Below are 115,343 nucleotides of genomic sequence, written 5' to 3'. Positions count from 1 at the left end.
ATAGGTACTGGTTAAGGTATCTTGTCGAATATACGGAGAAAAACAACTCAGAACATAATCAATTTATATTTATCAATGCATGGAATGAATGGGGGGAAGGCTGTCATCTTGAACCAGATTTAAAGCATGGACATGCTTACCTTGAAGCGACTTCAAAAGCTTTGCAAAAACAAGATTTTGAATTACAAGAAGTTATTGAAATTAGTACGCTTACTAATAATGAAATGAAAATATTTACTGATGAATACAATAAGGCTATTAGCATGTCTGTTTTTTATGCTAATGAAAACCGGAATTTGAATCTTAAGCTACAAGATAAAACTGCATGGACTTATTTTACTAAAGATAAAATAAAATATAAGCTAAGAAGGTATCCTAGATTATTTAATCTTGTTAAGAGGATATACGTGAGAGTAAGGAGGTAAGGCCTTGAAAAGAGTTGCTGTTTTCGCTCATTATGATAAAGATGCTAAGCTTTCTAACAATGTACTTAAACTTTTAATGCATCTTGAAACAGTTTGTGAACGAATAATAATGGTTTCAACAAACCTGGCAGAAGATGAATTAAGGCTGTTGTCTCCTAAAGTCGAATGCTTTATCAGAGAAAATGTCGGTTATGACTTTTATAGTTATAAGTACGGGATTAGTAAAATAGAAAATGTATACATCTATGATCAATTAATTCTTATAAATGATAGTTTCTTTATATCTTCAACGTTTGATATAGATAATATATTGAAAATTGCTGATGAGAGCATTTATGATATCTGTGGCTTGATTGACTCTTATCAGTTCAACTATCACGTTCAAAGTTTTTTTGTAGTTCTGAAAAAAGAAGCACTGGTAAGTGTGTGGTTTAAAAGTTTTTGGGATAACGTATCGATACTTGATAAAAAAGCAGAAATTATCTTCAAGTATGAGATTGGTATGTCACAAAGTGCTATGAGTCATTCATTACTTGTGGGAGCCTGTTTTAAATGGTCATCAAAAAGCTATTTGAATGCTTTATTAAATAGCTATAAGAAAAAAAATTGGAAGTTAATCGCATTGAGTTTTTTTAGTCTTAAATATTTGAGGGAAGGTAATTCATGTCATCTATTGTGGAAAGACATTTATGAACAATTTTCTGTTTGTAAATGGGAGGCGGTTCGGGATTACCCAGAGGCAATCGAATATATTAAGAAAATGAGAAAAGAGGATGCTCTTGAAGTTGATGATTATATGACCAACAAAGCCTCTTTTTATAAAGGAAAAAAAATTGATGATGTTTTAAAGGATATAAGCCAAACATCAACACAAATATACTACTCAACGGAAAACCTACCCACTCGAATAAATGGTAATAAATGTAATACAGCAGTGGTTTTACATCTATACTACTTAGAATTATTAGATGAGATAGTGTTATATTTAAGAAATATTCCTTATAAATTTGATTTGTATATTTCAGTCGTTAGTCTTGGCGATGCTTTTGAAGCAGAAAAAAGATTGAAGTATTTTACGAATGCTAATATCTATGTATATTGCGTGGAGAATAAGGGGAGGGATGTAGCTCCGTTCCTAGCCTTATTTAATACTGGTCTCCTAGATAATTATAGTAGTGTCTGTAAGATTCATTCGAAAAAAAGTTTATACAGTGCTCAGGGGACTAATTGGAGGCAACACATTTACACTGAGTTGCTGGGTTCTACAAGCGGGGTACTATCAATTATAAACTGCTTTGAAACTGATTCTTCTATGGGCATAATTGGTCCTGAACAATCGTACTTAATAAACGAAGAGTTTTGGGGAGCAAATAAAGAAAAAGTTCAAGAGCTCTGTTTAAAGGTTGGTATGGGAAAAGAGGATATCAGACTTTGTTTTTTTGCAGGAACTATGTTTTGGTTTAACCCATCGGCTATCAGCTCATTAAAAAGCTTAAATATTTCTGGCGATGATTTTGATTCCGAGAAGGGATTACAAGATGGAACATTAGCACATGCAATAGAAAGAATATTTGTGCCGATAGCTAGACATAATCATTATAAAATCCTGAGTGTAAATGACTTAGAGGTAGAATTGCAAGATGCAAAATATATAAATCAAAGAGTCCCGGTACTATAATGTGGAGAATATGTAGTAATATTTTTTAGAATATACACCCAAGTCCTGTATAAAGTGGACGAATACTATTCCCCTGAGAATGACCGCGGCATATTATGGAATGATCCGTCGCTCGGCATAGACTGGCCCGTTGCAAGTCCTGTGCTGTCTGACAAGGATAAGAGACATCCGTTACTTAAGGACGCAGAGCTGAACTTTGATTAATGTAACTTAATTTTTATCAATAGAAGGTGGTCTAACAATGAAACTCCTAGTCACCGGCGGAGCCGGCTTTATCGGCAGCAACTTTGTAATATACATGCTGCAGCAGCACCCGGATTATCAGATTGTTAACGTAGATGCGTTGACGTATGCAGGGAACCTTGAAAATTTGAAATCAGTCGAAGGAAACCCGAACTACACGTTTGTCAAAGCAGACATTACGGATGTTGCGGCGATGGATGCGCTGATTGGCCAGGGTGTGGATGTAGTGGTCAATTTTGCGGCGGAGTCGCATGTGGACCGGAGTATTCTGGAGCCGGACGTTTTTGTGAAAACAAATGTATTAGGTACACAGGTACTGTTGGATGCCGCGAAAAAATACAGCGTAACGAAGTTTGTTCAGGTATCCACGGATGAGGTATACGGAACACTGGGCGCTACGGGACTGTTCACCGAAGAAACGCCGCTGACTCCGAATAGCCCGTATTCGGCAAGTAAAGCCGGCGGGGATCTGCTGGTGCGTGCTTACCATGAGACCTTCGGATTGCCGGTTAACATCACCCGCTGCTCGAACAACTATGGCCCTTATCAGTTCCCGGAGAAGCTGATTCCGCTGATGATTTCCCGTGCGCTGAATGATGGAGCGCTGCCGATTTACGGCGATGGACTCAATATCCGTGACTGGCTGTATGTGGAAGACCACTGCAGCGCGATTGACCTGGTTATCCATAATGGTGTTATTGGCGAGGTCTATAACATCGGCGGTAACAATGAGCGGACTAACATGCATATTGTGAAGACGATTCTGGAGGAGTTGGGCAAGCCGGAATCCCTGATTACTTATGTGCAGGACCGTCCGGGACATGACCGCAGATACGGAATTGATCCGACTAAGATTACAAATGAGCTCGGCTGGAAGCCGAAGCATACGTTCGAGACCGGAATTAAGGAAACGATCCAGTGGTACCTGAATAATAAAGAGTGGTGGACCCGCATTCAGTCCGGGGAATACCAGAAATATGCCGCGCTTCAGTACGGCAGCCGTCTGGGGGATTCTCTGTAATGTCTACGATGAAAGTGCTGGTTACCGGATCCGCTGGACAGCTGGGACAGGACCTTGTGCTGCTTCTCCAGAAGCAGGGACATGAGGTGCTCGGCTGCGACCGCCAGGAGATGGATATTACGAATCTGGAGCAGTGTATGGAAATTATCGGCGGCTTTGGCCCGGATGCGGTAATTCACTGCGCTGCCCACACAGCGGTAGATGCGGCGGAGACCGATGTTGACGCAGCCTATCTAATCAATGCCACCGGGAGCCGGAATGTGGCGCTTGCCGCAGAACGGGCTGGTGCGAAGCTGGTGTACATCAGTACCGATTATGTTTTTGACGGGATGGGCAGCAAGCCTTACCACGAATACGATAATACGGATCCGCAGAGTATTTATGGCAAGTCCAAGCGCGCCGGGGAGATACTGGTTCAATCCCTGTCGTCGAAGTTTTTTATTGTCCGCACCTCCTGGGTGTACGGCAAATACGGCAATAACTTTGTCAAAACCATGCTCAAGCTTGGCCAGGAAAAACCGCTGCTGCAGGTGGTCAATGACCAAAAGGGTTCCCCGACCTACACTGTGGACTTGGCCCGGTTCCTGCTGGAGCTGATTCAGACAGAGAAGTATGGCGTGTACCACGCTTCCAATTCTGAGGCTTGTACATGGTATGAATTCACGCAGGCCATCTTCACAGAAGCTGAAGATATTCTCGGGCTTAAGTTCACAGCCAGGCTTGAGCCTTGCGGGACGGAGCAGTTCCCCCGTCCGGCACCGCGCCCGCATTATTCTGTGATGGAGCACCTGTCCATCCGGACGAACGGGTTCGAGGACATCCGGCCTTGGCGCGAAGGGCTGCGTGACTTCCTGCTTGAAATGAAGGAATAGCAATCTTATATGTTAATATAACTTTAGAGCTCCCTGACCGTTTACAGCGGTTTGGGAGTTTTTTGCTTGCAGGCGCAAATAGCAGACTTCCCCCGTTTTCGTTATAATGGTGGAGTGCTGGTTGGTTAATATAAACTTTATAATGAATTCAAGATTCGGGGTAGTCATATCATGAAGAACATCAAAACAGTCAGTGTACATATCGTTACCTATAACAGTGCAGACGATATCACAGAGTGCCTTACAGCAGTTCTTGCCCAGGATCACCCTGTAGAGCAGATTGTTGTTGTGGATAATGCCTCCGCAGATGGATCTGCCGCCACGGTAAATGAATTTTACCGCAGTATAGAGGAAGCGCCGGATACAACTCCAAGTAAGCATCCGTTCAAGCCCAAGCTCATTCTCATCGAAAATAAAGCCAACACCGGTTTTGCCCCCGCCCATAACCAGGCAATAGCTGGCACGGACACCGATTATGTACTGGTGTTGAACCCGGATCTGGTGCTGGCTGCAGACTATGTATCCAGGCTCGTTGCGCAAATGGAGAACAATCCGCTAATCGGCAGTGCGACAGGTAAACTGCTGCTAAAAGCAGACCCTGCTCTGGTTGACAGCACGGGATTGCGGATGAATAAGGCACGGCGGGCTTTTGACCGTGGTGCAGGAGAGCCTGCTGCAGACTGGATGGAATCCGGAGCCGTATTCGGTGTATCCGGAGCGGCGGCGCTGTATTCCCGGCGCATGATTAAGGATATCAGTGTTGACGGTGAGTTTTTTGACGGGGACTTCTTTGCGTACAAAGAGGATGTTGATGTTGCGTGGCGGGCTCAGCTGCTTGGCTGGCAGGCCTACTTTGATGCGGAAGCAATCGGCTACCATGAGCGGGGCTGGAAGACGGCCGGACGGAGCGGCAAATCAATGTTTATCCGCAGAATTTCTTACATTAACCGCTATAAGATGATCTATAAAAATGAGCCTTCCCGCACCCTGCCGCTGACCCTGATCCGTGCTCTGCCGTATGAGCTTGCCGCACATGCGTATATGCTGCTCAAAGAGCCGGGGCTCATTAAAGCCTGGGCATCATTCCGGGCACAACGGACCGAACTGAAGCGTAAACGCCGTTTTGTACAGGAGAAGGCAGCCAGCAAGAGAAATTAACAGCTTAGCGGCCAAAAAAGGGTTTAAAACCTGGAATAAGAGGATCTTCTATGTAAAAACCTCCCTAACCGGCGACTGCCTATCAGGGAGGTTTTTATGTTATAATATTGTCGATAGATTACTATATTTGTCAGGAGCGTAGTGAAGTGAATGTAGATGTAAGTATTTTAATCCTCAATTACAACACCTGCCGCCTGACGATGGATTGTATCAGGTCGGTGTATGAGTCGGATACGAACTTTTCCTATGAGATCATTTTAATAGATAATAATTCGCATGATGATTCAGTTGAGAAGCTTAGCAGGGAATTTCCGGGTGTAACGCTGATTGCGAATAAGGAAAATGTGGGGTTTGCGCGTGGTAACAACCAGGGGATGGAGGTTGCATCCGGACGTTATGTGCTGCTGCTGAACTCGGATACGGTGATCCGCAGGGATACGCTGGAGACAATGGTTTCTTTTATGGATACCCGGTCTGATCTGGGGGCTTCGGGCTGCAAGGTGATTCTGCCGGATGGCTCGCTCGACAAGGCCTGTAAGAGAGGATTCCCTACACCAGCGGCCTCTTTTTATTATGCTTTTGGCTTCAGCAGGCTGTTCCCGGATAAACCCAGGTTCAACGGTTACCAGTTAGGATACCTGGACCCGGATAAGGCGTATCCCGTTGATTGCCTTGTCGGGGCGTTCATGCTGGTCCGGAGGGAAACGATTGATAGAGTAGGCGGGCTGGATGAGGCGTTTTTTATGTACGGTGAGGACCTGGACTGGTGCTACCGGATCAAAGAAGCGGGCTGGGGGATATACTATTATCCGCAGACTTCTATCATTCATCTGAAGGGCGGAAGCGCCCGGCGCAGACCTTTCAAGATTGTGTATGAGTTTCACAGAGCGATGATCTTATTCCACCGCAAGCATTATAGCAGGCAGTATAGCAGTATAATTAACGGAACGGTATATGCCGGAGTTGCTGTCAAGTTCCTGCTGTCTCTTGCCGTTAATGCCCTGCGGGCACCGCGTCCGGTATCCACTCCGGCACAGAGCCTTACAGCTTCCGCTGAAGCGGGGCCACAGATTGAATCGAAGGCCGAGGTGAGATTATGATCCGCCGTAATCAGAAGTTTTTGACCCAGCTCTATATGGTTGCTGACTTTCTGGTAATCCAGCTGTCCTTTCTGGCGGCCTGGTGGCTGAAGTTCCGCAGCGGCTGGCTGGAGTCCTATAATACGCTCCCGGTGGAGTCTTATGCTTATTGGAGCATCATGTACGGTGCAATATCTGTACTGATCGGGATTGTGCTCTCCCTTTATCTGCCGAAGCGCAAGAAGCGTTTTGTCGACGAATTCCTGAAAATCTTTCAAGTACATGTGATGGCTATCTTCATCCTGCTTGGCGTGATGTTCTTCCTGAAGGAGATTGATGTTTCCCGCCAATACCTGGCTATTTATATGGGCTTTAATATCCTGTCCATTATGCTGTACCGCTATGTGCTCAAGACAATGCTGAAATCCTTGCGCGAAAAAGGCTACAACCGCCAGTTCGTGCTGATTATCGGCGCAGGCTCGCTGGGCAGAAGATTTTACAATAACCTGGTCCAGTACCCGGAGCTCGGCTATGAAACAATCGGATTTCTGGATGACTTCCACAAGTGGGACGGGATCGAGGAGCAGCGCTACAAGCCGATTCTGGGAACAGTGGATGAGCTGCCCGGGATTCTTGAAATGCTGCCGGTGGATGAGGTCATTCTGGCCCTGCCGCTGGATGCCCATTCTAAATATCCTGCCATTATTGCCGCCTGCGAAAAGGCGGGGGTGCGGACGCTGATCATCCCTGATTTCTTCGATTACCTGCCGGCACGGCCGTACTTTGATAATTTTGCCGGGATGCCGATGATCAACGTGCGTGATATTCCGCTGGATATGGCCGGTAACCGGCTGGCCAAACGGTCGTTTGATATTGTTTTCGCGCTGTTCGCCATCCTTATACTGTCTCCGGTTATGCTGATTGTGGCACTGGGGGTGCGGCTTACATCGCCGGGACCGGTCATCTTTAAGCAGGAGCGGGTGGGTCTGAACCGCCGCAATTTTATGATGTATAAATTCCGTTCGATGAAGATGCAGACAGATGCAGAAGTGGACACAGGCTGGAGTACCAAAGAGGATCCGCGCCGCACCCGGTTCGGGACATTTATCCGCAGAACAAGCCTGGATGAGCTTCCGCAGTTTTTTAACGTGCTGTTCGGCCAGATGAGTGTAGTGGGCCCGCGCCCGGAGCGTCCGTATTATGTGGAGCAGTTCCGTGATGAGATCCCCAAGTATATGGTCAAGCATCACGTGCGTCCGGGGATTACCGGGTGGGCACAGAGCAACGGTCTGCGCGGGGATACCTCGATTGAGGACCGGATCAAGCATGACATCTTTTATATTGAAAACTGGTCGCTGCTGTTCGATATCCGCATTATTTTCCGGACAATCCGCAACGGCTTCAAAAATGCCTATTAATTTTATAACGATTCCATAGAAACGGTTGCCATCCTTGCAATAAGGCCACAGCCGTTTTTGCTTTTTCTACTCCTATGACAGCAAAGGAACCCTACTATATGGATAAAAGAAAACGGACTGCATATCTCATCATGGCTGCCGCCCTCATCCTGCTGCTTGTGATTACTTTATGGCCCCAGGAGGAGGAGCCGGCTGCCGGTTTTACTGCTCATAAGGTTATCGCCCATGCGATGGGCGGAATTAATAATCATACGTATACGAATACGCTGGATGCTTTTGTTGCCAACTACGAGCAGGGTACGCGCGTGTTTGAAACGGATCTGCTGCTCACTACCGATGATAAGCTGGTTGCCCGCCATGAATGGACCGGCAATATGAGCCGGCTGCTCGGTCAGTCGGATGTGCTTCCGGCCGCCAGACAAGGTGCCGTGCTCAGCTACGAGGAAGTGATGGACAGTCCGATCCTGACGCTCTATTCTCCGCTCGATATCGACAAAATCATGGATCTGCTGGTTGCTTATCCGGATGCCTACATTGTGACCGATACGAAGGAGCTTGATCCGGAGCTTGTAACCAGGCAGTTTGAACACATCGTTGAAGCGGCTAACCGTAAAGACCCTGCACTGCTCTCGCGGATTGTACCTCAGATCTATAGCCGTGATATGCTTGATGTGGTGAGGAAGGTCTATGCGTTCCCGGAAGTGATCTTTACGTTATATCAGTCCTATGACAGCGACGATCAGGTAATTGATTTTGTCCGCGAGACGGGTGTGGAAATTACGATGCCCGTGACGAGAGCAACCAAGAGCTTTGTTCATAAGCTCAAGCAGGCCGGAGCCCGCATCTACGTGCATACTGTTAACGATGAAGATGAGATCACGAAGCTGTCCCGGATGGGCGTAGACGGGTTTTATACGGATTTTGTCTCTGAGGAGGACTTAAGCCGGATGCGGGGTGTACGCTGAAAAAGCGATGAGTATATATTGAGGGAGATAGAGGGATAAATTCCAGCCGTATTTTTACCAAACAGCTTGGTGAACAGACGGTTATATACTATAATTAAAAAGCGAAAAAACGTTCGTATTTTTGAAGGGTAAGGATGGACGACGGATGAATGAAATGCGGCAAATGATACAGCCGTGGCGGCATGTATTCAAGCTGGACCCGGACCGTGAACTTGGAGACAGGGAACTTGATGTTATTTGCCGGTCCGGAACAGATGCCATTCTTGTAGGAGGCTCTACCGGAGTAACCTATGAGAATACGACCGGGCTGCTCTCCAGGCTGCGGCGCTATGATCTCCCCTGTGCGCTGGAGGTCTCCGAGCTTGAGGCGGCTGTTCCCGGCTTTGACTTGTACATGATTCCCATGGTGCTGAATACGCCGGACACGGACTGGATTCTTGGTCATCACCGCAGAGCCATAGAGCGCTTTGGCAGTCTGATCCCGTGGGAGATGGTGTTGACGGAAGGATACATTGTATTAAATGAAGATTCCTCTGTAGCCCGGCTGACAAACGCAGACAGCAGGTTAAGCGGCCGTGCCGCCGCTGCATATGCGGAGATTGCAGACAAGCTGATGGGACTTCCGGTCGTTTACCTTGAATACAGCGGAACGTTCGGCAATATGGACGTTGTCCGGGAAGTGAGAGAGTCGGTAGAGCACAGCCAGCTTTTTTATGGCGGAGGCATTACCGGCGTTGCTGAGGCTGAACTGGCAGCAGCTCTTAGCGATACTGTCGTTGTCGGCAATATTATATACCGTGATGTACAGCAGGCGCTGCTTACCGTGCAGGCGGTTAAGAAGACACTGAAGACAACTATTTGAAAGGAGCATGCTACCCATGCAACTTATTAACATACAGGATGCCGTAAGCCGGCTCAATCCTCCGCAGCGTAAGGCTGTAGAAACGACGGAAGGGCCCCTTTTGATTATGGCCGGAGCGGGCAGCGGCAAGACCCGTGTGCTTACCCACCGGATTGCCTGGCTGATTGCGAACCGTATGGCACCGCCTTGGGCGATTCTGGCGATTACCTTTACGAATAAGGCGGCCCGTGAGATGCAGGAGCGTGTCTCCAAGCTGGTCGGGGATGAAGGACGGGATATTTGGGTATCGACCTTCCACTCCATGTGTGTGCGGATTCTGCGCAAGGATATTGAACGGATCGGCTTCACCTCGAATTTTTCCATTCTTGACTCTTCCGACCAGCTGTCTGTTATCCGCAACTGCATGAAGGATTTGAACATTGATACCAAGAAGTTTGAGCCAAAAGCAGTACAGGCGGTAATCAGTACGGCGAAGAATGAACTGGTAACACCGGCGCAGTATGAGCAGAAGATCGGCGATTATTTTGAAGGCCTTGTGGCAAAAGTATACACCAAGTACCAGCAGCGGCTCAGAAGCAACAACTCGCTGGATTTCGATGACCTCATTATGAAGACGATCCAGCTGTTCAAGGAAGTACCTGAGGTATTGGATTTCTACCAGAAAAAATTTAAATACATTCATGTGGATGAGTATCAGGATACGAACCGGGCGCAGTACATGCTCTGCCGGATGCTGGCCGACGGCCACCACCGGATCTGCGTAGTCGGCGACAGTGACCAGTCCATTTACCGCTGGCGCGGGGCGGATATTTCGAACATTCTGAATTTTGAAGAGGACTATCCGGAGGCGACAACCATTCTGCTGGAGCAGAACTACCGCTCGACCTCGAACATTCTGAATGCGGCTAACGGCGTTATTGCCCTGAATACAGGCCGTAAACCGAAGAAGCTGTGGACAGACTCAGACGAGGGTGCCAAGATCAAGGTGTTCCGCGGCGATTCCGAGCATGATGAGGGTTACTTCGTGACCGGAGAGATCAGCAAGAACGTCAAGCAGGGACAGGCGTACCAGAATCATGCCATTCTGTACCGTACCAATGCCCAGTCCCGTGTAATAGAAGAAATTTTGATTAAATCGGATATTCCGTACCAGATTGTCGGCGGGATCAAGTTCTACGACCGTAAAGAAATCAAAGACCTGCTCGCCTATCTGCGTCTCTTATCCAACCCGGATGATGATATCAGCCTGGCACGCATTATCAATGTGCCTAAGCGCGGACTCGGGGATACTACGATCGGCAAGCTGGCTGTAGCGGCGGCAGAACGCAATGTCTCGATTTTCCGGGTGCTGCAGACGGTGGATGATCTCGGCTTTGCCGGCCGGACGCGCAATGCGCTGGTAGAATTCTACGACATGATTGAAGCGCTGCACCGGATGGTGGAATTCCTGTCCGTAACCGAGCTTACCGAGAAGATATTGGAGCTGTCCCAGTACCGGCTGGAGCTGCAAAATGAGAATACGCTGGAGTCCCGTGCCCGGCTGGAGAACATTGACGAGTTCCTGTCCGTGACGATGGAGTTCGAGAAGAATAATGAAGACAAGTCGCTGGTCTCCTTCCTGACGGATCTGGCGCTGATTGCCGATATCGACAGCATGAACAACGATGAAGAGGACCGCAGCGATGCGGTTGTACTGATGACGATGCACAGCGCCAAGGGTCTGGAGTTCCCGACTGTATTCATCATCGGCATGGAGGAGGGCGTGTTCCCGCACAGCCGTGCCTTCCAGGACAATGATGAGCTGGAAGAGGAGCGCCGGCTGGCGTATGTAGGCATTACGCGCGCAGAGAAGCGGCTGTTCCTCAGCTGTGCAAGAATGCGCACGCTGTTCGGGCGGACGACGGCCAACCCGCCGTCCCGCTTCCTGGAGGAGATTCCGGAGGAGCTGAAGGAAGACACCGTCCGTGAATCGGACCGCTTCCGGCGCGGAGGCGCGGAGGTAGGCGGTGCCTATGGCGGCCGCGGCTTCGGCGGCGGCGGCCGGGGGAACTTCGGCGGCCGCGCCACAGGCGGCGCCGGCACTTCGCCGGCGGCTGGCGGGCAAAGCGCCAGCCTGGGCGGCAGTACCGCGTCCGCTGTCCCGGGGGCAGGACGCGTTACGGTAACGACCGGCAGCGGCGCGCAGCGCGCTACGGGAGGGGCTGCGGCGGCGGCCGGTGAATTCAAGGCCGGCGACAAGGTGGCCCACGGCAAATGGGGTACCGGCACCATTGTGTCCGTGAAGGGCACCGGCAACGATACGGAGCTGCAGATTGCTTTTCCGGCGCCGGTTGGCGTGAAGCGGCTGCTCGCCGGATTTGCGCCGATTACCAAAGTCGAGTAACGGCAGGCAGGGTTAGCACAAGCGATTATAGAAAATAAAGAGATATAGAAGTGTCATTCTCTTGCTAGATACAATCCATATAACGGAGGGATATGCCCGGATGGACGTTATGCATACCATGGAAGAGCTTGTTGCCGAGCTGAATAAATACAACTATCACTATTACACCCTGGATGCCCCGTTGGTCAGTGACAAGGAGTACGATGTGCTCTATGACAAGCTTGTTCAGCTTGAAGCAGAGAGCGGCCTTGTGCTTCCCGACTCTCCAACCCAGCGGGTTGGTGGGGAGCTGCTGAAGGGCTTCAGCCCGCACCGGCACCTTGCGCCCCTATGGAGCCTCGACAAAGCACAGAATATCGAGCAGCTGCGGAGTTGGAATGCCCGTGTGCTGAAGCTGGTGAATGACTATAACACCAGAAATCCGGCCAATCCGCTGCCTGAGCCCTGCTATGCGGTGGAGCTGAAGTTTGATGGACTGACCCTTAATCTTACTTATCAGGACGGCAGGCTTGTACAGGCTGCGACCCGGGGCAACGGGGTAACCGGTGAAGGCATTCTTGCCCAGGTCAAGACGATCAAGTCGGTACCGCTCACTATCCCCTTTAAGGAAGGGCTGATCGAAGTCCAGGGTGAGGGGATTATGAATCTGTCCGTACTGGCTGATTACAATACCCGCGCAGCCGAGCCGCTGAAGAATGCACGCAACGGGGCTGCAGGTGCACTGCGCAATTTGAATCCTAAGACGACTGCCGAACGCAGGCTGAACGCTTTCTTTTATAACGTGGGTTATGCCGAAGGCGTGCAGTTTGCCGATCATCAGCAGATGATGGATTTTCTGCGGACCAACCAGTTTAAGGTGAATCCTTATCTTACCTATTACGATAAATTTGATGACGTTACCGAGCAGCTGGCGGAGATTGAAGAGAAGCGTGCCGGTCTGGATTACCTTATTGACGGTGCAGTTATCAAGGTTACCGACTTTCGGATCCGCGAAGCGCTGGGCTATACGGATAAGTTCCCGCGCTGGGCAGTAGCCTACAAGTTCGAGGCGGAAGAAACGACGACCATTCTGGAATCGGTCAGCTGGAACGTGGGACGCACCGGTAAAGTGACTCCTTTGGCCCGTGTAGAGGCAGTAGAGCTTGCCGGTGTTACCGTGCAGAACTGCACACTTAATAACGTAGGGGACATCGAACGCAAAAATCTGAAGCATGCGCTGGGGACCCGTGTCTTCATCCGCCGCTCCAATGATGTCATTCCGGAAATTCTCGGCAAGGTAACGGAAGAGAGTGACGGCGAAGAGATTATTTTCCCGGAGAACTGTCCTGCCTGCGGCTTCCCTCTGGAAATGCGCGGTGCGCATCTGTTCTGCAACAACAAGCTGGACTGCAAACCGCAGATTGTCAGCCGGATCACTCATTTCGCTTCCCGGGATGCGATGGATATCGAGACCTTCAGCGAAAAGACCGCCGGCCAGCTGCATGAAGAGCTGAATGTGCGTGAGCCTGCGGACTTGTATGAGCTGACCTTTGAGCAGCTGGTCAAGCTGGACCGCTTCGGTGAGAAGAAGGCTGCCAATCTGCTTAAAGCACTGGAGGAGAGCAAGGGGCGGGATCTCGCCTCCTTCCTGTATGCGCTCGGCATTCCGAACACAGGCAAGGCAACCACCCGGATGCTGGCCGATCATTACCGCAGCCTTGAGGCTGTTATGAACGCAACCGCCGAAGAGCTGTCCGGTCTGCCGGATATCGGCGGAATTGTCGCGGAGAGCATCGTGAGCTTCTTCGCGGATCCTTTTGTAGTGGTCAGCATTAACCGCATGCTGGAGCTGGGGGTGCAGGCCAAAGCGCCGGAAGCGCCGCGCCAGGTCAGTACCGATTCCTTCTTCAGCGGTAAAACAGTTGTCCTGACCGGTTCCCTGCAGAAGCTGACCCGCGAGGAGGCGGCAGACCGGCTGGAGGCACTGGGTGCCAAGGTATCCGGCAGCGTCTCCAAGAAGACGGATCTGGTCATTGCCGGCGAAAAGGCAGGCAGCAAGCTGGCCAAAGCCCAGCAGCTCGGGATTCAGGTCATTGAGGACGAAGATGAACTGATCCGGCTGCTGGAGCTGTAAGCGGCTTTAATGCAACCGGAATAATTGCGGAACTATAGAGTCCTGGAACTCCACTGCTTGGCAGGGGGATACAGGGCTCTTTTTTATTTTTTATAAACCGTATCTTTCCCTGCAAGACCGCAATAAGAAATATATGAACAAATGATAATTTAATACAACTGATTACTTATTTTGACAATTGGTTAACGTTTCCAAGCTAAGCTATGGTAAGAATCACCATAAGGAGGAAGGGTATACAATGAACAAGCTGATGAAGGGCATCATTTTTGGAGGATTGGCTGCGGCTGTAGTTTCAGGGGCAACACTTGCCGGAGCAGCGCAGGGGACAACGAACGCAGGGGGAGCGGCAAACGCTAAGTCCAAAAATCTTATAGTGCTGATTGGCGACGGTATGGGCCCGGCCCAGATTTCGGCGGCAAGATATTTTCAGCAGTACACCAAGGGTGTCAGTCATCTGAATATCGATCCTTATTACGTAGGACAGGCTACTACATATGCAGACCGCGGTGAAGACGGCGGGAAGATTGTATCCGGTATCGTTACGGACTCCGCTTCAGCCGGTACTGCCTTTGCCACAGGACACAAAACCTACAACGCAGGCATCAGCGTATCCAATGAGGATGTATCCAAGCCCTTTGCCTCCATTATTGAAGCTGCCGAGAGTTCAGGCAAAGCAACAGGACTCGTCACCACGGCGCGTATCACCCACGCTACACCAGCCGTTTATGCCTCCCATGTCCGCAACCGCGATAATGAATCGGCAATTGCCTCGCAGTATCTGGATAGCGGTGTGGATGTGCTGATGGGCGGCGGAAAGCAGTTTTTTGTAACGAAGGAAGAGAAGGGCAAGCGTACGGACAAGAGCCTTATCCCTGACTTCAAAGCCAAAGGTTACACGGTGGTTGAGAACGCTTCTGCTTTGAACGCGCTCACCTCCAAAAATACCAAGGTGCTCGGACTGTTCGGCAACTCTCATGTTGCTTATGTCCCGGACCGGACGGCAGAAACACCGAGTCTTGCAGCTATGACCTCCAAGGCGCTGAATATTTTATCAACCGATAAGGATGGCTTTGTCATGATGATTGAAGGCGGACGTATTGACCATGCCGGTCATGCCAACGATCTGCCGACGCTCGTCCAGGAGGCGCTCGACTTTGACGCCGCATTCAAGACAGCGATTGATTTTGCCAAGAAAAACGGTAACACCTCCGTCGTAGTCACAGCGGACCATGAGACAGGCGGCCTGTCCCTTTCACGCGATAACATTTATGAAATCAATATTGATCTGTGGAATAAGCAGAAGCATTCCTCCGAAAGCCTGGCGGCGGCTCTTGAAGCGGCGCAGACACCGGAAGAAATCCGCAGTATTGTAACAACAAATACCTGGATTACGGATCTTACCGATGAAGAGGTTACCCAGATTATGAACGGGGACGGCTCCTCGTACAAACGCGAAGGTGCGTACAACGCGGTCATTTCCAAACGCCTGCTCGTCGGCTGGTCCGGTCACGGGCACTCGGCGGTAGATGTCGGAGTCTGGGCATACGGGCCGATTGCGGACAAGGTAAAGGGCCAGGTGGACAATACGCAGATTGCCACAGCAGGTGCCGGTATTCTGGGTCTGGACCTCAACAAGCGTTCAGCAGAGCTGCAGTCCAAATATCTGTATCCTAAGTTTAAAATCAGCCGCGACAACGAAGTGCTCTACCCGGCCGAAGCATTGGCCAAAGCGCTTGGAGGGACGTACAAAGGCGATGCTTCTGCCGCGAAGCTGGTACTGAAGAACAATACCATTGATGTCAGCCTGACAGGCAAAACTGCCAAGCTTAACGGCAAGACAGCGGCATATACAGTTGATGTGGATAATGGAGTACTGTACCTTCCGCTCACGGCATTCAATCAGCTGACAGGCACAACCCTGAAATGGGATGCTTTGTCCGAACGGCTTGTCCTGAGATAGGGGTGTGACCGGGTGCTTCAGATTCGGGAGGTAAAAAAACAGTTCAAGGTTGACGGAAGACCGGTGCCGATTCTGGATATCCCTGAGTGGAATGTGGAAAAAGGAGAGCGTGTAGCGATTACCGGACCCAGCGGGTCCGGTAAAAGCACGCTTTTGCACCTGGTCAGCGGAATCCTGCGGGTGGACAGCGGCAGCATTATAGTGGACGGCCAGCCGCTTCACGAGCTGGCGGAGGCCAAACGCGATGCTTTCCGTGCTTCCCGCATCGGCTATGTGCTGCAGGACTTTCATCTGATTCCGTCCTTGACGGCACGGCAGAATATCGAGATTGCGATGACCGCAAGGCTCACATCCAAGGAGCGCAGACGCGTTGTGGACGGCTGGCTGGAGCAGGTGGGATTGGCTGACCGCAGCCAGCACCGGCCTTCCCAGCTGTCGCGCGGGCAGCAGCAGCGGATAGCCATTGTCCGGGCGCTGGTGAATCAGCCTCCGCTTCTCCTGGCCGATGAGCCTACTGGGAGTCTGGACTGGGAGACTGCGGATGAAATATCCGCTCTTTTGCTTGAGCTCAGCATTGCGCACGGGCATACGCTGATCGTTGTCACTCATGACCTCAATATGGCGGGGCGTTTTCCGCATTGCCTGAATATTCAGGATGTGAACACCGTCCGCCGGGAAGCAATGCCGCTGCAGCGGCACAGCCTGGGGCTAAGGGAGGAAGCAACGGTATGAGCCTATTCAGACTGACGCTGCACAACGTGCTGCACCGGCGTTTCCTGTCTCTGCTCACTGTCTGCGCTGTTGCCGTAACCGTGGCATTTATTGTACTGCTCACCTTGTCCCGTGAAAGTGTGGAGCAGGGGGCCCGAAAGGGCTACGGCCCTTTTGACCTTGTCATCGGAGCGGCGGGCAGTGAAACTCAGCTGGTGCTCAATACCTTTTACCATATCGGTGCCCCTACCGGAAATATTCCGCTTGCCGCTTTGGAGCAGGCCAGACAGGATCAGTCTGTGGCTGAAGCGTATGCGATGACAACAGGAGACAACTATAAGGGGTTTCCGATAGTAGGGCTGGAGTCAGGGTACTTCTTCACAAGATACGGCGGTGGCAGATTGCAGGAAGGCTCCATGTATGCCCATACCGGTGAAACCATTGTTGGTTCATATGTTGCCAAGTCGCTGGGACTGAAGGTAGGAGACATCTTTTCGGGAGCGCACGGACTTGTACAGGAGGAAGGCCTTGAATCAGCGGAAGCTGAGCATGGTGAAGAACACGGAGAAGAGCATGGAGAAGGGCATGATGAAGATCACGCCCACGGCAGCTTCCGCTACACCGTAACCGGTATCCTTCCTGAGCTCCATACCCCGGATGACCGTGCCGTATTTACAACGGTAGACTACGCCTGGGCTGTGCACGGACTTGCACCTGAAGACAGGGAAATTACAGCAGTATTAGTAAAGCCGGCAAGTCTGCTTGGAGCCCACAATCTGAAGCAGGAGCTTGATGGTTCTAACGGAGTCCAGGCAGTGTACACAAGCAAGGCTGTATCAGATGTATTGAATGCAGTGGATCAAGGCTCCAGGCTGCTCAGTGTGCTGACGGCGATTTGTGTGCTGCTGGCCGGGATTTCGATCTTATTATCGCTGATTGCCGCAGCCGGTGAACGTACCAAAGATGTCGGACTATTACGTCTTCTGGGTAAATCAAGGGGTTATGTATGGCTGACCTTGACCTGTGAAGGCCTATTGGTCACGGCCACCGGGCTGATCGCCGGTCTGCTGCTCGGTCATCTTGGCGCTTACCTGCTGAAGGATGCATTGTTCGCACAGGCGGGCATCCAGATTCAGCCTTACCACTGGACACCGGAGCACTGGCTGATTGCATTAGGCGCTATTACCGTTGGTCTGCTGTCCTCGCTAGGCCCGGCGTTCCGGATGTACCGGATGCATCCGCTTGCGCTGTTCAAATCATAGGAGGTACACCCAATTGATACGATTACAGAAAAGGCTGTTTCCCGCGCTGGCAGCATTGCTGGGCATGCTGCTGCTTCAGGCATGCGGGCAGAATACGGCGGCTGAAGGTGAGGGGGAATCCTTTGCTGCGGTGGCGGAAGCTCCGGCTCAATCAGGCATGCCGGCAGAAACACAAGCGAGTCCGGTTGTGCAGGTGCAGGCCGCAACACCGGAAGCCTCAGCTGCGCCTCCGGCAGAACGGCTATCTGCTACAGCCCTGCCGGCCGTGAGCAGCTCCCCTGCTCCCGGTAAGTCCGGTGATGGTAACGGAGTCCGGCAGAAGGAATCGGCAGCACCGTCCGTAGAACCAGCCGGTGCTTTAGCAGACCGGCAGAGCGGCAAGCCAGCAGCGGCTGCAGCCGACAACGCCGCTCAGGGGACACCCGGGCCGGTGGTTCGTCCGTCTTCGGCTGCAGCAGTTACACCGAAGCCTGTCCGGCAACCCGGCGGCTCTATACCCGTTACACCAGCACCTGTGAAGCAGCCAAAGAGTACTGGGGCTGGCGGGAGTGGTAGCGGTGGCGTGGAGCAGCCAGGTCATTCTGCACCTGTTCCAGCAGCAAGCCCTTCTCAGGTAGCAGCAGCTATTCCGGCAGAAGGCGCTCATGCAGGGCTTGCCTCTATTGACTGGAACGGTTTTTTTGATGGCAGCGATCAGACGCGGCCCTCAGAGCACTTCTGGGACCTTAGCGGCAGCAAGGTCAAAATAAAGGGCTTTATGGGTGAGGTCCTTTCCTTTGAAAAGAACTGGTTTCTGCTCATTCCCGAGCCGGGAGCAGAATGTCCCTTCGATAATGGGGATGAAACCTACTGGAACAAAATCATGATTGTTTTTGTGCCTGGAGGCGACAAACTCCGTTATACTTCCGGACCCCTTGAGATAACGGGGCGTCTGGATGTGGGCATCAAGATTGACGAATCAGGCTACAAAACAATGTTCCGGCTGTACGACGCCTCGTTCAAGAGTCTTTGAGTCAAAGTAAATGTTACGGAAAACGCAAATAGCCCCTGTTCCCTTTACAGGGAGCGGGGGCTATTGGTGTCCGGTCTATAATCCTTGTGTCATACCCGGTTGGCACCCGGCAGCCAGGCGTCCTTATCGTATCCGCGCTGTTCCCAGTATCCGACGTGATCCTCGGCAATTAATTCAATCCGGTTGAGCCATTTAACCGATTTGTAGGCGTACTTCTGCGGAGTCACCAGACGCACCGGTCCCCCGAGCTGATTCGGAATCGGCAAGCCGTCATGCATTACTGCCACCATTACATCTTCCATACGGGCCTGCGGCAATGTCAGGGAATCGGTGTAGACGCCGTCGCCGGAATACAGCTTGACCATTACCGCTTCATTTTTTACTCCTGCCATATCCAGCAGCTTGGATAAAGGAAGACCCTCCCATGTGTTTTTATATACAGACCAGCCGGTCACACAGTGAAAATCACTGACCTGCACCTCGCGCTGCAGCTTAACGAACTCTTCCCAGCTCCATGTGAACGGTTTGTCGACCAGTCCATCAATTGTAAAGGACCAGTTCGAGTTATCGAATGCCGGAATATCGGTTACCGTGTATATCCGGAAGCTGCCCTCTGCACCGCCCCCGATTGGCGGAGAAGAATCGGCCAGCGGAACGGGATCGGGAATAAGGGTATTGGCATTATCGGCCGCATAATCTGCAGTGCCGGGCAGCTGGAGGGATTTGCCGATCCACCGGACAAAGGTTGGGCCAACGGTAACGGCCAGGCCTGCCCCGACCGCAAGCTTGATGAAGCCGCGCCGCGTGTATACAGGCTGGGGAGTACTGGCGGCTGCGGGATGTTTTGTATCCGCTATAGTACCGGAGCCGACAGGACCTCCTGTTTCTGCAACGACTGAACGTTTCCGGGGTTCCTTGAGCCATTTCACCCGGGTAATGGAGTGATAGATGATGACAGGCAGTCCGACCCAAGTGAGCAGGTCATGAATCCAAAGCGCCGCATTCGCCGCTCTTGGCCCGGCAAGTCTGAACTGCCAAAGCACAATCCCTGATGCAAGCCAGCCGATAAGGAGGATAAGTACGAAGATAACATTTGTTTTTTGTGCCTTTTTCCCGTCCAGCCTTTTCCAGTGCTTGGCGGCAAGCAGCAGATAATAGACAACCGGAATAAGCAGCGCCAGCCCAAGGACAATGTGTGCCCATTTCAGCCATACTCTGCCCTCCCCCAATACCTCGCGCCAAAAGCCGCCTACCAGCAGCAATCCGCTCATCGCCAGAAACAGTACAAGCCAGGCATTCCACCGGTGAATCGAAACAAGCTTCTTGCCGTATCCTTTCCGGATGTTAGCCAGCATCTTTCTCAATGGATATTCCTCCTTCAGCCTTCGAAGCCACCAGTTAGTTCAAGTTTGAATTAATTAATTGTACCGCAAAAAAACGCCGTTGAATAATCTGTCGTATATACTGTGCTGCACATTCGTAAATCCGGGAAAAGGGATTAAAAAGCCCAGCCTGCTCTTGTCCGGAGAAGGTTGGGCAATTTAGAAAAATTGGATTTTGAAGACGAAATGTTATTCAGCGGCCCATTGCTCCAGCTTTTTGTCACCGGGAAGCAGGAGTGCGACCAGTCCGAGCAGCGGCAGGAAGCCGCAGGCTACAAACACAGTGGTAATATCAGTGTGATCTATCAGTTTGCCGATGACCAAAGAGCCGATACCGCCAAGACCAAATGCCAGTCCGGTAATCAGACCTGAAACGGTACCGATATTTCCCGGGTACAGCATCTGTGCGTAGACAACGGTTACCGAAAAGCTGGACAGGAGTACAAATCCCGAGATAATCAGCAGCACAGCTGCCCAAAAAGCATTGGCGAACGGAAGAATAAGGGCAAGCGGCACTGTACCTACCATAGAGAGCAGAATGAGATTTCGCCGTCCGAAACGGTCAGCAAGCGGTCCGCCAAAAAAGGTGCCGACAGCTCCCGCAGCCAGATATAAAAAGATATATATTTGGGCGCTATCGAGCTCCATGCCGTAATGATCCATTAAATAGAAAGCATAGTATCCTCCGATCGAAGCCCCGTACCAGGAGCGCACGAATACAATAAAAACCAGAATAACGGTGGCCATAAATACGGCTTTCCGGCGTGCAGGGTCAATGGTGCCTTTTGAGGATTTCTTGCGGAACGTATACCCGGCATTTAGCATTCCGCGGTACCACCGGGCGACATAAGTCTGAATGACAATTCCGGCGGCGGCAAAAAGAGTGAACCCGAGCGCTCCGATCTGCCCGAAAGGAATGAACACCCCGTAGTTCAACAGAGGACCCAGAGCCTGCCCCGCGTTTCCGCCGACCTGAAAGATCGACTGCGAGAGACCTTTACGCTGTCCTGCCGCCATATGTGCCACTCGCATACCCTCAGGGTGGAAAGCTGCAGATCCCAGTCCAACAAATATAATAGAGATGATCACCAAAGGGTAGCTGTCAGCAAAGGCCAGAAGAAAAACCCCTGCAAATGTACAGCACATGCCGAGCGGCAGCAGAATGGGTCTGGGTTTACGGTCAGCAGCAAAACCGATCACCGGTTGGATCAGGGATGAGGTAATATTCAAGGCAAAGGCGAGCCAGCCGATCTGGGTGAAGGACAGCAGCAGATTATCCTTGAGCGTAGGGAATAGCGCCGGAATTACCGCCTGAATGGAATCGTTAAAAAGATGAACAAAGCTGATAGCCAGCAGAATCCTGTATATTGTGGCCTGCTGTTGATTACGCTGCTCCTTGGTTTCAAGAGCAGGTGCAGGAACGCCCTGCCTGACGTTAGTATTCATTGAAACTCCTTTCGATACGAATAATTAAGAGGGTTTCTGCAGAAGCAGTACAGGTTCTATTGTAGCCACTCTTAGGGCATCATGGAATCAATTTATGCAGAGCAGCTAATGTAAAGGAGCCGAAAAGTTGATTTGTGAAAAAAAGCTTGCATTCATTTGATCGGCATGATATATTATCTCTTGTGCTTATGAGACATCGACGCCGAGCAAACGGGCTTAGAAAAAATAAGTTGACAAGAAATAAAGAAATATGATATGATCTAATTCCGGTCGCGAAAACGAAAGTTGAATACCGGGAGCAAGTTCTTTGAAAACTGAACAAATGGAACGCGTTAATTTTTACAAGATTCATTAAATGAATCGTCAGTTTCAAAATGAGCGAATCGCTCTTTTCAATACTTTATTGGAGAGTTTGATCCTGGCTCAGGACGAACGCTGGCGGCGTGCCTAATACATGCAAGTCGAGCGGAGCTTATCCTTCGGGGTGAGCTTAGCGGCGGACGGGTGAGTAACACGTAGGCAACCTGCCCCTTAGCCTGGGATAACTACCGGAAACGGTAGCTAATACCGGATAATCCCTTTCCTCGCCTGAGGGAAGGATAAAAGGCGGAGCAATCTGTCGATAAGGGATGGGCCTGCGGCGCATTAGCTAGTTGGTGAGGTAACGGCTCACCAAGGCGACGATGCGTAGCCGACCTGAGAGGGTGAACGGCCACACTGGGACTGAGACACGGCCCAGACTCCTACGGGAGGCAGCAGTAGGGAATCTTCCGCAATGGGCGAAAGCCTGACGGAGCAACGCCGCGTGAGTGATGAAGGTTTTCGGATCGTAAAGCTCTGTTGCCAGGGAAGAACGTCCGGTAGAGTAACTGCTACCGGAGTGACGGTACCTGAGAAGAAAGCCCCGGCTAACTACGTGCCAGCAGCCGCGGTAATACGTAGGGGGCAAGCGTTGTCCGGAATTATTGGGCGTAAAGCGCGCGCAGGCGGCTATTTAAGTCTGGTGTTTAAACCTTGGGCTCAACCTGAGGTCGCACTGGAAACTGGGTGGCTTGAGTACAGAAGAGGAAAGTGGAATTCCACGTGTAGCGGTGAAATGCGTAGAGATGTGGAGGAACACCAGTGGCGAAGGCGACTTTCTGGGCTGTAACTGACGCTGAGGCGCGAAAGCGTGGGGAGCAAACAGGATTAGATACCCTGGTAGTCCACGCCGTAAACGATGAGTGCTAGGTGTTAGGGGTTTCGATACCCTTGGTGCCGAAGTTAACACAGTAAGCACTCCGCCTGGGGAGTACGGTCGCAAGACTGAAACTCAAAGGAATTGACGGGGACCCGCACAAGCAGTGGAGTATGTGGTTTAATTCGAAGCAACGCGAAGAACCTTACCAGGTCTTGACATCCCTCTGAATCCTCTAGAGATAGAGGCGGCCTTCGGGACAGAGGAGACAGGTGGTGCATGGTTGTCGTCAGCTCGTGTCGTGAGATGTTGGGTTAAGTCCCGCAACGAGCGCAACCCTTGACTTTAGTTGCCAGCAGGTAAGGCTGGGCACTCTAGAGTGACTGCCGGTGACAAACCGGAGGAAGGTGGGGATGACGTCAAATCATCATGCCCCTTATGACCTGGGCTACACACGTACTACAATGGCCAGTACAACGGGAAGCGAAGCCGCGAGGTGGAGCCAATCCCAGCAAAGCTGGTCTCAGTTCGGATTGCAGGCTGCAACTCGCCTGCATGAAGTCGGAATTGCTAGTAATCGCGGATCAGCATGCCGCGGTGAATACGTTCCCGGGTCTTGTACACACCGCCCGTCACACCACGAGAGTTTACAACACCCGAAGTCGGTGGGGTAACCCGCAAGGGAGCCAGCCGCCGAAGGTGGGGTAGATGATTGGGGTGAAGTCGTAACAAGGTAGCCGTATCGGAAGGTGCGGCTGGATCACCTCCTTTCTATGGAGAATCGTTTCCTGCAACGGAAACATTCAAATCGGAAGCTAAGCTTCCAAAATACTTAACGCGTACCCATTTGTTCGGTTTTGATGGAATTTGCGGGGCCATAGCTCAGCTGGGAGAGCGCCTGCCTTGCAAGCAGGAGGTCAGCGGTTCGATCCCGCTTGGCTCCACCAACAAACTTCATCTATTTGCTTTGTCTTGATCCTTGAAAACTGGATACCGAAACGAATTTGCGTTTTAGAACATTCCTTTAAGCTGAACTTGTGTAAACAAGTTTTGAATTAATGGCGATGCTAACGATGATCTTAACGAAAATAAAGGCTTTGAAGAAATTCAATGTCCGATATTTTCCGAAGGAAAAATCGAGGTTAAGCTAATAAGAGCACACGGAGGATGCCTAGGCGCCAGGAGCCGACGAAGGACGTGGCGAACAACGAAACTGCCTCGGGGAGCTGTAAGCAAGCTTTGATCCGGGGGTGTCCGAATGGGGAAACCCAGCTGTGGTAATTCGCAGTTACTCACATCTGAATACATAGGGTGTGTAGAGGCAGACCAGGGGAACTGAAACATCTAAGTACCCTGAGGAAGAGAAAACAATAGTGATTCCGTCAGTAGCGGCGAGCGAACGCGGAACAGCCTAAACCAGGGGGCTTGCCTCCTGGGGTTGTGGGACGTCTCACATGGAGTTACAAAGGAATATGGTAGGCGAAGAGGTCTGGAAAGGCCCGCGATAGAGGTAAAAGCCCTGTAGCCGAAATGATATTCTCTCCGAGACGGATCCCGAGTAGTGCGGGGCACGTGAAACCCCGTATGAATCCGGCAGGACCATCTGTCAAGGCTAAATACTACCTGGCGACCGATAGTGAAACAGTACCGTGAGGGAAAGGTGAAAAGCACCCCGGAAGGGGAGTGAAATAGAACCTGAAACCGTGTGCTTACAAAAAGTCAGAGCCCGATCTATGGGTGATGGCGTGCCTTTTGTAGAATGAACCGGCGAGTTACGTTTAACATGCAAGGTTAAGGTGAGAAGCCGGAGCCGCAGCGAAAGCGAGTCTGAATAGGGCGACTCAGTATGTGGACGTAGACCCGAAACCGTGTGATCTACCCCTGTCCAGGGTGAAGGTGCGGTAACACGCACTGGAGGCCCGAACCCACGTACGTTGAAAAGTGCGGGGATGAGGTGGGGGTAGCGGAGAAATTCCAATCGAACTCGGAGATAGCTGGTTCTCCCCGAAATAGCTTTAGGGCTAGCCTCGGTGAATGGAGTGATGGAGGTAGAGCACTGATTGGGTGCGGGGCCCGCAAGGGTTACCAAGCTCAGTCAAACTCCGAATGCCATTACCTTCTTGCCGGGAGTCAGACAGTGAGTGCTAAGATCCATTGTCAAAAGGGAAACAGCCCAGACCATCAGCTAAGGTCCCCAAGTGTGTGTTAAGTGGGAAAGGATGTGGAGTTGCACAGACAACCAGGATGTTGGCTTAGAAGCAGCCACCATTTAAAGAGTGCGTAATAGCTCACTGGTCGAGTGACTCTGCGCCGAAAATGTAACGGGGCTAAACACACCACCGAAGCTATGGCTTGATGCTTTGCATCAGGGGTAGGGGAGCGTTGTATGTGGGTTGAAGGTGTACCGTAAGGAGCGCTGGACAGCATACAAGTGAGAATGCCGGTATGAGTAACGAAAAGATCAGTGAGAATCTGATCCGCCGAAAGCCCAAGGTTTCCTGAGGAAGGCTCGTCCGCTCAGGGTAAGTCGGGACCTAAGGCGAGGCCGACAGGCGTAGTCGAAGGACAACAGTTTGAAATTACTGTACCACCGTAATCCGCTATGAGCGATGGGGTGACGCAGGAGGGTAGTGACGCGGACTGATGGATGTCCGTCTAAGCAGTGAGGCTGGTGTGTAGGCAAATCCGCACATCGTAAGGCTGGGCTGTGATGGGGAGCGAAAATTATAGTAGCGAAGGTCATGATCTCACACTGCCAAGAAAAGCCTCTAGTCAGGAGAAGGTGCCCGTACCGCAAACCGACACAGGTAGGCGAGAAGAGAATTCTAAGGCGCGCGGAAGAACTCTCGTTAAGGAACTCGGCAAAATGACCCCGTAACTTCGGGAGAAGGGGTGCCTCGGTAGGGTGAATAGCCCGAGGGGGCCGCAGTGAAAAGGCCCAAGCGACTGTTTAGCAAAAACACAGGTCTGTGCGAAGCCGCAAGGCGAAGTATACGGGCTGACGCCTGCCCGGTGCTGGAAGGTTAAGGGGAGTGGTTAGGAGCAATCCGAAGCTATGAACCGAAGCCCCAGTAAACGGCGGCCGTAACTATAACGGTCCTAAGGTAGCGAAATTCCTTGTCAGGTAAATTCTGACCCGCACGAATGGCGTAACGACTTGGGCGCTGTCTCAACGAGAGATCCGGTGAAATTTTAATACCTGTGAAGATGCAGGTTACCCGCGACAAGACGGAAAGACCCCATGGAGCTTTACTGCAGCTTGATATTGAATTTGGGTACGATCTGTACAGGATAGGTGGGAGCCGTAGAAGCAGGAGCGCAAGCTTCTGTGGAGGCGCCGTTGGGATACCACCCTGATCGTATCTAGGTTCTAACCTGGTACCCTAAGCGGGTACGGGGACCGTGTCAGGCGGGCAGTTTGACTGGGGCGGTCGCCTCCTAAAGAGTAACGGAGGCGTTCAAAGGTTCCCTCAGAATGGTTGGAAATCATTCGAAGAGTGCAAAGGCATAAGGGAGCTTGACTGCGAGACCTACAAGTCGAGCAGGGACGAAAGTCGGACTTAGTGATCCGGTGGTACCGCATGGAAGGGCCATCGCTCAACGGATAAAAGCTACCCTGGGGATAACAGGCTTATCTCCCCCAAGAGTCCACATCGACGGGGAGGTTTGGCACCTCGATGTCGGCTCATCGCATCCTGGGGCTGAAGTAGGTCCCAAGGGTTGGGCTGTTCGCCCATTAAAGCGGTACGCGAGCTGGGTTCAGAACGTCGTGAGACAGTTCGGTCCCTATCTGTCGTGGGCGCAGGAAATTTGAGAGGAGCTGTCCTTAGTACGAGAGGACCGGGATGGACGTACCGCTGGTGCACCAGTTGTTTCGCCAGAAGCATGGCTGGGTAGCTACGTACGGACGGGATAAGCGCTGAAAGCATCTAAGCGTGAAGCCCCCCTCAAGATGAGATTTCCCAATTAGTAAGACCCCTTGAAGACGACGAGGTAGATAGGTTGGAGGTGGAAGTGCAGCAATGCATGGAGCTGACCAATACTAATCGGTCGAGGGCTTATCCAAAAACTACCCCAAAAAGTGAAGAAGAGGCTGACGAAGCCGATTCCGAATACTTTCCGGGGGCCCCATAACAAGGGCAAACGCAGATTCGTTTCGGATTCAGTTTTCAGGTGATTAAGCCTGTAACGCAACGACATTTATTCGCACTTCGGGTGATGAACCAAATGTCTAGCGGCAGCGTCTGTTTCACAGACGCATGTTTGGTGGCGATAGCGGAAGGGTTCCACGCGTACCCATCCCGAACACGACCGTTAAGCCTTCCAGCGCCGATGGTACTTGGACCGAAGGGTCCTGGGAGAGTAGGACGCCGCCAAGCGCGTGAGTCCACTGTTGAGCAATCGACAGTGGACTTTTTGCGTCTGTGAATAATTGTGGAAAACTTGTGGATAATTCAGATTGCTGCTGAAAAAGTACACACATGTGGATAGCTTTTTCATTTAACGACTTATCCCCTGTTAAGGGCGAGGAAAGGCATGAATATGTAATTTAGTCAAGAAAATTTCCTAGTAATACACTGTTTTTGGGGATAATATGTGGAATTTGTTGATAACGGTTGCATAACCGTGGATAAGTGTTTTTGGCCGGGGGGCTTTGCCCGGCTTTTTTTGTTGCTGTTTTTACTTTGTGGATAACTCCTGCGATTTTTCTATTAGTCTCCAGAAAGTTTACAGAAAGTCTGCAGAAAATTAGCATACAGCAATCTGGCTTGTTATACTCTCTATAAGCATTAATAAATTTCTGTTTATGAGGTGAACTGACGTGGAAATAAGGCAGCTGAAGCCAGAAGAATTTGAATCAAACTTGACTCTTTCTGAATACGCGTTTCAGTACAAAGTGTCAGCAGAGGCCCGGATAACCCAAAAAGAGAAGTTTAAGCCGGAAAGAGTATGGGGTGTTTTTGAGGAGGGGGAGTTGAAGGCAGGACTCACACTTCTGCCTTTGGAAGTACATATACAGGACAGAATTGTTTCTATGGGGGGAATTGCCGGAGTAGCCACATGGCCGGAGAACCGTAGACAGGGCTACGTCGCGACTCTATTAAAGCATATCCTGCAGGTAATGAATGAGAACGGCCAGTCACTTTCAATGCTGCATCCGTTTCTGATTCCCTTTTACCGCCGGTTCGGCTGGGAGGTTTATTGCGAATACAAAAAGTACACAATTCCTGTGGGTAAATTTCCGGTGAAGACAGAGATCGAAGGCAGTGTGCGGCGTGATGCTGCAGATTTGGAAACACTGGATCTGCTCTACAACCGCTTTGCGTCCCGTTATAACGGAACGCTGAAGAGAAGCATGGGATGGTGGAAGGAGAGTGTCTTGGATGAGGACATGCACCATTGCCTGTTTATCTCGGATGAAGGCGAACCAGAGGGTTACGTACTGTATAAGCTGGAGAAAAGGGAGCTCGTTATTGATGAATTTGTCTATCTGAATGAAAAGGCACGCCGTGGGCTCTGGACATTCCTTGCCAATCACGATTCCATGATCACCGGTGCTTCGCTGAAGCTGGTGCCGTCGGATGATATCCTGCCGTTTCTGCTGCCGGACCCGCGGATTCCACAGGAGAATTATCCTTATTTTATGGCGCGGATTGTTAATGCACAGGCCTTCATAGAATCGTTTATCTTCAATAAACAGCCGGAAGTCCGAAAATATACTTTGTACATTAAAGATGATCATGCTCCATGGAACGATGGAAGCTGGGCGCTGACTGTGAATACAGATGGAGCAGCTTCGCTGGTCCGCTCTGAGGCAGCAGACGGGCAGACAGACCTGAGCTGCAGCATTGGAACGCTGACTGTTCTGCTGATGGGATATAAGCGTCCGAAGGAGCTGGTCAGATACGGCAGCCTGACGGGCGATCCGGAAGCGCTGAAATGGCTGGAAGAGGCTGTACCGCATGCCGAGACCGCCTTGATTGACTTTTTCTGATGCCGCTGAAGCTCTGCCGCTGTTTTGCAGCAGGGAGAGCTTCTTTTTTTACATATGAAATCACCGGGCCGTAAGAATATCCCGAATACATTGGCGGCATTAAGTAAAAAATAAGAGTAACCCCTTGGAATTCAGTGAGAATATGTTATAATATGAAAAAAGTCAAAGAAAGTCAAAGTCAACGAAGGCTCACCAGAGCTATTCTGTTACCTCAGCTTTTTAGTTATTTATAGCAGTGGATCTGCAGGGTTCAATATATATTCCTTTAAGGACGTTGTCGCTGTTCATGCGGCAGCCAAGCCGGGATTCGTGCTTTCACTCTTGGGTTAAGTTCTTTAGAGGCTACTCCGGGCGGATTCGCAGCACAGACGTACACTATTGCATTAAGCACTGGAGGATGAGTGATGCGTAATATCTCTGATATTATCGAACAATATCTGAAGAATATTTTGCATGAAAGTCCCGAAGGTACGGTGGAAATCCAGCGCAATGACCTGGCGGACCAGTTCTCATGCGTGCCGTCACAGATTAATTATGTCATCAGTACACGTTTTACCTTGGAGAAGGGCTATGTGGTGGAGAGCAAGCGCGGCGGCGGCGGTTATATCCGGATTCAGCGTTTTGAGCTGCCCCAGAATGTGGCGCTGTACGCTCATCTCAAATCTACAATAGGAAATGATATTGATCAGAATTCTGCCGAAGGGCTGATCTATCAGCTCGAGGAAGCCCGTTTCCTAAGCAAACGTGAAGCGTGTCTTATGCGCGCCGCTGTTTCCCGGGAATGCCTGACGGTTAATCTGCCGTACCGGGATGAGATTCGTGCCAAGATTATGAAGGCGATGCTAATCTCTTTGTTGGGCAAATAATGGTCATCATAAGGGAGGGACTCCGCTATGCTGTGTCAGGAATGCGGCGTCAAACCGGCTACTCTGCACTTTACCAAGATTGTGAGTGGAGAGAAGACGGAGTTTCATATTTGTGAAAGCTGTGCCCGTGAAAAAGGGGAGATGATTCCCGGAACCGCAGGGGGCTTCTCGATCCACAGCCTGTTATCCGGTCTGCTCGATCTTGAAGGGGCGGGCAAGGAGAAGTCAGCAGCGACCAAAAATGTACAGGGTCTGCACTGCGAGAGCTGCGGCATGACCTATTCCCAGTTCAGCAAGCTTGGACGGTTTGGCTGCAGCTCCTGCTATAAATATTTTGACAGCACGCTGGACCCGCTGTTCAGAAGAGTTCACGGCAGCACCGCACATGTGGGCAAACTGCCCAAACGCGCCGGTGCACAGATCATGTGCAAGCGTCAGATCAATGAATTGAAGCATGAACTGCAGGAAAGCATCATCCAGGAAGAATTTGAAACGGCAGCCGAGCTGCGGGACAAAATCCGCAAACTTGAAAAAGAAATGGCACAAGAGTAAAGTCTTTCATATATAGGGGGGATACGACATGTCAAGTCTCCGGTTTACCGAACAAGCGCTTAGCAACTGGATGCGCTGCGGCGGCAGCCACTCTGAAATTGTGATCAGCAGCCGTATGCGTATCGCCCGCAATCTGGAGCATCTGCCGTTTCCGCTGCTGGCCTCGGCTGAGCAGGCAGAAGAAGCCCTGGAACAGCTTGCCCCTGTGTTTCAAGGAGAAGCCGCAGGGGGCCTTGGTACCTTTGAACTGCTGCGGCTGGATGAGATTAGCGAGCTGGACAAAAAAGTGCTGGTGGAGAAGCATCTGATCAGCCCAAATCTGGCCAATGATTCCCGCGGCGGTGCGGTTATCCTGAACGAGGATGAGTCGGTCAGCATTATGATCAACGAAGAGGATCATCTCCGGATCCAGTGCCTGTTTCCCGGATTGCAGGTCAAGGAGGCCTGGGAGCGGGCAACGGCCATTGATGATATTTTTGAAGCCTCCGTCAATTATGCCTTTGATGACAGGAGAGGCTATCTGACAAGTTGTCCTACCAATGTAGGCACCGGTCTTCGTGCTTCGGTGATGCTGCATCTGCCGGCACTCGTGATGACCCACCAGATCAACCGTATTTTATCGGCTGTTAACCAGGTGGGCCTTACGGTAAGAGGAATTTACGGTGAGGGCAGCGAAGCAGTAGGGAACCTTTTTCAAATTTCCAATCAGATTACACTGGGACAGACCGAAAGTGAAATTATCGAGAATCTCCATAGTGTAGTTACACAGATTATTGAGCATGAACGTAACGCCCGCGAGCGGCTGCTGAGTGATTCAGCACTGCGGATTACCGACCGGATTAAACGGTCCTACGGTATTCTGGCATATGCTGCTGTTATGGAGCTCAAGGAGTCGGCACAGCGGCTCTCCGATCTGCGGCTGGGTGTGGATCTGGGCATTCTTGAAGGTCCCTCGATCTCCGTACTGAATGAGCTGAATGTGAAGACACAGCCGGGGTTCCTGCAAAAAATGTTCGGTGACGAGCTGTCAGCGACTGAACGCGATATGTACCGGGCGAAGCTGCTCCGGGAAACACTGGGATTACAACATTAATTATAGATATTTATTATCCGTGGAGGTGCAGGAGATATGATGTTTGGAAGATTTACGGAACGCGCACAAAAAGTGCTGGCGCTGGCGCAAGAAGAAGCTGTACGGCTGGGACATAACAACATTGGTACAGAACATATTTTGCTCGGACTGATTCGTGAGGGAGACGGCATTGCCGCCAAGGCACTGATTGGACTGGGTCTGGGTCTGGAGAAAATCCAGGATGAAGTGGAGACGCTGATCGGCAGAGGACAGGAACAGCCTACCAACATCGCGTACACTCCACGTGCCAAAAAAGTTATCGAGCTGTCGATGGATGAAGCACGCAAGCTGGGTCATACTTACGTCGGCACAGAGCATATCCTGCTCGGCCTAATCCGCGAAGGCGAGGGTGTAGCTGCCCGTGTACTTAACAACCTGGGAATCAGCCTGAACAAGGCACGCCAGCAGGTACTGCAGCTGCTGGGCAGCAGTGAAGCTACTTCAAGCCACAGCGGCACGCCTGCCAATGTCAGCACGCCAACGCTGGACGGTCTGGCACGTGATCTGACTGCCTATGCGAAAGACGGCAACCTTGACCCGGTTATTGGCCGCAGCAAAGAAATCGAACGCGTAATTCAGGTACTGAGCCGCCGGACCAAAAATAATCCGGTGCTGATCGGTGAGCCGGGGGTTGGTAAAACAGCAATCGCTGAAGGCCTGGCCCAAAAAATCATCAACAACGAAATTCCGGAAACGCTGCGCGACAAGCGCGTTATGACCCTGGATATGGGTTCAGTGGTGGCCGGAACCAAATACCGCGGTGAGTTTGAAGACCGCCTCAAAAAAATTATGGACGAAATTCGTCAGGCTGGTAACATTGTACTCTTCATCGATGAGCTGCACACCCTGATCGGGGCAGGCGGTGCGGAAGGTGCGATTGATGCCTCCAACATCCTGAAGCCGGCCCTGGCCCGCGGAGAGTTGCAGTGCATTGGTGCAACTACCCTTGACGAATACCGCAAATATATTGAAAAAGACGCAGCCCTGGAGCGCCGCTTCCAGCCGATCACGGTGGATCAGCCTTCTCCGGAGGAAGCCGTACAGATCCTTTACGGACTGCGTGACCGTTATGAAGCCCATCACCGGGTGAAAATTACAGATGAAGCGATTGTCGAAGCAGTTAAGCTGTCTGACCGCTACATTCCTGACCGGTTCCTGCCGGACAAAGCGATTGACCTGATTGATGAAGCAGGTTCCAAGGTTAGGCTGAACTCCTACACCATCCCGCCGAATCTTAAGGAACTGGAAATGCGCCTTGACGATATCCGCAAGGAGAAGGATTCTGCAGTACAGAGCCAAGAGTTTGAAAAGGCTGCTGCGCTGCGCGATACCGAGCAGAAGATCCGCGAGGAGCTTGATACAACCAAGAACCAGTGGAAAGAGAAGCAGGGACGTACCGATTCCCAGGTTACTCCTGAGGATATCGCTCAGGTAGTGGCCAGCTGGACCGGAATTCCGGTAAGCAAGCTGAAGGAAGAGGAGACTGACCGTTTGCTCAATATGGAAGCCCTGCTCCATGAACGTGTAATCGGCCAGGATGAGGCTGTGAAGGCTGTCAGCCGGGCGCTGCGCCGGGCACGTGCGGGTCTCAAGGATCCTAAGCGCCCAATGGGCTCCTTCATCTTCCTTGGACCAACCGGGGTAGGTAAAACCGAGCTGGCCCGTGCACTTGCCGAAGCGATGTTCGGTGACGAGAACGCCGTAATCCGTATCGACATGTCGGAATACATGGAGAAACACTCCACGTCCCGTCTCGTAGGGGCGCCTCCAGGGTATGTAGGGTATGAAGAAGGCGGACAGCTGACCGAGAAGGTACGCCGCAAGCCATATTCTGTAGTATTGCTGGATGAGATCGAGAAGGCTCACCCTGAAGTGTTCAACATCCTGCTGCAGGTGCTGGAAGACGGCCGCCTGACCGATTCCAAAGGCCGCGTAGTCGATTTCCGCAACACGCTGATTATCCTTACCTCTAACGTAGGGGCACAGGCAATCAAGAGAAATTCAACCCTCGGCTTCACTGCTGTGCAGGATGCCGGAGCAGATTACAGCAACATGAAGGGCAAAGTAATGGAAGAGCTGAAGAAGAGCTTCCGCCCTGAGTTCCTGAACCGTATCGACGAAATCATTGTCTTCCACTCGCTGGAAGAGAAGCATATCGCCGAAATCGTTACACTCATGTCCGACGAGCTGCGCAAGCGGCTGCGTGAATACGATGTGGACTTCGAGCTTACAGACGGAGCCAAAGCATTCCTGGCCAAGGAAGGGTACGATCCGGCATTCGGTGCCCGTCCGCTGCGCCGGGCGATCCAGAAGCATATCGAAGACCGCCTGTCCGAAGAGCTGCTGAAGGGCAATATCAAGAAGGGGGATTCCCTCAAGATTGATCAGGTGGATGGCGAGCTTGTGGTAACCACTGTAGAAGCACCGGCCGCCGCACTTGAAAAAGAAGCTGAAGCAGACAATAAGTAAGAAAGACCGCTTGAAACAAAGCTGCCGCTCCTCCGTATAGAGGAGCGGGGCTTTTTTTTGTTAACCGGTTGTACGTATTGAGCAGAAATTGACTAAACAGGCCTAAAATCAGGCAGGTTATAGAGACAGTCAAAAACTAGAGCCTAAGTAACCTTTCGTTCGCGATGGAGAAATGGTAAACTTTGAATAAGGGCTAATTATATGCAATTTTAGCAACTTCGTACCGTAAGGAGACCACATGGCAAAAGCAAAAACAAAATTTTTCTGTACCGACTGCGGCTACGAATCGCCAAAATGGTTCGGCAAATGCCCGGGCTGCCAGGCATGGAACACCATGGTGGAAGAAACGGAAAGCGTAGTCAAAACACAAGGAATGAATGCACCTATTTTTCAGAGTAAAGAAAAGGCGCAGTCGATCATAAATATAGAAAGTGACAAAGAACCGCGCATCCTGACAGGCATCGGTGAGCTTAACCGTGTGCTTGGCGGAGGCATTGTCCCCGGCTCGCTGGTGCTTGTCGGAGGAGATCCCGGTATCGGTAAGTCTACCCTTCTGCTGCAGACCTCTCATGCCTTGACTACCCAGGGACTCCGTGTGCTCTACATTTCCGGGGAAGAATCGGTACGTCAGACTAAGCTCCGGGCCGACCGCCTCGGGGCGTTGTCAGGTGAGCTGTACGTGCTGTGTGAAACCAATATGGAGAGTATTGAAGAGGCGATTGAGCAGATTCAGCCGCAATTCCTCGTCATTGACTCCATTCAGACTGTATTTATGCCTGAGGTGACGAGTGCACCCGGCAGTGTGACACAGGTCAGGGAGTGTACGACACGTTTTATGCGCATTGCCAAAATCCGTGGAATTGCGACAGTACTGGTTGGTCATGTTACCAAAGAGGGGGCCATTGCCGGACCCCGGATGCTCGAGCATATGGTAGATTGTGTACTGTATTTCGAGGGGGAACGTCACCATACCTACCGTCTGCTGCGCGCAGTTAAGAACCGTTTCGGTTCTACCAACGAGATCGGCATTTTTGAAATGGGCGAGATCGGCCTCACAGAAGTAGAGAATCCCTCGGAGCTGTTCCTGTCGGAACGTCCGCTGGGTGTGGCCGGTTCTGCCGTCGTGGCCAGTATGGAAGGAACCAGACCGGTGCTTGTTGAGCTGCAGGCGCTGGTTGCCGCCACCCATTTTCCCTCGCCGCGGCGGATGTGCACAGGGATGGATCATCAGCGCATGGCGCTTATTATTGCAGTACTTGAGAAGCGGATGGGCATGTTTCTGCAGAACCAGGATGCCTACCTCAATGTGGCAGGAGGCGTGAAGCTGGATGAGCCGGCCATTGATCTGGCAGTTGCAGTCAGCATCGCCTCAAGCTTCCGAGATATTTCCACCAAACCCTATGATGTCTTCTTTGGCGAAGTCGGTCTTACCGGCGAGGTCAGAGGCGTCTCACGTGCCGAAACGCGGGTCAAAGAGGCGGCTAAGCTGGGCTTCCGGAGGGTAATTATGCCTGAAAAGAGCATGAAAGGCTGGAAGCATCCACAGGATATCCAGATTATCGGCGTCAGCACCGTAGCAGATGCATTAAAGGTCGCGTTAGATTAGGGGGCTAATAGGAAGATGAAAGAATATACTCAATTAGAGAACATGAATGACCTGCTGAGGATGGCAGCGCCGGGCACACCCTTCCGCGAAGGTCTGGAAAATGTGCTCCGGGCCAAGACGGGGGCACTTATCGTAGTCGGATACAGTCCTGAAGTGATGGAGGTTGTGGACGGCGGCTTCTCCATCAACTGTGATTTTTCACCCAACTATTTGTATGAGCTGGCAAAGATGGACGGCGCCATTATATTAAGTGAGGACCTTAAACGGATCCTTTATGCCAATACCCAGCTGATTCCCGATTCGTCCATCTCTTCGATTGAGACCGGAATCCGTCACCGGACGGCGGAGCGTGTTGCGAAGCAGACCGGCAAGCTGGTTGTTTCCATTTCGCAGCGGCGTAATATCATTACGCTGTACCAGGGCTCTATCCGTTATGCGCTCAAAGAAATCGGGGCCATTCTGGCCAAAGCCAATCAGGCGATTCAGACGCTGGAGAAGTATAAAGCAGTGCTTACCCAGGGGCTGACCAACCTCTCCGCTTCGGAATATGAGGGGATTGTTACTGTTCCGGAGGTCGTTGGAGTAATCCAGCGGGTGGAGATGGTACTGCGGATCAAGATGGAAATCAAGCGCTACATCAATGAGCTGGGCAACGAAGGCCGCCTGATCAGCATGCAGATGGAAGAACTGGTGGGAAATACAGAGGAAGAAGCCTGGCTCTTATACAGAGACTATGCAAGAGAAGAGCAGGAGGACAAAATCCGTGAAATCATCGCCGGGCTTAAACGCAGCAGTGATGATGAGCTGATGGATGACAATCATATCGCCCGCCTGCTGGGCTATTCTTCGACGGCAATCGCCTCGGAAGAAGCGGTCACACCGCGCGGCTACCGTCTGCTGAACAAGATTCCTCGGCTGCCGAATGTCATCATTCACAATCTGGTGGAGCGCTTTGAAATGCTGCCTAATCTGATGACAGCAAGCATAGCAGAGCTGGATGAAGTGGACGGGATTGGTGAGATGAGGGCGCGCAATATTCAAGATGGGCTTAAACGGCTGCAAAAGCAAGTTCTTATTGACAGGCAAATGTAAATAACATACAATCACGTAATATTGATGGCCTTAAGGTTTAAAGTAAGCAGACAGAGGTGAAGAAATGATACAAAAATCAATTCCAAGTCTTTTTACCATTGGTAACCTGATGCTTGGAATGTTTGGTATCATGATGGCGTTAGACGGCAAGCTCAGCATGGCCGCTATCATGGTGATTATTGCTATGCTTTTAGACGGACTGGACGGCCGGGTCGCGCGTGCACTTAAATGTGAAAGTGAGTTTGGCAAGGAGCTGGATTCTTTATCCGATGTAGTCTCCTTTGGGGTAGCCCCTGCATTAATTATGTATGTGACCAGCCTGCAGGATTTGAACTCTGCACTGGGCTGGACGGTAACGGCGATTTTCCCGGTATTCGGGGCGCTCCGTCTCGCACGCTTTAATGTCCGTCCGGGAATTCCCGGATATTTCGTCGGATTGCCGATTCCTGCAGCGGGTGGCGTACTGGCCACACTGGCTCTTTTCAATAAAGATGTTTCCGCTCCATTTATGATTGTTGCGTCGCTGCTCTTATCCTATCTCATGGTCAGCACTGTAAAATATCCTAACTTCAAGAAAGTCGGCCTGCCCAAAAAAGCAGTGCTTATCGCACCGGTAGTCATTGTAGTGGCTGTAGCCGTAGCTGTTGTTTTCCCGGAGCAGATTGCCAAAATGATCTTTGCGCTGCTGGCGCTGTACGCCCTGTACGGCTTCAAGCAGAACATCGACCGGCTGACGGCACGCCGACGGCACCGCCGCAGAAGACGTTCTGAAGACAAGGTATATCAATCAAAGAATGGTTAACCCAAAAAGGCTTTGCCCTCACTGATGACAGTGAACGGCAAAGCCTTTGCTGTTAATAGGGTTCAAGAGAGATTAAACAGTCCGAGTGTGGCGCACTTCTGCGATTCCTTGGCGACCACCTCGTCCATATTGATGTTAAGCAGATTGCAGAGGGCGGACATATAGAACAGCTCACGCCCCAGTTCGGAGGCGACCACCTCGCGGCAGTTCTCGCACAGCTCGCCTTCCAGATGAGTGCCTGCGAGCTCCTTGGCTTGTTCGAGTCCAAGCGCCGGTTCAAATACCTGCTTGGTGGCGTGCAGCTGGATGCAACCGCATTCGGTTATGGCTTTGACGACAGCACGGTTAACGGATGCGCTGCTCTGGCCGTTTTTGGACATGACATCCAGCAGACTACGGTGACGGAGCAGCAGTTCGGAGACTTGATCCTGAAAGGCCTGTAAACTTGGTGCGCTCATTTTCCATTCACCCCTGGGTTCTTAATTGAGTTCATTATATGCCAGTACCCCCCTGTTTTCAACGGGAATAGGAGTTCCTGACAACCTTTACATAACCGGTAACTTTTTTCTGGAGAAAATAAGCGTGCCTGCGATTACCAACCTGAGAATTGGAACATACTGGAGAGGTATAGATCATTTCAGGATGAATAAAAGGAGGTGCGTAGGGTTATGTGGAAAAAAATTGTTTTGACGCTTGCCGGGTTATTGGGAGCCTGGTCCGGCTATTCGCTATACCATACGGCAGAAAAGGGATTTCCGCAGGGGATGGACAGATTGACAGGCGATCTGCCTCTGGATGGGAGCATTTTGTTTACGGTGCTGGGAGCCATTATTTTTTTGATTGCGGGGACTTTATGCGCGGATTGGGGCGGCTCGAAGCTGCGGGAGGCGGTAACGTACTGTTCGCGTATACCGATGAAAGAAATGGCTGCAGGCGCCGCCGGGCTGACCGGAGGGCTTCTGCTATCCCTGCTGCTGTATCCGGCTATGGACTGGCTCGGCAAAGCTGGCGATCTGCTGCAGGTGGCGGCTACCCTGGCGCTCGGTTATATGGGGCTGCGGATCGGTCTGGAAAAGAAAGAAGAACTGGCGTCGCTCTGGGCAACTGGACGCTGGGGGCAGACAGAAGAGCCGGAAGGCCGGGGGCCTGAGGAACATAAAATTCTGGATACGAGCGTCATCATCGACGGACGGATCGCCGATATCTGTAAGACAGGCTTTATTGAAGGGACGATTGTTATACCGGAATTCGTGCTTGAGGAGCTGCAGCATATTGCCGATTCTTCGGACCTCTTGAAGCGTAACCGCGGACGGCGCGGCCTGGACATCCTCAACAAAATCCAGAAAGAGCTCGATGTGAAGGTCCTCATCTACGAAGGGGATTTCGAAGAGATCTCCGAGGTGGACAGCAAGCTGGTCAAGCTGGCAAAGGTGCTGCGCGGCAAGGTGGTCACGAATGATTTTAACCTGAATAAGGTTTGTGAGCTGCAGGGTGTGTCTGTGCTGAACATCAACGATCTGGCCAATGCGGTTAAACCGGTTGTGCTGCCCGGAGAGGAAATTATCGTACAGGTCATTAAGGACGGCAAGGAGCACGGCCAGGGGGTAGCTTATCTGGATGACGGCACGATGATTGTCGTTGAAGGCGGGCGCGAGTATATCGGCACTACGATGGAAGTGCTGGTTACGAGTGTGCTGCAGACCTCTGCGGGCAGAATGATTTTTGCCAAGCCGAAGCTGCTGGAAAAAGCGCAGTAAGCGCCTTGACGTAGGCTCTAATATGTCTTACGGGTTGGAAATGCCCGCCAAACACGTTATGATGGGGATATACGTGAAAGACAGGAGCCTAAAGACATGTCAAACAGTGTGGGCGCCGTAATTGTGGCGGCAGGCAAAGGGACAAGGATGGGGACCGCTGAGAGCAAGCAGTACCTGCTGCTGCAGGATAAACCGGTTATCGTTCATACGCTTGAGGTGTTCCAGCGGCATGAGCTGATCTCCGAGATTGTGCTGGTGACCGGTGAAGCGGATATCCTCCGCTGCCGGGAATGGGTGGAGGCTTACAGGCTGGATAAAGTGAAGGCTGTTATTGCCGGCGGAGCGGAGCGGCAGCATTCCGTGTACAAGGGACTGCAGGCGCTGGAGACAGACTGGGTCATGGTTCATGACGGCGTACGCCCGTTTGTAACGGCAACGGAGATCAGCGCCTGTTACAGCAAGGCTGCCCAGACCGGGGCGTCAGTGCTTGCTGTACCGGTTAAGGATACTATTAAGCAGGTTGATGGTGCAGGCCAAGTGGTGGCTACACCTGACCGGCGAAGTCTGTGGGCGATTCAGACCCCGCAGACTTTTCGTCTGTCTGAGCTGATGGCGTCCTATGAAGCGGCGGAGCGGGACGGATTTCTTGGTACCGATGATTCCAGCCTTGCGGAACGCAGCGGTATTACGGTCTCAGTGGTGGAGGGAAGCTACAGCAATATCAAGCTGACAACACCGGAGGATCTGGATTTTGCAGAGTTTACACAAAGAAACAGGGGAGAGGGTTAACAGATGATAGCTGTAGGACAAGGATTTGATGTACACCAGCTGGTAGAGGGAAGACCGTGTATTATTGGCGGTGTAACGATTCCTTATGAAAAGGGGCTGCTGGGCCACTCCGATGCGGATGTGCTGCTGCACGCAGTCAGCGATGCCATCCTGGGAGCTTTGGGGCTTGGCGATATCGGCCGGCATTTTCCCGATACTGATCCGGCGTTCAAGGATGCAGACAGCCTGAAGCTGCTGGAGCATGTATGGGCGCTTGCCCGTGAACGCGGCTATAAGCTTGGAAATATTGATTCTACTATAATCGCACAGAAGCCCAAAATGGCTCCTTATATCCCGCAAATGACAGAGATTATTGCCAAAGCGCTGGGTGCTGAGGTTTCCAAGGTTAACGTAAAGGCAACAACGACGGAACAGCTCGGCTTCACCGGACGCGGCGAAGGAATTGCGGCACAATCTATTGTCTGCCTGCTCCAAGATGTGATATCATCTTGAGATGGCTATGCAAGGCCTAATTTTACCCATTATGAAGCGGAGGGAATTACAGTGGCGGATCAAGTCCGGGTGCGTTATGCACCGAGCCCTACGGGACATTTACATATCGGAAATGCCAGAACGGCATTGTTTAACTATCTGTTTGCCCGGAATCAGGGCGGCAAATTCATTATCCGGATCGAAGATACAGACGTAAAGCGCAACGTTGCCGGCGGCGAAGAAAGCCAGCTGAAGTATTTGAAATGGCTGGGCATCAACTGGGATGAGAGCGTAGATGTAGGCGGGGAATACGGACCGTACCGTCAGACGGAACGTCTGGATCTGTACCGCGTATACTGGCAGGATCTGATTGACCGCGGTCTTGCTTATCGCTGCTACTGCACGGAAGAAGAGCTGGAAGCAGAGCGTGAGGAGCAGGCCGCACGCGGCGAAACTCCGCGATACTCCGGCAAGCACCGCAATCTGACTGAAGAGCAGCGCCTTGCCTTTGAGGCGGAGGGACGTATTGCGAGCATCCGTTTCCGGGTGCCGGAAGACCGTACCTATACCTTTGACGATATCGTTAAGGGCAGCATCTCCTTCAATACCAAGGAAATGGGCGACTTTGTCATCGTGAAGAAGGACGGAATTCCGACCTATAACTTTGCGGTTGCCGTCGACGATCATCTGATGGAAATTTCCCATGTACTGCGCGGAGAAGACCATATTTCGAACACGCCGCGCCAGCTGATGATTTACGAGGCACTGGGCTGGGAAGCTCCGCTGTTCGGCCATATGACGCTGATTGTCGGCGATGACCACAAGAAGCTGAGCAAGCGCAACGAGTCCATTATTCAATTTATCGAGCAGTATGACCAGCTGGGCTACCTGCCTGAGGCGCTGTTCAATTATATTTCTCTGCTAGGCTGGTCGCCCGAAGGGGAGGAGGAGATCTTCAGCCAGGAAGAGCTGATCTCGATCTTTACCGCTGACCGCCTGTCGAAGAGCCCGGCAGTGTTCGACAAGAACAAGCTGGCACATATCAACAACCACTATATCAAACATGCAGACCCTCAGCGGATTGCACGCCTTGCTATCCCGCATCTTCAGAAAGCAGGCCGGCTTCCGGCAGAGCTGAATGAAGAGCAGCAGACTTGGGCCGAAAGCCTTGTAGCGCTGTACCAGGAGCAGATGACGGCAGCATCAGACATTGTTGCGTTGTCCGAGCTGTTCTTCCGCAGCCATCTGGAGCTGGAGACGGAAGCAGCCCAGGTGCTTGCCGAGCCGCAGGTGCCGGAGGTATTGTCCGCATTCCTGGCTAAGGTGGAAGCTACTGAGGACTTCACTGCTGCGAACATGGCAGTGCTGATTAAAGAAGTGCAGAAAGAAACCGGCCATAAGGGTAAAGGGCTGTTTATGCCGATCCGTGTGGCCCTGACCGGCCAGACGCATGGCCGTGATCTTAATGTGACAATTGCCCTGCTTGGACGCAACCGGGTAATTGAACGTCTGAAATCACAAATTAAAGGGAACTAGGCTGCAGAAGGCCGCGTATAACCCTTGTCAGTCCAGGTTCTTTTCGCTAAGATAGAGACATATTGTAATAGCTGTGATCAGGAGAAGTATGCGTATAAAGACAATTGCCAGAGAGAATAACCGCTGAGGATCTGTTTCCTACGTGGCTGGGAGTTATTCACTTGTCTTCCGCAGAACATGCGCCTGTGAGCTGTGCGGCTGAGCGGTTCCACCAGAGGAGCGTTAGGCTGTGCCGGGAACGTTGCCGTTATTAACGCAAGAGGGACAGCATCAGCAGCAGGCCGGTAACGGCAATAAGCGCTGATACATGATCCAAGCAGAGTGGAACCGCGGTTTAACGCCTCTGCAGCTTTGAGCTGCAGAGGCGTTTTTTGTCGGAATATAAGGAGAATTCAGTGCCATGCAGTGGCGGGTTACAAAGCGGGTTGATACTACCTTCGCCAAGCGTACCTGTTAACAGGAGGCGGCGAAGCCAAGAAGAGGGGAAACGTGATGTTTAAGCATATAAAGTCGGATATCCGGGCTGTATTCGACAACGATCCTGCGGCGCGGAGCAAATTCGAGGTTGTGTTTACTTATGCCGGACTTCACGCAATATGGGCGCACAGAATCGCCCATTCCCTGTATACCCGCCGGTGGTTTACACTGGCACGGATTGTCTCGCAGTTCAGCCGGTTCATGACCGGTGTGGAGATCCACCCCGGTGCGCGGATTGGTAACCGGCTGTTCATTGACCACGGCATGGGGATCGTCATCGGTGAAACCTGTGAAATTGGCGATGACGTCATTATCTATCAGGGGGTAACCCTTGGCGGTACGGGGAAGGAAAAGGGCAAGCGTCATCCGACGGTCGGCAACAATGTAGTTATCGGTTCAGGGGCAAAAGTACTGGGATCCTTCCGGATCGGCGATAATTCCAATATAGGCTCCAATGCAGTCGTTCTGCGGGAAGTTCCGAACAACAGTACAGTCGTGGGCAACCCTGGACGTGTAGTCAAGCGCAACGGGGAACGGGTATCCGACCGCCTGGATCATACCAAAATGCCCGATCCGCTCATTGATTCCCTGCGGTTTCTGCAGAAGGAAATTGAGGAGCTGCGCGAGCAGATGGGTAATGAGGATAAACAGAAGGCCGAGCAGCGGAGGCTGGAAAGCCAGCAGTATATCGGAGATTATGAAATTTAAAGATTGCCGGAGTTTAAGTGAATCCCGGAACAACAGAAAGGATTGGGAACAGAAATGGCTTTGCAAATCTACAACACTATGACACGCAGTAAAGAAGAGTTTGTACCGCAGGAGCCGGGCAAAGTGAAGATGTACGTATGCGGACCTACAGTCTATGGCTATATGCATATCGGGAATGCCAGACCGGTTATCGTTTTTGATATGGTGCGCAACTATCTGGAATCACTCGGCAATGAAGTGCGTTATCTGACCAACTTCACTGATGTGGATGACAAAATGATCCGTAAAGCGGAAGAGATGAACATCACTGTGGCCGAGGTTGCGGATATGTTCATTGCGGCTTATCAGGAGGATCTGGCCGGACTCGGCGTGAAGCCGGCGACCATGAATCCGCGGGTTACGGAGAGCATGGATAAGATTATTGAGTTTATCAAGGAGCTTGAAGAGAAGGGCTACGCCTATGAGAACGGCGGGGATGTGTACTACCGTACCGGTAAATTTGCTGATTACGGCAAGCTGTCCCGCCAGAACCTGGAGGAGCTGCGCTTCGGTATCCGTGTCGAAGTAGATCCCCGTAAGGAAAACCAGGAGGACTTTGTGCTGTGGAAGGCGGCCAAACCGGGCGAGGTGCACTGGGCAAGTCCATGGGGAGAGGGACGGCCCGGCTGGCACATCGAATGCTCGGCGATGGTCCGCGAATATTTAGGCAAGACTATCGACATCCATGGCGGCGGAGAGGATCTGAAGTTCCCGCACCATGAATGCGAATGCGCACAGACCGAAGCGCTGACTGGTGAGCCCCTGTCGAATTATTGGATGCATAACGCGTTTCTGAACATCGGCGACGAGAAAATGTCGAAATCTCTGGGTAACGGCCTGCTTGTAAAGGATATCCGCGCCCGCTTTAAGGCAGGGACAATCCGGTATTTCATGCTCTCCAGCCATTACCGCAATCAGCTGAACTTTACGGAGGAAGCATTGCTGTCCGCCGAGAAGAGCGTGGAACGGATTGCTCTTGCTGAGAGCAATGTGAAGCACCGGCTTGAACTGGCTCCTGAAGGGGCTGAGGGTGAAGCAAGTGCTCCGGTTACCGAGCGGCTGGCTGCGATCACCGGCAGTTTTCATGCGAAAATGCAGGATGATTTCAATACGCCGGATGCCATCACCGCCGTGTTTGACTGGGTGAGCCTGGCGAATCAAACGCTGGCCAAGACGGATGCTGCGGCGGCAGATCTCGCAGCGCTGCTGAAGACTTACGCTGAAATGAATGCTGTATTAAACCTGACTCCTGAGCTTGAAGCTGAGGTGGCAAGTGAAGAGGTTGAACGTCTGATTGCTGAACGGGCGGAAGCGCGTAAGAACAAGAACTGGAGCCGGTCCGATGAGATCCGTGATGAGCTGAACAGCCTCGGCATTCTGCTGGAGGATACTCCGCAGGGAATGCGGTGGCGGCGCAAATGAGCAGCGGGTTTAATCTAGATCAGGCCTGGTTCCCGTACGAGCCTTCGCAGCCGGCCCGGCTACTCTCGCCAATCGTCCTGGCCTATGCCGGGGATGCCATCTATGAGGTTGCGGTAAGGCAGTATCTGATCTCGCTGCCGAATCTCCGGCCTAATCATCTGCACAGGACGGCCACCGGACTCGTCTCTGCCAAAGCGCAGAGCACTATTCTTGCCTATCTGGAGCCGCAGCTGACCGATGAGGAGAAGGATGTGGCCCGCCAGGGTCGCAACGCCAAATCAGGCACGATTCCCAAAAATGCCGATGTGCTCGAATACCGTCATGCCACGGCATTTGAGTGTCTGATCGGACATCTGTATTACACGGGACAGCAGGCGAGAATTCAGGAGCTGGTCCACAGCAGTATCCAGTATATGATGAACCGGTCCAAGTGAGGCCGTTAAAGATAAAGAACAGGAGGCGTGATCATGGAAGAACTAAAGACGGAAGAGGAAATACTGGCCGGCAAGCATTCAGTGCTTGAAGCGCTCCGCGCCGGCCGTACACTGAACAAAATCTGGGTCGCTGAAACGGCGCAGAAGCATTTAACGGCGCCTATTATTGCAGAAGCACGCAAGGCGGGCATCGTAATCCAGCATGTCGACAAGCGGAAGCTGGATCAGCTTGCACCCGGAGTGCAGCATCAGGGGGTAGTGGCCCAAGCAGCACCTTTTGCCTATACTGAGGTGTCTGATATTCTGGCAGCAGCCGAAGCTAAGGGAGAACCGCCGTTTCTGATTCTGCTCGATGAAATTGAAGACCCGCATAATCTGGGCTCCATCCTGCGTACGGCGGACTGCACCGGGGTGCATGGCGTAATTGTTCCGAAGCGCCGCTCGGCGCAGATTACAGCGACAGTCTCCAAAACATCAGCAGGCGCTGTAGAATACGTTCCTGTTGCCCGGGTTACCAATCTCGGACAGACCATTGACCGGCTGAAGGAGCTGGGCGTCTGGGTAGTGGGCACGGATGTCGCTACGGATCAGAATCTGTATGAATCAGATATTTTTACCGGACCGGTTGCAGTCGTTATCGGCAATGAGAATAAAGGCATGGGCCGGCTGATCCGCGAAAAATGTGATGTGCTGCTTAAGCTTCCAATGGCCGGCAAAATCAATTCCCTTAACGCATCCGTTGCTGCCGGCGTTATTATGTATGAGGTGCTGCGCCGCCGGCATCAGCAGGGATAGCTATGGCTGACTGGCGCGATGTGCTGCTGGTGGATGGATACAACATGATAGGCGGCTGGCCGGAACTCGCGGCACTCTCGCTGACCGGCATGCAGGAGGCGCGTGACCGGCTGCTGGATATGCTGGCCGATTATCAGGCATTCACCGGGCGGCGCGTTATCGCCGTGTTCGATGCTTACCGTGTCCCGGGACTCGGGCGTTCTTTTGTACAGGGGAAGGTACAGGTGGTCTTCACTAAGGAAAAAGAGACGGCGGACGAATGCATCGAGCGACTGGTGGGGGAATACACTCACCGGCGCCGGCAGATCTATGTGGCAACCAGCGATTTCGTGGAACAGCATGTCATTTTTGCCCAAGGGGCTCTGCGTGTCTCCGCCCGTGAGCTGAAGGTGGAAATTGAAGAGAACCAGAAGCTTGTCAAAAAGGCGATAGAACCGGAAAGCATCAGCTCCAAACGGCACTCACTGGAAGAAAAGCTCCCGCCGGATATGCGCAAACGACTTGAAGACTGGCGGCGGCAATGAATTAGCTGAAGCACTCTGAGTAGAAAAATGCCATTAAATGTTATTGAAGATTGTTTTTGGACAATATCCGGTTGACGTTGTAAGGTAACATAATATATACTGTTCCTATATTTTAGCTAAGTAACGATGTGTCTTGCGTTGCAGCCGGGGGGATTCTTGGTGAGTGTCGACCTCAAGGAAATAATGCTTTCCGAGTATGATTTCATAAGTGATGAAGAGATTGTCGAGATCTTCCGTAGTGGCGACAGCGGCGCATTGGAACACTTAATTAACAAGTACCGTAATTTCGTACGCGCCAAGGCCCGCTCCTATTTTTTAATCGGGGCTGACCGGGAGGATATCGTGCAGGAAGGCATGATTGGCCTGTATAAGGCAATCCGTGACTTCAAGGGCGACAAGCTTTCTTCATTCAAGGCGTTTGCCGAGCTTTGCATTACCCGTCAGATCATTACCGCGATTAAGACGGCTACCCGCCAGAAGCATATTCCGCTCAACTCCTACGTATCTTTGGACAAGCCCATCTATGATGAGGACTCCGACCGGACACTGATGGATGTGATCTGCGGCACCCAGGTGCTGGATCCGGAAGAGCTGATTATTAACCAGGAGGAATTCATCGGACTGGAAGATAAGATGGCGGAGATCCTGAGCGATCTGGAACGCAAGGTGCTGATGCTTTATCTGGACGGACGCTCCTATCAGGAAATTGCCGAGGATCTGAAGCGGCATGTGAAGTCTATTGATAATGCATTGCAGCGGGTCAAACGGAAATTGGAAAGATATCTGGAAGTGCGTGACAATTAATGATATAATGTTAATGAAAGGCTCGGACATCGAGTCTTTTTTTAGTGTTTTGCTGGCTTCTGTATCTGGATTAGACGAGAATTTGGACGCTTGCGGTTGGAACAGGTTTACACAAAGTCGGAATGCTCCATAATGATAGGGAATAACCGTGTTCAGCGGGAAAAAGGCAGAGCAAGGACTACATGCGGCACACGACTACAAACCCGGAATTACCCAGCGCGATAGGGCAATTCTTTCGTTGACACAGACGTTGACATTATGCTAAAGTGTTTTAGGTAGGCCTAAATTCGCGGGTTTTTTTTAGGATCAATATTTGCGTCTTCTAATTTAAATTAGAAGTACGTCTTCGGGAGGTGCACATCATGCGGGTAATTATCACTTTGGCTTGTACAAGTTGCAAACAAAGAAACTATGCGACAACCAAAAACAAGCGAAATCACCCCGACCGCTTGGAGATGAAGAAATTTTGCAAGTTCTGTAACGAGCAAACTCCTCATCGCGAAACCAGATAGTCTTTGGAGGTGTAGTCGGCGTGAAACGTAGTTTCAAGTCTCTGTTTTCCTTTTTCACTGAGAGCTGGAGTGAACTCAAAAAAGTTCGCTGGCCTAGCCGTAAAGAGCTGAAGAACTATACAATGATCGTTCTCGGTACAATTGTAGTTATCGCTGTTTACTTCTGGGTTCTGGACATCATTATTTCCGCTGTAATTGAAGCGATTATTTAGAGAGGTCCAAGGTGGCTTGGTATGGAAAAAAGATGGTATGTTGTTCATACCTATTCCGGGTATGAGAATAAGGTTAAGGCCAATTTGGAAAAACGCGTTGAGTCCATGGGCATGGAAGACAAAATATTCCGCGTTCTTGTTCCTATGGAAGAAGAGCTGGTAAACAAGGACGGTAAGAAAAAGACTGTCATGCGTAAAGTTTACCCTGGTTATGTTTTGGTTGAAATGGTTCAGACTGATGATTCATGGTATGTTGTCCGCAATACGCCGGGCGTTACCGGATTTGTCGGTTCGACAGGTTCCGGCTCCAAGCCTACCGCTTTGCTTCCGGAAGAAGTTGAACAAATTCTGAAGCATATGGGCATGGTTGAACCTAAAGCGAAGATTGATTTCGAAATTAAGGAATCCGTACGTATTATGGTTGGGCCTTTTGCGAATTTCGTGGGCTCCGTGGAAGAAATTTTGGCCGACAAGAGCAAGATCAAAGTGCATGTCAACATGTTTGGACGGGAAACCCCGCTGGAGTTGGATTTCACTCAAGTGGAAAAAATATAATAACAGTGTCAAGGGTTTCTTGTGGGAGAACGCGATGAGCGTTCGAATACCACTATTTTTGCAAGGAGGTGTCACTCATGGCTAAAAAAGTTATCAAAATGGTGAAACTGCAGATTCCTGCAGGGAAAGCGAATCCAGCGCCTCCAGTAGGTCCTGCGTTGGGTCAAGCAGGTGTCAACATCATGGCATTCTGTAAGGAATTCAACGCCCGTACTGCTGACCAGGCTGGTCTGATCATCCCGGTTGAAATTACAGTGTTTGAAGACCGTTCCTTTACTTTCATCACTAAAACTCCTCCGGCTGCCGTTCTGCTTCGCATCGCTGCTAAAGTAGAAAAAGGATCCGGTGAACCAAACAAGAAAAAAGTAGCGAAGCTCGGCCGCGCAGCGGTTCGTGAAATCGCCGAAACCAAAATGCCTGACCTTAACGCTGCATCTGTTGAAGCTGCAATGCGTATGGTTGAAGGTACTGCCCGTTCTATGGGTATCACAATCGAAGACTAATATGTATTCGATGAACCGGTCATTCATGACCGCAATATGTGGGAGGAATTTCCGCTAACACCACAAAGGAGGAACATTTTCATGGCTAAACATGGTAAGAAATACCTGGAATCTGCTAAGCTGATCAACAGCGAAGCGACTTACGAGCCTTCAGAAGCTGTAGAGCTTGTGAAAAAGGCGGCAACTGCCAAATTCGACGAAACCGTTGAAGCAGCAGTTCGTCTGGGTGTAGACCCGCGTAAACAAGACCAAGCAGTTCGTGGTGTTGTTGTCCTGCCACACGGCACTGGTAAAACACAACGCGTGCTTGTATTTGCAAAAGGTGAAAAAGCGAAGGAAGCGGAAGCTGCCGGCGCGGATTATGTTGGCGATCAGGATATGATCAACAAAATCCAACAGGGCTGGTTTGAGTTCGATGTCTGCGTAGCTACACCTGATATGATGAGTGAAGTCGGTAAACTGGGTCGTCTGCTCGGTGGTAAAGGCCTTATGCCTAACCCTAAAGCTGGTACTGTTACTTTCGACGTTACCAAGGCTGTGCAAGAAATCAAAGCCGGTAAAATCGAATACCGTCTCGATAAAGCAGGTCAAATTCACGCGCCTATCGGCAAAGTGTCCTTTGCTCCTGAACAACTGAACGAGAATCTTAAAGCTCTTATCGACGCTTTGAACCGGGCGAAACCGGCTGCTGCTAAAGGTGTATACCTTAAAGGCATCGCTATTTCTTCCACAATGGGACCAAGCGCACGTGTGAGCACAGCTGCTTACAGATAATTAGGGGTTGACTCTTGGAGTTATCTCTGATAATCTATAACAGTTGTACTTAAGGTGATCATTCTTAAACTTGAATATGCTTACCGTAGACAGTAGGTGCCTTAAGGCTTAATTTCCTACCGAGGTGTTGTGATAGAAATATAAAGTACCGGGCATCTGCCTTGAGACTTTCCTTTTATCAAGCCTTCGTGATTCTGCGGAGGCTTTTCTAATGCCTGCGTAGGAACGGCGGAGATTCTTTGGAAGAGAACGCCGTCACATAAATTTTCAGGAGGTGTATACAATTGGCAAATGCAAAAGTAATCCAAGCTAAACAGGATGCGGTTGATGTTGTTACCGGCAAACTGCAGAACAGTATCTCTACTGTTGTTGCGGACTACCGCGGTCTGAACGTTTCGCAAGTAACCGAACTGCGTAAGCAGCTTCGTGAAGCTGGCGTTGAGTTCCAGGTCCTGAAGAACACATTGCTTCGTCGTGCAACTGCAGCGGCTGAACTGACTGATCTGGATGCAGTACTGACTGGTCCTACAGCCATCGCCTTCAGTGAAACTGACGCAGTAATTGCTGCCAAAATTTTGAACGACTTCGCTAAGAAGAACGACGCTCTGAAACTTAAGGGTGGCGTAGTAGAAGGCAAAGTTGTAGATGAGGCGCAAATCAAGGCACTGGCAGAACTTCCTTCCCGCGAAGGTTTGCTCTCCATGCTGCTTAGCGTGCTTCAAGCTCCAATGCGCAACTTCGCGCTTGCAGTTAAAGCTGTCGCTGAAAAAGAAGAACAAAGCGCGTAAGCCTTTGTCTCGGGTCTCGTAACACAAACACAAACAAATTTAATTATAAAATGGAGGTTCAACCATGAGTAAAGAAGCAATCTTGGAAGCAATTAAAGGCATGAGCGTACTGGAACTGAACGACCTGGTTAAAGCAATCGAAGAAGAATTCGGCGTAACTGCTGCAGCTCCAGTTGCAGTAGGCGGCGGCGCAGCGGCAGCAGCTGTTGAAGAGCAAACTGAATTTGACGTAATCCTGACAAGCGCTGGCGCTTCCAAGATCAACGTTATCAAAATCGTTCGCGAAATCACTGGTCTGGGCTTGAAAGAAGCTAAAGACCTGGTAGACAACGCTCCTAAGCCAATCAAAGAAAAAGTAAGCAAAGAAGATGCTGATGCTACCAAAGCAAAATTGGAAGAAGCAGGCGCAGCTGTAGAAGTGAAGTAATTTCGCTTCCATAAAGCATTACCCCGGATAGAGGTAATTCTCTTCCGGTTCTTGCAACCCCCTTGAACTTGTTCAAGGGGGTTGCTTTATAAAGAAGTTGTTACTTTGATAAGAAGGGAGGGCAATGAATGTCGCAGCATTATTACTCCCAGCAGCCGGATGCGCGCCATGACAGACGGACGCTAAACACAGTACTAAGAGGGAAAAGCCTCAAATTTATAAGTGATGCCGGCGTTTTTTCCAAAGGGGATATCGATTACGGAAGCAGGGTGCTGATTGAATCAATCGAGATACCGCGTAATGCGGCAGTTCTTGATGTTGGGTGCGGATACGGGCCTATTGGAATCAGTGCTGCTCTGCTTGCTCCGGAAGGCCATGTTACGATGATCGACATCAACAGCCGTGCGGTAGAGCTTGCCCGCGAGAATGCCGGGAATAATGGTGTAAAGAACATTACGGTGAAAGAAAGTGATGTGCTGTCTGCAGTGCAGGGGCAGAAGTTCGATGTGGTCCTCACCAACCCGCCGATCCGGGCAGGTAAAGCCGTGGTGCATCAGATTTTTGAACAGGCATATGAGCATTTGAACGAGGGCGGAGCGCTGTGGATTGTCATTCAGAAGAAGCAGGGGGCGCCTTCGGCGGTGGCCAAGCTGGAAAGTCTGTTCCCGGTTGTAGAGGAAGTAACAAAGGATAAGGGATACCGCATTATTAAAGCGCAAAAAATAGTTGAATGATTATTGACATGTGCTTTTAATAGTGGTATTATTATAAAATGTCAGTATTAACCTAGGCTCCATGTCTTTAGTTTGCTGAAATGTCAAGTGATATTGTCGCCGGCAAGCGCAAGCCGTTTGGGAAGTTTGTGCGAATTCCGTTCTCTATGTTACTGTCGCGGCGAAGTCCGCCGGGATAATAGTTAATAGCGCATAAACTGTTGCTTGTTGACGTATAATATGTACGTTTTAGGCAAATCTACTGGATAAGGAGTATTTTGGCCATGGATAGATGCGCTCTTTTTTCGAAGATTTCGATAAGGGCTTTTCTTTATTTATGGTCGAATCCTTGTGTTATGGTTCCATTATACGGTTCCAAACAAGGGTTCGCAATCAATTTTTAAGTGAGTAGACATGAGGGGTGAGTAAAGTTGGCAGGACATCTTGTTCAGTATGGTCGACGCACTCGGCGGAGCTATGCGAGAATTAACGAGGTACTCGAGGTCCCGAACCTGATCGAGATCCAACAAAAATCTTACGATTGGTTTTTGGAGGAAGGATTGCGGGAAATGTTCCAGGACATCTCGCCGATCCAGGATTTCACGGGTAATTTGGTGCTTGAGTTCATTGATTACAGCCTGGGTGAACCGAAATATACGGTTGACGACGCTAAAGAGCGGGACGTAACATATGCGGCTCCTCTGCGGGTTAAGGTACGGCTCATTAATAAGGAGACCGGTGAGGTCAAAGAGCAGGAAGTGTTCATGGGAGATTTCCCGCTGATGACGGAGACCGGCACTTTTATTATCAATGGTGCGGAACGGGTTATTGTCAGCCAGTTGGTTCGCTCTCCTAGCGTCTATTTCAGCACAAAAGTGGATAAGAACGGCAAAAAAACCTACACCGCCACAGTAATTCCTAACCGCGGAGCCTGGCTGGAGCTTGAAACGGATGCCAAGGATATCATGTATGTCCGGATCGACCGTACACGTAAAATCCCGGTTACTGTGCTTCTGCGTGCTCTTGGTTTCGGCAGCGATGCCGAGATTCTGGAACTGCTTGGTAATGATGAATATATTCGCAATACGCTGGATAAAGACAACACGGACTCCACGGAAAAAGCGCTTATCGAAATTTATGAGCGTCTGCGTCCGGGCGAACCGCCGACACTTGACAATGCCAAGAGCCTTTTGGTCGCGCGTTTCTTTGATCCTAAGCGCTATGATCTGGCCAATGTCGGCCGCTACAAAATCAACAAAAAGCTGCACATCAAGAACCGTCTGTTCAATCAGCGTCTGGCCCAGCCGCTCGTTGATGAAACAACAGGGGAGATTCTGGCGGAATCCGGTCAAATGGTTGACCGCCGTCTGCTTGATGAGCTGATCCCTTATTTTGAAAAGAACATGGCTGCCAAAAACTACCGCGTAACCGGCGGTGTGTTGGACAGTGAAGATATCCCGCTGCAGACGATCGACGTCTTCTCGCCGATTGAAGAAGGCCGGGTTATCAAGCTGATTGCCAACGGAAACATCGACAAGTCGGTCAAGCATATTACCCAGGCTGATATTATCTCCTCAATCAGCTACTTTATTAATCTGCTGCACGGTATCGGCAATACTGACGATATCGACCACTTGGGTAACCGCCGTTTGCGTTCCGTTGGTGAGCTGCTGCAGAATCAGTTCCGTATTGGTCTTTCCCGTATGGAGCGCGTAGTGCGTGAGAGAATGTCGATCCAGGATGCCAATGCGATTACACCGCAGGCTCTGATCAACATCCGTCCCGTGATTGCGTCCATTAAAGAGTTCTTCGGAAGCTCGCAGTTGTCCCAGTTTATGGACCAGACGAACCCGCTTGCCGAGCTTACGCACAAGCGCCGTCTGTCAGCACTCGGACCCGGCGGTCTGACGCGTGAACGCGCAGGCTTTGAAGTCCGCGACGTTCATCACAGTCACTACGGCCGTATGTGTCCAATCGAAACACCGGAAGGTCCGAATATCGGTCTGATCAACTCCTTGTCGACCTTTGCCCGCATCAATGAGTATGGCTTTATTGAAGCACCGTACCGTTGGGTGGATCCTAAGACAGGTAAGGTTACCGAACAGATTGATTATCTGACTGCCGATGAAGAGGATAACTATGTAGTCGCTCAGGCGAACGTGCAGATCGAGGAAGACGGTACGTTCAAGGAAGAAATGGTTATCGTCCGTTACAACAAAGACTCCGACAACATTACTACAATGCCTAGTAATCGCGTTGACTACATGGACGTTTCGCCAAAACAGGTTGTATCGGTCGCTACGGCGCTCATTCCGTTCCTTGAGAACGATGACTCCAACCGCGCACTGATGGGATCGAACATGCAGCGTCAGGCCGTTCCGCTTCTGATTCCGAAGGCACCGCTTGTCGGCACAGGGATGGAGCATAAATCCGCTAAGGATTCGGGCGTATGTATTGTTTCCAAGTATGACGGTATCATTGAACGCTCCTCGGCTAATGAAATTTGGCTGCGCCGCGTAGAGGCTGTCGACGGCAAGGAAGTTAAAGGCGATATCGTTAAATATAAATTACACAAATTTATGCGTTCGAACCAAGGTACCTGCATTAATCAGCGTCCGCTTGCCAAAAGAGGGGACATTGTTAAGAAGGGTGACATCCTGGCAGATGGTCCTTCCACTGAAATGGGCGAATTGGCCTTGGGCCGCAACGTAGTTGTTGCGTTCATGACATGGGAAGGTTACAACTACGAGGATGCGATCCTGCTGAGTGAAAAGCTGGTTAAGGAAGATGTATACACTTCGATCCACATCGAGGAATATGAATCCGAAGCCCGTGACACGAAGCTGGGACCTGAAGAAATTACCCGCGATATTCCTAACGTGGGTGAAGAGGCTCTGCGCAATCTCGACGAGCGCGGTATTATCCGCATCGGTGCCGAAATCAACGCCGGCGACATTCTTGTTGGTAAAGTTACGCCTAAGGGTGTAACAGAACTGACTGCTGAAGAACGTCTGCTGCACGCGATCTTCGGTGAGAAGGCGCGTGAAGTGCGTGACACCTCGCTGCGCGTTCCTCACGGAAGTGACGGTATCATCGTTGACGTTAAGGTCTTCACCCGCGAGAACGGCGATGAGCTGCCTCCTGGTGTGAATCAGCTGGTCCGCGTCTACATCGCCCAGAAACGTAAGATTTCTGAGGGTGACAAGATGGCGGGACGTCACGGTAACAAGGGTGTCGTTGCACGTATCCTGCCTGAAGAGGATATGCCGTTCCTTCCGGACGGTACACCTGTACAGGTAGTACTGAACCCGCTGGGCGTACCTTCCCGTATGAACATCGGTCAGGTACTGGAGGTTCATATCGGTATGGCTGCACTGCAGCTCGGGATTCACATTGCTACGCCGGTATTCGACGGAGCACGTGAGAACGACGTATTCGACACAATGGAAGAAGCAGGCATGCAGCGCAACGGTAAGACAGTGCTTTATGACGGACGTACAGGCGAGCGCTTCGAGCGCGAAGTTACTGTCGGTGTCATGCACATGATCAAGCTGGCGCACATGGTTGATGATAAGATTCATGCCCGTTCCACCGGTCCTTACTCCCTCGTAACGCAGCAGCCGCTCGGCGGTAAGGCGCAGTTCGGCGGACAGCGCTTCGGGGAAATGGAAGTTTGGGCGCTTGAAGCCTACGGTGCCGCATATACACTGCAAGAGATTTTGACCGTGAAATCCGATGACGTGGTCGGCCGTGTGAAAACATACGAATCCATCGTCAAAGGCGAGAATGTACCGGAACCGGGTGTTCCTGAATCGTTCAAGGTACTCATCAAGGAGCTGCAGTCGCTTGGTATGGACGTAAAAATCCTCAGCGGCGATGAGCAGGAAATCGAGATGAAGGAACTGGATGATGAAGACGAGACGTCAGGCGACAAGCTGAGCCTCAATCTTGAGGGTGCAGAAGTCGGCATCGATTAAGCTGTAGCAGGATAATAATTTCATCTAAAAGGACCGCGCCCTCTTTTGATTTCACCGTCAAGGGAGGGCCTCCGGTACTAAATCAGGATATAGGTTAAGGAGGGTTGCTCCTTGTTGGACGTTAACAATTTTGAATTTATGAAAATCGGGCTTGCTTCTCCGGAAAAAATTCGTTCTTGGTCCCGCGGAGAAGTAAAAAAACCGGAAACCATTAACTACCGTACGCTTAAACCGGAAAAAGAAGGTTTGTTCTGCGAACGTATCTTTGGACCGCAAAAAGACTGGGAATGTCACTGTGGTAAATACAAACGCGTCCGTTATAAGGGCGTTGTCTGCGACCGCTGCGGCGTTGAAGTTACCCGCGCCAAAGTCCGCCGCGAACGTATGGGCCATATTGAGCTGGCAGCTCCGGTATCTCATATCTGGTATTTCAAAGGTATTCCAAGCCGTATGGGTCTGGCTCTGGATATGTCCCCGAGATCGCTTGAAGAGATCATCTATTTCGCATCCTATGTTGTAACAGATCCAGGCGAAACACCGCTGGAGAAGAAGCAGCTCCTGTCCGAAAAAGAATACCGCAGCTATCGTGAAAAGTACGGCTACGGATTCCAGGCAGGCATGGGTGCAGAAGCAGTCAAAAAACTGCTCCAGGATATCGACATCGAGAAGGAATTGGAATTCCTCAAGGAAGAGCTGCGCACGGCTCAAGGCCAGCGCCGTAACCGGGCGATCAAACGCCTTGAAGTTATTGAAGCCTTCCGTAACTCCGGCAACAAACCTGACTGGATGATCATGGATGTACTCCCGGTAATTCCGCCGGAGCTTCGTCCGATGGTTCAGCTGGATGGCGGCCGTTTTGCTACGTCTGACCTTAATGACCTGTACCGCCGTGTAATCAACCGTAATAACCGTCTTAAGAGACTGCTGGATCTGGGTGCTCCTGACATCATCGTGCAGAACGAAAAACGTATGCTTCAGGAAGCTGTCGATGCTCTAATCGACAACGGCCGCCGCGGCCGTCCTGTAACAGGCCCTGGTAACCGTCCGCTCAAATCCCTCAGCCATATGCTGAAGGGTAAACAGGGACGTTTCCGCCAGAACTTGCTCGGTAAACGTGTTGACTACTCCGGACGTTCTGTTATCGTTGTAGGACCATATCTGAAGATGTACCAATGCGGTCTTCCTAAGAAAATGGCTCTGGAACTTTTCAAGCCGTTTGTTATGAAAGAACTGGTTAACAAAGGCCTTGCCCACAACATCAAGAGTGCGAAGCGCAAAGTAGAGCGCGTTAGCCCTGAAGTATGGGATGTTCTTGAAGAAGTAATCAGAGAGCACCCGGTTCTGCTGAACCGTGCCCCTACGCTGCACAGACTGGGTATCCAGGCATTTGAACCGATCCTGGTTGAAGGCCATGCTATCCGGCTCCACCCGCTCGTATGTACGGCTTACAACGCCGACTTTGACGGTGACCAGATGGCGGTGCACGTTCCACTGTCTGCTGAAGCTCAAGCAGAAGCGCGTCTCCTGATGCTGGCATCCGGCAACATCCTTAACCCTAAGGACGGTAAGCCGGTTGTTACCCCTTCCCAGGATATGGTCCTCGGTACATTCTACCTGACCATGGACAACAAGGAAGAGAAGGGCACAGGTATGATCCTGCGTAATGTGAATGAGGCTGTATCAGCTTACCAGCGCGGAACTGCAGGACTGCATGCACGTGTAGCTATTCCGGTTAAAGCCCTGGGTAAAACCAGCTTTACGGATGAGCAGCAGGGTGCAATGCTGATCACAACGATCGGTAAAATTATCTTTAACGAAATCTATCCAAGCAGCTTCCCGTATATCAACGAAGCTACCAAAGCGAACCTGCTTCAGGGTACTCCTGAGAAATACTTTATCTACGAAAAAGGTGCCGATATCCGCGAACGCATTATGAATGCTGCGGACGCCAGTGCTGTAGGTAAGGAATACCTCGGTCTGATTATCGCCCGCTGCTTCGAGACTTACCATACAACCAAAACTTCTGTAATTCTTGATAAAATCAAACAGCTTGGCTTCACGTATTCTACACGTTCCGGTGTAACAGTTGCCGTATCCGACGTAGTAGTACCTGAAGAAAAGACTAAGATTCTGGAAGAATCGGATGCTAAGGTCAACGTGGTTGCCAACCAGTACCGCCGTGGTCTGATCACTAACGATGAACGCTATGACCGTGTTATTGAAATCTGGTCGAAGACGAAGGATGAGCTTACTAACATCCTGCTGAAATCGATGGACCGCTTTAACTCGATCATGCTCATGGTAGATTCCAAGGCGCGCGGTAACAAATCGCAGATTACCCAGCTGGGCGGTATGCGTGGTCTGATGGCGACACCTTCCGGACGTATCTTCGAATTGCCGATCAAAGCGAATTTCCGTGAAGGTCTGACCGTCCTCGAGTACTTTATCTCGACGCACGGAGCGCGTAAAGGTCTGGCCGATACGGCGCTGCGTACAGCGGACTCCGGTTACCTGACCCGCCGTCTCGTAGACGTTGCGCAGGACGTAATCGTCCGCGAAGAGGATTGCGGTACGGATAAGGGCTTCACTGTAAGCCGTATCCAGGATGGTAAAGAAGTTATTGAAGATCTGTATGACCGTATTGAAGGCCGTTATTCCTTCGAAACAGTCCGTCATCCGGAAACGAAGGAAATCATCGTTCACCGTAACGATCTGATTGACTCCGACAAGGCTGAAGAGATTGTTAACGCTGGTGTAACCAAGCTGCAAATCCGCTCTGTCCTGAGCTGCCGTGCCCGTCACGGGGTCTGCAAAAAATGCTACGGACGTAACCTGGCAACAGGTAAGTTCGTGGAAATCGGGGAAGCTGTCGGCATTATTGCCGCACAATCCATCGGTGAGCCGGGAACCCAGCTTACCATGCGTACGTTCCATACCGGGGGTGTTGCCGGTGATGACATCACGCAAGGTTTGCCGCGTATCCAGGAGTTGTTCGAAGCCCGTAACCCTAAAGGTCAGGCAACAATCAGTGAGATTGACGGGGTAATCAAGGAAATCCGTGAAACCAAGGACCGCCGCGAAATCGAGGTTCAAGGGGAAGCTGAATCCAAGACCTACTCCATCACTTACGGTTCACGTCTGCGTGTCAGCGAAGGCCAGGAGATTGAAGCTGGGGATGAGCTGACAGACGGTTCGATCGACCCTAAGGAAATGCTGCGCATCAAGGGTATCCGCGGGGTACAAAACTACATTCTGCAGGAAGTACAGCGCGTATACCGTAACCAGGGTGTAGAAATTAACGATAAGCACATCGAAGTAATGATCAAGCAGATGCTGCGCAAGATCCGTATTATCGATGCCGGAGATACCAATCTCCTGCCGGGCGCATTTGCGGATATTCAGGAATTTGAAGCAGCCAACAAGGAAGCTATTCTTTCCGGCAAGGAGCCTGCAGTTGCCAAGCCGGTACTGCTCGGTATTACCAAGGCTTCCCTGGAGACAGATTCCTTCCTGTCTGCAGCGTCCTTCCAGGAGACTACCCGCGTCCTCACAGATGCAGCAATTAAGGGTAAAGTCGACAAACTGCTCGGACTTAAAGAAAATGTTATCATTGGTAAGCTGATCCCTGCGGGAACCGGTATGAACCGGTACCGTAATGTGAAGCTGAGCGATCCGAATGAAGAGAGCGAGCAAGAGGCTCTAGAAACGGTTACGGCCGAGTAATATATTAATTATGGCAGACAGATTCCGCGCCGCGGGGGCAGTATCCCGCGGCGCGGCTGACTGCTGTGAGTATATAAAAAAAATATTTCTCAATTGCTTGACATCATCTTCTGATAATGCTAATATATCTAAGGTGCGTGAGTGGCCTTGTTATTCTTGTTCATTGGAGGTAATGTTTATTATGACTGATGATAGAGGATTACAAGATGCTCAGGTCAAGATCGGTACCAAGCAAACCGTCAAGGCGGTGGAATTGGGCCAGGCCGCAGAAGTCTATGTGGCAGAGGACGGAGATCAACGGCTTACTTCCAGAATTGTTATGCTTTGTAACAAACAAGGTGTGAAGATCACATATGTGGACACAATGCTGAATTTGGGCAAAGCCTGTGGTATAGAAGTTGGTGCTGCTATGGCAGCCGTCTTAAAGCAATAGCATTAGATCTGTTTTTGTACCGGGGGTACACTCCGGCAGCAAAAACTTTTCATTTGTCTTTTTATGAACCACCTGGGTCTGTGGACTTAAAGTTCATGAAACGATTATCATTTCAGGAAGGGGGTGGCACAACAAATGCCAACTATTAATCAACTGGTTCGTAAAGGCCGTCAAGCCAAAATCGACAAATCCAAATCTCCCGCTCTTCAAAAAGGTTTCAACGCCCTGAAGCGTGAGGCTACAAATTTGAGCGCCCCGCAAAAACGCGGTGTGTGCACTCGTGTAGGCACAATGACTCCGAAGAAACCGAACTCCGCGCTTCGTAAATACGCTCGTGTGCGTTTGACGAACAAGGTCGAGGTTACTGCTTACATCCCGGGTATCGGACACAACCTGCAAGAGCACAGCGTGGTACTGATCCGCGGTGGACGCGTAAAAGACCTTCCAGGGGTACGTTACCATATCGTTCGCGGCGCGCTGGATACAGCAGGCGTGAACAACCGGATGCAGGCTCGCTCCAAGTACGGTGCGAAACGTCCTAAAGTTAAGAAATAAGGTTAAACTACATTCCGTAATAACCATTTAAGAAAGGGGGATATCCATGCCACGCAAAGGTCCAGTTACTAAGAGAGACGTACTTCCGGATCCATTGTATAATAGCAAGTTGGTTACTCGTTTGATCAACCGCATTATGCTGGATGGTAAAAGAGGTGTCGCTCAAAGCATTCTGTATAACTCGTTCAAGCTTATTCAAGAACGTACAGGTAAAGAACCGATGGAAGTTTTCGAAGCTGCCATCAAGAATATCATGCCGGTCCTGGAAGTTAAGGCTCGTCGTGTCGGCGGTGCTAACTACCAGGTACCTATCGAGGTTAAGCCTGAGAGACGTACTGCTTTGGGATTACGTTGGCTCGTGAACTACTCACGCAACCGCGGTGAGAAGACTATGGAAGAGCGTTTGGCGGCTGAGATCATCGACGCTTCCAACAACACAGGCGCTTCCGTTAAGAAACGCGAAGACACACACAAAATGGCTGAAGCGAACAAAGCGTTTGCTCACTACCGCTGGTAGGATTAAGGCTGTTCAAATAATCGATATTCTGAAGGGAGACCCATTTCATGGCAAGAGAGTTCTCCTTAAAAGATACACGTAATATCGGGATCATGGCACATATTGATGCTGGTAAGACTACTACTACTGAGCGGATTCTTTTCTACACAGGCCGTACGCACAAAATCGGTGAAGTTCACGAGGGCGCTGCTACAATGGACTGGATGGAACAAGAACAAGAGCGCGGAATCACCATTACTTCCGCTGCTACTACTGCTGCTTGGAAGGGTCACCGCATCAATATCATTGATACCCCAGGACACGTTGACTTCACAGTTGAAGTTGAACGTTCCCTGCGTGTATTGGATGGAGCAGTAGGTGTTTTCAGTGCGAAAGAAGGCGTTGAGCCACAGTCTGAAACTGTATGGAGACAGGCTGACCGGTATGGCGTTCCTCGTATCGCATATGTAAACAAGATGGATATCATCGGTGCGGACTTCCTTAACGTTGTTCAAAGCATGCGTGATCGTCTGCAAGCCAATGCAGTTGCAATCCAATTGCCAATCGGCGCCGAAAATGATTTCGTTGGTATCATTGACCTGGTTGAGCAAAAAGCTCATATGTTTAAAGACGATCTGGGTCAAAACATCGAAATCACAGATATTCCGGCTGAGTATCTGGAACAAGTTGAAGAGCTGCGTCTTGAGCTGATCGAGAAAGTAGCAGAACTTGATGAAGATCTCACTATGAAGTATCTGGAAGGCGAAGAACTTACAATTGAAGAGATCAAAGCTGCACTGCGCAAAGGCGTAGTTGAAGTTAAGATCTTCCCTGTAATTGCTGGATCTTCCTACCGTAACAAAGGTGTTCAGCTTATGATGGATGCTGTCGTTGATTATCTGCCGTCCCCGGTAGATGTACCAGCGATCCAAGGTCACTTGGAAGACGGTACAGAAGCGGTTCGTCATTCTTCGGATGAAGAACCATTCTCTGCACTGGCATTCAAGATCATGACTGACCCTTATGTTGGTAAACTCACGTTCTTCCGTGTATACTCCGGTATTCTGGAATCTGGTTCTTATGTAGTTAACGCTACTAAGGGCAAACGTGAGCGTATCGGCCGTATTCTGCAGATGCACGCTAACAGCCGTCAAGAAATCTCCATCGTTTACGCTGGTGATATCGCGGCAGCCGTTGGTCTGAAGGACACAAGTACTGGCGATACCCTTTGCGACGAGAAGCACCCGGTTATCCTGGAGTCAATGAACTTCCCTGATCCGGTTATCGAAATCGCAGTTGAACCAAAAACCAAAGCCGACCAAGATAAGATGGGCGTTGCTCTCGGTAAGCTGACTGAAGAGGATCCTACTCTTCGTGCGCATACTGATGAAGAAACTGGCCAAACCATCCTGGCAGGTATGGGTGAGCTTCACCTTGACATTATCATCGACCGTATGCGCCGCGAGTTCAAAGTAGAAACCAACGTGGGTAAACCACAGGTTGCTTACCGCGAAACATTCAAGGCTCCAGCACGTGTCGAAGGTAAATTCGTTCGCCAGTCCGGCGGTCGCGGTCAGTACGGTCACGTATGGGTTGAATTCGAACCTCTCGAGCCAGGTACTGGCAGCCAGTTCGAAAGTAAAGTTGTCGGTGGTTCTGTACCAAGAGAATACATCGCTCCTGCACTTGCCGGTATTGAAGAGCAGATGAAAAACGGCGTTCTTGCAGGCTTCCCGCTTGTAGACGTTAAGGCAACCATCGTTGATGGTTCTTACCATGATGTTGACTCCAACGAAATGGCGTTCAAAATCGCCGGCTCGATGGCACTCAAAGCAGCAAAAGACAAGTGTAAGCCTGTCCTGCTTGAGCCAATCATGAAAGTGGAAGTAACTGTTCCTGAGGAATATATGGGCGATGTTATGGGTATGCTGAACTCCCGTCGCGGTAGAATCGAAGGTATGGATTCCCGTGGTGGTGCGCAGATTATCCGTGCCAAGGTGCCTCTTTCCGAAATGTTCGGATACTCCACAACTCTCCGTTCCGGTACTCAAGGACGCGGCGTATTCTCGATGGAACTTTCGCACTACGAAGAAGTGCCTAAGACTATTGCAGAAGAAATCGTATCCAAGAACAAGGGCGCTGAGTAATTACGTTTTTAACTTGCCGTCCGCTGCTATCCCAGTCATCTAAGAATTGCTTGTAAACGGGCGGCTCAAATATAAGGAACCCCACATTAAAGGAGGAACTGTTCAAATGGCAAAGGCAAAGTTTGAACGTAACAAACCGCACGTTAACATCGGTACTATCGGTCACGTCGACCATGGTAAAACGACTCTGACTGCTGCAATCACAACTGTATTGTCCAAAAAATACGGCGGTGCTGCTGTAGCATTCGACCAAATCGATAAAGCTCCAGAAGAGCGCGAACGTGGTATCACTATCTCCACAGCTCACGTTGAATATGAAACTCCTAACCGTCACTACGCACACGTAGACTGCCCTGGACACGCCGACTATGTTAAAAACATGATCACTGGCGCAGCGCAGATGGACGGAGCGATCCTGGTTGTATCCGCAGCTGACGGCCCAATGCCACAGACTCGCGAGCACATCCTGCTCTCCCGTCAGGTAGGCGTTCCTTACATCGTTGTATTCCTGAACAAATGCGACATGGTTGAAGACGAAGAGTTGCTTGAACTGGTTGAAATGGAAGTTCGCGATCTGCTGAGCGAATACGACTTCCCAGGCGATGACACTCCAATCGTTCGTGGTTCCGCTCGTGAAGCACTGCAGAACCCAGACGGCGAATGGGCTGGTAAGATCGTTGAAATGTTCGAAACTATCGACACTTACATCCCACTGCCTGAGCGTCAAACTGACAAGCCTTTCTTGATGCCAGTCGAAGACGTATTCTCCATCACTGGCCGCGGTACTGTGGCAACTGGTCGCGTAGAACGCGGAACAGTTAAAGTTGGGGAAGAAGTTGAAATCGTGGGTATCCACGAAGAGAAGAAAAAATCCGTTGTTACCGGCGTTGAAATGTTCCGTAAATTGCTCGATTCCGCTCAAGCGGGCGACAACATCGGCGCACTGCTTCGCGGTGTAGACCGTAACAACATCGAGCGCGGTCAAGTATTGGCTAAGCCAAACTCTGTTAACCCGCACACTGAGTTCACTGCTCAGATCTACGTTCTGACTAAAGAAGAAGGCGGACGTCACAAACCATTCTTCACTGGTTACCGTCCACAGTTCTACTTCCGTACAACTGACGTAACAGGTATCATCAACCTGCCAGAAGGTACTGAAATGGTTATGCCTGGTGATAACATCACTGTAACCGTACAACTGATCTCCCCAATCGCGATTGAAGAAGGTACTAAATTCTCCATTCGTGAAGGTGGACGTACAGTTGGTGCAGGTTCCGTAGCATCCATCCAGAAATAATTCGGCTCTATCCATTAGGATAGAACGAGTATAAGAGCAGGGGTTCTTCTTCGGAAGAACTCCTGTTTTTTTTTGCATAATAAAAACTCTACCCTTGGAGGATATCCCCTGTGGATAGAGTTTGCAGGTGGCTGAAAATTAGATCTCCTTAGCGTAAGCAGGTCCCGGCAGCTTGGATATTACGACATGAAGACTGGCCGGAGCGTTGCCGCTGTTACGGTATGCAAAAACTTCATCATCAGCAATGTGGATAACATCACCTTCAGTAAATTCCGAATCAGCTTCATTCACAGTAATCGTTCCGTTTCCTTTGAGGGCATAAATATACACATCTGCTCCAGGATGCGTATGTGCCGGAAGCTGCTGGCCCGGCATGAAGTTAAGCACGAATACTACGCTGTCCCCCTTTTGGAACAGCACTTTTTTGGTGAAACGCTCCTCCAGATGTTGAATAGCATCGTTAATATGTTTCTTTTCCATGTTGATCTCCCGCTTTCCATTAGTTTTCCCCTGAGGGTTATAGCTTTACTTCATACTCGCAATACTCATGACCTGTAGCGTTACATTTGATTTCTCTGACACTGACCCTGCGTCCCAGCAGCTTGCTCAAGGCTCCCTCAAGAATGGCACCTTCCAGATCACAAATCATTTTCTCTTCTTCCAGTGTCGGCAAACCTTTACAGAAACAGTCCTCTACAGCAATATTCAACCTGTGTTCATCGGAGTAAACAATGTGCGGAATACCTATTTTTAGCTCTTCAAAAAGAGCTAGGAGGTCATCCACACTAGTAACGGGAAGACTTTCACCGATTTTTCTTCCTACAGTAAGAGTTGTACCTTTACCGCCCATAGGCAAACCCTGGTTCATGCCAATCAGTCTGATTGTGCGGAACAGCTCCAGCGGCACCATGTTGCCTAGTCTGGCTCTGTTCATCTTTTGCATATCCTCAAAAGTATACTGCTGCATAGATGTCCATCTCCTCTATAATCTCTGTCTATATTATGGAGGAAAGGAAGCCGGCAATCCTTGATTCAGATCAAGTTTTTCTGAAATATTGTGCGTGGGGTCACCGGAGAGTCAACCGATTCCTGCTATGTTGGCTTCAGGTGATTAGGAAGGAACGATATAAAATGAAATGTAATGAATGCCATCAGAATTCCTGTGTCCGCCAGGTACCGGTGTTTCTGGGTTTGCCGGATCATGAGCTGCACAAGGTGGAATCTATCATAGAATCCAGATTTTACACAAAAGGCAGCCTGGTATTCAGGGAAGGTGAGCAGTCGGACTCCCTGTTTGTTGTAAACAACGGATTAATTAAACTGACCCAAACCAGTAAAGAGGGAAAACAGCATATTCTCCGCTTTCTTTTTCCGGGGGATTACTTTGGACAGTTTGCCCTGCTTCATAACAAGCATCACTATGCCACAGCTGAGGTGGTGGAGAGCGGATCCATTTGCCGGATGCGGCGTGAGGATTTTATTCCGCTTTTAGCGAGTAACGCCGGGCTTGCCTTCAGCTTTCTGATGTCAGTTAGTGAGCAGTTGCAGCAGGCAGATGAGCTTGCGGGAGCACTGCATATTTTTGAAGCGGAGAAGAGACTGGCGAGGCTTCTGCTCCATCTATACTCCAGACAGTCACTGCTGAGCGGCGGGGAGAAGGAGTATAGCCTCCATCTGCCGGCTGCCAAAAAAGAGTTCGCAGCCATGATTGGGACAACGCCGGAAACACTCAGCCGCAAGCTGAACAAGCTGGAGCACATGAAGATCATCAGGATGAATAACAGGACAGTTACTATATTGGATATGCTGTCACTGTCCCAGATTGCAGAAATTACGATGTAGAACAAGAGTTCGTATGATGCCTTTCTATATCTAATGGCGGATAAAGAATGGATAATATCCTTCGATTCGACAATAAAAGACATAAAACTACGTAAAACATCGTTATATACAACATTTTTCTACAAAATATTACTTAAAATTCTTTACAATTCTCTCTCAGGTAGGTTAGAATATTGCTATATTTGCAATGCTAATATTTAGAAATTCAGGGAGAGTGGAAGTATGGGGAAGTGTCCTTTTTCTTTTATGCATGGCATCCAGTTACGTAAGACTAATGAGGTTTCTCCCGATACGCCCCCCATGGACAGCGAGCCTTTTGCACCCATTGCCACAGCAGCTTTTCACAGCCTTAGCGGACATGATGAGTTGAATGAACAAATGCGGATGATTGACCTCACAGAGGAGGATTTAAGTCTGCTGCGCCTGATGAAGCCTACTGTAGAACGTGAAATCGATTTTATTACCGATCAGTTCTACAATACCGTTCTCGGTGTTAACAAGCTGGAAGCCATCATTCTGGAGCATAGCAGTATCGAACGCCTCAAAAGAACGCTGAAGGAGCATATTATTGAAATTTTTGACGGTAACGTGGATGAACAATACATAGCCAAGCGGCTAACGATTGCTAAAATTCATAAAAGGGTAGGACTGGAGCCTAAGTGGTATTTATCCGCCTTCCAGAATCTTCAGAATGTTTTTATTACGGTAGTCTATGGTGAAACTCTTAAAGATAATGAACGCTTAAAGGTTGTACAGACCCTGACCAAGCTTCTGAATCTGGAGCAGCAGCTGGTGCTGGAAGCCTATGAGAAGGAGAATATCAGAGAGAAGGAAGAACAGTACCTGGTCGTCAAAAATGAACTGAAGCAGAAAATCGCTGAGTTCAGCGGTGAGCTGGTGGATCTGAGTATGGACACTAATGCGGCTGTAGAGCAGCTGGTGGCCAGCAGCAACGAGGTGAACAATACCTTCCGGCGCACAGCTTCCACCGCTGTAGAGTCACGGGAGATGGCTAAGGATGGACAGGATCAGCTCGGCAGCCTTAGCGGACAGATTAACCTGATTTTTGAGAGCACCAATGAGATGGAGCGCTCGGTTAATGAGCTCAGCAGCTCTTCCCAGCAGATTCAGCGGATTGTGGCCGCCGTACAGGATATTGCCGATCAGACCAAAATCCTGTCGCTCAATGCTACAATAGAAGCAGCACGTGCAGGAGAGCACGGTAAGGGCTTCAGTGTCGTTGCCAGTGAGGTCAGCCGGCTCGCTGAGGACACGAAGAGTACAGTTATAAGAATCGGTGACTTAACCCACAAATCGGTTGCGTTGACGAATCAGGTGGTCAATGAGATCCGCAAGGTGCAGGAGCTGACAAAGAGCGGCAAAGAGCAGTCAGTAGAGACGAGCAGGCTGTTCAGCGAAATCGTTGATTCCATGCAATCCAGTACACAGGAGATCGTAGTTGTGGAGGAAGAGATCAGGGTGCTCATTCAGACTATAGAAGGAATCGGTGCTACAACAGCACAAAGTGCGGCTTCAGCAGAATATTTTAGATCAGCAACGGATAATCTTTAATCCTGGAGTACTATTTATATAGAAGAAAACAGTTTATGAAAAAAACATGAGCTGTTTTTTTATTTTCGCTTGCAAAGTATGCGCCTATTATATATAATAATAAATGTTGTTCTGAGACGTTGCGATGATGTGAGAGGTTACTGACACACCCGGCCCCTTTGCCATGAGGTCGACGTCAGAAAATTTTCACGGAGTATGTCCGATAATAAATTGGGCGATAGAAGGAGGGACTAAAATGGCAAAGCAAAAAATTCGTATCCGCTTGAAAGCATACGACCACAGAATTCTTGATCAATCCGCAGAGAAAATCGTTGAAACAGCAAAACGTTCCGGTGCTGGTGTATCCGGGCCGATCCCGCTGCCAACTGAGAAGCAAATCATTACTATTCTCCGTGCGGTACACAAGTACAAGGATTCCCGTGAACAGTTTGAACAACGGACTCACAAGCGTCTGATCGACATTGTGAACCCGACACCACAGACTGTGGATGCCTTGATGCGCTTGGACCTGCCGTCCGGTGTAGATATCGAAATCAAATTGTAATTCTACCACTTTAGTAACTAGGAAAAGAAAAGAGGTGTCAACATGAAAGGTATCTTAGGAAAAAAACTCGGTATGACTCAAGTGTTTACTCCAGAAGGTAACGTGATCGCTGTATCGGTTATCGAAGCTGGGCCTTGTGTGGTACTGCAAAAGAAAGACCTGAATATCGACGGATATGAAGCAGTGCAGTTGGGCTTTGCAGATAAGAAGGAAAGCCGCTCCAACAAGCCTGAACAGGGTCACGCCAAAAAGGCAAATGCAACACCTAAGCGCTACGTTCGCGAAATTCGCGGTGTTGACCTCGGGGCACTCGAGGTTGGACAAGAGCTGAAGGCTGACGTCTTCGCTGAAGGCGAATTTGTTGACGTAACTGGTACTTCCAAAGGTAAAGGATTCCAAGGTGTTATCAAACGCTGGGGTCAAAGCCGCGGACCAATGGCTCACGGTTCCCGCTACCACAGAAGACCGGGCTCCATGGGTTCCATTCAAGCTAACCGCGTTCCTAAGGGCAAACGCCTGCCAGGACACATGGGTCACACGACCGTAACGGTTCAAAGACTTGAAATCATCAAAGTAGACGTTGAACGCAACGTATTGCTGGTTAAAGGCGCTATCCCAGGTCCTAAGAACAGCTTCGTGAAAGTTAAAGAATCCGTTAAGAAATAATTACTGAAGAAAGGAGGAACATGAAATGCCAAAAGTAACACTTTTTAATATCAGTGGTAACGAAGTTGGCGAAGTTGAACTGAGCGAAACAGTATTCGGTATCGAGCCGAACGTGCATGTCCTGCACGAAGCTGCGCTTATGCAGAGGGCTTCCCTTCGTCGTGGTACACACAAAGTAAAAGGACGTTCTGAAGTTCGTGGCGGCGGACGCAAGCCTTGGAAACAAAAAGGTACAGGTCGCGCTCGTCAAGGCTCCATCCGTTCTCCACAATGGAAAGGCGGCGGCGTTGTCTTCGGACCTACTCCACGCAGCTATTCCTGGAAACTGCCTAAGAAAGTTCGCCGTTTGGCCATCAAATCCGCGTTGTCCTCGAAAGTTATCGGGAACGACATTATCGTATTGGATAGCCTGACACTGAATGCTCCGAAGACGAAAGAATTCGCAGCGATTCTGAACAACCTGAAGGTAGACAGCAAAGCGTTGATCGTAGCTCCTAGCTATGATGATAACGTAGCGCTTTCCGCTCGTAACATCCCAGGGGTGAAATTCGTAGCGGCTGACGGCATCAATGTTCTTGACGTACTGACGTACGACAAACTGATCATCACCAAGGAAGCAGTTCTGAAGGTAGAGGAGGTGTTCGCGTAATGAAAGATCCTCGTGATATTATCAAACGTCCGGTGATTACGGAACGCACATCCGACTACATGAGCGAATTGAAATATGCTTTTGAAGTGGATATCCGTGCTAACAAGACCGAAATCAAAAAAGCCGTTGAGGCTATTTTCAAAGTAAAAGTCGTTAGTGTGAACACTATGCGCGTACCTGGTAAACTGAAACGTTACGGCAAATACTCCGGATACACTCCAGAGTGGAAAAAAGCCATCGTGAAGCTTAGCCCGGACAGCAAGCCGCTTGAATTCTTTGAAGCGGTAGAATAATACTCTTAAAGTAAGGAGGGAACTATAGTGCCAATCAAAAAGTACAAACCGACCTCTCCGGCAAGACGCGCAATGTCCGTGTCTACGTTTGAAGAAATCACAACAAACCAGCCTGAGAAATCGTTGCTTGCGCCGCTGAGCAAAAAAGCGGGACGTAACAACCAAGGTAAAATTACGGTTCGTCACCACGGCGGCGGACACAAACGTAAATACCGTATCATCGACTTCAAACGGACTAAAGACGGCATACCAGGTAGCGTTGCTACAATCGAGTATGACCCGAACCGTACTTCCAATATTGCTTTGATCCACTATGCCGATGGAGAGAAACGTTACATCCTCGCTCCTAAAGGACTTAAAGTTGGGGATAAAGTTGAGTCCGGCCCTGCAGCCGACATCAAAATTGGTAACGCACTTCCACTGGCTAACATTCCAGTTGGTACAGTTATCCACAACATCGAGTTGAAACCAGGTAAAGGCGGACAGCTGGTTCGCGCTGCTGGTACTGAAGCTCAATTGCTGGGTAAAGAAGAAAAATACGTATCCGTTCGTTTGACATCCGGTGAGGTTCGCAGAATTCTCAGCGTATGCCGTGCGACAATCGGTTCCGTAGGTAACGAAGATCACGAGCTGATCAAAATCGGTAAAGCTGGACGCAGTCGCTGGCTTGGCCAACGTCCTGAAGTTCGCGGGGTAGTAATGAACCCTAACGATCACCCACACGGTGGTGGTGAAGGCCGCGCTCCAATCGGACGTAAATCGCCTATGTCTCCTTGGGGTAAACCAACCCTCGGCTACAAAACGCGTAAGAAAAACAAGGCATCTGATAAATATATCGTTCGCCGCCGCACGAAATAAGACGCTTCTCTATAAGTCAGCTTAACGCGAAGCGTCGAATTCGCGGTTTGAAGAACCGGATGAAGGGAGGATTCATACATGGGTCGCAGTTTAAAAAAGGGGCCGTTCATTGATGGCTACCTGCTGAAAAAAGTTGAGGAACTGAACGCGGCAGACAAGAAAGTCGTAGTAAAAACCTGGTCCCGTCGCTCAACTATTTTCCCTCAGTTTATCGGACATACGTTTGGTGTATATGACGGCCGCAAACACGTGCCAGTATACGTAACGGAAGATATGGTAGGTCACAAATTGGGCGAGTTCGCGCCAACACGTACTTACAAAGGCCACGCGGGTGACGATAAGAAAACAAGAAGATAATTACAGGTCTTCGTTCGAGAGGAGGGAAAATAAATGGAAGCAAAAGCACATGCTAGATCGGTGCGGATTTCTGCTCGTAAAGCGAAACTGGTTGTTGACTTGATTCGCGGCAAGCAAGTGGGGGAAGCTATTGCAATTCTTCGCCACACTCCAAAGTCCGCTTCTCCAGTAGTAGAAAAGCTGCTTAACTCGGCTATTGCCAATGCTGAGCACAACTACTCCATGGACGTGAACAGTCTGTTCGTTAGCGAAGTATTCGTTAACCAGGGTCCTACAATGAAACGTTTCCGTCCGCGCGCCATGGGCCGTGCAAGCCGGATCAATAAACGTACCAGCCACATTACTTTGGTGGTATCTGAGAAATAAGGAGGGATAACACGTGGGTCAAAAGGTAAATCCAGTCGGACTCCGAATCGGTGTCATTCGCGATTGGGAATCTAAATGGTATGCAGGCAAAGATTTCGGTACTCTTTTAATGGAAGACGTCAAAATCCGGGAATACCTTAAAGGCAAGTTGAAGGATTCCTCTGTTTCCCGCATCGAGATCGAAAGAGCGGCAAGCCGGGTAAACGTTACAATTCACACTGCTAAGCCAGGTATGGTAATTGGTAAAGGCGGAGCTGAAGTAGAAGTACTTCGCAGCGCAGTTACAGCTATCGCCGGCGGCAAAAAGGTACACATTAACATCAACGAAATTAAGCACCCTGAATTGGATGCTATTCTCGTAGCTGAAAGCATTGCACAACAATTGGAACGTCGTGTATCGTTCCGTCGTGCTCTGAAACAAGCAATTCAAAGAACTATGCGTTCCGGCGCAAAAGGAATCAAAACTCAAGTTGGCGGACGTCTTGGCGGCGCTGAGATTGCCCGTTCAGAAGGTTATAGCGAAGGAACAGTTCCACTTCATACGCTTCGTGCCGATATCGACTACGGAACGGCTGAAGCACATACTACTTACGGCCGTATCGGTGTAAAAGTATGGATCTACCGTGGAGAAGTTCTTCCCCCAGCTAAGAAACAAGCTGCTCAGGAAGGAGGCAACTAATCATGTTGGTACCAAAGCGCGTTAAACACCGCAAGCAACAACGCGGTCACATGAAAGGTATGGCAAAAGGCGGCACTGAGCTCAACTTCGGCGAATTCGGTCTGCAAGCTCTTGAGCCATCTTGGATCACTAACCGTCAGATCGAAGCTGCCCGTATTGCGATGACACGTTACATCAAACGTGGTGGTCAGGTTTGGATTAAGATTTTCCCAGATAAGCCAATCACTCAGAAGCCTCTTGAGGTTCGTATGGGTAGTGGTAAAGGTAACGTTGAGAAATGGGTAGCCGTAGTTAAACCGGGCAAGATTATGTTCGAACTCGGAGGCGTGTCGGAAGAAATCGCTCGTGAAGCGATGCGTCTTGCCGCTCACAAGCTGCCTGTTAAGACTAAGTTTGTGAAACGTGAAGAAGTGGGTGGTGAAGCAAATGAAAGCTAATGAACTTCGCAACTTAACCACTGCTGAGATTGAACAGAAGATCGCTGGTTTCAAGGAAGAGCTCTTCAATCTCCGTTTCCAATTGGCTACTGGCCAGCTGGATAACCCGACTCGGATTCGTGATGTGCGCAAGGAAATAGCTCGTGCTAAAACCGTTATCCATCAAAGAGTACTTGGGATTAGTTAAGCGAGGGCGGATCTTCAAGGTCCGTAATCAGGAAGGAGGCTAACTATGAGCGAAGAACGTAACGCACGTAAAGTGCAGATCGGTAAAGTGGTCAGCGACAAAATGGATAAAACCATCGTAATTGCTGTTGAAACTTATAAAAAGCATGACCTGTACCACAAACGCATCAAGTCCACGAAGAAATTCAAGGCACATGATGAAGAAAACGTAGCAAAAATCGGTGACACCGTGAAAATCATGGAAACTCGTCCGCTCTCCAAAGACAAACGCTGGAGACTGGTTGAAGTGGTTGAAAAAGCGGTTATCATCTAAGATAATCAGACAGTTTTTCCGGAAGGAGGAAATTAATAATGATTCAACCATTTACACGTTTGCATGTGGCTGACAACTCTGGTGCGAAGGAACTGATGTGTATCCGCGTACTGGGTGGTACTGGACGCCGTACAGCAGCAATCGGTGATCTGATCGTTTGTTCCGTTAAACAAGCAACACCAGGCGGCGTTGTCAAAAAAGGTGATGTTGTTAGAGCGGTAGTAGTTCGTACAAAGCGTTCGGTACGCCGTAAAGACGGATCTTACATTTCATTCGACGAAAACGCAGCTGTTGTTGTTAAAGACGACAGAAGCCCACGCGGAACACGTATCTTCGGACCAGTTGCTCGCGAACTTCGCGATAAGGACTACATGAAGATCGTTTCCTTGGCACCGGAAGTAATCTAATAAGTTACCACAGAGTAACGTGAAATACTGATAAGGTTAGTCATAGGAGGTGTAATCAATGCCTAGAGTGAAAAAAGTTCTGGAATCCCATAACAATAAACTGCACGTTAAAAAAGATGATGTGGTGCTTGTGATCAGCGGGAAAGACAAAGGTAAAAAAGGCCGTGTCATCGCTGCTTATCCTCGCGAAAACCGCGTACTGGTAGAAGGCGTAAACATGGTGAAAAAACACCAGAAGCCTAACCAGCTGAACCCGCAAGGCGGAATCATCGAGCAGGAAGCTTCGATCCATGTGTCCAACGTAATGCACATCGATCCGAAGAGCGGTAAAGTAACACGTATCGGTTACAAAGTGCTCGATAACGGTAAGAAGGTTCGGGTAGCTAAGAGATCCGGAGAGATTATCGACTAATTAGTCCTAAAGAAAGGAGGTAAATCTTCATGGCAGCAAGAATGAAAGAACGTTATTTGAATGAAATTACACCTGCTCTGATGCAGAAGTTCAACTATACAACTGTTATGCAAGTGCCTAAGATCGAGAAGGTTGTCATCAACATGGGTGTGGGTGACGCTGTTCAGAACTCCAAAGTGCTTGATGCTGCAGTTAACGACATGCAATTGATCTCTGGTCAAAAGCCTGTTATCACTAAAGCAAAGAAATCCATCGCCGGTTTCAAACTGCGCGAAAACATGCCGATCGGGGTAAAAGTAACACTGCGCGGCGAGCGTATGTACTACTTCCTGGACAAATTGTTCAACGTAACGCTTCCACGCGTACGTGACTTCCGCGGTGTATCCACCAAAGCCTTTGACGGCCGTGGTAACTACACGCTTGGTCTTAAAGAACAACTGATCTTCCCGGAAATCGAGTATGATAAAGTTGATAAGGTCCGCGGTATGGACATCGTTATCGTAACTACTGCAAAGACGGATGAGGAATCCCGTGAGCTGCTGAACCAGCTGGGAATGCCTTTCTCTAAATAAGAATCAATATTTCTCCGAAACTGTTTAGGAGGTGTCAGGCTAAAGTGGCAAAAACTTCGATGAAAGTTAAACAACAACGCGAACCTAAGTTCAAAGTACGTGCATACACACGTTGCGAGCGTTGCGGTCGTCCACATTCGGTACTGCAGAAGTTCAAAATTTGCAGAATTTGTTTCCGTGAGTTAGCTTATAAAGGCCAGATCCCTGGCGTGAAAAAAGCAAGTTGGTAAGAGATCTATAACCGGGAAGGAGGTTTACACACATGACTATGTCTGATCCTATTGCAGATATGCTTACTCGTATTCGTAACGCTAACATTGTGCGTCACGAGACAGTAGAAATGCCTGCTTCTACTATGAAAAAACAAATCGCGGACATTCTGAAGCGTGAAGGCTTCATTCGTGATGCTGAATTCGTTGAAGATAGCAAACAAGGGATTATCCGTATCTTCTTGAAATACGGCCCTAACCAAGAGCGCGTTATCTCTGGTCTGAAAAGAATCAGTAAGCCAGGTCTTCGTGTTTACACGAAGAGCAACGAAGTACCACGTGTACTCGGTGGCCTTGGAATCGCGATTATCTCCACATCTAAGGGAGTTATGACCGACAAAGAAGCTCGTCAATCCAAATCCGGCGGAGAAGTTGTCTGCTACGTATGGTAATAAACGTCACAAGATAAGGAGGTGCAACACATGTCTCGTATTGGTCGCAAACCAATCGCAGTACCTAGCGGTGTAGATGTCACTCTGGACAACACCGTTATTACAGTAAAAGGTCCTAAAGGCACTTTGACTCGTGAACTTCATAAAGACATGAAGGTTACAGTTGAAAATAACGAAATCACCGTTGTTCGCCCGTCGGATAACAAATTGCATCGTTCACTTCACGGCACAACCCGCTCCGTTGTCAGCAACATGGTAAGCGGTGTGACTGAAGGTTTCTCGAAATCTCTGGAGCTGGTTGGGGTCGGATATCGTGCAAGCAAATCCGGAGATAAAATCGTTCTGAACGTTGGTTACTCCCACCCGGTTGAAATTACACCGGAAGCGGGCATCGAGTTCGAAGTTCCTGCGAACACGAAGATCATCGTTAAAGGTATCGACAAAGAACGCGTTGGCGCTTATGCTGCCAAGATCCGTTCCGTTCGTGAACCAGAACCGTATAAAGGTAAAGGTATTAAGTACGAAGGCGAGCGTATTATCCGTAAGGAAGGTAAAGCCGGTAAGAAGAAATAATCGGCTTACTCTTCTTCACAATAAGATACCCCGTGCATCGTAAAGTGAAGCTGCTCTGCAGCAAACTGAAGGGAGTGAAATGGAAGTCATGATTACAAAAGAGGACAAAAACAAGGCTCGTCTCAAAAGACACCTGCGTGTTCGTAAGAAGATTCAGGGAACTGTTGAGCGTCCACGTTTGAACGTGTTCCGTTCTGCGAAACACATCTATGCTCAATTGATCGATGACGTGGCTGGTGTTACTCTGGTATCTGCCTCCACTCTGGATAAAGAACTGAGCGCAACAATCGGCAATGGCGGCAGCGTTGAAGCTGCAAGCAAAGTAGGTCAACTGATCGCTGAGCGCGCTAAAGCAAAGGGATATGCAGTGGTTGTATTTGACCGCGGTGGATACCTGTACCATGGACGGATTCAGGCTTTGGCTGATGCAGCTCGCGAAGCTGGTCTTGAATTCTAGAATATTTCTAAAAGGAGGTTAACGACTTGCGTATAGATCCGAACAGTTTAGAGCTGACTGAAAGAGTTGTACACATCAACCGTGTAGCAAAAGTTGTAAAAGGCGGACGCCGTTTCAGCTTTAGTGCACTTGTTGTAGTGGGCGACGGCAACGGCTATGTCGGTGCGGGTATTGGTAAAGCCGGTGAAGTACCGGATGCCATCCGTAAAGGCATTGAAGACGCCAAGAAAAACCTGATTCACATTCCAATCGTAGGAACTTCGATTCCTCACCTCGTTACTGGACATTTCGGCGCAGGACGCGTGCTGCTGAAACCAGCTTCCGAAGGTACTGGCGTTATCGCCGGCGGTCCTGTTCGTGCGGTACTGGAATTGGCAGGCGTTGGCGATATCTTGACAAAATCTTTGGGTTCTTCGAATTCCATGAACATGGTCAATGCAACTTTGGAGGGTCTTTCCCGCCTCAAGCGCATTGAAGAAGTCGCGAAGCTTCGCGGCAAATCTGTCGAAGAATTACGCGGTTAAGGAGGGGAACGTCAATGGCTAAATTGCAAATTACCCTCGTTCGTAGTGTAATCGGTCGTCCACAGACACAACGTGTTACTGTTAAGACGCTCGGCCTGGGCAAAACCAACTCGACCGTGGTTCACAATGACACTCCTGCAATTCGCGGAATGATCAACAAAGTGAGCCATTTGCTGTCCGTAACAGAAATTGAAGGCTAAACGCCTCGCATAAATTAACAAAACATAAGGAGGTGCAAACGATGAAGTTACATGAACTTGCTCCAGCTCCTGGTTCCCGCAAAGAACGCAATCGCGTTGGTCGCGGACCAAGTAGCGGTAACGGTAAAACGTCCGGACGCGGTCATAAAGGTCAGAACTCCCGTTCCGGCGGTGGTGTTCGTCCTGGCTTCGAGGGTGGTCAAAACCCGCTCTATCGTCGTCTGCCTAAACGTGGTTTCATCAATCCTACCCGTAAAGAGTATGCGATTGTGAACCTGGAAGATCTGAATAGCTTTGCTGAAGGAACTGAAGTGACTCCACAGTTGCTGATTGAAACTGGTGTTGTCAAGAATTCCAAGAGCGGCATCAAGATCCTCGGTAATGGCGAACTGGCCGTTAAATTGACTGTACAAGCAAATAAGTTCTCTCAATCTGCGGTAGAGAAAATCGAGGCTGCCGGCGGTAAAACCGAGGTGATCTAATGTTCAAGACGCTTAAGAATATATGGCATGTTGAAGATTTGCGCAAAAAGATCCTGTTTACCCTGTTCGTTCTGATCATCTACCGCATCGGTTCGTTTGTACCGGTTCCCGGTGTGAACAAAGAAGTGCTGGAATCAACAAATCAAAGCGGCGAAGCTTTGATGGGTCTTTTGAACACCTTCTCGGGCGGAGCGCTCAAAAACTTCTCGATTTTTGCGATTAGTATTTACCCGTACATTACAGCATCCATCATAGTGCAATTGCTCTCGATGGATGTTATTCCTAAGTTTGCCGAGTGGGCTAAGCAAGGGGAGCACGGGAAAAAGCAACTGGCGCAAATCACCCGTTACGGTACAGTCGTACTCGGTCTGATTCAAGCGTTTGCGACCTCAATCGGGTTTAACCGGATCTACGGCACTGAGATGATTCCAAATGCAACCTTTGCGGATTACCTGCTGATCGCGATCATACTGACTGCAGGTACATCGTTCCTGATGTGGCTTGGTGAACAGATCACTGAAAAGGGAATAGGAAACGGGATTTCGATCCTGATTTTTGCGGGAATCGTCGCCGCCATCCCGGGATATATCACGACTACGGCGCAATCAAGCTTTATTCAGCCGGATCAGGTGTTCCTGAATATTCTTAAAGTCGTTATTATACTGATCGTGATTGTGGGTATTATTACAGGGGTTATCTTTGTTCAACAAGGTATCCGTAAAATCCCTGTACAATATGCCAAACGCGTGGTCGGTAACAAAATGTACGGTGGACAGAATACACACATTCCGCTTAAAATCAATGCGGCAGGTGTAATTCCGGTTATCTTTGCCGTTTCACTGCTTCAATTTCCAATTGTAATCTCGAGCTTTTGGTCAACGCATGAATGGGCTAAATGGATCACCAACAATCTTGCTCATGATAAGCCGCTAGGGATGGTACTGTATGTAATCATGATCATCGGATTTACGTTCTTCTACACGTTTGTCCAGATGAACCCGCAGCAGATGGCTGACAACATGAAGAAGAACGGTGGTTACATTCCTGGTATCCGTCCGGGTAAAGCAACTGAGAAGTATTTAACCAGAGTAATGTCGCGCCTGACCATGTCCGGTGCCCTTTTCCTGGCTGTTATTTCTGTCTTGCCTGTACTCTTCGGTTCCCTGTCCGGCTTGCCGCGGCAGGTGCAGATTGGCGGTACCGCGCTGTTGATCGTGGTCGGTGTAGCACTGGATACGATGAAGCAGATCGAGAGCCAATTGATCAAACGCCATTACAAAGGCTTCATCAACAAATAGGCGATAGGTTCCGTGAAGCTAAGGTCTACCTACTTCCCGGCACCTATTGTGCTGTTTCTTGCTTGGTGGCGAACTTTTGGAGGGAGAAGAGAGAAACGTGAACATTTTATTCATGGGCCCTCCTGGGGCAGGCAAGGGAACACAGGCAGCTGTAATCGTAAAAGAGCTTGGTATTCCGCATATTTCGACAGGTGACGCCTTCCGTTTAGCGATAAAGGAACAGACACCGGTCGGACTGAAAGCCAAATCCTATATCGATCAAGGTTTGCTTGTACCTGATGATGTGACCATTGGAATCGTTGAGGAACGGCTCCAGCAGTCCGATTGCGAAAAAGGTTTCTTATTGGATGGTTTTCCAAGAACCCTTTCGCAAGCGGAAGCGCTGGAAGATCTTTTGAGCCGTGCCGGCACTTCACTGGATCATGTAATCAACTTGAATGTGGACCGCGGACTGCTGATGGCGCGTCTTACCGGACGCCGGATCTGCAAGGTATGCGGTGCATCCTACCATTTAATTTTCAACCCGCCGAAGCAAGAAGGCATTTGCGACATTGATGGCGGTGAACTGTATCAACGTCCGGATGACAACGAAGAGAGCGTAGGCAAGCGTCTGGATGAGTATGATAACAAGACAGCGCCGCTGCTTGCATTCTATGAGAATAAAGGTCTTTTGCGGCAGGTAAACGGAGAGAACGAAATTGACGTCGTTACTTCCGAAATCGTATCTTTACTGCGGGGTTAATGTAATGATCATTTGTAAATCCGAGCAGGAACTTGCCTTTATGAGGGAAGCTGGTCGTATTGTTGCCGAGAGTCACCGGCTGATTGCCAAGGCCATTGAGCCGGGGATCACCACCGGAGAGCTCGACAGAATCGCCGATCAATATATTCGCAGTCAAGGTGCTGTGCCGTCTTTCAAAGGTTACAACGGTTTTCCTGCCAGCATTTGCGCTTCAGTCAACGAACAATTGGTGCATGGATTTCCGGGTAAACGCAAGCTGATCGAAGGCGACATTGTGACGCTGGATATTGGTGCCGAGTACCGCGGTTATCACGGTGATTCCGCCTGGACCTACGGGGTAGGCAGCATTTCCGATGAAGCTCAGCGTCTGCTGGACGTCACGGAAGGCTCCTTGTACGCAGGATTGGCGTTAGTCAAACCGGATGTGCGCTTGTTTACAATCTCCCATGCGATCCAGCAGTATATCGAGGACGCCGGTTTTTCCGTCGTGCGCGAGTATGTTGGCCATGGCATCGGGGCAGAACTGCATGAAGAACCGCAAATTCCGAACTATGGCATAGCGGACCGCGGACCACGTCTGAAGCCGGGTATGGTACTCGCGATTGAGCCGATGGTAAACGCCGGAGACAGATATGTCAGAACTCTGGAAGATAACTGGACGGTCGTTACGGTAGACGGCTCACTCTGTGCTCACTTCGAGCATACAGTAGCTGTTACACCGGACGGCATGGAAATTTTCACAAAACTGAATGCGTAGGTGATCTTCACGTGAATACAGGGAGCAGCCCGCAGGTTGGTCAGATCGTGAGAATTCTCAAAGGCAAAGATGCCGGAGAGGCTGCCGTTGTTATCGCAGTTGTTGATAGCAGATTTGTATACATTGCTGACGGAGACAAACGAAAGTTTGACGGGCCGAAGAAGAAGAATATTCATCATCTGGAGCTCATACCCTTCATAAGCAGTGAGGTTGTGGACAGTTTGGAAGAAACCGGCCGGGTAACCAACGGAAAGCTGCGGTTCGCAGTAATGAAGTATGGGAGTCCAGCTGGAATAAGTGCTGATGAGAAAGGAGACTAACTGTGGCTAAAGAAGATGTCATTGAAGTGGAAGGAACGGTCATTGAACCGTTACCGAATGCAACGTTTAAGGTTGAGCTTGAGAACGGTCATCAAATACTTGCCCATGTGTCCGGGAAATTGCGGATGCACTTTATCCGTATCCTAACCGGAGACAAAGTGGTCGTGCAGTTATCGCCTTATGATTTATCAAAAGGCCGTATAACTTACCGTAAATAGATGGGAACTACAACGAAAGTTTTGCTTCGCAAAACTTTGAGGAGGTAATGAACATGAAGGTAAGACCTTCTGTGAAGCCCATTTGCGAAAAATGCAAAGTCATCCGCCGCAAAGGGACTGTTATGGTAATTTGCGAAAATCCGAAACACAAACAAAAACAAGGTTAAGAAGGGGGTGTAGCGTAAAATGGCTCGTATAGCTGGTGTGGATTTGCCACGTGACAAACGCGTTGAGATCGCCTTGACTTATATTTTCGGAATCGGTAAAACGACTTCCCAGAAAATTCTTAATGAAACAGGCATTAACGTTAACACACGTGTCCGTGATTTGACGGAAGATGAAGTCAGCAAACTGCGTGAAACGATCGACAAATCGGTCAAGGTTGAAGGTGACCTGCGTCGTGAAATTTCCTTGAATATTAAGCGTCTTACTGAGATCGGCTGCTACCGTGGTGTTCGCCACCGTCGTGGATTGCCTGTTCGCGGTCAACGCACTAAAACCAATGCTCGTACCCGTAAAGGCCCGCGCCGTACGGTAGCAAACAAAAAGAAATAAGAAGGGGTGATAAGAGACAATGGCTAAACCGAAAAAAGTCGTACGTACAAAACGTCGCGACCGGAAAAATATCGAGTCTGGCGTGGCACACATCCGTTCCACGTTCAACAACACTATCGTTACGATCACGGATCCTCACGGAAATGCAATTTCCTGGGCTAGCTCCGGTGGTCAAGGATTCAGAGGTTCCCGTAAATCGACTCCATTTGCAGCGCAAATGGCAGCCGAAACTGCTGCTAAGGCAGCTATGGAACACGGCATGAAGTCCGTTGAAGTTATGGTTAAAGGACCGGGTGCGGGCCGCGAAGCTGCCATCCGTTCCCTTCAGGCCGCTGGTCTTGAAGTAAACCTCATTAAAGACGTAACTCCGGTTCCTCACAATGGATGCCGTCCGCCGAAACGTCGCCGCGTATAGTGAAATCAGAATTGTGATTGTGGTATAATTCTGACGCATCTGCTAATAATAGGTGTTTAGGCATACTACATGATGCACCTGATGGGGTGACAGTTTCATATAGGAGCGACGTTTGAAGGAGGGGTACACTCGTGATAGAAATCGAAAAGCCGAAAATTGAGACCGTAGAAGCCAATGATGAAGGAACCTATGGGAAATTCGTAGTTGAACCGCTGGAACGTGGATATGGCACGACTCTGGGGAACTCGCTTCGCCGGATTCTGCTATCCTCCCTGCCGGGAGCCGCTGTGACTTCGGTCCAAATTGACGGCGTTCTGCATGAGTTCTCGACCGTTCCTGGCGTAATGGAAGATGTGACGGAAATCATTCTGAACCTCAAAGCTCTTTCGCTGAAGATCCATTCAGACGAAGAGAAGGTGTTCGAGATTGATGCTGAGGGTGAAGGCATCGTTACCGCAGGTGATATCCGTGCGGACAGCGATGTTGAAATCCTCAATCCGGATCTTCATATTGCAACGCTGGGACCTGGCGCGAGACTTCACATGCGTATTTTTGCAGGCCGTGGTCGCGGCTATGTCCAAGCAGACCGGAACAAACGCGACGATCAGCCAATCGGTGTAATTCCGGTTGACTCCATCTACACGCCGATTTCCCGCGTAAACTATGTCATTGATAACACTCGTGTCGGACAAGTGACTAACTATGACAAGCTGACGCTGGAAGTTTGGACAGATGGCAGTATCAGACCGGAAGAGGCTGTAAGCCTCGGAGCCAAAATTTTGAACGAGCACCTCGTCTTATTCGTAGGTCTTACGGATGAAGCGAAAGACGCCGAAATTATGGTGGAAAAAGAAGAAGACAAAAAAGAAAAAGTGCTTGAGATGACAATCGAAGAGCTTGATCTTTCTGTCCGTTCCTACAACTGCCTCAAACGTGCCGGTATCAATACCGTACAAGAGCTGACTACGAAAACTGAAGAAGATATGATGAAGGTCCGTAACCTGGGCCGCAAATCTTTGGAAGAAGTTCAAGAGAAGCTTGAAGAGCTTGGTTTGGGTCTTCGCACAGAAGAATAGTTCACAGATTGCTTGAGTACTTGAGTGAAGGAGGGAAAACAAATGGCATACCAAAAATTGGGCCGTGATTCCAGTGCGCGTAAAGCGTTGTTCCGTGACATGGTAACGGATCTGTTCCTATACGAGCGCATCCAGACAACGGAAGCCAAAGCGAAGGAAGTTCGTTCCATCGCTGAGAAACTGATCACTAAAGCTAAGAAGGGCGATCTTCATGCTCGCCGTCAAGTAGCTGCTTTTGTTCGTCGTGAGACTGTAGACGGTGAGCAAGATGCAATCCAAAAATTGTTCTCTGATATTGCTCCTCGTTACACAGAGCGTCCAGGCGGATACACTCGTATCCTGAAACTGGGACCTCGCCGTGGCGATGCTGCGCCTATGGTTTATCTTGAACTGGTAGACCGCGCGTAGTAATACAAGTCATGATTTCCGATTTGTACTCTTTAAGTTCATGATCTCCGGAGATTGAGCAGTAAGTATTATTGTTATTGTGCTGCAGGGGCGATAAGGCCCTGCTGTACCAATAACCGCGGGAATCACCTTGTAAAGAGTAGAAGGAGCTCCCGCCGGGGCTCTTTTTTTTCAATATAAGGATTTATATGTTTTACGCTATAAATCATCCTTATATTTCTCGCAGAAACGGCTACCGCCCTGCTTAGGACGGCTATGCCGTTTCTACTTGTGAATATGAATTACGGTTAAGTGAGCTTAGGAGCTTGAAAGGAAGAATGAAATGCGCAATCTATTGATGAAGGTCAATTATGACGGTACCCATTATGATGGCTTTCAGACCCAGCCTCAGGGCAATACGATTCAGGACCGGCTGGAGCAGGCGATTCTCCATCTGACTGGCGAGGCGTTGAAGATTACAGCCTCAGGCCGGACGGATGCAGGGGTTCACGCTTACGGTCAGCCGTTCAACTTCATGACTTCCTCCCAGATACCGCTGGAGCGCTGGTGTCTGGCGCTTAACGCCAGATTACCGCAGGATATCGTTGTTACTGAGGCGAAGGAGGTACCGCTTTCGTTCCACTCACGCAGAGGAGCCAAGCGTAAGACCTACCGGTACACGATAAACGGCAACAGGTTTCCCGACCCTTTTCAGCGGCGCTGGCAGCACCACCACCCCTTGAAGCTGGATATAACGGCTATGCAGCAGGGACTGGCGCATCTGGTGGGCACCCATGACTACACTTCATTTGCCTCCCGCAAGTCAACCAAGACTTCGCATATACGGACTATTTATGAAGCCTACATGGAGATTGACCGCAGTATGTGCCGTCCAGGCTCGGATGACCAGGGTGTTATTCATACGTATATTACCGGCAGCGGTTTTCTGCAGCACATGGTCCGTATCATTATGGGAACGCTGATTCAGGTGGGCGAGCGCAAGTACCAGGCGGACAAAGTTGCAGATATTCTGGCAGCATGCAACCGTGCTGCAGCGGGGCCTACAGCGGTTGCTAAAGGCCTTGCACTTTGGAGTGTGGAATATGATGAGGACAATAATTGAACGATCCGGAATCCGCTGTTTTTTAAAAAGATAAGAAAGTATACGTTTTACGCTATCCTTTATCCTTATCTTTCTCGCAGCAACGGATACCGCCCTGTTTAGGACGGTGTTGCCGTTACTTTTTGTAGAAAATATATGAGGTTCGGATTAAAAATGACTTGCACTTGTCGTGGTTATGCTGTAATATAAAAGTTGTGTTTTCTTGATGGCTATCCCACAGCCCCGCTCAAGAAAATGCCAACAAAACAAGCTTTACCTAACTAACTTAATCGTAATTCCAATGAGAAATTAGATATACGAAACAGAAGATTTTCGTACGAGAACAAGGAGGAAACATTCATGCGTACCACCTATATGGCGAAGCCGAACGAAGTTGAACGCACTTGGCACATCATTGATGCCGAAGGCAAGACACTTGGTCGTCTGGCTAGCGAAGCCGCTGCTCTGATCCGTGGCAAACACAAACCGCAATTCACTCCACACGTTGATACTGGTGATTTCGTAATTGTTATCAACGCTGAGAAGATTCACCTGACAGGCAAGAAACTGCAGAATAAGAAATACTACCGTCACTCGATGCACCCAGGTGGTTTGAAAGTTACAACTGCTGATCAGCTGCTGAAAACAAAACCTGAGCGTGTAATTGAATCTGCTGTTCACGGTATGATTCCTAAGACTCGTCAAGGCGATCACATGAAGCTGAGACTTAAAGTTTATGCAGGCGCCGAGCATCCACATGCAGCACAAAAACCTGAAGTTTACGAACTTCGCGGATAAGAATAGAGGAGGACAGTTTCATGGCACAAGTACAATACTATGGGACAGGTCGTCGTAAACATTCGGTAGCACGTGTTCGCCTTGTACCGGGTGAAGGACGCATTGTCATTAACAAACGTGAGATGGATGAATACTTCGGTGTTGAAACACTGAAGATGATCGTAAGACAACCTTTGAACCTGACTGAAACACTGGGCAGCTACGATGTAATCGTTCTTGCACACGGTGGCGGAACATCCGGCCAGGCTGGAGCAATCCGTCACGGGATCGCCCGTGCACTTCTGAAGGTTGATCCGGAATACCGCGGCGCTCTTAAAAAAGCCGGCTTCCTGACTCGTGACCCACGTATGAAGGAACGTAAGAAATACGGCCTCAAAGCTGCTCGTCGTGCTCCACAGTTCTCGAAACGTTAATATTACCTTGTCAATCAAGGACATCAAGCCTCTGGCCCTTTTGGGTCAGGGGCTTTTTATATTCTTCGGGCACGTGTCCTCTTAATTAAATCTTCGTGTTACTCTCTGATCGGTTTCAATAATCTGCTCAACATCCCGCATATGCATTACAAAAGTATGTTTAGACAATCCGTACCTAAAGACCAGCCTGTGAATTTGTAAAGTTAATTGTCCGTCAAAACAAACAATATCGCCGCTGATAGTGGGTTCTACTGCAATATCCTTTAAAGCCTCCCACTCAAGCTCCTGGAACCGGACATCTCTGGGTATAGGCAGTTCATACTGCGTGCTTAATGTTGTATAGTCTAACCTTATAATAAGTTGATCAGGGCCATCAAAAGTGCTGTGAGGATCATAGTAGGCGAATATTTTAGTTGCATCAGGAAACTCCGGCTGCTGGTTTACTCTGAGAGCAGGGTTGCTGAAATTAGTGAATCCATCTGTCAATTCACCTTCGTATTCGCGGCGCAGAATTTGATCAAACCTTATTTTTGCCAGCTCTCTTGGAACGCCAAAAGTATCGGATATTTGCCGGATAGTCTGATTGTAATCACCGGGCAGCTGCTGTGACTGAATCATAAAGTAAGGCATCGAAGCATAGAGTACAAAATGTTCAGCGTCCCATTCCTGGGCTTTAATGAAAAGAACCGGCATAACCAGCTGATTGCCGGCATGTCTGAGAATATGACAAAGCTCATGCAGAAAGTCTAGCCGTTGTTTCATAGGTGAGAGCCGGCTGTCTATAAGAATGCAGCGTACACCTGAATCTGACTCATAGGCCCTGCTGCTAATTGGAGAGTACTGAACATAGACGTCAAGGGCTTCAGCAAGCCTCTGGAGGGAAATATGCTCTGGCGCACATATGTGATGTTCTATGTACAAAGTTTCTATAAACTGCTCGAGAATCGTATTTTTGTAATGTTTAAACATTAGCTTCCTCCTGAAAGGGAATGTATGTTCGTATTTATGGGTGCGTGAAACCAGCTCGATGGCTGATACCACGATAATCCTTACTAATATTGTGTCATTGACCAGTTTCTGTTTTTTTCTTCTCGGCGTCTTTAATGAAGTGCCAAAAGGTAAGCATCTCCCGTTTCCGTTCTTCTGGAGCATCGAGATAATCTTTGAAAAATAAGCTGTGTTCCGGATTGTTAATAAAGGCTTCAAACTCAGCGAGTTCCTGTTTAAAGGCGCTAGCCTCGTCAGGTCTAAAGGCCAGACGGTCCATTTCCTCAGTAGTTATCCCTAAAGCACGGCATACTTTAATCACATTATCCACTGAAGCTCCGCCAACACCCCGCATCAGCATCGATCTGAGTGTAGTATAGGGAATTCCTGCCTTTTCAGCAAATGCCTTTGTGTTCAGGCCGGTTTCCTCAATCAGTTTTTTTAAAACTTCAGCCCTCCGCACATGTAGCCCTCCTTTTAACCAAAGCAAATATACGTTAATTCGCATCCTCTTTTCATTATAGAGAGGATAAATAAGAATGTAAATGTTCAATATCGTATTTTAAAAGAGATTTGTAATTGACAAAATACGCAATTGAACATAATATGGGTATAAAATACGCAATTGAGTATTTTCCGTTATATAAATAAATATTAGAGGGAGCTGTGATGCTCATGGTAGACAAGCTGTGCCCAATTGACCTCCAGGAATTGCTGCAGGAGTACCGTCAATCTCTGAAATACGCAGAAAAGGCATATCAAAATGCTGATATTGAAGATAAGAAAATAATCGCTGGGATGATTAGCGACTGTAAATATGTCATCGAATGGCTGCATACAGGCAGGCGTCCCGGAAATAGGCGCGGTATTGAGCGCAGAGCCGGATACGAGCGGGAGATTCCCGTAGAACCTGCGCGTATGCAAAGATTTAGCACTTATACCTCAGGCTTCCCGGGAGACGGATTATCTGAAGATCAGCAGGCACTGCTTACCTTCGCTCTGGAGCCCTTAAGCAGAAGAGAACGGGAATGCTTTGTGCTGGTCCACGGTGAGGGTTTCTCGCACGCTACTGCAGCAGAAATGCTCGGTATCACCGCTGGCAGTGTAAGTGAGTACATGCAACGTGCCCAGAGAAAAATCACTCCACTCGTAGCAGAGGTTTGGTGTGTGCTTTAAAAATACGTTGAAGGCTTTGTCTAGTGAATGCCCCTTATGTTTAGAAAGACCAAATAACCTACGCATAACCGCGAAACAGGAGAGGGGGTGATTCTCATTAGATACTCCGCAGTAAATCTGTCTTGGAAGGAGGAGCGCAGTGACCATTTATCTACTCATTAAAGCAATTCAAACCTTCCTGGAAAAAGAGTTGGCTGATGATTCGGCAACAGTTCCTAGAGTGTATTTGGGTGCTCTCCCCAAGGAGCCGGAAGAGCCGGCTTATCCGTTCATTATTATCCGCCCTGAAGAGGGTGAGGGTGATAAGGACAATATTAAGACTTTGCTTAAACTGATTATTGGTACCCAAACGGAAGGCGAATCAGGACTGACTGATTTGCTGAACCTCATGGAGCGGGTACGAATCCTGCTGATGAGGGAAAAGATTATTGCCAGGCAATTCGCAATCGATGACAGCTGGAAATGGAAACTGACTGAAGAACAGCCTTTGGCCAAGTGGGCCGGAGAGGTTACAACCAAATGGGTATTGCCCCAAATTAGACGGGAGGTACAATTGTGAGCCGATTGAAAAAAACAACTAACATGATAGAGGAGCAGGTGGAGCCAGAAATGATGAATGATTTAAATCAAATCGTCCAGGACGATGGTATCAAAGTGAACGAGCGTGCAGCTGGAACAGCAAGTATTTACTTGGGACCTAATTTACCGGGAGGGCGTTTGCTGCAGTCCACTGTTTTTCGCGCCGGAGTTCCCGCATACTTGAAGCCTTTATTCACTGATAAGCCGGATGTAGCAGAACTTACTGTACCGGTAGAGGGAATGGCGGAAGTGCTGGAACGCATCGTTCAGGCTGGAACTGCAGAGCATGCAGCATATCAAAGGCTTTTAGAAAAGGGGAACTAATTCATGGCTTATAAACACGGAATCAACATTATTGAACAACCGACATCTGTACTGGCACCGGCAGAGGCGGCAAGCGGCATCCCTTTTGCGGTTGGTACAGCGCCGATCCATCTGGCATCTGCGGCAGTACCGGTCAACACCCCTGTTTTGGCCTATACCTATGCAGAAGCTGTAGCCTTGCTTGGTTACAGTGAGGATTGGACGAAATATTCGCTCTGCGAGCTGATTCACTCCCATTTTGTCCTGTACCAAAAGGCACCGTTAATTCTGGTTAATGTCCTTGATCCTGCTGTCCATAAGGCCGTGGTTACACCGGCGGCGGTCACTGTCAATAACCGGGTTGCGAAGCTGACTGCTGAAGGCGTGCTGCTGCCCTCGCTTAAAGTCAAATCATCTGACGGGGTTTCAACTTATGTGGCAGGTAAGGATTATACAGCGGCATTTGATGATGAAGGTCTTGTTATCGTTACAACAAAAGCGGACGGAGCCATCGCGGCTAATGTCACCCAGCTCTCTATTGGATATGACAAGCTTAGTCCTGAGGCTGTAGATGCAGATGATATTATCGGCGGTTTGACTCCTGGGGGAGATTACACCGGGTTTGAACTGATTAATCAGGTTTATCCGCGGTTTGGTGTCCTTCCGGATCTTCTGCTTGCACCAGGCTGGTCTCAACTCCCTTCAGTCGCTGCGGTAATGCGGGCCAAAGCCGGAAATATTAATGGTAATTTTAAGGCAATGGCACTTACTGATATTGATCCTGGCCAAGCCTACAGCGCTGCAGGTGTTTGGAAGTCGGATAACAACTATAATGGATCATTGCAAATTGCTTCTTATCCGATGCTTACCCTGGGCGATAAGCAGTATCATTTTTCTACGCAGCTGGCCGGGCTGATTGCCGCAACAGATGCCAATAACGGCGGTGTTCCTTATGTATCGCCATCCAATAAAACGCTTCAGGCTGACGGGACTGTACTCTCAGATGGTACGAGCCTGTATCTGGGTATTGATCAGGTGAGCTATATGAACAGTCTCGGCATCATGACGGCCGTAAATCTGGGGACAAGCGGCTGGAAGACATGGGGGAACAACACTGGCGCATTTCCTGGAGTAACGGATCCCAAGGACAGCTTCATTCCGGTCCGCCGTATGTTTAACTGGATCGGGAACAGCCTGATCCTGACTTACATGCAGAAGGTGGATGATCCGATGAACAAGCGGCTGATTGCTGCGGTTACGGACTCCGTAAATATTTGGCTGAACGGCCTTACTGCTTCCGGTGCGCTATTGGGTGGACGTGTTGAATTTAATGCTTCCGAAAATCAGGCCGCAGACCTTATGGCTGGCAAGGTTACGTTCCATTTATACATCACACCGCCGGGGCCGGCACAGGAAATCTCATTCCAGCTTGAATACGACACAACATATTTGGCTGCAGTAGTAGCCTAAGGAGGAACAAACATGCCTAAAAGATCAGAACGGGTAATTGATTATTCGGTATTCCTGAACGGTACAAAATATCTGGGTACTGCTACCGCTACACTGCCGGAGATTACGTATCTGGTGGAAACCATTAAAGGCGGGGGAATAGCGGGGGAGATGGAGGCTCCGTCCCCGGGACAGACAGGTGCAATGAGTCTGGCTCTAACCTGGCGGACTATGGAAGAGGCTGCCGCTGAACTGCTGGCTCCGGTTAGTCATTCATTAGATCTGCGTGCATCCATTCAAACCTTTGATACCTCGTCTGGTGAATATAAGGAGTCTGCCCTTAAAGTTACAGTCCGTGCGAGACCGTTGGGACTGACTCTTGGGAATCTGGAGCCGGCGGCAACCATGGAAACAACAAATAATTTCTCGGTGAGTTATCTGAAGGTTGACCTCAATCAGGTTACAGTGCTGGAAATCGACAAGTACAACTATATCCATAAGGTACATGGTAAGGATTATCTGCAAGTAACAAGATCTAACTTATCAATGAATTAAGGGGGAGCACTGAACAATGGACATTGAACAAAAAAACGTAAATGAGGAGGCCACGGCGGAAGTTTATACTTTCGCCCGGCCGGTTACTTTTGAGGGGAACACCGTGGATTCCTTGGAAATTGATTTTGATAAGCTGACCGGTGCAGATATTCTCGTCTGTGACCGCCAGTATCAGGCTGAAACGGCCCGGAATGGGGGCAGTGAGCTGGTCAAAGAGACTAATAAAGCTTATCAGGCCTATATTGTGGCAAAAGCCGCAGGTGTGCATGTGGGATTAATCCGTGCACTCTCAGCTAAGGATTTCACTAAGCTGACCTTGAGGGCGCAAAGTTTTTTGCTGCTGTAGGCTGTGGGGGCGGCGGAGGTATCAAAGACCTCGCCGCTCTTTTGGCTATGTTCACCTATACTCCCATTCCTTATTTTCTCTCGCTGACGCTGGGAGAAATAAGTGATTGGGCAGAACGGGTAGCCCGGCTGAAGGGAAGGGGGAAATAAAACGTGGCAGGATCAAGCAGTACAGGAGGCAGCACCAGCATTGTCTTCCAATTAAATGCGATTGTAACACCCGCCTTCCGCCGGTCAGTTGGACAAGCCGAAGACAGTGTACAAGAGATCGCCAGAATTATTGATGAACTTTCGCGTCTTCCGGGATTTGAAAATCTGCGCCGGGATGCGGATGCTGCCGATGATTCCGTAGACGACCTGAGCGAGAGCACCAGTGGGCTCGATCGCTTATTGGAGGGCATCCAGAACAAGACAGAATTATTTTCAGGAGTTAAAGAGGGTATTGAGCCGCTTGCAAAAATAATGGGCGCAATGAATGAATCAGCCGATGCGATGGCTCAGCTTCAGGCAGCTACCGGAATGACGACTGATCAGATGGAAGAGATGGAGAAGATCTCTAACGACCTGTACCGGCAAAATTATGGCACAGGTTTTGAGGATCTGGGTGATTCCCTGGCACTTGTGAAGCAGGTGCTGCAGCAAAACGGAGATGAGATGGAGAAGACGGCGAAGACCGCCATCACCTTCAGGGATGTTTTTAAGGGAGAGCTTCCTGACTCTTTAAAAGCAGTCAATGCCATGATGCAGCAGTTTGGTATTACTTCTGAGCAGGCTTACAATCTGATGGCCCAAGGAGCACAACAAGGGCTCAACAGCTCAGGTGAATTGCTGGATACCGCCAGCGAGTACAGTGTCTATTTTGACAAAATGGGCTATTCTGCCGGTGAGATGTTCGGCGTATTCAGCGCCGGTATAGAGCATGGGGCTACATCTCTTGGCGGTGTGGCTGATGCTGTGAAGGAGTTCAGCGCTGCGGTAACCGGTGACTCAGATTCGGCAAAGGAAGCTATTTACAAACTGTTCGCACCGGAGCAGCTGGAGAAGTTCAGTGCAGCTCTTGTAAAAGGCGGTACGAAATCGGCCGAATATGCCAATCTGCTGAAGGCAGCGGGAAAGAAGGCCGCCGATGCCCTTACAAAAGATTTAGCTGCAGGCGGAGACGCTGCAGAACAAGCTATGAAGGAGCTTCAAAAAACGCTTGGCGGCGGTAAGGCTATCTTTAAAGGTCTTGCAGATGGATCACTTACCGGTAAACAAGCGATGGAGCAAGTGATTCAAAAGCTTAAGGAAGTTAAAGATCCGATTGAACAGGCACAGATCGCCGGAGAGCTGTTCGGTAGCGGTTTTGCGGATATGGGCAGTGAGGCTATTCTTGCACTTGGAACCACGCGAAGCCAGTTTGACATGACCAAGCAAACCATGGAAGAAGTTGCAGCGGTAAAATACAGCACACTGACCCAGCAGTTCCAGGCCGTCGGCAGGGAAATGATGACCGGACTGATCGTTCCGCTTGGTGAAAATTTGATGCCGCTGCTGCAGGGCCTGGTTCACTGGATGAGCAGCAATAAAGAGCTGATGATGGTGCTAAGTCTTGCAGCTCCTGCTGCCGCTGTCACAACCAATACGCTGAAAATTATCCAGGGTTTTAAAAGTATAGGCAGTGCAGCCGGCGGTGCCAGCGGAGCTGCAGGCGGTTTTGCCGGTGCACTGGGCCTGCTCACGAATCCGGTGGGAATTGCGGTAGGGGCGCTGGGCTTAATCACAGCAGGTGTATTAACCTATAAGAAGCATCAGGAAGAGGCACGGCTGGAATTGCTGAATATGGGTGATGCTCTTGACGAAGCGGGTGAGAAATATGAAGCTGCACAAGACAAAGCACAGCTCACCAATGACCTCGTTTGGCAATATAACGAATTAAACAAGAAAATAAAAGAGAGCTCCTCCAACTCCGCAGGACTAGCCGGAAATTCAGAAAAGCTGGCCGCACAGCAAGAGCGCCTGCGGGATGTGGTTGAGAAGCTGCAGGAACTGCATCCTGAGACCATTAGACAATACGATGTTGAGAATGGAAAGGTCCAAGAAAAGCTGGATTTAATTAAGCAAGAGTCAGATGCCGAACGGGATTTGGCGAAAATCGCCCTTGAGAACGAAATATACAAGAGCGAAGATAAGCTCCCCAAGCTGGAAAAAGAATTGTCTGATCTTCAGGCCAGCTCTAATGATCTGATAAAAGAAAAGGATATTCTGGACCCGGTGATTTCAGACTTAATGGAGTTTAAGGCTGAATATGAGCGGTTAAAGCAGCTCCCTGCCTCAGAAGCAAAGGATTTACAACTTGAGAGCTTACGTGAGAAGGTCAACCAAACTACTGACAAGGCTGGCTATAATACAGGGGCTTACAATTTCAACAATGTTAGTCAGCTGCCTTCACTTGATAAAGCTATAACAAAAATTAAAAACCGGAGAAACGATGCCTCAGAGGAACTCCAAAGCACCTTGGAAGAGCGTTCAGCCGCTGAAGCCAGCTATAAATCTTTTTACGATAATAAAAAGAGTCTGATTGAATTGGATCTCGGGGGCACATTGCAATCACAGGCAGAGAGATATAAGACAATGTCTGACGCCCAGAAATTGCAATTCGAACAAGCGATGGCGGATATCTCCGAGTTAAATGCGGCTATGTCGATGATGCCAAGTGAGAAAAAAATAGATGTTGAACTGATTTGGAGGCAAACCGGGCTAGTCCCTGACCCGTCTACTCCAGCCGGTAGAGAACTAAACCATCTTATGTTGCGAGATCCCGGATACGAAGGTTACGCCGAAGGCGGAATCGCCACACGCCCTTCTATCTTTGGCGAGGCCGGTCCGGAAATAGCGATTCCGCTTAATACCAAACCGCGCTCACGCTCGCTTCTGGAGAAGGCCAACGATCTGATGGGGTATTCGACCAGCTCCAATAACGTAAATGAAGGGAACATCCGGGTGACCTGGGCTCCTCAAGTTACTATTCAAGGCGGAACCCCTTATATCGCAGCTGAGGTGGCCAAAGCATTGCAGGATCAGCAGCCGGCCTTTGAGCAGCGGTTTCAGCGGATGATTCAGCAGCAAAGGCGGGTGAGCTTCCAGTGATCTATAAGTCAGTACAAGGCGACACCTGGGATAGTATTGCTTATAAGCTGTATGGCGATGAGTATTTGATGACGCTGCTGATCAACGCTAATCCGGAGCTTGCGCAGACCGTGGTCTTTTCCGGAAATATCATGATCACCGTTCCTGATAAGCCTGCAGATGTCTCAGATACACTTCCGCCGTGGAAAAGGGAGGGATAAGCTTGGAGCTGCCGCAAAATGCCCGTAGAGCGATGCTGGTGCTTCAATACAACGGGAAGGATATCACAAAGGATATTGCGGAATCGCTGACTGATTTTCAATACAATGATGCCGCTTCAGGTCAGCTTGACGATATCTCAATCTCCCTGGAGGATGCAGCCCGCAACTGGCAGGGGCCCTGGGCCCCAAGTGAAGGGGATGTAATACAAGCCGCGATCCGGACTATGAATTGGGAAGGCCCCAATGAGATTAAAAAGCTGCCGCTGGGGACATTTGAAGTGGACAGCATCGAGTTTAACGGGCCGCCGGATACGGTGGCGATTAAAGCCGTATCCCTGCCGGTCACCTCCGAGATCCGTATGCAGCGAAGCTCGCGGAACTGGGAGAAGACTAATTTAAAGACAATTGCTGCGCAAATTGCCAAACGTGCCAAGCTGGAGCTGATCTATGAAGCACAGGATAATCCGTCTTACGATCATTTGGAGCAGACGCAGCAATCGGATCTTGGATTTTTATTAGAGACAGCAACCCGGGAAGGAATTGCTATCAAGGTATCGGGCGGCAACCTGGTGCTGTTTGATGAATTTGTGTTTGAGAAAAGAGCGCCTGTTGCTACTATCACCAGAGGCACGGATAATGTAACGGGATTTGGATTTTCAGTAAATACAGCTTACTCCGCATACAGGGCATGTACCGTTACTTATACACCGCCAAAGGCCAAAAAGCCGGTACAGGCAACATACACCCCCGAAGGTGCCCCTAAGACCGGACCTGTGCTAAAGATAAACGAACAGGCAGACGATGAGGCTGCCGCTTTGCGGCTGGCCCGCAAAAGGCTGCGGGAGTCCAATAAGGAGGGCGGCAGAGGAACAGTATCCCTGATGGGCGATATCAGGATGGCTGCCGGTTTAACAATCAATATTAAGGGCTGGAAGCGGTTTGACGGCAAATATATTATCGAATCTGCCAGACATGCGATTGGCACCGGCGGCTATACAACCGAGCTTCAAATCAGAAAGGTATTGGGGTGGTAGACATGATTGTAATCGGACAAGTCTCCACAGCAGATCCGGCCTCCTGCAGCGTCAGGGTGATCTTCCCGGAACGGGACAATCTGGTATCTGCTCCGCTTCCGGTCATTATGCCGGGCGGATGGGGGCACAGAAATACTGTTCCTCAGCCTGGGGAGACGGTTCTTTGTGTGTTTTTGGATAGAAGCTGCTCCGCCGGATTTTGTCTGGGAACCTATTATGGAGCGGAGGAGACAGCACCCGGCAATATGAATCAGCATGGCGTATGGCTTGAGGACGGCAGCTTTGTCTTTTATGACCGGAGTGCACGCCAGCTAACCGTTAAAGCTGCTGGCGGTGTAAAAATTGAAGGGAATTTAACTGTTACCGGCAGCATCACCCGTTCAGGAGGTGTGCTATGAGCGAAGCTGAACCGACGAATTCAACGATTGGATCATTTGGGCCGGTAATATTTATTGTCAGCCAGGAAAAGGTGATGACCTTTCAGGATCTGACGCGGAGCAGCGCAGGCCGGTGGGCGCAGCATGATATTCTGGGAAAAAAACCTAAGAAAGAGTGGATTGGGCCAGGGGTTGATACAATATCCTTTACTATGCGTTTTATTTTAAGCAAGGAGCTCAATCCCCGTACCGAACTTGACCGTCTTACAGAGCTGGAGCGTACGGGCAGAGCACTCCCGCTGGTTATCGGGAACAAGGGCCTGGGTACCGGACTATGGGTAATCACGAGCTTGTCTCAAGCCTGGGAGCAGATTGATAACAGAGGGGTTGTCTATGCTGCAACAGTTGACATTACATTGGAGGAGTATGTGAAATGATATATGTTCTGGACATGACGCAGCCTTCCATTATCCATTTTGCGCCGGCAACAATTGTTGATGAGGTGGCGCAGAACATCCGTATGATTCTGACAATCCCCCGTAGCAGCACGCCGTTAGCCCGCAGTATCGGGCTTGATCTCGGCAGCCTGGATACGCCGTATCCATATACAAAAAACCGTATGATCAGTGAAATCATGTCAGCGGTGGCTGTTCAGGAGCCACGGGCACGAATCACAGAGGTTACCTTTAAAGAAGGGCTTCCTGAAGCTTTAGGCGGACGCCTGCAGGCGGTAGTAAAGTACAGTTTAAAGGAGGAGGTGGTATGACTTGGCACAAACCGTAGAATTGCCCGATATTCAATTTACTGCTGAAGAGGCTGCTGAAATCCAGCAAAATATAGTTTCTGTGTACGAGGGCCTGACCGGCCGAACACTGCAGCCCGCCGATCCGGTGCGGCTCTTTTTGTCTTCGCTGGCCGCTATTATTGTCCAGCAGAGGGTGCTTATAAACCAGACAGCCAAAAGTAACTTGCTCCGCTATGCTTCCGGCGTACAGCTGGATCATATGGGGCAATTTCAGGGGGCTGAACGTTTAGCGGCTTCCGCCGCGATTGCTACAATACAATTTACATTGTCGATTCCCTTGTCTTCTCCTACTGCGGTTCCGGAGGGAACCAGGATCGGAGTACAGGGGGGCGACGGCTCTGTTTTTTTTGCAACAGAGGAATATTTGGAGATACCTGCAGGGGAGACTGCCGGTACGGTACCGGCAGTCTGCTCGTCACCAGGTACAACCGGGAACGGATTTTTGCCTGGACAGCTTAATGTTCTGATGGACCAGCTTCCTTTTATACAGTCCGTGGCCAATCTGACAGTAAGCACTGGCGGAGCGGAAAAAGAGGCGGACGAGGCATTCAGGGAACGGATCCGGAATGCTCCGGATTCCTACAGTACAGCCGGACCGCAGGGCGCATATGAATTTTGGGCCAAATCCACTTCTGCGGCTATTTTGGACGTACATGCCTTTTCCCCGGGGGATGGAAAGGTGACCGTTGTCCCTCTGCTTGCCGGCGGGCAAATCCCGGGCCAGATTGTACTTAACGCCATTGCTGAGACACTGGAAGACCGGGGGATCAGGCCATTAACGGACCAGGTGACGGTAACGGCTCCAACTTCGGTGCCTTATAACACTAACCTAACCTATTACATCAGCCGCAGCCGTGCCTCTGAGGTACCGGTTATACAAGCAGCGGTAACCTCAGCAGTAGCAGCTTATCAGCTCTGGCAAAAGTCCAAGCTTGGCCGGGATATCAATCCTTCTGAATTAATCGCCCGTGTGATGGCTGCCGGCGCATTACGGGTTGTGCCTGTATCACCTGTATATGCAGCCTTAACGGCAACACAGGTTGCCCAAGAGGGTACGACTACGATCACTTATGGGGGGCTTACAGATGATTGATATTCATAAAGCAAGCTTGCTTGATCTGCTTCCTCCCCCGCTGCGGAACGATCCGGCAATGTCTGCAGCAGCTATAGCACTGGACACTCAGCTGCAGGAAACGACGGATATGATAAAAGCTTTGGATATATTCGGACGTTGGACAGAGTGGACGGAAACTGAGACCGATGAATTGGCTGTTCAATACCGGCCGCCCTATTATAACCCTGCCTTGCCGCTGGAACAGAAAAGACTGCTGGTTAAAACGTCAATTCCATTTCACCGGCATAAAGGGACTCCGGGTGCTGTGGAAGATCTTATCGCTATCTTGTTTGGTGAGGGTGCTGTAGAAGAATGGTGGGAATATGGAGGGGATCCTTACCACTTCCGTGTCGTTACTAATAATGCGGATGTTACGGCCGTGCGGGCGCAGGAGTTTATAGATGCAGTAGACGCAGTAAAACGTATCTCTGCTGTACTGGACAGCGTTACTATTTCTCAATCGGAAGGACTGCCGCTGTATATCGGCGGTTTTTTGCATTTCGGAGAACAAATTACAATTTAAGGAGGGACTATCGTGGCAGTATTTGGCGGCATGACATTAACCAACAAAGGCCTGGCACTCCAAGGGAAGGCTCAGGCGGGCACGCAGCTTAATTATACGAGGATTGCTGTCGGTGACGGGTCACTGAGCGGACAGGCCATACCGGCGCTTAATGGATTAATCTCAACTAAGAAAACCCTGCCTATTAAGCGACTGCGGATGCAATCACCAAACAAGGTAATCGTGGGAACGGTCTTGTCTAATGCAGAGATCACTACAGGATTTTATTTTCGTGAGGTAGGGATTTTTGCACAGGACCCGGATGCCGGCGAGATTCTATATGCATATGCCAATTCAGGGGTGACGGCAGATTATATTGCCCCTGGCGGCGGGACAGATATTATCGAAAAGGTGTTTGATTGCATTGTAACCGTTGGTACGGCAGCCAATATAACGGCAACCATGGATCATTCACTTGTCTTTGCCCGGGAATCAGAGGTTAACGCTAAATTTGACCTGTCAGCGGGACATAAGCACACAGGCGCAGCCGGTGATGCTCCTAAGATTACTTCGGCCGGCTTGGCGGACTCTTCCGTAGGGACAGCACAGCTGGGGGCAAAGGCAGTTACGCAGGCGAAAATCGGGGATAAGGCTGTCGGGAGTGCGCAGCTTGCTGATGGCGCAGCTACGGATGCGGTGATCGGAAGCCGGACGGCAACTGAAAATGTGACGCCGAGCCTTACAGGGCAGGTTGGAGCACTTTTCTCCAGTATATTCACCTTAATTAAAGGAATCACCGGAAAGTCTAGTTCCTTAACAGCGCCAGCTATCACTTTAGAAGCGACAAAAACACATGTCGATGATGCTGTTAGGCACGTTACAGCTTCCGAGCGTAGTATGTGGAATGCGAAAGCCTCCATTGATGGTACTTCTATATTCACGGGACAGATCAAGAGCACCCTTGCTGCCGGGACTGCACCATTTGCAGTGGCTTCTTCCACCAAAGTGGTTGGTCTTAATGCTGACTTACTGGATGGTATGGATACCAGTACATCAACAGTGGGGAATACCATCGTTGCCCGGGACGGAAACGGAGATATTGCCGGGCGGCAGCTGACATCTACAATTGCGGCAGGATCTAGTCCGCTCAACATCGTAAGCACGACAGTTGTGCCAAATCTGAATGCAGATATGGTTGATGGATTTCAATTCGACCAGGATGTTAGAACAACAGCAATCCCGCAATTCTCAGGGATTGCTGTAGGCTATAATTCATTTTCAAAACAAATCGGATCCTTTTCTTTTGCGGCAACTACTGTAAATCAAAAGGTGGATTTATACTTTACCGGCTCCTTAAGAGGGTATATGGATGTATCCGTTACTGGAGCATGGAGCGGGGCAGCTAATAATGGACTGTTAAGAAAGAGGTTCAGCCTGCACCTGAGAAGCGGCCAGACATCACCTGATAATCAAGTTACTCATTACACTGAAGTGTTTGGTCCGATAGCCAGCAGAATGGCTATTTCCGATGTTACCTGGGATGCAGCAAACAGCCGCTGGAAGATTCAAATTTCTTATCCTGCTCCGACTGCTTATGCTGAGACATTCGTAGTAAAAGTAGATGGGCTTACGGTAGATGCCGCCCCATCCCTTATGAGCTCGTTCGGAATTTCAGCTATGTACGTTAGTGATAGCTCAGCTCTTCCAGTACCAGTGGTTAGTTTTCCATACGGCACTTTATTCAATGGTCAAATTACGTCCACCGTCCCTACGGGAACAGCACCATTAAGTATAGCTTCTGCTACTGTTGTGCCAAATCTGAATGCTGACATGGTTGATGGCTACCAGAGCTCTCTAACGACATCGGCTAACACTGTGGTGGTCCGGGATGGAACGAGTAATGTTAATGCCAATCGATTTGTTTCAACTGTAGCTACAGGGACTTCACCTCTAGTTGTTTCAAGCTCTACGGTAGTAGGCAACTTAAATGCCGATTTGATTGATGGCTATCAGGCAAGCAATGCAAGCGGAGCAGTTCCGGTGAGTAATGGTACATTGAATACAAATTTGAACGCAGATATGCTGGATGGATATCATGCAGACGAACTTCAAAATTTACGTTCTTGGTCGACACAGGTAGTTAATGGGAACAGCTGGTATCGCATTGCAGCACTCGATTCTTCAGTAACCATAGGCCATGCCTTTATATTAAATATTTCCGGGACAAGAAACTCTATAGTTTACAACACAACTTTTTTAATTAATACCTCCCACTCGGGGGGAATAAAAGGAAGTATCGTGCAGTTAGGAAGTAATAGTTATTCTTCATTCAACCTGCGCCTTGTATTAAATTCGCAAGGAAACGGTTGGGTTGAGATGAATGATTATTTGGTATCACCTGACACAGCAGGATATGTACAGACCATATATGTGAATGTTACACGATTACGTAATACCACTATTAACCCAGTTACTTCGGCCGTGATCGGTAATACAATTCCTGCAGATTATACCAGTTACGCACAAATTCAATCCTTGCCCGGAGGAAACTTGGTTGCTGAGGGGATTAGACTCACAACCCCGGCAGGAAGTTCGCCAATGAATGTTACAAGTACAACGCTGGTTACTAACCTTAATGCTGACCTGCACGATGGAATGCATGCTGATTCATCAGCGACGGCGGGGACCGTTGCCAGCCGTGATTCAACAGGAAATACGGCTTTTAATCTGCTTTATGCAAACCGCCTGATTTCTAACGCTGTGCAGGGAACTGCGCCGTTAAGTGTAACATCCACCACCAAGGTAGCTAATTTAAATGCAGATCTACTTGACGATATGAATACTTCAACATTAGACACAGCCAACACAGTAGTAGCCAGGGACACTAACGCTAATATTGTATCCAAGCAATTCTCCTCCACAATATCTCAGGGGGGAAAGCCGTTTTACGTTACATCTACCACTATGTGTGATAATTTGAATGCCGATATGGTTGATGGGCTTCATGCCTCTGTATCGGCGCTTTCAAACAATATCGCAGCACGAGACAGCAATAAAAAAATAGCCGAAGTATCAGCTAATAGAGCTTCAGTTGTTAACATGCAGATAACTTCTACCACCCCCACCACCATAGCCGCTATTACCGCGCCTGTTACAGCTCTGTACACTGTCAAGTTACTCTTAAGAGTAGCCAATGCGGCTACTAATGTAGGGATAGTAGTTAACTACACTGATGCAGGAGGCACTAAGTCGGAAATGATTATACCCTATACTACATCAACTCCGGTAGGATCTTTGGCATTTATACCATTCATGCTGCAGGCGAATGCCGGTTCAAACATAAATGTTGTGGTTAGCTCAACGACTGCGAATAATGCCTATGTATCTGCTGTAATTACAGAGGAGGGTTAGAAAATGCCTATTTATACGCCTGGGAATGCTACAGCGGCCGATGTATTAGCTGGCAAAAAATTTAGTGCAGGTACGCTCTCCAACGCAGATGGTACCATTGCCAGCCGGGGGTTAAACGGACAAGAGGCCGGAGTAAGTGCTTCTTATAGTGGGGGTAACCTGGTAACTTCAATCTTGTCCGGGGCATATCTTACCGCTGGTGCATCTGGAAGACCAGAAATCACATTAACATCAGCCAAATTACAAGGCGCTGACTCAAATTTCATCCCATCAAATATTGTTTCCGGGAAGTCGATACTGGGACTGAGCGGCACAGCACCGTCCTTTTCTTTTAGTAATACCTACAGAGGTTCTGTTTATTTTGATTCTGTGGACCAATATGCATTGATAGAAAGCATAGCAAAGCCGTCAGCAGGATTCTCTGCAACGTTAAACGGAGGGAATCTGGTTGGTGTAGGTACAATGTTTAGGGTTATAAGAACCGATACTATGGCGGCCCTATATACGTATACACTTACCACATCATCTGCACCTTTGTTTGGCTTTTCTTATAATGGGAGCACTTTTTCCTTGTGTATTAATGGACTTAACTATACCTCTACGATAAGTTCGAGTAATGCAAACGTTCAATGGTACATCGTTGTTGCTGCAAATCCATCTGTCACTTCATCTGGCTGCGGCTCCATAAATGGCTATTGCCTCCGAGCAAACTAATTACAGAAGGGGGATCACTATGTCAGACAGCGGAGCAGGCAGTGATGTGATGCCTATAGAAAGACTGCAGGAGGTCGAAGAACAATTGCAAGGCCTTTCGGCAGAATTCACGCGGCTAGCAGCCGAAAATGTCACTGCAAATACGAAATTGAAGCTGTTAGAAGAGAACGATCACCGGCATGAAGAAAGCATCAAACAAATCAAGGAATCCACTATTGAAATGAAGGTGCAGTTCAACGCGATCATGGGCAAATTTGACCAACTGGAGAGCCGGATTTTTATGCTGCTTCAGCAATCGGGAAAAGACACTCAGGCAGAGCGGAAGTTTTGGATGGATCTATTAAAGTACGTGCTGGGCGGAACGATTTTTGTGATAATCGGATACATTTTCATAGGAGGAGGATAGGATGATTAGTAAAGGGATTGATTGTGCCACACCTCTTACCGCAGAAGCGGTAAGAGCATTGGCGGCATCAGGGCAAACATTTGCGGCACGTTACCTGGTACCGGAACGTCTGGCCTGGAAGCGATTGACGCGGATTGAGGCAGAGAGGATAACAGATGCAGGGATGCAGATTGTATCTGTTTTTGAAACCACCTCCAATCGTCCGGCAGGAGGAGCCGCAGCGGGAATTATAGATGGTAAGGAAGCATATCAGGAGGCGCTGAAGATTGCCCAGCCGGGCGGCAGCGCTATTTATTTTGCAGTGGATTATGATGCGCACGGTGGAGATTACGACAAAATCGAATCATATCTTAAAGCTGCAGCCAGAGAGATTCCGGGGTATTCTGTCGGTGTGTACGGTTCTTATTCTGTTATTGAAGCTATGGCTAAGTGCGGAGCAGCACAACACTTTTGGCAGACCTATGCCTGGAGTAGTGGAAAAAAGTCGCTTAAAGCAAACCTGTATCAATACAAAAACAATACTCAGGTAGCGGGCGCAGGAATCTCATTGGATCTTAATGAATCCTACGGGAATGAAGGATGGTGGAACACAGCAGGTCCCGTTCCGAACCCGTCTGAAGAAGAAGGAGAAATGACTGAACGTGATATTAATATAGTTAGTACATGGGCAGCAGATGCATGGAAGGAAATGCGGGAAAATGGATATTTCGACGGGACGCGGCCAGGTTCTGAAATTACACGTGAAGAGGCAGCATTAGCTGTCAGCAGGCTGCGTCGTAATCTGCTAAGGCTTATTGCAGAGAATGACATGGATATAAAATTGCTTGAGCAAAGGCTGCGAATTATAGAGAAGGAGGTTGGATAATGGACAATCAAAACTTAAATGACGTCTTGGCATTTGCTTCAGTACTAGCTGTGTTTATTCTGGCTATCGTACAGTCAATAAAATCTAGTATTAAAGTGGCTAAAAATCTAATTCCTTTAGTGGGGCTGGTTATCGGTCTGATGATTGGCCTTGCTGCTTATCCGTTTACTGAGCTTGGCTTGACGCTGCGGCTATGGGCAGGGGGACTCGGGGGATTATCCGCTACTGGATTGTTTGAGTTGGCATTTTCAAACCGCTCAGGTATGACTAAAGAATAATTTTGTTCCTAAGATTTTTAACCAGTTCAATTCTGTCTTAAAAAAATCACGTTCTTCTAAGGTTTTTGCAGTTCTAATCGTATTCCAAACACTTTAACCCAAAATGGATAAAAGTATTGACTTCAGCGTTGTATCGCTTATACTATTCCATATAAGAATAGTTGGAATTGACGGGATGAGCGTTTTATATATTAGGATGGAGGAATACAAGATGAATCTGCTTGAGAAAGAAGATTTAATTAAGGTTAAGGCTGAGGAACTGGAGAATGCTTCACCCGAGGAAATTATCCGCTGGGCAGTAGAGACTTTTCCCAACATCACTTTTGCCTGCAGCTTCGGCGCTGAAGATGTAGTGCTTGTCGATATGCTGCAGAAGGTAAGCCCGTCGACAGATGTGTTTTATCTGGATACAGATTTTCACTTCAAAGAAACGTATGAGACCAGAGATGTTATGGCTGATAAATACGGAATGGAATTCGTCCGCGTATCGCCGCAAATTTCCGTTGAGGAGCAGGCTCAGCAGTACGGTGAAAACCTCTGGACTGTTGATCCGAACCAATGCTGCGCAATCCGCAAGGTAGAGCCGCTGACCCGGATCCTGTCGCAATATGAAGCATGGATTACCGGTATCCGCCGTGACCAGGCACCAACCCGTGCCAATTCCAAGAAGGTGGAATACGACTACAAATTCGGTCTCGTTAAATTTAATCCGATCGCTGACTGGACCTCCGAGGATGTATGGAATTATATCCGCGCCAACAACGTGGTGTACAATCCGCTGCACGACCGTAACTTCCCGAGTATCGGCTGTGAACAATGCACCCGTGCTGTAATGCCTGGTGAAGACCCGCGTGCCGGAAGATGGTCGGGCAACGAGAAGACAGAATGCGGACTTCATAAATAAGTTATCACTCATATAAATGTTAACACACAGGAGGAGAGTACCCAGATGACGTCTATACTTCCACACGGAGGAACACTGATTCAGCGTATTGTGGAGGGAGCGCAGAGAGAAGAGCTGCTGCAGCAAGCCTCAGAGAACAAGTCGATTGCAATTAATACATGGACAATATCCGATCTCGATCTGATTGGTGTAGGCGCGTTTTCCCCGCTTGCCGGCTTCCTGAATGAAGCGGATTATCATTCCGTAGTGAACAATATGCGTCTTTCTGACGGCACAGTGTGGAGTATTCCGATTACGCTTGCCGTACAGGATGAGGTAGCCTCCGGCCTTGCGGTGGGGGATACTGTTTCTCTTATCGGTGAGGATGACGGCGTTATTTACGGTCTGCTTGATGTGGAGAGCATTTATAGTGTAGACCAGCAGATTGAAGCGCAGAATGTATTCAAAACAACGGACCCGGCCCACCCGGGTGTCAGCAAGCTGCTGGCTCGTCCGTCTACCTATGTAGGAGGACCCATCAGAGTGCTTAACCGCCCGCAGCCGGAGAAGTTCGGAGAGTTCTATTTTGACCCTGCCCAGACCCGGAAAATCTTCGCTGAGAAGGGCTGGAGAACCGTTGTAGGCTTCCAGACGCGTAATCCTGTCCATCGTGCCCATGAGTATATCCAGAAGTGCGCAATGGAGGTTGTAGACGCCCTGTTCCTCAATCCGCTGGTCGGTGAGACCAAATCGGATGATGTACCGGCTAATGTACGGATGAAGAGCTATCTGGCGCTGCTGGAGAATTACTATCCCGCTGACCGGACTTTCCTGGGTGTATTCCCGGCGGCTATGCGTTATGCAGGACCGAGAGAAGCGATTTTCCATGCCATGGTCCGCAAAAATTACGGCTGCACTCACTTTATTGTCGGCCGTGACCATGCCGGGGTAGGCGACTACTATGGCACTTATGAAGCGCAGGAGATTTTCTCGAACTTCACTGCCGAGGATCTGGGAATTACACCGCTCTTCTTCGAGCACAGCTTTTTCTGCGTGAAATGCGGAAATATGGCTTCCAGCAAAACCTGTCCGCATCCGGCTGATCAGCATCTGACATTATCGGGTACCAAAGTGCGCGGACTGCTCCGTGAAGGGAAGTGCCCTCCTCCGGAATTTACACGGCCTGAGGTGGCGGAGATTCTGATCGAAGGAATGTCCGAGCAGGTTAACGCCTAAAATCATACAGCCAGTACTATTTGGCCCTCTTGTCCCATATAGATGAGTAGAATCTATCGGGACGAGGGGGTCTTTGTTATGTCTGGCCGAAAGGAAGGGAAGGTCTCGGTCTGGATTGCCTGGAGCAGCATCAAAAAAAGTGTGTTGGGAATCGTTCTGCTGGCTGTAATGATCGGGATTATAGCCTACGATATGCCTACTGCCAGGACGCTGAACTACTGGAGCCTGCCGCTGTCCGGTAAAATAATTGCGATTGATGCCGGTCATGGCGGCCCTGACGGAGGAGCAGTCAGCAAGGACGGACTGATTGAGAAGGATATCAATTTGTCTGTCTCCCTGTATTTACGGGATTATTTGCAGCAGGCAGGGGCAATTGTAGTGATGACGCGCGAGGGTGACTATGACCTTGCCGGTGAAGGAACACAGGGCTATTCCAAGCGCAAAACAGAGGACCTGAAACAGCGGGTCAGAACCATTGAGGAGAAAGGGGCAGACCTTTTCATAAGCGTACATATGAACAGTGTGCCTTCCAACCGGTGGAGCGGAGCCCAGACCTTTTATTATCCGGCCAATGACGGCAACAAAGCGCTTGCCGGCTTTATCCAGGATGAGCTGCGGACAACGCTTGAGAATACAACCCGTGTTGCCAAAACAGTGAATACGGTTTATCTGCTGAAAATGCTGAAAATGCCGGCCGCGCTGGTTGAAGTAGGATTTCTTTCGCATCCCGAGGAGTCTGTCCTGCTTGGAGATGATGTTTATCAGCGGAAGGTGGCCACCAGCATCTACCGGGGAATCTTGCGTTATGCATCGGAGCAGCCCTGAACGGGGTACTACTAATCTGCTGAAGGGTAATGCTATAATAAATACAATTAACCGGAGCCTTACCCGTCCGGAACGAAACAGAGGTGCTCTCCATGCAGACCAGGGAACAAATTCAGGAACTTTTGCAGCCGCTGATTGACCCGGAATCCGGAAAAAGCCTAATTGATCTGCAGCTGATCCGCGACATTATGGTAAAAGAGGATCGAATCTCGTTATCCATTGTATGTCTTGAGGAAGATGATACAAGCCGGATGGAGCTGGAGCAGAAGGTGCGTGATCTGCTGACCGAAGGGGGACTGGAGAATATCCATATCCGCCTGCGTAATGCAACCGACTATGAGCGCTCTATCCTTCGTACCGGGAGCTCTGCGGACAAGCAGGAGCCAGAACAAGGTACAGCCCTGAAAGGGCACGCAGCGGGCCTTGAGGACCATGAGCTGCTGGATGAGAACTCCGGCGTCAAGTTCATTGCTGTAGCCAGCGGCAAGGGCGGTGTCGGCAAGTCGACAGTGACGGTGAATCTCGCAGTAGCGCTTGCGCGCAAAGGTAAAAAGGTGGGCCTTATCGATGCCGACATATACGGATTCAGCATTCCGGATATGATGGGGATCGAGGAAGGGCCGGTCGTCGAAGAAGGAACGATTATTCCGGTTGAACGTTTCGGGGTTAAAGTCATGTCTATGGGCTTTTTCATCCGTGAAAATAGCCCGGTCATCTGGCGGGGGCCGATGCTCGGCAAGATGCTCCGCCAGTTCTTCAGTGATGTTGGCTGGGGGGAGCTCGACTATATGCTGCTGGACCTTCCTCCGGGTACAGGTGATGTGGCGCTGGATGTGCACCAGATGCTTCCTCACAGCAAGGAGATCATCGTAACCACCCCTCATGCCACTGCAGCCTTTGTAGCGGCCAGAGCAGGCTCTATGGCATTGCAGACAGAGCATGAAATCCTCGGTGTCATTGAAAACATGGCCTATTATGAATGCTCCTCATGCGGGAAGAGAGATTATATCTTCGGACGCGGAGGCGGAGCAAGACTGGCAGAGACACTGCATACAGAGCTGCTTGCGCAGGTGCCGCTTGGCGCTCCGGACAACCACATCTCCGAACCTGACTTTTCCCCTTCCGTTTACAAAGCTGACACCCAGGTGGCCCAGCTGTTTGCCGAGGTTGCGGACAAGCTGATTGCGAAGTACGAATAGCTCGTTCCAGGTAAAAAGAGTACGCAACACTGCAAGAGGCTTATCCATGTGAAATGGATAAGCCTCTTTGTGGTTAAGAGCCGGAGTCGTCTCCGCCCTCCTGCTTCGAGCTGTCCCCGCCGGAACCGCCTCCCTTTTCCTCGCCTTTTTTCTGAACCTTAGGCTGGAGCTCGTCCTGTACAACCGTTTTGAGCAGTCCCAGAACTTCCATACGGAACAGCGGATTCTGCATCGCTTCCTGCATAATGGTCATGGACTGTTTACGGTAATCGGAGGTCTTGGTAAGATCCAGGAACATTTTCATCATTTCAGGCGACTTCATAATTTCCTCGATTGACTTCTGATAAGTCGGGTCCTTAATCAGCTGCAGGTGCAGCTCCTTGCTTTGGGTGTTAATGGCTTTTGCGAACTCGCCGGCAAAAGTCGGGTCGGTCATAATCTTTTCGATTTCTTTCTGGTACTCCGGTGCCGTGATGGTATCTTTGACTGCGATCCGGATCTGTTCCGTGGTCTGCAGCGGCATCATTTTCATACTTAGCCCGCTGACGCTGCTCCCTTCCGAACCGCTGCCTGAGGTCAGAGCCTCCTCGACTGCCTTTTTGCCCTCATCGCTTTTTAATATATCGACGACCATTGTCTTCATTTCCTTATATCCCATCTGGCTGGAAGAACTGCTCTGTTCTCCTCCGCAGGCTGTTAAGGTTAGAACCAGGCTGAATGCCAGGCCTCCAGACAAAAAACTCCTCCATCTCATTGGCGCTGCCCTCCTTTATAGGAATCCTGAGGGTAGTATGCCGCACCAGTGCACAGGATATGTCGCGGTTATGATGGTTTTTTGACGGCAAGCTTGGTAAAATAAATCTGACACAGGGGAGGTGGAGTGGCTGAGTATAAGGAAATGGTATCACTTGTTCTGGACCACACTTCTGATAGGCGCTGCCTCGGCCGGGCTGGCGGGACTTGTGCTGCAGGCTGTGAATGGCGGCATAGCCTTCAAGAGCACAGCAGACCTGCTGCTGTACCTGCTTATTTTGCTTGGTTCCGGAATGCTTGTTAGCGTTTACGCCCAGCTTGGATTTTTCGCATACCTGATTCTTAACTATATGGGCAACGGTGTATTTTCCCGTAAAGTGTGGCAGTACATACAGCTGGTATTGGCTGTGCTGGCGCTGCTCGAACTGGTGTTCCTGCGGGCATTTGTGGGACCTGAAAGAACAGGCGGGTCTGACCTCATCCTGGGAATAGGCATTCTGCTTACAGCCGTTATTGTGTCCTATTTCAAGGTGCAGAGCACGAAGGCGGCGGCTGCAATTCCGACCTTTTTCTTTATGACAGCCATCACCATTGTGGAGACGATAGGCGTACTTCAGATCGGTGTAGACAGTGCAACTGTGTTTATTGTTGTTCCGCTTATTGCCTGCAATGCGTTCCAGATTTTAAGACTGCACCGAATCCTTAAACCGCAATCATCTTAAAACATACCTTACGCAGAAACCCCGGTGCTCCTAATCTAATTAAGAGACCGGGGGTTTCTTATTTCCAGCGCGATTAAAAAGAAAACGGGAAGGTTAATCTTAAAGAACAGCTTACATAAAAAAGCTAATGACCGCACCGCCGGCCGCAACTGAAATCAGTAAGCAGGGAGGGGCATATATGAACATCAAGCGCTATATGATAAAAGACACAAGTGAAAATATTCTGAGCAAGCTCGATCCGTCAGAACGCGGTGACTTTCATTCGAAAGAGGAAGCTGCAGCCAAAATGGAGAAGCTCAAGGAACGCCTTGCCGAGCTTCAGGATATTCTTTTCGCCCAAAAGAAGCATTCGCTGCTGGTCATCCTTCAAGGGATGGACTCAAGCGGAAAAGACGGAACTGTAAAGCATATCTTTTCCGGTATTAATCCTCAGGGCTTTATCGTTACCAGCTTCAAAAAGCCGTCATTGGAGGAGGAAGCCCACGACTTCCTGTGGAGAGTGCATATGAAGACTCCGCCCAAAGGCTATATCGCTGCCTTCAACCGGTCCCATTATGAAGATGTACTGGTGCCCCGGGTGCACGGCAGCCTGAAAAAAGACGATATGAAACGCCGCTTCCGCTATATCCGCCAGTTTGAAGAAATGCTGGTGGAGGAGGGCACAACGGTGATCAAGCTCTTTTTGCATATTTCCAAGGAGAAGCAGCTTGAAAAAATCCAGGAGCGGCTGCATGATCCGACCAAGCACTGGAAGTTCGACGCCAGTGATCTGCAGGAGCGGGAGTACTGGGATGATTACCAAAAGGCCTACGAGGATGTTTTCCGTGAGACCGGCACAGAGGAGGCGCCCTGGTACTGGATTCCGGCCAACCACCGGTGGTACCGCAATTATCTGGCACTATCCATTGTAGTCAAGACTCTGGAGGGTCTCGACCTGAGCTATCCGAAGCTGAATACTCCGACACCTGATATATCAGAGCTCATATCTCCGCGCCACTAACGGACGGCAACCAGACGGATTGCGGCACTGCCGGCTATAATAAAGTTACATCCCTGCTGCGTCCTCCAACCCCTTGTTCAGAGAGGCGGAATCACGGACCTCCGTACCTTCGGCACTGCTTTGGCTGATCAGCTCGGATACAGTGACGAACTCATACCCTTGAGCACGGAGATTATCAATGATTTGCGGAAGTGCTTCATGTGTCTGCTTGCAGGAATCACTGGCATGGAGGAGGACGATATCCCCCGGATGAGCCTTGCTGGTAACCCGTTTAACGATATTGTCTACACCGATGTTTTTCCAGTCCAGCGAATCGGTATCCCATTGGATAACCTTGTAGCCCAGATCGCTGGCCACCTGAAGCACTCTTTTGTCAAAATCACCATTCGGCATACGGATCAGGTTGGGTGATTTGCCGGTTAATTCAGTAAGCACAGTATGAGCTGTAGAAATTTGGGTGCGGATCTCCTCATTGCTGAGGGTACTGTAGTTAACGTGCTTATGACCATGGCTGCCGATTTCAAAGCCTGCATCCTTAATGCTGGTTACAATCTCAGGATGTGTTTTACTCCAGGGTGAGGAGAGGAAGAAAGTAGCCTTATCCACCTTTTTGTCCTCCAGCACCTTCAGAATCGGTTCAGGCCGCTTTTCACCCCAGCTAATGTCAAAGGTTAAAGCGATCAGCTTCTTTTGCGTTGGCACACTGTAAATGGCAGAAGGGGCTTGTGCATCTGAAAAAACAGTAATGTTACCCCTTTCCACATATACGACACCAGCGGCCAGAAGCGCAGCGGCAAAGATATAAATGAACCGTTTTATCTTTTTGCCGCTGAATACATAAAAAGAATTCATACTAGCAGCGCTCCTCTCCCATTGCGAAATGGCTTGTTTGTTCTAAATGTATGCTCGTACCTAACGCTTATGACCTCGGACGGACCAGAAATCTCATTAACTGCTTGTACTAAACATTTTAGGAGGTCATTATGTTTGCGTTTTCAAGATTTGTCAAAGACCTGGGTACAATCCGCAAGGCGCTTTTACTGGCGCTGATTCTTTTCCTGTTGGGCGGAGTGCTCGGCTGGATTGGCACCGGCAGTCTGCAGAAGCTGCTTGCCCAGCAGCTCGAAGGATTGAGCAGCATCAGCGGGAAGCTCATGGATTCAGATAATCCGGAATGGAGCTTCTTCACGTTTATATTTCTGAACAACAGCATTAAAAGTGTGGCGGTAATTTTCCTTGGTGCACTGTTTGGTTTTATTCCGGCGTTCTTCTTATTGATAAACGGTGCTGTTATCGGCTATCTGATCCACCTGTCAGTCATTCAGGGAGCAGATTTGTTTCAGCTCATTGTAAAAGGGCTGCTTCCGCACGGCATTATCGAAATACCGGCTATTATTATCGCGTGTGCATTAGGGCTCCAATTTGGCGGAAAGGTTATCCTGAGTATGTCTGGAAAGGTTCGGGGCAGCAGCTGGGCTGAGTTTATGCGCCAGACAGTTACGGCATCCGTATGGATAGTAATCCTGCTGCTGCTTGCAGCGATTATCGAAAGTACAATTACATTGGCACTTTTATCATAAAATTCTGATGAATTGAGCATAACATTAAAGCCGATTTGATTTGGGGATTCCTGACATCACATGAATGCCTGTGCTCAGCAGAACCATAAAGAGAATTTTAGCAATTATGGTTATAGTTCCTATGCTCCGGTTAATCTAGTGTAAGCGGGTATACTCGCAGATTTCCCATCAAATGGACTGACTTCTAACACACAAACAGCAGCTTAAAAGATTTGTTCTCAAAATAATACGAAGGAGGCCAAGCATATGTTGGGGATGTTGTTCAACGAAAAAGAATGCAAGGAGCTCGACTATGTTCTGCGCAAAGAACTTGACGAGATGCTGCTTGATTTAAGTGATCAGCGCTTGGACCAAAATATCAGGCATGCCATAGCTAACCGATACAAAACGGTGTTTCGCATGTATGCGCGGTTTGCTCCGCAGAAGGAGCTCTCGAAATATGCATGGGGCGGGCGTTCGTCCCAGTTCAAGCATTGATAAAATAAGCTGCTGCCTATAAACATGTGTGCTTGGCCATTAATTTAATAAAGAGGGTTGACTAAACAGGAGCGTACGTGATACATTATATCTCGCGCTCCTTTTGATATTTCAAGAGAAGACGCACGGTAAGAAAAAACGAAAAAAACTTTTTCAAAAAAAACACTTGCCAAAATGATAAACACTGTGATATATTATAAAAGTCGCCGCTGACAAGCGCGACAATGAAGAAAAGAAACGAATTGATCTTTGAAAACTGAACAACGAGTGAGTATCGGAATTCACTTCGGTGATTCCAAAATGAGAATGTAACATTCTCGTCAGATGTTTCAAAATGAGCGAATCGCTCTTTTCAATACTTTATTGGAGAGTTTGATCCTGGCTCAGGACGAACGCTGGCGGCGTGCCTAATACATGCAAGTCGAGCGGAGCTTATCCTTCGGGGTAAGCTTAGCGGCGGACGGGTGAGTAACACGTAGGCAACCTGCCCCTTAGCCTGGGATAACTACCGGAAACGGTAGCTAATACCGGATAATCCCTTTCCTCGCCTGAGGGAAGGATAAAAGGCGGAGCGATCTGTCGATAAGGGATGGGCCTGCGGCGCATTAGCTAGTTGGTGAGGTAACGGCTCACCAAGGCGACGATGCGTAGCCGACCTGAGAGGGTGAACGGCCACACTGGGACTGAGACACGGCCCAGACTCCTACGGGAGGCAGCAGTAGGGAATCTTCCGCAATGGGCGAAAGCCTGACGGAGCAACGCCGCGTGAGTGATGAAGGTTTTCGGATCGTAAAGCTCTGTTGCCAGGGAAGAACGTCCGGTAGAGTAACTGCTACCGGAGTGACGGTACCTGAGAAGAAAGCCCCGGCTAACTACGTGCCAGCAGCCGCGGTAATACGTAGGGGGCAAGCGTTGTCCGGAATTATTGGGCGTAAAGCGCGCGCAGGCGGCTATTTAAGTCTGGTGTTTAAACCTTGGGCTCAACCTGAGGTCGCACTGGAAACTGGGTGGCTTGAGTACAGAAGAGGAAAGTGGAATTCCACGTGTAGCGGTGAAATGCGTAGAGATGTGGAGGAACACCAGTGGCGAAGGCGACTTTCTGGGCTGTAACTGACGCTGAGGCGCGAAAGCGTGGGGAGCAAACAGGATTAGATACCCTGGTAGTCCACGCCGTAAACGATGAGTGCTAGGTGTTAGGGGTTTCGATACCCTTGGTGCCGAAGTTAACACAGTAAGCACTCCGCCTGGGGAGTACGGTCGCAAGACTGAAACTCAAAGGAATTGACGGGGACCCGCACAAGCAGTGGAGTATGTGGTTTAATTCGAAGCAACGCGAAGAACCTTACCAGGTCTTGACATCCCTCTGAATCCTCTAGAGATAGGGGCGGCCTTCGGGACAGAGGAGACAGGTGGTGCATGGTTGTCGTCAGCTCGTGTCGTGAGATGTTGGGTTAAGTCCCGCAACGAGCGCAACCCTTGACTTTAGTTGCCAGCAGGTTAAGCTGGGCACTCTAGAGTGACTGCCGGTGACAAACCGGAGGAAGGTGGGGATGACGTCAAATCATCATGCCCCTTATGACCTGGGCTACACACGTACTACAATGGCCAGTACAACGGGAAGCGAAGCCGCGAGGTGGAGCCAATCCCAGCAAAGCTGGTCTCAGTTCGGATTGCAGGCTGCAACTCGCCTGCATGAAGTCGGAATTGCTAGTAATCGCGGATCAGCATGCCGCGGTGAATACGTTCCCGGGTCTTGTACACACCGCCCGTCACACCACGAGAGTTTACAACACCCGAAGTCGGTGGGGTAACCCGCAAGGGAGCCAGCCGCCGAAGGTGGGGTAGATGATTGGGGTGAAGTCGTAACAAGGTAGCCGTATCGGAAGGTGCGGCTGGATCACCTCCTTTCTATGGAGAATCGTCATCTGCAATGATGACATTCAAATCTTAAATCTAACCGGTCGGTTAGTTACTCACTCGTGTTCAGTTTTGAAAGGTCAATCCTTTCATCCCGTTTGGTGGCGATAGCGGAGGGGTTCCACACGTACCCATCCCGAACACGACCGTTAAGTCCTCCAGCGCCGATGGTACTTGGACCGAAGGGTCCTGGGAGAGTAGGACGCTGCCAAGCGGACAACCATTCTATGGTTGAAACCATGTTATGTTATATGGGCTTTTAGCTCAGTTGGTTAGAGCGCACCTCTGATAAGGGTGAGGTCGGTGGTTCGAGTCCACCAAGGCCCACCATATAACATCTACAACATTATACTTTATGGGGCCATAGCTCAGCTGGGAGAGCGCCTGCCTTGCAAGCAGGAGGTCAGCGGTTCGATCCCGCTTGGCTCCACCATAATGATTTACTTGAATACTTGTAACATCTTGATCCTTGAAAACTGGATACCGAAACGAATTTGCGTTTTAGAACATTCCTTTAAGCTGAACTTGTGTAAGCAAGTTTTGAATTAATAGTGATGCTGGCGATTTTCCTAACGGAAAACGCATGGTTAAGCTAATAAGAGCACACGGAGGATGCCTAGGCGCCAGGAGCCGACGAAGGACGTGGCGAACAACGAAACTGCCTCGGGGAGCTGTAAGCAAGCTTTGATCCGGGGGTGTCCGAATGGGGAAACCCAGCTGTGGTAATTCGCAGTTACTCGTATCTGAATACATAGGATACGCAGAGGCAGACCAGGGGAACTGAAACATCTAAGTACCCTGAGGAAGAGAAAACAATAGTGATTCCGTCAGTAGCGGCGAGC

120 protein-coding genes, 3 tRNA genes, 6 rRNA genes, 1 pseudogene and 1 other annotated feature (2 of these 131 only partly in view) are annotated in these 115,343 nt (G+C 49.6%); of the genes and pseudogenes, 121 read left to right on the top strand and 9 right to left on the bottom strand.

What is annotated here, in order from left to right; translation table 11 throughout:
* The 16 genes and pseudogenes from AC4G46_RS29515 to AC4G46_RS29440 form a co-directional block, all read left to right on the top strand.
* Positions 1-425: the 3' portion of a glycosyltransferase WbsX family protein gene (locus AC4G46_RS29515; protein WP_491125759.1), read on the top strand. It extends 880 nt beyond the left edge of the window; the window shows 425 of its 1,305 coding nt (coding positions 881-1,305); its start codon lies beyond the left edge, outside the window; the stop codon is at positions 423-425.
* Positions 426-429: 4 nt separating this feature from the next.
* The gene (locus tag AC4G46_RS29510) at positions 430-2,103 is read left to right on the top strand and encodes a rhamnan synthesis F family protein (RefSeq protein ID WP_491125758.1); all 1,674 of its coding nucleotides are present in this window, start codon (positions 430-432) and stop codon (positions 2,101-2,103) included.
* A gap of 36 nt (positions 2,104-2,139) precedes the next feature.
* Positions 2,140-2,307: pseudogene (locus AC4G46_RS29505) on the top strand (dTDP-4-dehydrorhamnose 3,5-epimerase family protein); the annotation flags it as partial.
* Positions 2,308-2,344: 37 nt separating this feature from the next.
* On the top strand, positions 2,345-3,367 hold the full coding sequence (gene rfbB, locus AC4G46_RS29500) for a dTDP-glucose 4,6-dehydratase (protein WP_491125757.1): 1,023 nt from the start codon (positions 2,345-2,347) through the stop codon (positions 3,365-3,367).
* Between the two features lie 8 nt (positions 3,368-3,375).
* The gene (rfbD, locus tag AC4G46_RS29495) at positions 3,376-4,239 is read left to right on the top strand and encodes a dTDP-4-dehydrorhamnose reductase (RefSeq protein WP_491129005.1); all 864 of its coding nucleotides are present in this window, start codon (positions 3,376-3,378) and stop codon (positions 4,237-4,239) included.
* A 171-nt stretch (positions 4,240-4,410) separates the two neighbouring features.
* Positions 4,411-5,397 (top strand): glycosyltransferase family 2 protein, encoded by a 987-nt coding sequence (locus AC4G46_RS29490; RefSeq protein WP_491125756.1) that lies wholly within the window; start codon positions 4,411-4,413, stop codon positions 5,395-5,397.
* 146 nt (positions 5,398-5,543) lie between these two features.
* The gene (locus tag AC4G46_RS29485; RefSeq protein ID WP_491125755.1) at positions 5,544-6,497 is read left to right on the top strand and encodes a glycosyltransferase family 2 protein; all 954 of its coding nucleotides are present in this window, start codon (positions 5,544-5,546) and stop codon (positions 6,495-6,497) included.
* Entirely contained in the window at positions 6,494-7,894 is a 1,401-nt protein-coding gene (locus AC4G46_RS29480; RefSeq protein ID WP_491125754.1) for an undecaprenyl-phosphate glucose phosphotransferase, read from the top strand. Before AC4G46_RS29485 ends, AC4G46_RS29480 begins: the two co-directional genes overlap by 4 nt.
* A 74-nt stretch (positions 7,895-7,968) precedes the next feature.
* The gene (locus AC4G46_RS29475) at positions 7,969-8,859 is read left to right on the top strand and encodes a phosphatidylinositol-specific phospholipase C/glycerophosphodiester phosphodiesterase family protein (protein WP_491125753.1); all 891 of its coding nucleotides are present in this window, start codon (positions 7,969-7,971) and stop codon (positions 8,857-8,859) included.
* A gap of 154 nt (positions 8,860-9,013) precedes the next feature.
* Positions 9,014-9,721 carry a heptaprenylglyceryl phosphate synthase gene (gene pcrB / locus AC4G46_RS29470; protein WP_491129004.1) on the top strand — a complete coding sequence of 236 codons (708 nt, stop codon included), beginning with the start codon at positions 9,014-9,016 and terminating at the stop codon, positions 9,719-9,721.
* A 16-nt stretch (positions 9,722-9,737) separates the two neighbouring features.
* A complete protein-coding gene (gene pcrA, locus AC4G46_RS29465) occupies positions 9,738-12,104 on the top strand; it encodes a DNA helicase PcrA (RefSeq protein ID WP_491125752.1) in 2,367 nt (788 codons plus the stop codon).
* Positions 12,105-12,204: 100 nt separating this feature from the next.
* Positions 12,205-14,217 carry an NAD-dependent DNA ligase LigA gene (gene ligA, locus AC4G46_RS29460; protein ID WP_491125751.1) on the top strand — a complete coding sequence of 671 codons (2,013 nt, stop codon included), beginning with the start codon at positions 12,205-12,207 and terminating at the stop codon, positions 14,215-14,217.
* Positions 14,218-14,455: 238 nt separating this feature from the next.
* Complete coding sequence (locus AC4G46_RS29455) at positions 14,456-16,177, top strand: alkaline phosphatase (RefSeq protein ID WP_491125750.1); 1,722 nt, start codon at positions 14,456-14,458, stop codon at positions 16,175-16,177.
* A 12-nt stretch (positions 16,178-16,189) separates the two neighbouring features.
* The gene (locus AC4G46_RS29450; RefSeq protein WP_491125749.1) at positions 16,190-16,909 is read left to right on the top strand and encodes an ABC transporter ATP-binding protein; all 720 of its coding nucleotides are present in this window, start codon (positions 16,190-16,192) and stop codon (positions 16,907-16,909) included.
* A complete protein-coding gene (locus AC4G46_RS29445) occupies positions 16,906-18,150 on the top strand; it encodes an ABC transporter permease (RefSeq protein WP_491125748.1) in 1,245 nt (414 codons plus the stop codon). The genes AC4G46_RS29450 and AC4G46_RS29445 overlap by 4 nt, the downstream gene beginning before the upstream one ends.
* A 13-nt stretch (positions 18,151-18,163) precedes the next feature.
* Positions 18,164-19,162 (top strand): hypothetical protein, encoded by a 999-nt coding sequence (locus tag AC4G46_RS29440; RefSeq protein ID WP_491125747.1) that lies wholly within the window; start codon positions 18,164-18,166, stop codon positions 19,160-19,162.
* A gap of 89 nt (positions 19,163-19,251) precedes the next feature.
* Here the strand turns inward: AC4G46_RS29440 and AC4G46_RS29435 are convergent, their stop codons facing one another.
* Both AC4G46_RS29435 and AC4G46_RS29430 read right to left on the bottom strand, forming a co-directional pair.
* Positions 19,252-20,526 (bottom strand): molybdopterin-dependent oxidoreductase, encoded by a 1,275-nt coding sequence (locus AC4G46_RS29435; RefSeq protein WP_491125746.1) that lies wholly within the window; start codon positions 20,524-20,526, stop codon positions 19,252-19,254.
* A gap of 207 nt (positions 20,527-20,733) precedes the next feature.
* Complete coding sequence (locus AC4G46_RS29430; RefSeq protein ID WP_491125745.1) at positions 20,734-21,990, bottom strand: MFS transporter; 1,257 nt, start codon at positions 21,988-21,990, stop codon at positions 20,734-20,736.
* 400 nt (positions 21,991-22,390) lie between these two features.
* Between AC4G46_RS29430 and AC4G46_RS29425 the strand changes: the two genes are divergently transcribed.
* The 12 genes from AC4G46_RS29425 to pssA all read left to right on the top strand — a co-directional run bounded on the left by AC4G46_RS29425 (position 22,391) and on the right by pssA (position 37,681).
* Positions 22,391-23,938: ribosomal RNA gene (locus AC4G46_RS29425) — 16S ribosomal RNA — on the top strand.
* 100 nt (positions 23,939-24,038) lie between these two features.
* Positions 24,039-24,114, top strand: a tRNA-Ala gene (locus AC4G46_RS29420).
* A 193-nt stretch (positions 24,115-24,307) separates the two neighbouring features.
* A 23S ribosomal RNA gene (locus AC4G46_RS29415) occupies positions 24,308-27,233 on the top strand.
* Positions 27,234-27,429: 196 nt separating this feature from the next.
* Positions 27,430-27,546: ribosomal RNA gene (gene rrf, locus AC4G46_RS29410) — 5S ribosomal RNA — on the top strand.
* The 16S, 23S and 5S rRNA genes sit together here with 1 tRNA gene alongside, the layout of an rRNA operon.
* A gap of 443 nt (positions 27,547-27,989) precedes the next feature.
* Positions 27,990-29,162, top strand: coding sequence for a GNAT family N-acetyltransferase (locus tag AC4G46_RS29405; RefSeq protein ID WP_491125744.1), 1,173 nt, complete (start codon positions 27,990-27,992; stop codon positions 29,160-29,162).
* A 404-nt stretch (positions 29,163-29,566) separates the two neighbouring features.
* Positions 29,567-30,028 (top strand): CtsR family transcriptional regulator, encoded by a 462-nt coding sequence (locus tag AC4G46_RS29400; protein ID WP_068727723.1) that lies wholly within the window; start codon positions 29,567-29,569, stop codon positions 30,026-30,028.
* A 27-nt stretch (positions 30,029-30,055) separates the two neighbouring features.
* Entirely contained in the window at positions 30,056-30,580 is a 525-nt protein-coding gene (gene mcsA / locus AC4G46_RS29395) for a protein-arginine kinase activator protein McsA (protein ID WP_090719484.1), read from the top strand.
* 28 nt (positions 30,581-30,608) lie between these two features.
* Positions 30,609-31,673: a protein-arginine kinase McsB gene (gene mcsB / locus AC4G46_RS29390; protein WP_491125743.1), complete on the top strand. Its 1,065-nt coding sequence runs from the start codon at positions 30,609-30,611 to the stop codon at positions 31,671-31,673.
* Between the two features lie 36 nt (positions 31,674-31,709).
* Positions 31,710-34,181, top strand: a complete 2,472-nt coding sequence (clpC, locus tag AC4G46_RS29385; protein ID WP_491125742.1) for an ATP-dependent protease ATP-binding subunit ClpC — start codon at positions 31,710-31,712, stop codon at positions 34,179-34,181.
* Between the two features lie 238 nt (positions 34,182-34,419).
* Entirely contained in the window at positions 34,420-35,787 is a 1,368-nt protein-coding gene (radA, locus tag AC4G46_RS29380; protein ID WP_068727719.1) for a DNA repair protein RadA, read from the top strand.
* A 15-nt stretch (positions 35,788-35,802) separates the two neighbouring features.
* Positions 35,803-36,879 carry a DNA integrity scanning diadenylate cyclase DisA gene (disA, locus tag AC4G46_RS29375; RefSeq protein WP_342563235.1) on the top strand — a complete coding sequence of 359 codons (1,077 nt, stop codon included), beginning with the start codon at positions 35,803-35,805 and terminating at the stop codon, positions 36,877-36,879.
* 64 nt (positions 36,880-36,943) lie between these two features.
* Positions 36,944-37,681: a CDP-diacylglycerol--serine O-phosphatidyltransferase gene (gene pssA / locus AC4G46_RS29370; RefSeq protein WP_090719478.1), complete on the top strand. Its 738-nt coding sequence runs from the start codon at positions 36,944-36,946 to the stop codon at positions 37,679-37,681.
* Between the two features lie 62 nt (positions 37,682-37,743).
* Here the strand turns inward: pssA and AC4G46_RS29365 are convergent, their stop codons facing one another.
* The gene (locus AC4G46_RS29365; RefSeq protein ID WP_039877428.1) at positions 37,744-38,139 is read right to left on the bottom strand and encodes a nucleoside triphosphate pyrophosphohydrolase family protein; all 396 of its coding nucleotides are present in this window, start codon (positions 38,137-38,139) and stop codon (positions 37,744-37,746) included.
* A 210-nt stretch (positions 38,140-38,349) separates the two neighbouring features.
* On the opposite strand from AC4G46_RS29365, the gene AC4G46_RS29360 reads away from it, so the two are divergent.
* From AC4G46_RS29360 to tuf, 25 genes are all read left to right on the top strand, one after another.
* Positions 38,350-39,438, top strand: coding sequence for a PIN/TRAM domain-containing protein (locus AC4G46_RS29360; RefSeq protein ID WP_491125741.1), 1,089 nt, complete (start codon positions 38,350-38,352; stop codon positions 39,436-39,438).
* 96 nt (positions 39,439-39,534) lie between these two features.
* On the top strand, positions 39,535-40,227 hold the full coding sequence (ispD, locus tag AC4G46_RS29355; protein ID WP_491125740.1) for a 2-C-methyl-D-erythritol 4-phosphate cytidylyltransferase: 693 nt from the start codon (positions 39,535-39,537) through the stop codon (positions 40,225-40,227).
* A gap of 3 nt (positions 40,228-40,230) precedes the next feature.
* Positions 40,231-40,719, top strand: a complete 489-nt coding sequence (ispF, locus tag AC4G46_RS29350; RefSeq protein ID WP_491125739.1) for a 2-C-methyl-D-erythritol 2,4-cyclodiphosphate synthase — start codon at positions 40,231-40,233, stop codon at positions 40,717-40,719.
* Between the two features lie 51 nt (positions 40,720-40,770).
* Complete coding sequence (gltX, locus tag AC4G46_RS29345; protein WP_491125738.1) at positions 40,771-42,234, top strand: glutamate--tRNA ligase; 1,464 nt, start codon at positions 40,771-40,773, stop codon at positions 42,232-42,234.
* A gap of 492 nt (positions 42,235-42,726) precedes the next feature.
* Positions 42,727-43,419 carry a serine O-acetyltransferase gene (gene cysE, locus AC4G46_RS29340; protein ID WP_068727707.1) on the top strand — a complete coding sequence of 231 codons (693 nt, stop codon included), beginning with the start codon at positions 42,727-42,729 and terminating at the stop codon, positions 43,417-43,419.
* Positions 43,420-43,473: 54 nt separating this feature from the next.
* Positions 43,474-44,880 (top strand): cysteine--tRNA ligase, encoded by a 1,407-nt coding sequence (cysS, locus tag AC4G46_RS29335; RefSeq protein ID WP_491129003.1) that lies wholly within the window; start codon positions 43,474-43,476, stop codon positions 44,878-44,880.
* The gene (locus tag AC4G46_RS29330; RefSeq protein ID WP_090719466.1) at positions 44,877-45,314 is read left to right on the top strand and encodes a Mini-ribonuclease 3; all 438 of its coding nucleotides are present in this window, start codon (positions 44,877-44,879) and stop codon (positions 45,312-45,314) included. Before cysS ends, AC4G46_RS29330 begins: the two co-directional genes overlap by 4 nt.
* Positions 45,315-45,347: 33 nt before the next feature.
* Positions 45,348-46,109 carry a 23S rRNA (guanosine(2251)-2'-O)-methyltransferase RlmB gene (gene rlmB / locus AC4G46_RS29325; RefSeq protein WP_090719464.1) on the top strand — a complete coding sequence of 254 codons (762 nt, stop codon included), beginning with the start codon at positions 45,348-45,350 and terminating at the stop codon, positions 46,107-46,109.
* A 2-nt stretch (positions 46,110-46,111) separates the two neighbouring features.
* Positions 46,112-46,633, top strand: a complete 522-nt coding sequence (locus tag AC4G46_RS29320; RefSeq protein ID WP_491125737.1) for an NYN domain-containing protein — start codon at positions 46,112-46,114, stop codon at positions 46,631-46,633.
* Positions 46,634-46,792: 159 nt separating this feature from the next.
* Positions 46,793-47,437 (top strand): RNA polymerase sporulation sigma factor SigH, encoded by a 645-nt coding sequence (gene sigH / locus AC4G46_RS29315; protein WP_068727698.1) that lies wholly within the window; start codon positions 46,793-46,795, stop codon positions 47,435-47,437.
* A 362-nt stretch (positions 47,438-47,799) separates the two neighbouring features.
* On the top strand, positions 47,800-47,949 hold the full coding sequence (gene rpmG / locus AC4G46_RS29310; protein ID WP_074086515.1) for a 50S ribosomal protein L33: 150 nt from the start codon (positions 47,800-47,802) through the stop codon (positions 47,947-47,949).
* A 20-nt stretch (positions 47,950-47,969) separates the two neighbouring features.
* A complete protein-coding gene (gene secE, locus AC4G46_RS29305; RefSeq protein ID WP_068727696.1) occupies positions 47,970-48,161 on the top strand; it encodes a preprotein translocase subunit SecE in 192 nt (63 codons plus the stop codon).
* A 21-nt stretch (positions 48,162-48,182) separates the two neighbouring features.
* Positions 48,183-48,716: a transcription termination/antitermination protein NusG gene (nusG, locus tag AC4G46_RS29300; protein ID WP_020427084.1), complete on the top strand. Its 534-nt coding sequence runs from the start codon at positions 48,183-48,185 to the stop codon at positions 48,714-48,716.
* A gap of 77 nt (positions 48,717-48,793) precedes the next feature.
* Entirely contained in the window at positions 48,794-49,219 is a 426-nt protein-coding gene (gene rplK / locus AC4G46_RS29295) for a 50S ribosomal protein L11 (protein WP_019908208.1), read from the top strand.
* Between the two features lie 81 nt (positions 49,220-49,300).
* On the top strand, positions 49,301-49,993 hold the full coding sequence (rplA, locus tag AC4G46_RS29290) for a 50S ribosomal protein L1 (protein WP_068727692.1): 693 nt from the start codon (positions 49,301-49,303) through the stop codon (positions 49,991-49,993).
* A 65-nt stretch (positions 49,994-50,058) separates the two neighbouring features.
* Positions 50,059-50,212 (top strand) — a sequence feature (ribosomal protein L10 leader region).
* 65 nt (positions 50,213-50,277) lie between these two features.
* On the top strand, positions 50,278-50,781 hold the full coding sequence (gene rplJ / locus AC4G46_RS29285) for a 50S ribosomal protein L10 (RefSeq protein ID WP_042202325.1): 504 nt from the start codon (positions 50,278-50,280) through the stop codon (positions 50,779-50,781).
* Positions 50,782-50,845: 64 nt separating this feature from the next.
* On the top strand, positions 50,846-51,208 hold the full coding sequence (gene rplL, locus AC4G46_RS29280; protein WP_068727690.1) for a 50S ribosomal protein L7/L12: 363 nt from the start codon (positions 50,846-50,848) through the stop codon (positions 51,206-51,208).
* Between the two features lie 128 nt (positions 51,209-51,336).
* Positions 51,337-51,942 carry a class I SAM-dependent methyltransferase gene (locus tag AC4G46_RS29275; protein ID WP_491125736.1) on the top strand — a complete coding sequence of 202 codons (606 nt, stop codon included), beginning with the start codon at positions 51,337-51,339 and terminating at the stop codon, positions 51,940-51,942.
* 410 nt (positions 51,943-52,352) lie between these two features.
* Entirely contained in the window at positions 52,353-55,898 is a 3,546-nt protein-coding gene (rpoB, locus tag AC4G46_RS29270; RefSeq protein ID WP_491125735.1) for a DNA-directed RNA polymerase subunit beta, read from the top strand.
* 111 nt (positions 55,899-56,009) lie between these two features.
* Complete coding sequence (gene rpoC / locus AC4G46_RS29265; RefSeq protein ID WP_491125734.1) at positions 56,010-59,621, top strand: DNA-directed RNA polymerase subunit beta'; 3,612 nt, start codon at positions 56,010-56,012, stop codon at positions 59,619-59,621.
* A 181-nt stretch (positions 59,622-59,802) separates the two neighbouring features.
* The gene (locus tag AC4G46_RS29260; protein WP_042131229.1) at positions 59,803-60,054 is read left to right on the top strand and encodes a ribosomal L7Ae/L30e/S12e/Gadd45 family protein; all 252 of its coding nucleotides are present in this window, start codon (positions 59,803-59,805) and stop codon (positions 60,052-60,054) included.
* A 135-nt stretch (positions 60,055-60,189) separates the two neighbouring features.
* On the top strand, positions 60,190-60,609 hold the full coding sequence (rpsL, locus tag AC4G46_RS29255) for a 30S ribosomal protein S12 (protein ID WP_491125733.1): 420 nt from the start codon (positions 60,190-60,192) through the stop codon (positions 60,607-60,609).
* 46 nt (positions 60,610-60,655) lie between these two features.
* Entirely contained in the window at positions 60,656-61,126 is a 471-nt protein-coding gene (rpsG, locus tag AC4G46_RS29250; RefSeq protein WP_019908219.1) for a 30S ribosomal protein S7, read from the top strand.
* 47 nt (positions 61,127-61,173) lie between these two features.
* Positions 61,174-63,252, top strand: a complete 2,079-nt coding sequence (fusA, locus tag AC4G46_RS29245; protein ID WP_491125732.1) for an elongation factor G — start codon at positions 61,174-61,176, stop codon at positions 63,250-63,252.
* Between the two features lie 106 nt (positions 63,253-63,358).
* Positions 63,359-64,549: an elongation factor Tu gene (tuf, locus tag AC4G46_RS29240; protein WP_068727680.1), complete on the top strand. Its 1,191-nt coding sequence runs from the start codon at positions 63,359-63,361 to the stop codon at positions 64,547-64,549.
* Between the two features lie 138 nt (positions 64,550-64,687).
* On the opposite strand, the gene AC4G46_RS29235 is transcribed toward tuf, so the two are convergent.
* Together AC4G46_RS29235 and AC4G46_RS29230 are read right to left on the bottom strand one after the other, a co-directional pair.
* Positions 64,688-65,029: a cupin domain-containing protein gene (locus AC4G46_RS29235; protein WP_491125731.1), complete on the bottom strand. Its 342-nt coding sequence runs from the start codon at positions 65,027-65,029 to the stop codon at positions 64,688-64,690.
* A gap of 37 nt (positions 65,030-65,066) precedes the next feature.
* Positions 65,067-65,516 (bottom strand): V4R domain-containing protein, encoded by a 450-nt coding sequence (locus tag AC4G46_RS29230; protein ID WP_491125730.1) that lies wholly within the window; start codon positions 65,514-65,516, stop codon positions 65,067-65,069.
* Positions 65,517-65,680: 164 nt separating this feature from the next.
* On the opposite strand from AC4G46_RS29230, the gene AC4G46_RS29225 reads away from it, so the two are divergent.
* The 36 genes from AC4G46_RS29225 (at position 65,681) to rpsI (ending at position 85,680) form a co-directional block, all read left to right on the top strand.
* Positions 65,681-66,391, top strand: coding sequence for a Crp/Fnr family transcriptional regulator (locus tag AC4G46_RS29225; protein WP_491125729.1), 711 nt, complete (start codon positions 65,681-65,683; stop codon positions 66,389-66,391).
* Between the two features lie 300 nt (positions 66,392-66,691).
* A complete protein-coding gene (locus AC4G46_RS29220) occupies positions 66,692-67,963 on the top strand; it encodes a protoglobin domain-containing protein (RefSeq protein WP_491125728.1) in 1,272 nt (423 codons plus the stop codon).
* A 235-nt stretch (positions 67,964-68,198) separates the two neighbouring features.
* Positions 68,199-68,507, top strand: a complete 309-nt coding sequence (rpsJ, locus tag AC4G46_RS29215) for a 30S ribosomal protein S10 (protein WP_017692074.1) — start codon at positions 68,199-68,201, stop codon at positions 68,505-68,507.
* Positions 68,508-68,549: 42 nt separating this feature from the next.
* Complete coding sequence (gene rplC / locus AC4G46_RS29210) at positions 68,550-69,173, top strand: 50S ribosomal protein L3 (RefSeq protein WP_491125727.1); 624 nt, start codon at positions 68,550-68,552, stop codon at positions 69,171-69,173.
* Between the two features lie 25 nt (positions 69,174-69,198).
* A complete protein-coding gene (rplD, locus tag AC4G46_RS29205; protein WP_068727664.1) occupies positions 69,199-69,822 on the top strand; it encodes a 50S ribosomal protein L4 in 624 nt (207 codons plus the stop codon).
* Positions 69,822-70,115, top strand: a complete 294-nt coding sequence (gene rplW / locus AC4G46_RS29200) for a 50S ribosomal protein L23 (RefSeq protein WP_068727663.1) — start codon at positions 69,822-69,824, stop codon at positions 70,113-70,115. Before rplD ends, rplW begins: the two co-directional genes overlap by 1 nt.
* Before the next feature lie 27 nt (positions 70,116-70,142).
* Complete coding sequence (rplB, locus tag AC4G46_RS29195) at positions 70,143-70,973, top strand: 50S ribosomal protein L2 (protein ID WP_491125726.1); 831 nt, start codon at positions 70,143-70,145, stop codon at positions 70,971-70,973.
* Positions 70,974-71,051: 78 nt separating this feature from the next.
* Entirely contained in the window at positions 71,052-71,330 is a 279-nt protein-coding gene (gene rpsS, locus AC4G46_RS29190) for a 30S ribosomal protein S19 (protein WP_019908227.1), read from the top strand.
* Positions 71,331-71,363: 33 nt separating this feature from the next.
* Positions 71,364-71,696, top strand: a complete 333-nt coding sequence (gene rplV, locus AC4G46_RS29185; protein WP_019908228.1) for a 50S ribosomal protein L22 — start codon at positions 71,364-71,366, stop codon at positions 71,694-71,696.
* A gap of 13 nt (positions 71,697-71,709) precedes the next feature.
* Entirely contained in the window at positions 71,710-72,375 is a 666-nt protein-coding gene (gene rpsC, locus AC4G46_RS29180; protein WP_068727661.1) for a 30S ribosomal protein S3, read from the top strand.
* A gap of 2 nt (positions 72,376-72,377) precedes the next feature.
* Positions 72,378-72,812 carry a 50S ribosomal protein L16 gene (rplP, locus tag AC4G46_RS29175; RefSeq protein WP_039877394.1) on the top strand — a complete coding sequence of 145 codons (435 nt, stop codon included), beginning with the start codon at positions 72,378-72,380 and terminating at the stop codon, positions 72,810-72,812.
* Positions 72,802-72,999 carry a 50S ribosomal protein L29 gene (rpmC, locus tag AC4G46_RS29170; protein WP_019908232.1) on the top strand — a complete coding sequence of 66 codons (198 nt, stop codon included), beginning with the start codon at positions 72,802-72,804 and terminating at the stop codon, positions 72,997-72,999. Before rplP ends, rpmC begins: the two co-directional genes overlap by 11 nt.
* A 45-nt stretch (positions 73,000-73,044) precedes the next feature.
* A complete protein-coding gene (gene rpsQ / locus AC4G46_RS29165; protein WP_068727659.1) occupies positions 73,045-73,311 on the top strand; it encodes a 30S ribosomal protein S17 in 267 nt (88 codons plus the stop codon).
* A 38-nt stretch (positions 73,312-73,349) separates the two neighbouring features.
* A complete protein-coding gene (rplN, locus tag AC4G46_RS29160) occupies positions 73,350-73,718 on the top strand; it encodes a 50S ribosomal protein L14 (protein WP_066367616.1) in 369 nt (122 codons plus the stop codon).
* Between the two features lie 58 nt (positions 73,719-73,776).
* The gene (rplX, locus tag AC4G46_RS29155; RefSeq protein ID WP_019908235.1) at positions 73,777-74,130 is read left to right on the top strand and encodes a 50S ribosomal protein L24; all 354 of its coding nucleotides are present in this window, start codon (positions 73,777-73,779) and stop codon (positions 74,128-74,130) included.
* A 29-nt stretch (positions 74,131-74,159) separates the two neighbouring features.
* Positions 74,160-74,702: a 50S ribosomal protein L5 gene (gene rplE / locus AC4G46_RS29150; protein ID WP_068727658.1), complete on the top strand. Its 543-nt coding sequence runs from the start codon at positions 74,160-74,162 to the stop codon at positions 74,700-74,702.
* A 44-nt stretch (positions 74,703-74,746) separates the two neighbouring features.
* Positions 74,747-74,932, top strand: a complete 186-nt coding sequence (locus AC4G46_RS29145) for a type Z 30S ribosomal protein S14 (protein WP_036589425.1) — start codon at positions 74,747-74,749, stop codon at positions 74,930-74,932.
* Between the two features lie 32 nt (positions 74,933-74,964).
* Complete coding sequence (rpsH, locus tag AC4G46_RS29140) at positions 74,965-75,363, top strand: 30S ribosomal protein S8 (protein ID WP_039877390.1); 399 nt, start codon at positions 74,965-74,967, stop codon at positions 75,361-75,363.
* Between the two features lie 30 nt (positions 75,364-75,393).
* Positions 75,394-75,936, top strand: coding sequence for a 50S ribosomal protein L6 (rplF, locus tag AC4G46_RS29135; protein ID WP_019908240.1), 543 nt, complete (start codon positions 75,394-75,396; stop codon positions 75,934-75,936).
* 88 nt (positions 75,937-76,024) lie between these two features.
* Positions 76,025-76,393: a 50S ribosomal protein L18 gene (gene rplR / locus AC4G46_RS29130; protein WP_082708088.1), complete on the top strand. Its 369-nt coding sequence runs from the start codon at positions 76,025-76,027 to the stop codon at positions 76,391-76,393.
* 26 nt (positions 76,394-76,419) lie between these two features.
* Complete coding sequence (gene rpsE / locus AC4G46_RS29125; RefSeq protein ID WP_019908242.1) at positions 76,420-76,917, top strand: 30S ribosomal protein S5; 498 nt, start codon at positions 76,420-76,422, stop codon at positions 76,915-76,917.
* Between the two features lie 14 nt (positions 76,918-76,931).
* Entirely contained in the window at positions 76,932-77,117 is a 186-nt protein-coding gene (gene rpmD, locus AC4G46_RS29120) for a 50S ribosomal protein L30 (RefSeq protein WP_068727655.1), read from the top strand.
* 41 nt (positions 77,118-77,158) lie between these two features.
* Positions 77,159-77,599, top strand: a complete 441-nt coding sequence (rplO, locus tag AC4G46_RS29115) for a 50S ribosomal protein L15 (protein ID WP_020427058.1) — start codon at positions 77,159-77,161, stop codon at positions 77,597-77,599.
* Positions 77,599-78,897, top strand: a complete 1,299-nt coding sequence (gene secY / locus AC4G46_RS29110; protein WP_068727653.1) for a preprotein translocase subunit SecY — start codon at positions 77,599-77,601, stop codon at positions 78,895-78,897. Before rplO ends, secY begins: the two co-directional genes overlap by 1 nt.
* Before the next feature lie 97 nt (positions 78,898-78,994).
* Positions 78,995-79,639 (top strand): adenylate kinase, encoded by a 645-nt coding sequence (locus AC4G46_RS29105; protein ID WP_068727652.1) that lies wholly within the window; start codon positions 78,995-78,997, stop codon positions 79,637-79,639.
* A 4-nt stretch (positions 79,640-79,643) separates the two neighbouring features.
* Positions 79,644-80,396 (top strand): type I methionyl aminopeptidase, encoded by a 753-nt coding sequence (map, locus tag AC4G46_RS29100; RefSeq protein WP_068727651.1) that lies wholly within the window; start codon positions 79,644-79,646, stop codon positions 80,394-80,396.
* Between the two features lie 11 nt (positions 80,397-80,407).
* A complete protein-coding gene (locus AC4G46_RS29095; RefSeq protein WP_221800093.1) occupies positions 80,408-80,716 on the top strand; it encodes a KOW domain-containing RNA-binding protein in 309 nt (102 codons plus the stop codon).
* A gap of 2 nt (positions 80,717-80,718) precedes the next feature.
* Complete coding sequence (infA, locus tag AC4G46_RS29090; RefSeq protein ID WP_018753971.1) at positions 80,719-80,934, top strand: translation initiation factor IF-1; 216 nt, start codon at positions 80,719-80,721, stop codon at positions 80,932-80,934.
* 53 nt (positions 80,935-80,987) lie between these two features.
* Positions 80,988-81,101 (top strand): 50S ribosomal protein L36, encoded by a 114-nt coding sequence (gene rpmJ / locus AC4G46_RS29085; RefSeq protein WP_003322638.1) that lies wholly within the window; start codon positions 80,988-80,990, stop codon positions 81,099-81,101.
* A gap of 19 nt (positions 81,102-81,120) precedes the next feature.
* Complete coding sequence (rpsM, locus tag AC4G46_RS29080; RefSeq protein WP_042181056.1) at positions 81,121-81,489, top strand: 30S ribosomal protein S13; 369 nt, start codon at positions 81,121-81,123, stop codon at positions 81,487-81,489.
* A 19-nt stretch (positions 81,490-81,508) separates the two neighbouring features.
* Positions 81,509-81,904, top strand: coding sequence for a 30S ribosomal protein S11 (rpsK, locus tag AC4G46_RS29075; RefSeq protein WP_062520357.1), 396 nt, complete (start codon positions 81,509-81,511; stop codon positions 81,902-81,904).
* Between the two features lie 131 nt (positions 81,905-82,035).
* Complete coding sequence (locus tag AC4G46_RS29070) at positions 82,036-82,980, top strand: DNA-directed RNA polymerase subunit alpha (RefSeq protein ID WP_068727647.1); 945 nt, start codon at positions 82,036-82,038, stop codon at positions 82,978-82,980.
* Between the two features lie 42 nt (positions 82,981-83,022).
* Positions 83,023-83,388, top strand: a complete 366-nt coding sequence (rplQ, locus tag AC4G46_RS29065) for a 50S ribosomal protein L17 (RefSeq protein WP_019908254.1) — start codon at positions 83,023-83,025, stop codon at positions 83,386-83,388.
* A gap of 322 nt (positions 83,389-83,710) precedes the next feature.
* Complete coding sequence (gene truA / locus AC4G46_RS29060) at positions 83,711-84,490, top strand: tRNA pseudouridine(38-40) synthase TruA (RefSeq protein ID WP_491125725.1); 780 nt, start codon at positions 83,711-83,713, stop codon at positions 84,488-84,490.
* Between the two features lie 339 nt (positions 84,491-84,829).
* The gene (gene rplM, locus AC4G46_RS29055; protein ID WP_277472304.1) at positions 84,830-85,267 is read left to right on the top strand and encodes a 50S ribosomal protein L13; all 438 of its coding nucleotides are present in this window, start codon (positions 84,830-84,832) and stop codon (positions 85,265-85,267) included.
* A 20-nt stretch (positions 85,268-85,287) separates the two neighbouring features.
* Complete coding sequence (rpsI, locus tag AC4G46_RS29050) at positions 85,288-85,680, top strand: 30S ribosomal protein S9 (protein ID WP_090719859.1); 393 nt, start codon at positions 85,288-85,290, stop codon at positions 85,678-85,680.
* 81 nt (positions 85,681-85,761) lie between these two features.
* On the opposite strand, the gene AC4G46_RS29045 is transcribed toward rpsI, so the two are convergent.
* Together AC4G46_RS29045 and AC4G46_RS29040 are read right to left on the bottom strand one after the other, a co-directional pair.
* The gene (locus AC4G46_RS29045; protein WP_491125724.1) at positions 85,762-86,649 is read right to left on the bottom strand and encodes an ImmA/IrrE family metallo-endopeptidase; all 888 of its coding nucleotides are present in this window, start codon (positions 86,647-86,649) and stop codon (positions 85,762-85,764) included.
* 94 nt (positions 86,650-86,743) lie between these two features.
* On the bottom strand, positions 86,744-87,130 hold the full coding sequence (locus AC4G46_RS29040; protein WP_491125723.1) for a helix-turn-helix domain-containing protein: 387 nt from the start codon (positions 87,128-87,130) through the stop codon (positions 86,744-86,746).
* A gap of 212 nt (positions 87,131-87,342) precedes the next feature.
* On the opposite strand from AC4G46_RS29040, the gene AC4G46_RS29035 reads away from it, so the two are divergent.
* The 23 genes from AC4G46_RS29035 to AC4G46_RS28925 all read left to right on the top strand — a co-directional run bounded on the left by AC4G46_RS29035 (position 87,343) and on the right by AC4G46_RS28925 (position 108,052).
* A complete protein-coding gene (locus AC4G46_RS29035; RefSeq protein ID WP_491125722.1) occupies positions 87,343-87,843 on the top strand; it encodes a sigma factor-like helix-turn-helix DNA-binding protein in 501 nt (166 codons plus the stop codon).
* A gap of 139 nt (positions 87,844-87,982) precedes the next feature.
* Positions 87,983-88,402, top strand: coding sequence for a hypothetical protein (locus AC4G46_RS29030; RefSeq protein WP_491125721.1), 420 nt, complete (start codon positions 87,983-87,985; stop codon positions 88,400-88,402).
* Positions 88,399-88,746 (top strand): hypothetical protein, encoded by a 348-nt coding sequence (locus AC4G46_RS29025; RefSeq protein ID WP_491125720.1) that lies wholly within the window; start codon positions 88,399-88,401, stop codon positions 88,744-88,746. The genes AC4G46_RS29030 and AC4G46_RS29025 overlap by 4 nt, the downstream gene beginning before the upstream one ends.
* 3 nt (positions 88,747-88,749) lie before the next feature.
* On the top strand, positions 88,750-90,195 hold the full coding sequence (locus tag AC4G46_RS29020) for a phage tail sheath family protein (RefSeq protein WP_491125719.1): 1,446 nt from the start codon (positions 88,750-88,752) through the stop codon (positions 90,193-90,195).
* Positions 90,196-90,207: 12 nt separating this feature from the next.
* The gene (locus tag AC4G46_RS29015) at positions 90,208-90,729 is read left to right on the top strand and encodes a phage major tail tube protein (RefSeq protein ID WP_491125718.1); all 522 of its coding nucleotides are present in this window, start codon (positions 90,208-90,210) and stop codon (positions 90,727-90,729) included.
* Positions 90,730-90,745: 16 nt separating this feature from the next.
* The gene (locus AC4G46_RS29010) at positions 90,746-91,075 is read left to right on the top strand and encodes a phage tail assembly protein (protein ID WP_491125717.1); all 330 of its coding nucleotides are present in this window, start codon (positions 90,746-90,748) and stop codon (positions 91,073-91,075) included.
* Between the two features lie 152 nt (positions 91,076-91,227).
* Positions 91,228-94,203 carry a phage tail tape measure protein gene (locus AC4G46_RS29005; protein ID WP_491125716.1) on the top strand — a complete coding sequence of 992 codons (2,976 nt, stop codon included), beginning with the start codon at positions 91,228-91,230 and terminating at the stop codon, positions 94,201-94,203.
* Entirely contained in the window at positions 94,200-94,403 is a 204-nt protein-coding gene (locus AC4G46_RS29000; protein WP_491125715.1) for a tail protein X, read from the top strand. Before AC4G46_RS29005 ends, AC4G46_RS29000 begins: the two co-directional genes overlap by 4 nt.
* A 2-nt stretch (positions 94,404-94,405) precedes the next feature.
* The gene (locus AC4G46_RS28995) at positions 94,406-95,437 is read left to right on the top strand and encodes a phage late control D family protein (RefSeq protein WP_491125714.1); all 1,032 of its coding nucleotides are present in this window, start codon (positions 94,406-94,408) and stop codon (positions 95,435-95,437) included.
* A gap of 2 nt (positions 95,438-95,439) precedes the next feature.
* Positions 95,440-95,835, top strand: a complete 396-nt coding sequence (locus tag AC4G46_RS28990) for a phage baseplate assembly protein V (RefSeq protein WP_491125713.1) — start codon at positions 95,440-95,442, stop codon at positions 95,833-95,835.
* Entirely contained in the window at positions 95,832-96,251 is a 420-nt protein-coding gene (locus AC4G46_RS28985) for a phage tail protein (RefSeq protein ID WP_491125712.1), read from the top strand. Before AC4G46_RS28990 ends, AC4G46_RS28985 begins: the two co-directional genes overlap by 4 nt.
* Positions 96,248-96,580: a lysozyme gene (locus tag AC4G46_RS28980; RefSeq protein ID WP_491125711.1), complete on the top strand. Its 333-nt coding sequence runs from the start codon at positions 96,248-96,250 to the stop codon at positions 96,578-96,580. Before AC4G46_RS28985 ends, AC4G46_RS28980 begins: the two co-directional genes overlap by 4 nt.
* A 1-nt stretch (position 96,581) precedes the next feature.
* On the top strand, positions 96,582-97,712 hold the full coding sequence (locus tag AC4G46_RS28975) for a baseplate assembly protein (protein WP_491125710.1): 1,131 nt from the start codon (positions 96,582-96,584) through the stop codon (positions 97,710-97,712).
* Positions 97,705-98,256, top strand: a complete 552-nt coding sequence (locus tag AC4G46_RS28970; protein ID WP_491125709.1) for a phage tail protein — start codon at positions 97,705-97,707, stop codon at positions 98,254-98,256. The genes AC4G46_RS28975 and AC4G46_RS28970 overlap by 8 nt, the downstream gene beginning before the upstream one ends.
* A gap of 12 nt (positions 98,257-98,268) precedes the next feature.
* On the top strand, positions 98,269-101,646 hold the full coding sequence (locus AC4G46_RS28965; protein ID WP_491125708.1) for a phage tail-collar fiber domain-containing protein: 3,378 nt from the start codon (positions 98,269-98,271) through the stop codon (positions 101,644-101,646).
* Positions 101,647-101,649: 3 nt separating this feature from the next.
* Positions 101,650-102,360: a hypothetical protein gene (locus AC4G46_RS28960; RefSeq protein WP_491125707.1), complete on the top strand. Its 711-nt coding sequence runs from the start codon at positions 101,650-101,652 to the stop codon at positions 102,358-102,360.
* A 19-nt stretch (positions 102,361-102,379) separates the two neighbouring features.
* Positions 102,380-102,766, top strand: coding sequence for a hypothetical protein (locus tag AC4G46_RS28955; RefSeq protein ID WP_491125706.1), 387 nt, complete (start codon positions 102,380-102,382; stop codon positions 102,764-102,766).
* A gap of 1 nt (position 102,767) precedes the next feature.
* Positions 102,768-103,631, top strand: a complete 864-nt coding sequence (locus tag AC4G46_RS28950) for a DUF1906 domain-containing protein (protein ID WP_491125705.1) — start codon at positions 102,768-102,770, stop codon at positions 103,629-103,631.
* Entirely contained in the window at positions 103,631-103,909 is a 279-nt protein-coding gene (locus tag AC4G46_RS28945) for a holin (RefSeq protein ID WP_491125704.1), read from the top strand. The genes AC4G46_RS28950 and AC4G46_RS28945 overlap by 1 nt, the downstream gene beginning before the upstream one ends.
* A gap of 211 nt (positions 103,910-104,120) precedes the next feature.
* Positions 104,121-104,813, top strand: coding sequence for a phosphoadenylyl-sulfate reductase (locus AC4G46_RS28940; RefSeq protein ID WP_491125703.1), 693 nt, complete (start codon positions 104,121-104,123; stop codon positions 104,811-104,813).
* Between the two features lie 45 nt (positions 104,814-104,858).
* Complete coding sequence (gene sat / locus AC4G46_RS28935; protein WP_491125702.1) at positions 104,859-106,028, top strand: sulfate adenylyltransferase; 1,170 nt, start codon at positions 104,859-104,861, stop codon at positions 106,026-106,028.
* A 78-nt stretch (positions 106,029-106,106) separates the two neighbouring features.
* Positions 106,107-106,853 (top strand): N-acetylmuramoyl-L-alanine amidase CwlD, encoded by a 747-nt coding sequence (gene cwlD / locus AC4G46_RS28930; RefSeq protein ID WP_491125701.1) that lies wholly within the window; start codon positions 106,107-106,109, stop codon positions 106,851-106,853.
* Positions 106,854-106,945: 92 nt separating this feature from the next.
* Complete coding sequence (locus tag AC4G46_RS28925) at positions 106,946-108,052, top strand: Mrp/NBP35 family ATP-binding protein (RefSeq protein ID WP_491125700.1); 1,107 nt, start codon at positions 106,946-106,948, stop codon at positions 108,050-108,052.
* A gap of 73 nt (positions 108,053-108,125) precedes the next feature.
* On the opposite strand, the gene gerD is transcribed toward AC4G46_RS28925, so the two are convergent.
* Positions 108,126-108,806 (bottom strand): spore germination lipoprotein GerD, encoded by a 681-nt coding sequence (gerD, locus tag AC4G46_RS28920; RefSeq protein WP_491125699.1) that lies wholly within the window; start codon positions 108,804-108,806, stop codon positions 108,126-108,128.
* Positions 108,807-108,960: 154 nt separating this feature from the next.
* Here gerD and AC4G46_RS28915 point away from each other — a divergent pair, with 154 nt between their 5' ends.
* Both AC4G46_RS28915 and AC4G46_RS28910 read left to right on the top strand, forming a co-directional pair.
* A complete protein-coding gene (locus AC4G46_RS28915; protein WP_491125698.1) occupies positions 108,961-109,527 on the top strand; it encodes a KinB-signaling pathway activation protein in 567 nt (188 codons plus the stop codon).
* Positions 109,528-109,705: 178 nt separating this feature from the next.
* Positions 109,706-110,527, top strand: a complete 822-nt coding sequence (locus AC4G46_RS28910) for a PPK2 family polyphosphate kinase (protein ID WP_491125697.1) — start codon at positions 109,706-109,708, stop codon at positions 110,525-110,527.
* A gap of 45 nt (positions 110,528-110,572) precedes the next feature.
* Here the strand turns inward: AC4G46_RS28910 and pdaB are convergent, their stop codons facing one another.
* Positions 110,573-111,379, bottom strand: coding sequence for a polysaccharide deacetylase family sporulation protein PdaB (gene pdaB / locus AC4G46_RS28905; protein ID WP_491125696.1), 807 nt, complete (start codon positions 111,377-111,379; stop codon positions 110,573-110,575).
* 131 nt (positions 111,380-111,510) lie between these two features.
* Between pdaB and AC4G46_RS28900 the strand changes: the two genes are divergently transcribed.
* The 7 genes from AC4G46_RS28900 to AC4G46_RS28870 form a co-directional block, all read left to right on the top strand.
* Positions 111,511-112,107 (top strand): stage II sporulation protein M, encoded by a 597-nt coding sequence (locus AC4G46_RS28900; RefSeq protein WP_491125695.1) that lies wholly within the window; start codon positions 111,511-111,513, stop codon positions 112,105-112,107.
* Between the two features lie 246 nt (positions 112,108-112,353).
* Positions 112,354-112,584 carry a hypothetical protein gene (locus AC4G46_RS28895; protein WP_025336637.1) on the top strand — a complete coding sequence of 77 codons (231 nt, stop codon included), beginning with the start codon at positions 112,354-112,356 and terminating at the stop codon, positions 112,582-112,584.
* A 360-nt stretch (positions 112,585-112,944) separates the two neighbouring features.
* Positions 112,945-114,492: ribosomal RNA gene (locus AC4G46_RS28890) — 16S ribosomal RNA — on the top strand.
* A gap of 106 nt (positions 114,493-114,598) precedes the next feature.
* Positions 114,599-114,715, top strand: a 5S ribosomal RNA gene (gene rrf / locus AC4G46_RS28885).
* Positions 114,716-114,754: 39 nt separating this feature from the next.
* Positions 114,755-114,831: transfer RNA gene (locus AC4G46_RS28880), tRNA-Ile, on the top strand.
* 27 nt (positions 114,832-114,858) lie between these two features.
* Positions 114,859-114,934, top strand: a tRNA-Ala gene (locus AC4G46_RS28875).
* 152 nt (positions 114,935-115,086) lie between these two features.
* A 23S ribosomal RNA gene (locus AC4G46_RS28870) occupies positions 115,087-115,343 on the top strand (it continues 2,669 nt past the right edge of the window).

This window comes from Paenibacillus sp. fava2 (assembly GCF_058313675.1).
This window is presented reverse-complemented; position numbering and strand designations above follow the sequence as displayed.

Excerpts from the sequence above, each read along its gene's own strand:
- rfbB (WP_491125757.1), top strand. The coding sequence starts at position 2,345 with ATGAAACTCCTAGTCACCGGCGGAGCCGGCTTTATCGGCAGCAACTTT.
- rfbD (WP_491129005.1), top strand. The coding sequence starts at position 3,376 with ATGAAAGTGCTGGTTACCGGATCCGCTGGACAGCTGGGACAGGACCTT.
- AC4G46_RS29490 (WP_491125756.1), top strand. The coding sequence starts at position 4,411 with ATGAAGAACATCAAAACAGTCAGTGTACATATCGTTACCTATAACAGT.
- AC4G46_RS29480 (WP_491125754.1), top strand. The coding sequence starts at position 6,494 with ATGATCCGCCGTAATCAGAAGTTTTTGACCCAGCTCTATATGGTTGCT.
- AC4G46_RS29475 (WP_491125753.1), top strand. The coding sequence starts at position 7,969 with ATGACAGCAAAGGAACCCTACTATATGGATAAAAGAAAACGGACTGCA.
- pcrB (WP_491129004.1), top strand. The coding sequence starts at position 9,014 with ATGCGGCAAATGATACAGCCGTGGCGGCATGTATTCAAGCTGGACCCG.
- pcrA (WP_491125752.1), top strand. The coding sequence starts at position 9,738 with ATGCAACTTATTAACATACAGGATGCCGTAAGCCGGCTCAATCCTCCG.
- ligA (WP_491125751.1), top strand. The coding sequence starts at position 12,205 with ATGGACGTTATGCATACCATGGAAGAGCTTGTTGCCGAGCTGAATAAA.
- AC4G46_RS29455 (WP_491125750.1), top strand. The coding sequence starts at position 14,456 with ATGAACAAGCTGATGAAGGGCATCATTTTTGGAGGATTGGCTGCGGCT.
- AC4G46_RS29445 (WP_491125748.1), top strand. The coding sequence starts at position 16,906 with ATGAGCCTATTCAGACTGACGCTGCACAACGTGCTGCACCGGCGTTTC.
- AC4G46_RS29430 (WP_491125745.1), bottom strand. The coding sequence starts at position 21,990 with ATGAATACTAACGTCAGGCAGGGCGTTCCTGCACCTGCTCTTGAAACC.
- AC4G46_RS29400 (WP_068727723.1), top strand. The coding sequence starts at position 29,567 with ATGCGTAATATCTCTGATATTATCGAACAATATCTGAAGAATATTTTG.
- mcsA (WP_090719484.1), top strand. The coding sequence starts at position 30,056 with ATGCTGTGTCAGGAATGCGGCGTCAAACCGGCTACTCTGCACTTTACC.
- mcsB (WP_491125743.1), top strand. The coding sequence starts at position 30,609 with ATGTCAAGTCTCCGGTTTACCGAACAAGCGCTTAGCAACTGGATGCGC.
- clpC (WP_491125742.1), top strand. The coding sequence starts at position 31,710 with ATGATGTTTGGAAGATTTACGGAACGCGCACAAAAAGTGCTGGCGCTG.
- radA (WP_068727719.1), top strand. The coding sequence starts at position 34,420 with ATGGCAAAAGCAAAAACAAAATTTTTCTGTACCGACTGCGGCTACGAA.
- disA (WP_342563235.1), top strand. The coding sequence starts at position 35,803 with ATGAAAGAATATACTCAATTAGAGAACATGAATGACCTGCTGAGGATG.
- pssA (WP_090719478.1), top strand. The coding sequence starts at position 36,944 with ATGATACAAAAATCAATTCCAAGTCTTTTTACCATTGGTAACCTGATG.
- AC4G46_RS29365 (WP_039877428.1), bottom strand. The coding sequence starts at position 38,139 with ATGAGCGCACCAAGTTTACAGGCCTTTCAGGATCAAGTCTCCGAACTG.
- AC4G46_RS29360 (WP_491125741.1), top strand. The coding sequence starts at position 38,350 with ATGTGGAAAAAAATTGTTTTGACGCTTGCCGGGTTATTGGGAGCCTGG.
- ispD (WP_491125740.1), top strand. The coding sequence starts at position 39,535 with ATGTCAAACAGTGTGGGCGCCGTAATTGTGGCGGCAGGCAAAGGGACA.
- ispF (WP_491125739.1), top strand. The coding sequence starts at position 40,231 with ATGATAGCTGTAGGACAAGGATTTGATGTACACCAGCTGGTAGAGGGA.
- cysE (WP_068727707.1), top strand. The coding sequence starts at position 42,727 with ATGTTTAAGCATATAAAGTCGGATATCCGGGCTGTATTCGACAACGAT.
- cysS (WP_491129003.1), top strand. The coding sequence starts at position 43,474 with ATGGCTTTGCAAATCTACAACACTATGACACGCAGTAAAGAAGAGTTT.
- AC4G46_RS29330 (WP_090719466.1), top strand. The coding sequence starts at position 44,877 with ATGAGCAGCGGGTTTAATCTAGATCAGGCCTGGTTCCCGTACGAGCCT.
- rlmB (WP_090719464.1), top strand. The coding sequence starts at position 45,348 with ATGGAAGAACTAAAGACGGAAGAGGAAATACTGGCCGGCAAGCATTCA.
- AC4G46_RS29320 (WP_491125737.1), top strand. The coding sequence starts at position 46,112 with ATGGCTGACTGGCGCGATGTGCTGCTGGTGGATGGATACAACATGATA.
- rpmG (WP_074086515.1), top strand. The coding sequence starts at position 47,800 with ATGCGGGTAATTATCACTTTGGCTTGTACAAGTTGCAAACAAAGAAAC.
- nusG (WP_020427084.1), top strand. The coding sequence starts at position 48,183 with ATGGAAAAAAGATGGTATGTTGTTCATACCTATTCCGGGTATGAGAAT.
- rplK (WP_019908208.1), top strand. The coding sequence starts at position 48,794 with ATGGCTAAAAAAGTTATCAAAATGGTGAAACTGCAGATTCCTGCAGGG.
- rplA (WP_068727692.1), top strand. The coding sequence starts at position 49,301 with ATGGCTAAACATGGTAAGAAATACCTGGAATCTGCTAAGCTGATCAAC.
- rplL (WP_068727690.1), top strand. The coding sequence starts at position 50,846 with ATGAGTAAAGAAGCAATCTTGGAAGCAATTAAAGGCATGAGCGTACTG.
- AC4G46_RS29275 (WP_491125736.1), top strand. The coding sequence starts at position 51,337 with ATGTCGCAGCATTATTACTCCCAGCAGCCGGATGCGCGCCATGACAGA.
- AC4G46_RS29260 (WP_042131229.1), top strand. The coding sequence starts at position 59,803 with ATGACTGATGATAGAGGATTACAAGATGCTCAGGTCAAGATCGGTACC.
- rpsL (WP_491125733.1), top strand. The coding sequence starts at position 60,190 with ATGCCAACTATTAATCAACTGGTTCGTAAAGGCCGTCAAGCCAAAATC.
- rpsG (WP_019908219.1), top strand. The coding sequence starts at position 60,656 with ATGCCACGCAAAGGTCCAGTTACTAAGAGAGACGTACTTCCGGATCCA.
- fusA (WP_491125732.1), top strand. The coding sequence starts at position 61,174 with ATGGCAAGAGAGTTCTCCTTAAAAGATACACGTAATATCGGGATCATG.
- tuf (WP_068727680.1), top strand. The coding sequence starts at position 63,359 with ATGGCAAAGGCAAAGTTTGAACGTAACAAACCGCACGTTAACATCGGT.
- AC4G46_RS29235 (WP_491125731.1), bottom strand. The coding sequence starts at position 65,029 with ATGGAAAAGAAACATATTAACGATGCTATTCAACATCTGGAGGAGCGT.
- AC4G46_RS29230 (WP_491125730.1), bottom strand. The coding sequence starts at position 65,516 with ATGCAGCAGTATACTTTTGAGGATATGCAAAAGATGAACAGAGCCAGA.
- AC4G46_RS29225 (WP_491125729.1), top strand. The coding sequence starts at position 65,681 with ATGAAATGTAATGAATGCCATCAGAATTCCTGTGTCCGCCAGGTACCG.
- AC4G46_RS29220 (WP_491125728.1), top strand. The coding sequence starts at position 66,692 with ATGGACAGCGAGCCTTTTGCACCCATTGCCACAGCAGCTTTTCACAGC.
- rpsJ (WP_017692074.1), top strand. The coding sequence starts at position 68,199 with ATGGCAAAGCAAAAAATTCGTATCCGCTTGAAAGCATACGACCACAGA.
- rplC (WP_491125727.1), top strand. The coding sequence starts at position 68,550 with ATGAAAGGTATCTTAGGAAAAAAACTCGGTATGACTCAAGTGTTTACT.
- rplD (WP_068727664.1), top strand. The coding sequence starts at position 69,199 with ATGCCAAAAGTAACACTTTTTAATATCAGTGGTAACGAAGTTGGCGAA.
- rplW (WP_068727663.1), top strand. The coding sequence starts at position 69,822 with ATGAAAGATCCTCGTGATATTATCAAACGTCCGGTGATTACGGAACGC.
- rpsS (WP_019908227.1), top strand. The coding sequence starts at position 71,052 with ATGGGTCGCAGTTTAAAAAAGGGGCCGTTCATTGATGGCTACCTGCTG.
- rplV (WP_019908228.1), top strand. The coding sequence starts at position 71,364 with ATGGAAGCAAAAGCACATGCTAGATCGGTGCGGATTTCTGCTCGTAAA.
- rplP (WP_039877394.1), top strand. The coding sequence starts at position 72,378 with ATGTTGGTACCAAAGCGCGTTAAACACCGCAAGCAACAACGCGGTCAC.
- rpmC (WP_019908232.1), top strand. The coding sequence starts at position 72,802 with ATGAAAGCTAATGAACTTCGCAACTTAACCACTGCTGAGATTGAACAG.
- rpsQ (WP_068727659.1), top strand. The coding sequence starts at position 73,045 with ATGAGCGAAGAACGTAACGCACGTAAAGTGCAGATCGGTAAAGTGGTC.
- rplN (WP_066367616.1), top strand. The coding sequence starts at position 73,350 with ATGATTCAACCATTTACACGTTTGCATGTGGCTGACAACTCTGGTGCG.
- rplX (WP_019908235.1), top strand. The coding sequence starts at position 73,777 with ATGCCTAGAGTGAAAAAAGTTCTGGAATCCCATAACAATAAACTGCAC.
- rplE (WP_068727658.1), top strand. The coding sequence starts at position 74,160 with ATGGCAGCAAGAATGAAAGAACGTTATTTGAATGAAATTACACCTGCT.
- rpsH (WP_039877390.1), top strand. The coding sequence starts at position 74,965 with ATGACTATGTCTGATCCTATTGCAGATATGCTTACTCGTATTCGTAAC.
- rplF (WP_019908240.1), top strand. The coding sequence starts at position 75,394 with ATGTCTCGTATTGGTCGCAAACCAATCGCAGTACCTAGCGGTGTAGAT.
- rplR (WP_082708088.1), top strand. The coding sequence starts at position 76,025 with ATGATTACAAAAGAGGACAAAAACAAGGCTCGTCTCAAAAGACACCTG.
- rpmD (WP_068727655.1), top strand. The coding sequence starts at position 76,932 with ATGGCTAAATTGCAAATTACCCTCGTTCGTAGTGTAATCGGTCGTCCA.
- rplO (WP_020427058.1), top strand. The coding sequence starts at position 77,159 with ATGAAGTTACATGAACTTGCTCCAGCTCCTGGTTCCCGCAAAGAACGC.
- secY (WP_068727653.1), top strand. The coding sequence starts at position 77,599 with ATGTTCAAGACGCTTAAGAATATATGGCATGTTGAAGATTTGCGCAAA.
- map (WP_068727651.1), top strand. The coding sequence starts at position 79,644 with ATGATCATTTGTAAATCCGAGCAGGAACTTGCCTTTATGAGGGAAGCT.
- rpmJ (WP_003322638.1), top strand. The coding sequence starts at position 80,988 with ATGAAGGTAAGACCTTCTGTGAAGCCCATTTGCGAAAAATGCAAAGTC.
- rpsM (WP_042181056.1), top strand. The coding sequence starts at position 81,121 with ATGGCTCGTATAGCTGGTGTGGATTTGCCACGTGACAAACGCGTTGAG.
- rpsK (WP_062520357.1), top strand. The coding sequence starts at position 81,509 with ATGGCTAAACCGAAAAAAGTCGTACGTACAAAACGTCGCGACCGGAAA.
- rplQ (WP_019908254.1), top strand. The coding sequence starts at position 83,023 with ATGGCATACCAAAAATTGGGCCGTGATTCCAGTGCGCGTAAAGCGTTG.
- truA (WP_491125725.1), top strand. The coding sequence starts at position 83,711 with ATGCGCAATCTATTGATGAAGGTCAATTATGACGGTACCCATTATGAT.
- rplM (WP_277472304.1), top strand. The coding sequence starts at position 84,830 with ATGCGTACCACCTATATGGCGAAGCCGAACGAAGTTGAACGCACTTGG.
- rpsI (WP_090719859.1), top strand. The coding sequence starts at position 85,288 with ATGGCACAAGTACAATACTATGGGACAGGTCGTCGTAAACATTCGGTA.
- AC4G46_RS29045 (WP_491125724.1), bottom strand. The coding sequence starts at position 86,649 with ATGTTTAAACATTACAAAAATACGATTCTCGAGCAGTTTATAGAAACT.
- AC4G46_RS29035 (WP_491125722.1), top strand. The coding sequence starts at position 87,343 with ATGGTAGACAAGCTGTGCCCAATTGACCTCCAGGAATTGCTGCAGGAG.
- AC4G46_RS29020 (WP_491125719.1), top strand. The coding sequence starts at position 88,750 with ATGGCTTATAAACACGGAATCAACATTATTGAACAACCGACATCTGTA.
- AC4G46_RS29015 (WP_491125718.1), top strand. The coding sequence starts at position 90,208 with ATGCCTAAAAGATCAGAACGGGTAATTGATTATTCGGTATTCCTGAAC.
- AC4G46_RS29010 (WP_491125717.1), top strand. The coding sequence starts at position 90,746 with ATGGACATTGAACAAAAAAACGTAAATGAGGAGGCCACGGCGGAAGTT.
- AC4G46_RS28990 (WP_491125713.1), top strand. The coding sequence starts at position 95,440 with ATGATTGTAATCGGACAAGTCTCCACAGCAGATCCGGCCTCCTGCAGC.
- AC4G46_RS28985 (WP_491125712.1), top strand. The coding sequence starts at position 95,832 with ATGAGCGAAGCTGAACCGACGAATTCAACGATTGGATCATTTGGGCCG.
- AC4G46_RS28980 (WP_491125711.1), top strand. The coding sequence starts at position 96,248 with ATGATATATGTTCTGGACATGACGCAGCCTTCCATTATCCATTTTGCG.
- AC4G46_RS28970 (WP_491125709.1), top strand. The coding sequence starts at position 97,705 with ATGATTGATATTCATAAAGCAAGCTTGCTTGATCTGCTTCCTCCCCCG.
- AC4G46_RS28960 (WP_491125707.1), top strand. The coding sequence starts at position 101,650 with ATGCCTATTTATACGCCTGGGAATGCTACAGCGGCCGATGTATTAGCT.
- AC4G46_RS28955 (WP_491125706.1), top strand. The coding sequence starts at position 102,380 with ATGTCAGACAGCGGAGCAGGCAGTGATGTGATGCCTATAGAAAGACTG.
- AC4G46_RS28950 (WP_491125705.1), top strand. The coding sequence starts at position 102,768 with ATGATTAGTAAAGGGATTGATTGTGCCACACCTCTTACCGCAGAAGCG.
- AC4G46_RS28945 (WP_491125704.1), top strand. The coding sequence starts at position 103,631 with ATGGACAATCAAAACTTAAATGACGTCTTGGCATTTGCTTCAGTACTA.
- AC4G46_RS28940 (WP_491125703.1), top strand. The coding sequence starts at position 104,121 with ATGAATCTGCTTGAGAAAGAAGATTTAATTAAGGTTAAGGCTGAGGAA.
- sat (WP_491125702.1), top strand. The coding sequence starts at position 104,859 with ATGACGTCTATACTTCCACACGGAGGAACACTGATTCAGCGTATTGTG.
- cwlD (WP_491125701.1), top strand. The coding sequence starts at position 106,107 with ATGTCTGGCCGAAAGGAAGGGAAGGTCTCGGTCTGGATTGCCTGGAGC.
- AC4G46_RS28925 (WP_491125700.1), top strand. The coding sequence starts at position 106,946 with ATGCAGACCAGGGAACAAATTCAGGAACTTTTGCAGCCGCTGATTGAC.
- gerD (WP_491125699.1), bottom strand. The coding sequence starts at position 108,806 with ATGAGATGGAGGAGTTTTTTGTCTGGAGGCCTGGCATTCAGCCTGGTT.
- AC4G46_RS28910 (WP_491125697.1), top strand. The coding sequence starts at position 109,706 with ATGAACATCAAGCGCTATATGATAAAAGACACAAGTGAAAATATTCTG.
- pdaB (WP_491125696.1), bottom strand. The coding sequence starts at position 111,379 with ATGAATTCTTTTTATGTATTCAGCGGCAAAAAGATAAAACGGTTCATT.
- AC4G46_RS28900 (WP_491125695.1), top strand. The coding sequence starts at position 111,511 with ATGTTTGCGTTTTCAAGATTTGTCAAAGACCTGGGTACAATCCGCAAG.
- AC4G46_RS28895 (WP_025336637.1), top strand. The coding sequence starts at position 112,354 with ATGTTGGGGATGTTGTTCAACGAAAAAGAATGCAAGGAGCTCGACTAT.